This window comes from Pseudomonas soli (genome assembly GCF_900110655.1).
Lineage (GTDB): Bacteria > Pseudomonadota > Gammaproteobacteria > Pseudomonadales > Pseudomonadaceae > Aquipseudomonas > Aquipseudomonas soli.
In genome coordinates this window covers 591,210-702,424 of record NZ_FOEQ01000002.1, presented here as the reverse complement: position 1 = coordinate 702,424, position 111,215 = coordinate 591,210, and the positions used below count along the sequence as shown (strand labels likewise).

The 111,215-nt window shown below is 62.6% G+C and carries 106 protein-coding genes, 2 tRNA genes and 4 pseudogenes (1 of these 112 only partly in view); 71 read left to right on the top strand and 41 right to left on the bottom strand.

The window, feature by feature from the left end; all coding sequences use genetic code 11:
* The 10 genes and pseudogenes from gyrA to BMY03_RS07795 form a co-directional block, all read left to right on the top strand.
* Positions 1-1,073: the final stretch of a DNA gyrase subunit A gene (gyrA, locus tag BMY03_RS07840; protein WP_094010730.1), read on the top strand. The gene continues 1,690 nt to the left of window position 1, outside the view; only the last 1,073 of its 2,763 coding nucleotides appear in the window; the start codon falls outside the window, past its left edge; the stop codon is at positions 1,071-1,073.
* 157 nt (positions 1,074-1,230) lie between these two features.
* Entirely contained in the window at positions 1,231-2,316 is a 1,086-nt protein-coding gene (serC, locus tag BMY03_RS07835; protein ID WP_094010761.1) for a 3-phosphoserine/phosphohydroxythreonine transaminase, read from the top strand.
* The gene (gene pheA, locus BMY03_RS07830; RefSeq protein WP_094010729.1) at positions 2,316-3,410 is read left to right on the top strand and encodes a prephenate dehydratase; all 1,095 of its coding nucleotides are present in this window, start codon (positions 2,316-2,318) and stop codon (positions 3,408-3,410) included. Before serC ends, pheA begins: the two co-directional genes overlap by 1 nt.
* Positions 3,411-3,505: 95 nt before the next feature.
* Entirely contained in the window at positions 3,506-5,746 is a 2,241-nt protein-coding gene (locus tag BMY03_RS07825) for a bifunctional prephenate dehydrogenase/3-phosphoshikimate 1-carboxyvinyltransferase (protein WP_094010728.1), read from the top strand.
* Positions 5,743-6,429, top strand: coding sequence for a (d)CMP kinase (cmk, locus tag BMY03_RS07820; RefSeq protein WP_023630826.1), 687 nt, complete (start codon positions 5,743-5,745; stop codon positions 6,427-6,429). The genes BMY03_RS07825 and cmk overlap by 4 nt, the downstream gene beginning before the upstream one ends.
* A 123-nt stretch (positions 6,430-6,552) precedes the next feature.
* A complete protein-coding gene (gene rpsA, locus BMY03_RS07815; protein WP_023630827.1) occupies positions 6,553-8,229 on the top strand; it encodes a 30S ribosomal protein S1 in 1,677 nt (558 codons plus the stop codon).
* A gap of 110 nt (positions 8,230-8,339) precedes the next feature.
* A pseudogene (locus tag BMY03_RS07810) lies at positions 8,340-9,557 on the top strand (IS3 family transposase).
* Between the two features lie 316 nt (positions 9,558-9,873).
* Positions 9,874-10,152, top strand: a complete 279-nt coding sequence (gene ihfB / locus BMY03_RS07805; RefSeq protein ID WP_094010727.1) for an integration host factor subunit beta — start codon at positions 9,874-9,876, stop codon at positions 10,150-10,152.
* Positions 10,153-10,187: 35 nt separating this feature from the next.
* Positions 10,188-10,430 carry a lipopolysaccharide assembly protein LapA domain-containing protein gene (locus tag BMY03_RS07800; protein WP_094010726.1) on the top strand — a complete coding sequence of 81 codons (243 nt, stop codon included), beginning with the start codon at positions 10,188-10,190 and terminating at the stop codon, positions 10,428-10,430.
* A 526-nt stretch (positions 10,431-10,956) separates the two neighbouring features.
* Positions 10,957-11,934, top strand: coding sequence for a glycosyltransferase family 2 protein (locus BMY03_RS07795; protein WP_201754966.1), 978 nt, complete (start codon positions 10,957-10,959; stop codon positions 11,932-11,934).
* 52 nt (positions 11,935-11,986) lie between these two features.
* Here BMY03_RS07795 and BMY03_RS07790 read toward each other — a convergent pair whose 3' ends face one another.
* The 7 genes from BMY03_RS07790 to BMY03_RS07760 all read right to left on the bottom strand — a co-directional run bounded on the left by BMY03_RS07790 (position 11,987) and on the right by BMY03_RS07760 (position 20,428).
* Complete coding sequence (locus tag BMY03_RS07790) at positions 11,987-13,675, bottom strand: right-handed parallel beta-helix repeat-containing protein (RefSeq protein WP_094010724.1); 1,689 nt, start codon at positions 13,673-13,675, stop codon at positions 11,987-11,989.
* Entirely contained in the window at positions 13,672-14,901 is a 1,230-nt protein-coding gene (locus tag BMY03_RS07785) for a hypothetical protein (RefSeq protein ID WP_143067533.1), read from the bottom strand. The genes BMY03_RS07790 and BMY03_RS07785 overlap by 4 nt, the downstream gene beginning before the upstream one ends.
* Positions 14,856-16,250, bottom strand: coding sequence for an ABC transporter ATP-binding protein (locus BMY03_RS07780; RefSeq protein ID WP_094010722.1), 1,395 nt, complete (start codon positions 16,248-16,250; stop codon positions 14,856-14,858). The genes BMY03_RS07785 and BMY03_RS07780 overlap by 46 nt, the downstream gene beginning before the upstream one ends.
* Complete coding sequence (locus BMY03_RS07775) at positions 16,247-17,098, bottom strand: ABC transporter permease (RefSeq protein ID WP_094010721.1); 852 nt, start codon at positions 17,096-17,098, stop codon at positions 16,247-16,249. The genes BMY03_RS07780 and BMY03_RS07775 overlap by 4 nt, the downstream gene beginning before the upstream one ends.
* Positions 17,095-18,654 carry a glycosyltransferase family protein gene (locus BMY03_RS07770; RefSeq protein WP_094010720.1) on the bottom strand — a complete coding sequence of 520 codons (1,560 nt, stop codon included), beginning with the start codon at positions 18,652-18,654 and terminating at the stop codon, positions 17,095-17,097. The genes BMY03_RS07775 and BMY03_RS07770 overlap by 4 nt, the downstream gene beginning before the upstream one ends.
* A gap of 127 nt (positions 18,655-18,781) precedes the next feature.
* Positions 18,782-19,276, bottom strand: coding sequence for a hypothetical protein (locus tag BMY03_RS07765; RefSeq protein WP_143067532.1), 495 nt, complete (start codon positions 19,274-19,276; stop codon positions 18,782-18,784).
* Between the two features lie 57 nt (positions 19,277-19,333).
* A complete protein-coding gene (locus BMY03_RS07760) occupies positions 19,334-20,428 on the bottom strand; it encodes a nucleotidyltransferase family protein (RefSeq protein ID WP_094010718.1) in 1,095 nt (364 codons plus the stop codon).
* A gap of 737 nt (positions 20,429-21,165) precedes the next feature.
* On the opposite strand from BMY03_RS07760, the gene BMY03_RS07755 reads away from it, so the two are divergent.
* The 21 genes and pseudogenes from BMY03_RS07755 to BMY03_RS07660 all read left to right on the top strand — a co-directional run bounded on the left by BMY03_RS07755 (position 21,166) and on the right by BMY03_RS07660 (position 42,749).
* Positions 21,166-22,146: an NAD-dependent 4,6-dehydratase LegB gene (locus BMY03_RS07755; protein ID WP_094010760.1), complete on the top strand. Its 981-nt coding sequence runs from the start codon at positions 21,166-21,168 to the stop codon at positions 22,144-22,146.
* Between the two features lie 8 nt (positions 22,147-22,154).
* Positions 22,155-23,315: a LegC family aminotransferase gene (locus tag BMY03_RS07750; RefSeq protein WP_094010717.1), complete on the top strand. Its 1,161-nt coding sequence runs from the start codon at positions 22,155-22,157 to the stop codon at positions 23,313-23,315.
* A complete protein-coding gene (neuC, locus tag BMY03_RS07745; RefSeq protein ID WP_094010716.1) occupies positions 23,312-24,466 on the top strand; it encodes a UDP-N-acetylglucosamine 2-epimerase in 1,155 nt (384 codons plus the stop codon). The genes BMY03_RS07750 and neuC overlap by 4 nt, the downstream gene beginning before the upstream one ends.
* A gap of 3 nt (positions 24,467-24,469) precedes the next feature.
* A complete protein-coding gene (gene neuB, locus BMY03_RS07740) occupies positions 24,470-25,555 on the top strand; it encodes an N-acetylneuraminate synthase (protein WP_094010715.1) in 1,086 nt (361 codons plus the stop codon).
* The gene (locus BMY03_RS07735) at positions 25,552-26,229 is read left to right on the top strand and encodes an acetyltransferase (protein WP_232888241.1); all 678 of its coding nucleotides are present in this window, start codon (positions 25,552-25,554) and stop codon (positions 26,227-26,229) included. The genes neuB and BMY03_RS07735 overlap by 4 nt, the downstream gene beginning before the upstream one ends.
* 14 nt (positions 26,230-26,243) lie before the next feature.
* Positions 26,244-27,299, top strand: a complete 1,056-nt coding sequence (locus tag BMY03_RS07730) for a nucleotidyltransferase family protein (RefSeq protein WP_094010713.1) — start codon at positions 26,244-26,246, stop codon at positions 27,297-27,299.
* 26 nt (positions 27,300-27,325) lie between these two features.
* Positions 27,326-28,639, top strand: a complete 1,314-nt coding sequence (locus BMY03_RS07725; protein ID WP_094010712.1) for an N-acetyl sugar amidotransferase — start codon at positions 27,326-27,328, stop codon at positions 28,637-28,639.
* Entirely contained in the window at positions 28,639-29,397 is a 759-nt protein-coding gene (hisF, locus tag BMY03_RS07720) for an imidazole glycerol phosphate synthase subunit HisF (protein WP_094010711.1), read from the top strand. The genes BMY03_RS07725 and hisF overlap by 1 nt, the downstream gene beginning before the upstream one ends.
* A complete protein-coding gene (gene hisH, locus BMY03_RS07715; protein WP_094010710.1) occupies positions 29,390-30,037 on the top strand; it encodes an imidazole glycerol phosphate synthase subunit HisH in 648 nt (215 codons plus the stop codon). Before hisF ends, hisH begins: the two co-directional genes overlap by 8 nt.
* Positions 30,037-30,750 (top strand): acylneuraminate cytidylyltransferase family protein, encoded by a 714-nt coding sequence (locus tag BMY03_RS07710; protein WP_094010709.1) that lies wholly within the window; start codon positions 30,037-30,039, stop codon positions 30,748-30,750. Before hisH ends, BMY03_RS07710 begins: the two co-directional genes overlap by 1 nt.
* A gap of 152 nt (positions 30,751-30,902) precedes the next feature.
* Entirely contained in the window at positions 30,903-32,135 is a 1,233-nt protein-coding gene (locus BMY03_RS07705; protein WP_094010708.1) for a lipopolysaccharide biosynthesis protein, read from the top strand.
* 82 nt (positions 32,136-32,217) lie between these two features.
* Positions 32,218-33,645 carry a hypothetical protein gene (locus BMY03_RS07700; RefSeq protein ID WP_094010707.1) on the top strand — a complete coding sequence of 476 codons (1,428 nt, stop codon included), beginning with the start codon at positions 32,218-32,220 and terminating at the stop codon, positions 33,643-33,645.
* Positions 33,642-33,845, top strand: a pseudogene (locus tag BMY03_RS26945) (acyltransferase); the annotation flags it as partial. The gene BMY03_RS07700 and the pseudogene BMY03_RS26945, both read left to right, overlap by 4 nt.
* Positions 33,846-33,929: 84 nt before the next feature.
* Positions 33,930-34,094, top strand: a pseudogene (locus BMY03_RS26940) (DapH/DapD/GlmU-related protein); the annotation flags it as partial.
* A 52-nt stretch (positions 34,095-34,146) separates the two neighbouring features.
* Positions 34,147-35,181 (top strand): polysaccharide biosynthesis protein, encoded by a 1,035-nt coding sequence (locus tag BMY03_RS07690; protein WP_094010705.1) that lies wholly within the window; start codon positions 34,147-34,149, stop codon positions 35,179-35,181.
* A 4-nt stretch (positions 35,182-35,185) separates the two neighbouring features.
* On the top strand, positions 35,186-36,304 hold the full coding sequence (gene wbjC / locus BMY03_RS07685) for a UDP-2-acetamido-2,6-beta-L-arabino-hexul-4-ose reductase (RefSeq protein ID WP_094010704.1): 1,119 nt from the start codon (positions 35,186-35,188) through the stop codon (positions 36,302-36,304).
* A 19-nt stretch (positions 36,305-36,323) separates the two neighbouring features.
* A complete protein-coding gene (gene wecB / locus BMY03_RS07680; RefSeq protein ID WP_094010703.1) occupies positions 36,324-37,454 on the top strand; it encodes a non-hydrolyzing UDP-N-acetylglucosamine 2-epimerase in 1,131 nt (376 codons plus the stop codon).
* A gap of 8 nt (positions 37,455-37,462) precedes the next feature.
* The gene (locus tag BMY03_RS07675; protein WP_094010702.1) at positions 37,463-38,716 is read left to right on the top strand and encodes a glycosyltransferase family 4 protein; all 1,254 of its coding nucleotides are present in this window, start codon (positions 37,463-37,465) and stop codon (positions 38,714-38,716) included.
* Positions 38,713-39,678, top strand: a complete 966-nt coding sequence (locus BMY03_RS07670) for a UDP-glucose 4-epimerase family protein (RefSeq protein WP_094010701.1) — start codon at positions 38,713-38,715, stop codon at positions 39,676-39,678. The genes BMY03_RS07675 and BMY03_RS07670 overlap by 4 nt, the downstream gene beginning before the upstream one ends.
* The gene (locus BMY03_RS07665) at positions 39,678-40,700 is read left to right on the top strand and encodes an MraY family glycosyltransferase (RefSeq protein ID WP_094010700.1); all 1,023 of its coding nucleotides are present in this window, start codon (positions 39,678-39,680) and stop codon (positions 40,698-40,700) included. Before BMY03_RS07670 ends, BMY03_RS07665 begins: the two co-directional genes overlap by 1 nt.
* Before the next feature lie 54 nt (positions 40,701-40,754).
* Complete coding sequence (locus BMY03_RS07660; RefSeq protein ID WP_094010699.1) at positions 40,755-42,749, top strand: polysaccharide biosynthesis protein; 1,995 nt, start codon at positions 40,755-40,757, stop codon at positions 42,747-42,749.
* 15 nt (positions 42,750-42,764) lie between these two features.
* Here BMY03_RS07660 and BMY03_RS07655 read toward each other — a convergent pair whose 3' ends face one another.
* Positions 42,765-43,532, bottom strand: coding sequence for a metallophosphoesterase (locus BMY03_RS07655; protein WP_094010698.1), 768 nt, complete (start codon positions 43,530-43,532; stop codon positions 42,765-42,767).
* A 279-nt stretch (positions 43,533-43,811) separates the two neighbouring features.
* Here BMY03_RS07655 and BMY03_RS07650 point away from each other — a divergent pair, with 279 nt between their 5' ends.
* Both BMY03_RS07650 and BMY03_RS07645 read left to right on the top strand, forming a co-directional pair.
* Positions 43,812-44,114 (top strand): hypothetical protein, encoded by a 303-nt coding sequence (locus BMY03_RS07650; protein ID WP_143067531.1) that lies wholly within the window; start codon positions 43,812-43,814, stop codon positions 44,112-44,114.
* Positions 44,115-44,333: 219 nt separating this feature from the next.
* Complete coding sequence (locus BMY03_RS07645) at positions 44,334-44,672, top strand: ComEA family DNA-binding protein (RefSeq protein WP_094010696.1); 339 nt, start codon at positions 44,334-44,336, stop codon at positions 44,670-44,672.
* A gap of 50 nt (positions 44,673-44,722) precedes the next feature.
* On the opposite strand, the gene BMY03_RS07640 is transcribed toward BMY03_RS07645, so the two are convergent.
* Positions 44,723-44,890, bottom strand: coding sequence for a DUF2897 family protein (locus BMY03_RS07640; protein ID WP_094010695.1), 168 nt, complete (start codon positions 44,888-44,890; stop codon positions 44,723-44,725).
* 179 nt (positions 44,891-45,069) lie between these two features.
* On the opposite strand from BMY03_RS07640, the gene pyrF reads away from it, so the two are divergent.
* Positions 45,070-45,771 carry an orotidine-5'-phosphate decarboxylase gene (gene pyrF, locus BMY03_RS07635; protein ID WP_094010694.1) on the top strand — a complete coding sequence of 234 codons (702 nt, stop codon included), beginning with the start codon at positions 45,070-45,072 and terminating at the stop codon, positions 45,769-45,771.
* Between the two features lie 48 nt (positions 45,772-45,819).
* Here pyrF and BMY03_RS07630 read toward each other — a convergent pair whose 3' ends face one another.
* Positions 45,820-46,821, bottom strand: a complete 1,002-nt coding sequence (locus tag BMY03_RS07630) for an NADP-dependent oxidoreductase (protein ID WP_094010693.1) — start codon at positions 46,819-46,821, stop codon at positions 45,820-45,822.
* A 175-nt stretch (positions 46,822-46,996) separates the two neighbouring features.
* Here BMY03_RS07630 and BMY03_RS07625 point away from each other — a divergent pair, with 175 nt between their 5' ends.
* On the top strand, positions 46,997-47,758 hold the full coding sequence (locus tag BMY03_RS07625; RefSeq protein ID WP_094010692.1) for an SDR family oxidoreductase: 762 nt from the start codon (positions 46,997-46,999) through the stop codon (positions 47,756-47,758).
* On the opposite strand, the gene BMY03_RS07620 is transcribed toward BMY03_RS07625, so the two are convergent.
* The gene (locus tag BMY03_RS07620) at positions 47,709-48,890 is read right to left on the bottom strand and encodes an MFS transporter (RefSeq protein WP_094010691.1); all 1,182 of its coding nucleotides are present in this window, start codon (positions 48,888-48,890) and stop codon (positions 47,709-47,711) included. The genes BMY03_RS07625 and BMY03_RS07620 overlap by 50 nt on opposite strands.
* Positions 48,891-49,005: 115 nt before the next feature.
* Between BMY03_RS07620 and BMY03_RS07615 the strand changes: the two genes are divergently transcribed.
* From BMY03_RS07615 to BMY03_RS26930, 3 genes and pseudogenes are all read left to right on the top strand, one after another.
* Positions 49,006-50,403 (top strand): aminotransferase-like domain-containing protein, encoded by a 1,398-nt coding sequence (locus tag BMY03_RS07615; protein ID WP_094010690.1) that lies wholly within the window; start codon positions 49,006-49,008, stop codon positions 50,401-50,403.
* Positions 50,404-50,424: 21 nt separating this feature from the next.
* Positions 50,425-51,600: pseudogene (locus tag BMY03_RS26935) on the top strand (HAMP domain-containing protein); the annotation flags it as partial.
* Entirely contained in the window at positions 51,586-52,458 is an 873-nt protein-coding gene (locus BMY03_RS26930) for a methyl-accepting chemotaxis protein (RefSeq protein ID WP_371919249.1), read from the top strand. The pseudogene BMY03_RS26935 and the gene BMY03_RS26930, both read left to right, overlap by 15 nt.
* Positions 52,459-52,473: 15 nt before the next feature.
* On the opposite strand, the gene BMY03_RS07605 is transcribed toward BMY03_RS26930, so the two are convergent.
* Positions 52,474-53,664 carry a benzoate/H(+) symporter BenE family transporter gene (locus tag BMY03_RS07605; RefSeq protein WP_023631543.1) on the bottom strand — a complete coding sequence of 397 codons (1,191 nt, stop codon included), beginning with the start codon at positions 53,662-53,664 and terminating at the stop codon, positions 52,474-52,476.
* A 144-nt stretch (positions 53,665-53,808) separates the two neighbouring features.
* Between BMY03_RS07605 and BMY03_RS07600 the strand changes: the two genes are divergently transcribed.
* Complete coding sequence (locus BMY03_RS07600; RefSeq protein ID WP_094010689.1) at positions 53,809-54,411, top strand: glutathione S-transferase family protein; 603 nt, start codon at positions 53,809-53,811, stop codon at positions 54,409-54,411.
* A gap of 79 nt (positions 54,412-54,490) precedes the next feature.
* On the opposite strand, the gene BMY03_RS07595 is transcribed toward BMY03_RS07600, so the two are convergent.
* The 5 genes from BMY03_RS07595 to BMY03_RS07575 form a co-directional block, all read right to left on the bottom strand.
* A complete protein-coding gene (locus BMY03_RS07595; RefSeq protein ID WP_023631545.1) occupies positions 54,491-54,862 on the bottom strand; it encodes a glutaredoxin family protein in 372 nt (123 codons plus the stop codon).
* Positions 54,863-54,920: 58 nt separating this feature from the next.
* Positions 54,921-55,466: a GTP cyclohydrolase I FolE gene (gene folE, locus BMY03_RS07590; RefSeq protein ID WP_023631546.1), complete on the bottom strand. Its 546-nt coding sequence runs from the start codon at positions 55,464-55,466 to the stop codon at positions 54,921-54,923.
* Between the two features lie 69 nt (positions 55,467-55,535).
* Positions 55,536-56,096, bottom strand: a complete 561-nt coding sequence (locus BMY03_RS07585) for a Smr/MutS family protein (protein ID WP_094010688.1) — start codon at positions 56,094-56,096, stop codon at positions 55,536-55,538.
* A 72-nt stretch (positions 56,097-56,168) separates the two neighbouring features.
* Positions 56,169-56,489, bottom strand: coding sequence for a hypothetical protein (locus tag BMY03_RS07580; protein ID WP_094010687.1), 321 nt, complete (start codon positions 56,487-56,489; stop codon positions 56,169-56,171).
* An 88-nt stretch (positions 56,490-56,577) separates the two neighbouring features.
* The gene (locus tag BMY03_RS07575; RefSeq protein ID WP_031315653.1) at positions 56,578-57,168 is read right to left on the bottom strand and encodes a cysteine hydrolase family protein; all 591 of its coding nucleotides are present in this window, start codon (positions 57,166-57,168) and stop codon (positions 56,578-56,580) included.
* Positions 57,169-57,347: 179 nt separating this feature from the next.
* Between BMY03_RS07575 and prmB the strand changes: the two genes are divergently transcribed.
* Positions 57,348-58,256, top strand: a complete 909-nt coding sequence (prmB, locus tag BMY03_RS07570; protein WP_023631550.1) for a 50S ribosomal protein L3 N(5)-glutamine methyltransferase — start codon at positions 57,348-57,350, stop codon at positions 58,254-58,256.
* A gap of 67 nt (positions 58,257-58,323) precedes the next feature.
* On the opposite strand, the gene BMY03_RS07565 is transcribed toward prmB, so the two are convergent.
* Positions 58,324-59,106, bottom strand: coding sequence for a hypothetical protein (locus BMY03_RS07565; protein ID WP_094010686.1), 783 nt, complete (start codon positions 59,104-59,106; stop codon positions 58,324-58,326).
* 151 nt (positions 59,107-59,257) lie between these two features.
* On the bottom strand, positions 59,258-60,217 hold the full coding sequence (locus BMY03_RS07560) for an alpha/beta hydrolase (RefSeq protein ID WP_094010685.1): 960 nt from the start codon (positions 60,215-60,217) through the stop codon (positions 59,258-59,260).
* 143 nt (positions 60,218-60,360) lie between these two features.
* Here BMY03_RS07560 and aroC point away from each other — a divergent pair, with 143 nt between their 5' ends.
* The 3 genes from aroC (at position 60,361) to BMY03_RS07545 (ending at position 63,276) form a co-directional block, all read left to right on the top strand.
* Positions 60,361-61,452, top strand: coding sequence for a chorismate synthase (gene aroC, locus BMY03_RS07555; protein WP_094010684.1), 1,092 nt, complete (start codon positions 60,361-60,363; stop codon positions 61,450-61,452).
* A 133-nt stretch (positions 61,453-61,585) separates the two neighbouring features.
* Complete coding sequence (locus tag BMY03_RS07550) at positions 61,586-62,740, top strand: MFS transporter (RefSeq protein ID WP_094010683.1); 1,155 nt, start codon at positions 61,586-61,588, stop codon at positions 62,738-62,740.
* Complete coding sequence (locus BMY03_RS07545; protein ID WP_094010682.1) at positions 62,740-63,276, top strand: oxidase; 537 nt, start codon at positions 62,740-62,742, stop codon at positions 63,274-63,276. The genes BMY03_RS07550 and BMY03_RS07545 overlap by 1 nt, the downstream gene beginning before the upstream one ends.
* A 74-nt stretch (positions 63,277-63,350) precedes the next feature.
* On the opposite strand, the gene BMY03_RS07540 is transcribed toward BMY03_RS07545, so the two are convergent.
* Positions 63,351-63,623 carry a DUF3509 domain-containing protein gene (locus BMY03_RS07540; RefSeq protein ID WP_023632146.1) on the bottom strand — a complete coding sequence of 91 codons (273 nt, stop codon included), beginning with the start codon at positions 63,621-63,623 and terminating at the stop codon, positions 63,351-63,353.
* A gap of 269 nt (positions 63,624-63,892) precedes the next feature.
* Between BMY03_RS07540 and BMY03_RS07535 the strand changes: the two genes are divergently transcribed.
* Both BMY03_RS07535 and BMY03_RS07530 read left to right on the top strand, forming a co-directional pair.
* Positions 63,893-64,414 (top strand): ankyrin repeat domain-containing protein, encoded by a 522-nt coding sequence (locus tag BMY03_RS07535; protein ID WP_023632147.1) that lies wholly within the window; start codon positions 63,893-63,895, stop codon positions 64,412-64,414.
* A 59-nt stretch (positions 64,415-64,473) separates the two neighbouring features.
* A complete protein-coding gene (locus tag BMY03_RS07530; protein ID WP_094010681.1) occupies positions 64,474-65,004 on the top strand; it encodes a hypothetical protein in 531 nt (176 codons plus the stop codon).
* Between the two features lie 48 nt (positions 65,005-65,052).
* Here BMY03_RS07530 and BMY03_RS07525 read toward each other — a convergent pair whose 3' ends face one another.
* The gene (locus BMY03_RS07525) at positions 65,053-65,991 is read right to left on the bottom strand and encodes a ZIP family metal transporter (protein WP_094010680.1); all 939 of its coding nucleotides are present in this window, start codon (positions 65,989-65,991) and stop codon (positions 65,053-65,055) included.
* Positions 65,992-66,118: 127 nt separating this feature from the next.
* On the opposite strand from BMY03_RS07525, the gene BMY03_RS07520 reads away from it, so the two are divergent.
* From BMY03_RS07520 to BMY03_RS07505, 4 genes are all read left to right on the top strand, one after another.
* A complete protein-coding gene (locus BMY03_RS07520; RefSeq protein WP_023629733.1) occupies positions 66,119-66,310 on the top strand; it encodes a PLDc N-terminal domain-containing protein in 192 nt (63 codons plus the stop codon).
* A 186-nt stretch (positions 66,311-66,496) separates the two neighbouring features.
* The gene (locus BMY03_RS07515) at positions 66,497-68,572 is read left to right on the top strand and encodes an LTA synthase family protein (protein ID WP_094010679.1); all 2,076 of its coding nucleotides are present in this window, start codon (positions 66,497-66,499) and stop codon (positions 68,570-68,572) included.
* 146 nt (positions 68,573-68,718) lie between these two features.
* Complete coding sequence (locus BMY03_RS07510) at positions 68,719-68,955, top strand: hypothetical protein (protein ID WP_023629732.1); 237 nt, start codon at positions 68,719-68,721, stop codon at positions 68,953-68,955.
* A gap of 185 nt (positions 68,956-69,140) precedes the next feature.
* Positions 69,141-69,473, top strand: a complete 333-nt coding sequence (locus BMY03_RS07505) for a ribonuclease E inhibitor RraB (RefSeq protein WP_038705647.1) — start codon at positions 69,141-69,143, stop codon at positions 69,471-69,473.
* Between the two features lie 20 nt (positions 69,474-69,493).
* Here BMY03_RS07505 and BMY03_RS07500 read toward each other — a convergent pair whose 3' ends face one another.
* Complete coding sequence (locus BMY03_RS07500; protein WP_094010678.1) at positions 69,494-70,297, bottom strand: c-type cytochrome; 804 nt, start codon at positions 70,295-70,297, stop codon at positions 69,494-69,496.
* A gap of 527 nt (positions 70,298-70,824) precedes the next feature.
* On the opposite strand from BMY03_RS07500, the gene BMY03_RS07495 reads away from it, so the two are divergent.
* Positions 70,825-71,550, top strand: a complete 726-nt coding sequence (locus tag BMY03_RS07495; protein ID WP_094010677.1) for an amidotransferase — start codon at positions 70,825-70,827, stop codon at positions 71,548-71,550.
* A 99-nt stretch (positions 71,551-71,649) separates the two neighbouring features.
* Here BMY03_RS07495 and BMY03_RS07490 read toward each other — a convergent pair whose 3' ends face one another.
* The 3 genes from BMY03_RS07490 to BMY03_RS07480 form a co-directional block, all read right to left on the bottom strand.
* Positions 71,650-72,621, bottom strand: a complete 972-nt coding sequence (locus BMY03_RS07490; protein ID WP_023629727.1) for a magnesium and cobalt transport protein CorA — start codon at positions 72,619-72,621, stop codon at positions 71,650-71,652.
* 82 nt (positions 72,622-72,703) lie between these two features.
* Positions 72,704-73,423 carry a lysophospholipid acyltransferase family protein gene (locus BMY03_RS07485; protein WP_038705648.1) on the bottom strand — a complete coding sequence of 240 codons (720 nt, stop codon included), beginning with the start codon at positions 73,421-73,423 and terminating at the stop codon, positions 72,704-72,706.
* A gap of 183 nt (positions 73,424-73,606) precedes the next feature.
* A complete protein-coding gene (locus tag BMY03_RS07480) occupies positions 73,607-74,296 on the bottom strand; it encodes a crotonase/enoyl-CoA hydratase family protein (protein ID WP_038705649.1) in 690 nt (229 codons plus the stop codon).
* Between the two features lie 290 nt (positions 74,297-74,586).
* Here BMY03_RS07480 and BMY03_RS07475 point away from each other — a divergent pair.
* A tRNA-Ser gene (locus BMY03_RS07475) sits at positions 74,587-74,676 on the top strand.
* Between the two features lie 159 nt (positions 74,677-74,835).
* On the opposite strand, the gene BMY03_RS07470 is transcribed toward BMY03_RS07475, so the two are convergent.
* Together BMY03_RS07470 and BMY03_RS07465 are read right to left on the bottom strand one after the other, a co-directional pair.
* Complete coding sequence (locus BMY03_RS07470) at positions 74,836-76,965, bottom strand: TonB-dependent siderophore receptor (RefSeq protein ID WP_094010676.1); 2,130 nt, start codon at positions 76,963-76,965, stop codon at positions 74,836-74,838.
* A gap of 229 nt (positions 76,966-77,194) precedes the next feature.
* Positions 77,195-77,572, bottom strand: a complete 378-nt coding sequence (locus BMY03_RS07465) for a hypothetical protein (protein WP_038705650.1) — start codon at positions 77,570-77,572, stop codon at positions 77,195-77,197.
* 440 nt (positions 77,573-78,012) lie between these two features.
* On the opposite strand from BMY03_RS07465, the gene BMY03_RS07460 reads away from it, so the two are divergent.
* From BMY03_RS07460 to BMY03_RS07440, 5 genes are read left to right on the top strand one after another with little or no spacing between them, the layout of a single operon-like run.
* Positions 78,013-79,470 (top strand): serralysin family metalloprotease, encoded by a 1,458-nt coding sequence (locus BMY03_RS07460; protein WP_023630981.1) that lies wholly within the window; start codon positions 78,013-78,015, stop codon positions 79,468-79,470.
* Between the two features lie 52 nt (positions 79,471-79,522).
* Positions 79,523-79,900 (top strand): AprI/Inh family metalloprotease inhibitor, encoded by a 378-nt coding sequence (locus BMY03_RS07455; protein WP_094010675.1) that lies wholly within the window; start codon positions 79,523-79,525, stop codon positions 79,898-79,900.
* A 43-nt stretch (positions 79,901-79,943) separates the two neighbouring features.
* The gene (locus BMY03_RS07450) at positions 79,944-81,665 is read left to right on the top strand and encodes a type I secretion system permease/ATPase (protein ID WP_038705652.1); all 1,722 of its coding nucleotides are present in this window, start codon (positions 79,944-79,946) and stop codon (positions 81,663-81,665) included.
* Positions 81,662-82,954, top strand: coding sequence for an HlyD family type I secretion periplasmic adaptor subunit (locus BMY03_RS07445; RefSeq protein ID WP_094010674.1), 1,293 nt, complete (start codon positions 81,662-81,664; stop codon positions 82,952-82,954). Before BMY03_RS07450 ends, BMY03_RS07445 begins: the two co-directional genes overlap by 4 nt.
* 9 nt (positions 82,955-82,963) lie before the next feature.
* On the top strand, positions 82,964-84,316 hold the full coding sequence (locus BMY03_RS07440; protein ID WP_038705654.1) for a TolC family outer membrane protein: 1,353 nt from the start codon (positions 82,964-82,966) through the stop codon (positions 84,314-84,316).
* A gap of 74 nt (positions 84,317-84,390) precedes the next feature.
* On the opposite strand, the gene BMY03_RS07435 is transcribed toward BMY03_RS07440, so the two are convergent.
* Positions 84,391-85,578: an MFS transporter gene (locus BMY03_RS07435; RefSeq protein WP_094010673.1), complete on the bottom strand. Its 1,188-nt coding sequence runs from the start codon at positions 85,576-85,578 to the stop codon at positions 84,391-84,393.
* Between the two features lie 108 nt (positions 85,579-85,686).
* On the opposite strand from BMY03_RS07435, the gene BMY03_RS07430 reads away from it, so the two are divergent.
* Positions 85,687-86,571, top strand: coding sequence for a LysR family transcriptional regulator (locus BMY03_RS07430; RefSeq protein ID WP_038705656.1), 885 nt, complete (start codon positions 85,687-85,689; stop codon positions 86,569-86,571).
* Positions 86,572-86,675: 104 nt separating this feature from the next.
* On the opposite strand, the gene BMY03_RS07425 is transcribed toward BMY03_RS07430, so the two are convergent.
* A complete protein-coding gene (locus BMY03_RS07425) occupies positions 86,676-87,425 on the bottom strand; it encodes a 3-oxoacyl-ACP reductase family protein (RefSeq protein ID WP_094010672.1) in 750 nt (249 codons plus the stop codon).
* A gap of 118 nt (positions 87,426-87,543) precedes the next feature.
* Between BMY03_RS07425 and BMY03_RS07420 the strand changes: the two genes are divergently transcribed.
* The gene (locus tag BMY03_RS07420) at positions 87,544-88,479 is read left to right on the top strand and encodes a LysR family transcriptional regulator (RefSeq protein WP_094010671.1); all 936 of its coding nucleotides are present in this window, start codon (positions 87,544-87,546) and stop codon (positions 88,477-88,479) included.
* A gap of 7 nt (positions 88,480-88,486) precedes the next feature.
* Here BMY03_RS07420 and BMY03_RS07415 read toward each other — a convergent pair whose 3' ends face one another.
* Both BMY03_RS07415 and BMY03_RS07410 read right to left on the bottom strand, forming a co-directional pair.
* Entirely contained in the window at positions 88,487-88,969 is a 483-nt protein-coding gene (locus BMY03_RS07415; RefSeq protein WP_094010670.1) for a GreA/GreB family elongation factor, read from the bottom strand.
* A 2-nt stretch (positions 88,970-88,971) separates the two neighbouring features.
* Entirely contained in the window at positions 88,972-89,370 is a 399-nt protein-coding gene (locus BMY03_RS07410; RefSeq protein WP_094010669.1) for a hypothetical protein, read from the bottom strand.
* Positions 89,371-89,505: 135 nt separating this feature from the next.
* Between BMY03_RS07410 and earP the strand changes: the two genes are divergently transcribed.
* Positions 89,506-90,639 (top strand): elongation factor P maturation arginine rhamnosyltransferase EarP, encoded by a 1,134-nt coding sequence (gene earP / locus BMY03_RS07405; RefSeq protein WP_094010668.1) that lies wholly within the window; start codon positions 89,506-89,508, stop codon positions 90,637-90,639.
* A gap of 48 nt (positions 90,640-90,687) precedes the next feature.
* A complete protein-coding gene (gene efp, locus BMY03_RS07400; RefSeq protein ID WP_011532839.1) occupies positions 90,688-91,257 on the top strand; it encodes an elongation factor P in 570 nt (189 codons plus the stop codon).
* A gap of 108 nt (positions 91,258-91,365) precedes the next feature.
* Here efp and BMY03_RS07395 read toward each other — a convergent pair whose 3' ends face one another.
* The 3 genes from BMY03_RS07395 to BMY03_RS07385 all read right to left on the bottom strand — a co-directional run bounded on the left by BMY03_RS07395 (position 91,366) and on the right by BMY03_RS07385 (position 93,392).
* Complete coding sequence (locus BMY03_RS07395; RefSeq protein ID WP_023632623.1) at positions 91,366-91,794, bottom strand: organic hydroperoxide resistance protein; 429 nt, start codon at positions 91,792-91,794, stop codon at positions 91,366-91,368.
* 130 nt (positions 91,795-91,924) lie between these two features.
* A complete protein-coding gene (locus BMY03_RS07390; protein ID WP_023632624.1) occupies positions 91,925-92,380 on the bottom strand; it encodes a MarR family winged helix-turn-helix transcriptional regulator in 456 nt (151 codons plus the stop codon).
* A 55-nt stretch (positions 92,381-92,435) separates the two neighbouring features.
* Positions 92,436-93,392 carry a LysR family transcriptional regulator gene (locus BMY03_RS07385; protein ID WP_094010667.1) on the bottom strand — a complete coding sequence of 319 codons (957 nt, stop codon included), beginning with the start codon at positions 93,390-93,392 and terminating at the stop codon, positions 92,436-92,438.
* A gap of 115 nt (positions 93,393-93,507) precedes the next feature.
* On the opposite strand from BMY03_RS07385, the gene BMY03_RS07380 reads away from it, so the two are divergent.
* Positions 93,508-94,257, top strand: a complete 750-nt coding sequence (locus BMY03_RS07380) for a sulfite exporter TauE/SafE family protein (protein WP_094010666.1) — start codon at positions 93,508-93,510, stop codon at positions 94,255-94,257.
* 76 nt (positions 94,258-94,333) lie between these two features.
* Here BMY03_RS07380 and BMY03_RS07375 read toward each other — a convergent pair whose 3' ends face one another.
* Positions 94,334-95,185, bottom strand: coding sequence for a LysR substrate-binding domain-containing protein (locus BMY03_RS07375; protein ID WP_031316005.1), 852 nt, complete (start codon positions 95,183-95,185; stop codon positions 94,334-94,336).
* Positions 95,186-95,281: 96 nt separating this feature from the next.
* Here BMY03_RS07375 and BMY03_RS07370 point away from each other — a divergent pair, with 96 nt between their 5' ends.
* Positions 95,282-95,500, top strand: coding sequence for a DUF1127 domain-containing protein (locus BMY03_RS07370; RefSeq protein ID WP_031316004.1), 219 nt, complete (start codon positions 95,282-95,284; stop codon positions 95,498-95,500).
* Positions 95,501-95,571: 71 nt separating this feature from the next.
* Positions 95,572-96,792 (top strand): winged helix-turn-helix domain-containing protein, encoded by a 1,221-nt coding sequence (locus BMY03_RS07365; RefSeq protein ID WP_094010665.1) that lies wholly within the window; start codon positions 95,572-95,574, stop codon positions 96,790-96,792.
* Here the strand turns inward: BMY03_RS07365 and BMY03_RS07360 are convergent.
* The gene (locus tag BMY03_RS07360) at positions 96,773-98,119 is read right to left on the bottom strand and encodes a class II 3-deoxy-7-phosphoheptulonate synthase (protein ID WP_038705662.1); all 1,347 of its coding nucleotides are present in this window, start codon (positions 98,117-98,119) and stop codon (positions 96,773-96,775) included. The two genes, BMY03_RS07365 and BMY03_RS07360, sit on opposite strands and share 20 nt — an antisense overlap.
* A 116-nt stretch (positions 98,120-98,235) precedes the next feature.
* On the opposite strand from BMY03_RS07360, the gene BMY03_RS07355 reads away from it, so the two are divergent.
* Together BMY03_RS07355 and BMY03_RS07350 are read left to right on the top strand one after the other, a co-directional pair.
* Complete coding sequence (locus BMY03_RS07355) at positions 98,236-98,991, top strand: spermidine synthase (RefSeq protein ID WP_094010664.1); 756 nt, start codon at positions 98,236-98,238, stop codon at positions 98,989-98,991.
* Positions 98,992-99,316: 325 nt separating this feature from the next.
* The gene (locus BMY03_RS07350; RefSeq protein WP_038705663.1) at positions 99,317-100,999 is read left to right on the top strand and encodes a DEAD/DEAH box helicase; all 1,683 of its coding nucleotides are present in this window, start codon (positions 99,317-99,319) and stop codon (positions 100,997-100,999) included.
* Between the two features lie 86 nt (positions 101,000-101,085).
* Here the strand turns inward: BMY03_RS07350 and BMY03_RS07345 are convergent, their stop codons facing one another.
* Complete coding sequence (locus BMY03_RS07345; RefSeq protein ID WP_094010663.1) at positions 101,086-101,838, bottom strand: DODA-type extradiol aromatic ring-opening family dioxygenase; 753 nt, start codon at positions 101,836-101,838, stop codon at positions 101,086-101,088.
* A gap of 101 nt (positions 101,839-101,939) precedes the next feature.
* Between BMY03_RS07345 and BMY03_RS07340 the strand changes: the two genes are divergently transcribed.
* On the top strand, positions 101,940-102,590 hold the full coding sequence (locus BMY03_RS07340) for a thiopurine S-methyltransferase (RefSeq protein ID WP_038705665.1): 651 nt from the start codon (positions 101,940-101,942) through the stop codon (positions 102,588-102,590).
* Positions 102,591-102,649: 59 nt separating this feature from the next.
* On the opposite strand, the gene htpX is transcribed toward BMY03_RS07340, so the two are convergent.
* Together htpX and BMY03_RS07330 are read right to left on the bottom strand one after the other, a co-directional pair.
* Positions 102,650-103,537: a protease HtpX gene (gene htpX / locus BMY03_RS07335; RefSeq protein ID WP_038705666.1), complete on the bottom strand. Its 888-nt coding sequence runs from the start codon at positions 103,535-103,537 to the stop codon at positions 102,650-102,652.
* 228 nt (positions 103,538-103,765) lie between these two features.
* Positions 103,766-104,977, bottom strand: a complete 1,212-nt coding sequence (locus tag BMY03_RS07330; protein ID WP_038705667.1) for a pyridoxal phosphate-dependent aminotransferase — start codon at positions 104,975-104,977, stop codon at positions 103,766-103,768.
* Positions 104,978-105,144: 167 nt separating this feature from the next.
* Between BMY03_RS07330 and msrB the strand changes: the two genes are divergently transcribed.
* Together msrB and BMY03_RS07320 are read left to right on the top strand one after the other, a co-directional pair.
* Positions 105,145-105,540: a peptide-methionine (R)-S-oxide reductase MsrB gene (msrB, locus tag BMY03_RS07325; protein ID WP_023631702.1), complete on the top strand. Its 396-nt coding sequence runs from the start codon at positions 105,145-105,147 to the stop codon at positions 105,538-105,540.
* A 12-nt stretch (positions 105,541-105,552) separates the two neighbouring features.
* Positions 105,553-106,041: a glutathione peroxidase gene (locus tag BMY03_RS07320; RefSeq protein ID WP_094010662.1), complete on the top strand. Its 489-nt coding sequence runs from the start codon at positions 105,553-105,555 to the stop codon at positions 106,039-106,041.
* Here BMY03_RS07320 and BMY03_RS07315 read toward each other — a convergent pair.
* Positions 106,031-108,385, bottom strand: a complete 2,355-nt coding sequence (locus BMY03_RS07315; RefSeq protein ID WP_038705668.1) for a response regulator — start codon at positions 108,383-108,385, stop codon at positions 106,031-106,033. The two genes, BMY03_RS07320 and BMY03_RS07315, sit on opposite strands and share 11 nt — an antisense overlap.
* Positions 108,386-108,488: 103 nt before the next feature.
* Here BMY03_RS07315 and BMY03_RS07310 point away from each other — a divergent pair, with 103 nt between their 5' ends.
* Entirely contained in the window at positions 108,489-109,376 is an 888-nt protein-coding gene (locus tag BMY03_RS07310; RefSeq protein WP_094010661.1) for an ATP-binding protein, read from the top strand.
* Positions 109,377-109,859 (top strand): GAF domain-containing protein, encoded by a 483-nt coding sequence (locus BMY03_RS07305; RefSeq protein ID WP_023628840.1) that lies wholly within the window; start codon positions 109,377-109,379, stop codon positions 109,857-109,859.
* A gap of 79 nt (positions 109,860-109,938) precedes the next feature.
* Here the strand turns inward: BMY03_RS07305 and BMY03_RS07300 are convergent, their stop codons facing one another.
* A complete protein-coding gene (locus tag BMY03_RS07300) occupies positions 109,939-110,706 on the bottom strand; it encodes a hypothetical protein (RefSeq protein WP_023628839.1) in 768 nt (255 codons plus the stop codon).
* Between the two features lie 433 nt (positions 110,707-111,139).
* Here BMY03_RS07300 and BMY03_RS07295 point away from each other — a divergent pair.
* Positions 111,140-111,215: transfer RNA gene (locus BMY03_RS07295), tRNA-Glu, on the top strand.

Here is a 111,215-nt window from a genome sequence, read left to right as displayed (position 1 = left end):
GTGGCAAGGGCAAGTCGGCCACAGGCGTCAAGGACGAGGACTACATCGAGCACCTGCTGGTCGCCAACAGCCATGCCACCCTGTTGCTGTTCTCCAGCAAGGGCAAGGTGTACTGGAAGAAGACCTACGAGATTCCCGAGGCCTCCCGCGCCGCCCGCGGCCGCCCACTGGTCAACCTGCTGCCGCTGGAGGAGGGTGAGCGCATCACCGCCATGCTGCAGATCGACCTGGAGGCGCTGCAGCAGCACGCAGATCCAGAGGAAGAACTGGAAGACAGCGACGACAGCGTGATCGAAGGCGAGCTGGTGGAGGCCGAGGAGATCGACGAGGAAGACGGCGACACCCCTGAGTGGGTCGCCGAAGCGACCGGCGCCTACATCTTCATGGCCACTGCTGCCGGTACCGTCAAGAAGACTCCGCTGGTGCAGTTCGCCCGTCCGCGTTCCAATGGCCTGATTGCCCTGAAGCTCAAGGAAGGTGACACCCTGATCGCCGCCGCCATTACCGATGGCGCCAAGGAAGTCATGATGTTCTCCGACGCCGGCAAGGTGATCCGCTTCGCCGAGAGCGTGGTGCGCGAGATGGGCCGTACCGCCCGTGGCGTGCGCGGCATGAAGCTGGGCAAGGGGCAGCAGATCATTTCCATGCTGATTCCGGAGTCCGGCGCGCAGATCCTCACCGCTTCCGAGCGTGGTTTTGGCAAGCGCACCCCGCTGTCCAAGTTCCCGCGTCGCGGCCGTGGCGGCCAGGGCGTGATCGCCATGGGCACCAAGGGGCGCAATGGCCTGCTGATCGGCGCTATCCAGGTGCAGGAAGGCGAGGAAATCATGCTGATCTCCGACCAGGGCACGCTGGTGCGTACCCGGGTCGGCGAGGTGTCCAGCCTGGGCCGTAACACCCAGGGTGTCACGCTGATCAAGCTGGCCACCGACGAGACGCTGGTGGGGCTTGAGCGCGTCCAGGAACCCTCCGAGGAAGAGCTCGATGAACTGATCGAGACGGACGAGGAGGGCGCCCCGCTCGATGCGGTGGGCGACGACGATGCCGGCACCGAAGAGGCGCCTCAGGAATAATCGATGCAACAACCCGAGCGGGGCGACCAAGGTCGCCCCGTTTGACTGATGAAGGTGGGGCATTGGCGCTGCAAGGCAGCCCCGGTGCCGGCGACACAGTCTTGACTGGTCGGCAGCGAATTACGATTTTGTTCTATTTGGCAGAGCGAGAGTGGATGTGAGCAAACGAGCCTTTAACTTCTGCGCAGGCCCTGCCGCGCTTCCTGATGCCGTGCTGCAGCGCGCCCAGGCCGAGATGCTGGACTGGCGCGGCAAGGGTCTGTCGGTGATGGAAATGAGCCATCGCAGCGACGACTATGTGGCCATCGCCGAAAAGGCCGAGCAGGACCTGCGCGACCTGCTGTCCGTCCCCTCCAACTACAAGGTGCTGTTCCTGCAGGGCGGCGCCAGCCAGCAGTTCGCCGAGATTCCGCTGAACCTGCTGCCAGAAAACGGCACCGCCGACTACGTCGAGACCGGTATCTGGTCGAAGAAGGCCATCGAGGAAGCGCGCCGCTTCGGCACTGTCAACGTTGCTGCCAGCGCCAAGCCCTACGACTACCTGGCCATCCCGGGCCAGAACGAGTGGCAGTTGACCCGCAACGCCGCGTATGTTCACTATGCGTCCAACGAGACCATTGGTGGCCTGCAGTTCGACTGGGTGCCCGAAACCGGTGACGTCCCGCTGGTGGTCGACATGTCCTCGGACATCCTGTCGCGCCCGATCGACGTGTCGCAGTACGGCCTGATTTATGCCGGCGCGCAGAAGAACATCGGCCCGAGCGGCCTGGTGGTGGTAATCGTGCGCGAAGACCTGCTGGGTCGCGCTCGCAGCAGCTGCCCAACCATGCTCGACTACAAGGTGTCGGCCGACAACGGCTCGATGTACAACACTCCGGCCACCTATTCCTGGTACCTCTCGGGCCTGGTGTTCGAGTGGCTCAAGGAGCAGGGTGGCGTCGAGGCAATGGAGCAGCGCAACCGCGCCAAGAAAGAGCGCCTTTACGGCTTCATCGATGCCAGCGAGTTCTACACCAACCCGATCAGCGTCAACGCCCGCTCGTGGATGAACGTGCCGTTCCGTCTGGCCGACGAACGTCTGGACAAGGCCTTCCTGGCCGGTGCCGATGCCCGTGGCCTGCTCAACCTCAAGGGTCATCGTTCGGTCGGTGGCATGCGTGCCTCGATCTACAACGCCCTGGGCCTGGAGGCTGTCGAGGCGCTGGTGCAGTACATGGGTGAATTCGAGAAGGAGCACGGCTGATGTCCGATCAGGAGCTCAAGGCCCTGCGCGTGCGCATCGACAGCCTCGACGAGAAGATCCTCGAGCTGATCAGCGAACGCGCCCGTTGCGCCCAGGAAGTGGCCAAGGTCAAGACTGCATCGTTGCCGGAAGGCGAGGCACCGGTGTTCTACCGTCCCGAGCGCGAGGCCGCGGTACTCAAGCGCGTCATGCAGCGTAACCAGGGACCGCTGGATAACGAAGAGATGGCGCGGCTGTTCCGCGAGATCATGTCTTCCTGCCTGGCGCTCGAAGAGCCGCTGAAAGTGGCCTACCTCGGTCCTGAGGGGACCTTCACCCAGGCGGCGGCCATGAAGCACTTCGGTCATGCCGTGGTGAGCCGCCCGATGGCGGCCATCGACGAGGTGTTCCGCGAGGTGGCGGCCGGTGCGGTCAATTTTGGCGTGGTGCCGGTGGAGAACTCCACCGAGGGCGCCGTCAGCCACACGCTGGACAGCTTCCTCGAGCATGACATGGTGATCTGCGGCGAGGTCGAGCTGCGTATCCACCATCACCTGCTGGTGGGCGAGAACACCAAGACCGACAGCATCACCCGCATCTACTCCCACGCCCAGTCGCTGGCCCAGTGCCGCAAGTGGCTGGACGCCCACTACCCGAACGTCGAGCGCGTGGCTGTGTCGAGCAACGCCGAGGCGGCCAAGCGGGTCAAGGGCGAGTGGAACTCGGCGGCGATTGCCGGTGACATGGCGGCCAACTTGTATGGTTTGACCCGTCTGGCCGAAAAGATCGAGGACCGCCCGGACAACTCCACGCGTTTCCTCATGATCGGTAACCAGGAAGTGCCGCCGACCGGCGATGACAAGACTTCGATCATCGTCTCCATGAGCAACAAACCGGGTGCTCTGCATGAGCTGCTGGTGCCGTTCCACGAAAACGGCATCGACCTGACGCGCATCGAGACCCGTCCGTCGCGCAGCGGCAAGTGGACCTACGTGTTCTTCATCGACTTTGTCGGCCATCACCGTGATCCGCTGATCAAGGCGGTGCTGGAGCAGATCAGCCAGGAGGCTGTGGCGCTGAAGGTGTTGGGCTCTTATCCGAAAGCGGTGCTCTGACGTATGTTTCAAGGTTCATCGCGGGTCTCGTGGGAGTGGGCTTGTCCCGCGATGGACTTACAGGCTGTCTTGATTTCTGAACAGGGTTTGCACTCGTGGTTGATGCTGTAACAAACAAATCCGCACCGGTTGTCGGTCGCCTGGTCGTGGTCGGCCTCGGTCTGATCGGAGGCTCCTTCGCCAAGGGCCTGCGCGAAAGTGGCCTGTGCCGCGAAGTGGTCGGCGTCGACCTCGACGCCGAGTCGCGCAAACAAGCCGTGGCGCTGGGCGTGGTCGATCGCTGCGAGGCAGACCTTGCGGCCGCTTGTGTTGGCGCCGACGTCATCCAGTTGGCTGTGCCGATCCTGGCGATGGAGAAAGTCCTGGCTCGCCTGGCCCAGCTCGACCTGGGTAATGCGGTGATCACCGACGTGGGCAGTGCCAAGGGCAATGTGGTGCGTGCCGCGCGCGAGGCGTTTGCCGAGCGCCTGCCGCGATTCGTGCCGGGGCACCCGATCGCCGGGTCCGAGCAGAGTGGGGTGGAGGCCTCCAATGCGGCGTTGTTCCGTCGGCACAAGGTGATCCTCACTCCGCTGGCGGAAACCGAGCCGGGCGCGCTCGCCCTGGTTGATCGCCTCTGGCGAGCGCTGGATGCCGATGTCGAGCACATGTCGGTGGAGCGCCATGACGAAGTGCTGGCCGCCACCAGCCACCTGCCGCACCTGCTGGCCTTCGGCCTGGTCGACTCGCTGGCCAAGCGCAATGAAAACCTGGAGATCTTCCGGTACGCTGCGGGAGGCTTCCGCGATTTCACGAGAATCGCCGGCAGCGACCCAATCATGTGGCATGACATCTTCCTCGCCAACCGCGAGGCGGTCCTGCGCACTCTCGATACATTTCGCAGCGACCTCGACGCTCTGCGCGACGCGGTCGATGCTGGGGACGGGCACCAACTGCTGGGCGTGTTCACCCGCGCCCGGGTTGCCCGCGAGCATTTCAGTAAAATCCTTGCCCGTCGGGCCTATGTGGACGCTATGAACGCCAACGATCTGATTTTCCTGGCCCAACCGGGTGGCCGCGTGTCCGGACGGATCCGCGTACCTGGCGACAAATCGATTTCCCACCGCTCGATCATGCTCGGCTCGCTGGCCGAGGGCACGACCGAGGTCGAAGGTTTCCTCGAGGGTGAAGACGCCCTGGCGACCTTGCAGGCCTTCCGCGACATGGGCGTGGTCATCGAAGGGCCGCACCATGGTCGCGTGACCATTCACGGTGTTGGCCTGCATGGCCTGAAGCCGCCGCCCGGCCCGCTGTACGTGGGTAACTCCGGCACCTCGATGCGCCTGCTGTCCGGCCTGCTGGCAGCGCAGTCGTTCGACACCACCATGACCGGCGACGCCTCGCTGTCCAAGCGCCCGATGAATCGCGTGGCCAATCCGCTGCGTGAAATGGGTGCTGTGGTCGAGACCGGCCCTGAAGGTCGTCCGCCGTTGACCATCCGCGGTGGGCACAAGCTCAAGGCGCTGAACTACACGCTGCCGATGGCCAGTGCCCAGGTCAAGTCCTGCCTGCTGCTGGCCGGCCTGTACGCCGAAGGCACCACCACCGTCACCGAGCCTGCGCCTACCCGTGACCACACCGAGCGCATGCTGCGCGGCTTCGGCTACGCGGTCGAGTCGAACGGTCCAGTGGCCTCCCTGCAGTCCGGTGGCAAACTCAAGGCCACCCGCATCGAAGTGCCGGCGGATATTTCCTCCTCGGCGTTCTTTCTGGTGGCGGCGTCCATCGCCGAGGGTTCCGAACTGGTCCTGGAGCACGTTGGCATCAACCCGACCCGCACCGGCGTTATCGACATCCTGCGCCTGATGGGCGGCGACATCACCTTGGAAAACCAGCGTGAAGTCGGCGGCGAGCCGGTGGCCGACCTGCGCGTGCGTGGCGCCAAGCTCAAGGGCATCGACATCCCGCAAGAGCTGGTGCCGCTGGCCATCGACGAGTTCCCGGTGCTGTTTGTCGCTGCCGCCTGCGCCGAAGGGCGTACCGTGCTGCGTGGCGCCGAAGAGCTGCGGGTCAAGGAGTCGGACCGCATCCAGGTGATGGCTGACGGCCTGATCGCCCTGGGCGTGAAGTGTGAGCCGACCCCGGACGGCATCATCATCGATGGCGGCCAGATCGGCGGCGGCGAAGTGCACGGCCACGGCGACCATCGCATCGCCATGGCCTTCAGCATCGCCTCGCTGCGCGCCAGCGCGCCGATCGTGATCCATGACTGCGCCAACGTCGCCACGTCGTTCCCCAACTTCCTGGCGCTGTGCAAGGAAGTCGGCATCCGCGTCGCCGAAGAGGGCAAGTCGTGAATTTGCAAGCACCGGTCATCACCATCGACGGGCCGAGCGGCTCGGGCAAGGGTACCGTGGCGGGCCTGCTGGCCCGCGAGCTGGGCTGGCGCCTGCTCGATTCCGGTGCCCTGTACCGCCTGCTGGCGTTCAACGCCACTAACCATGGCGTCGACCTGACCAACGAAGAGCTGCTCAAGGCGCTGGCCGCGCATCTGGACGTGCAGTTCGTTGCGGCGGAGCCGGGCAAGCTGCAGCAGATCATTCTCGAGGGTGAGGATGTCAGCAATGCCATTCGCACCGAGACAGTCGGTGCCGGGGCCTCGATGGTCGCCTCGCTGCCGGCGGTGCGCGAGGCGCTGCTGCAGCGCCAGCGTGCTTTCCGTGAAGCCCCCGGGCTGATTGCCGACGGTCGCGACATGGGCACTGTGGTATTCCCGGACGCGCCGTTGAAGGTGTTCCTTACCGCCAGTGCCGAGGAGCGTGCCCGTCGCCGTTACCTGCAGTTGAAGGGCAAGGGCGAAGATGTTAGTCTGTCGAGTCTGCTAGATGAGATCCGTGCGCGTGATGAGCGCGACACCCAGCGTGCAGTGGCCCCGCTCAAGCCGGCGGCCGATGCAATCCAGCTGGATTCCACGGAGTTGTCCATCGAGCAGGTGCTGCAACGCATCAGAAGCGAGCTCGCCCTGCGCGACCTGGCCTGATGGAGAGGAGGGCCGGCAGGGGCACCAGTCAACGTCCTGCCAGCGCTCCTTAACTTAACGAAACCCACATTGTCTGGAATGTGGCTATGGGCGTCTTTTTCGCCCGAATCTACAGGAATTAAAATGAGCGAAAGCTTTGCAGAACTCTTTGAAGAAAGCCTGAAAACCCTCAATCTTCAGCCGGGTGCAATCATCACCGGTATCGTTGTCGACATCGACGGCGACTGGGTTACCGTACACGCTGGCCTGAAGTCCGAGGGTGTCATCCCGCTCGAGCAGTTCTACAACGAAACCGGCGAACTGACCATCAAGGTCGGTGACGAAGTTCACGTTGCGCTGGACGCGGTCGAAGACGGCTTCGGCGAAACCAAGCTGTCCCGTGAAAAAGCCAAGCGCGCCGAGTGCTGGATTGTTCTGGAAGCTGCTTTCGCTGCCGAAGAAGTGGTCAAGGGCGTTATCAACGGTAAGGTTAAAGGCGGCTTCACTGTCGACGTTAACGGCATCCGTGCGTTCCTGCCGGGCTCCCTGGTTGATGTCCGCCCAGTGCGCGACACCACCCACCTCGAAGGCAAAGAGCTGGAATTCAAGGTCATCAAGCTGGACCAGAAGCGCAACAACGTTGTCGTTTCCCGTCGCAGCGTCCTGGAGGCCGAAAACAGCGCCGAGCGCGAAGCTCTGCTGGAATCGCTGCAGGAAGGCCAGCAGGTCAAAGGTATCGTCAAGAACCTCACCGACTACGGTGCGTTCGTTGACCTGGGCGGCGTCGATGGTCTGCTGCACATCACCGACATGGCCTGGAAGCGTATCAAGCACCCGTCCGAGATCGTCAACGTTGGTGACGAGATCGACGTCAAGGTCCTGAAGTACGATCGTGAGCGCAACCGCGTTTCGCTGGGCCTGAAGCAACTGGGCGAAGACCCATGGGTTGCTATCAAAGCCCGTTACCCAGAGAGCACCCGCGTGACTGCTCGCGTTACCAACCTGACCGACTACGGCTGCTTCGCTGAGCTGGAAGAAGGCGTTGAAGGTCTGGTACACGTTTCCGAAATGGACTGGACCAACAAGAACATCCACCCGTCGAAAGTCGTTCAGGTTGGCGACGAAGTGGAAGTCATGGTTCTGGACATCGACGAAGAGCGTCGTCGTATCTCCCTGGGCATCAAGCAGTGCAAGTCCAACCCATGGGAAGACTTCTCCGGCCAGTTCAACAAGGGTGACAAGATCACCGGTACCATTAAGTCGATCACCGACTTCGGTATCTTCATCGGCCTGGACGGCGGCATCGACGGTCTGGTTCACCTGTCCGACATCTCCTGGAACGAAGCCGGCGAAGAAGCCGTGCGTCGCTTCAAGAAGGGCGACGAGCTGGAAACCGTCATCCTGTCGGTTGACCCAGAGCGCGAGCGCATCTCCCTGGGCATCAAGCAGCTGGAAGACGATCCGTTCTCCAACTTCGTTTCGATCAACGACAAGGGCGCTATCGTCAAAGGTATCGTCAAGGAAGTTGATGCCAAGGGCGCTATCGTGACCCTGGCCGACGACATCGAAGCTACTCTGAAAGCTTCCGAAATCAGCCGTGACCGCGTTGAAGACGCTCGTAACGTGCTGAAGGAAGGCGAAGAGATCGAAGCCAAGATCATCAGCGTCGACCGCAAGTCCCGCGTCATCAGCCTGTCCATCAAGTCGAAGGACGATGCTGAAGAGCGCGAAGCCATCCAGAGCCTGAAAAACGCTCCGGAAGCGGCTGCCGACACCACCATGGCCGCGCTGCTGCGCGAAGCTATGGCCAAGCAGAACTGAGTTCTGTTTGATCGGTAAAAAGGGCGACCCTCGGGTCGCCCTTTTTTGTGCCTGTGTGTCCCGTCCTGAATAAGGTTTACACCTCCCATCCCGAATTTCCGGAGAGTCAGATGGATCAAGGTGTAAAGCGCACACAGCGTGATTACTCGCTGTCTTCTAAATTGGCAGTAGTCGATCAGATCGAAAAAGGCGAGCTGACCTGCACCCAGGCCCGGGAGCGGTACGGCATCCAAGGAAAATCTACGGTTCTGGTATGGTTGCTTAAGCACGGTCGGCAGGATTGGAGCCAGGGGCCTCGATCCGCGACGAGAGGAGCTGCGCGATGTCTGACCCCAAAACGCTCACTCCAGAGCAGCGAATCAAAGAACTTGAGCAGCAGCTTGAGCTGATGAGCCAGAAGGCTCAGTTCTTTGAGACGGTCGTTGATGTTCTAAAAAATGAATACGGTGTATCGGTCGTAAAGAAGCGATCCGGCAAGTCCTCACGCAAGGTCAAGTTGCAGGACTGAGCATTGCCAGGGCTTGTCAGTTTCTAGGCATCAGTCGACAGGCTTACTACAAGCGCAACCAGGCCGCTGATGACAAAAAGCGCCAGACGGATCGAGTGATTGAGTTCGTACAGCAAATCCGGATGCGTCAGTCTCGTCTGGGGACACGCAGCTGCACTATTTGCTGCATTGCCAACCTGACAGACGAGTCCAGGTGGGCCGAGACAGGCTTTTCCAGGTCTTGGGTGAGCGCCGCTTGCTAGTACTGTCTAAGCGGGCGTATCACAAGACAACACAGAGCTTTCATCGCTTTTACCGTCATCCCAGCTTACTTAAGCCCGGTCCAAGCCAAGTCGTACCGACAAGGCCAGAGCACGTCTGGGTGGCCGACATTACTTATCTGCCCGCACGTAACGGCCCGCTGTATCTGAGCCTGGTAACGGATGCGTACGCTAGGAAAATCGTTGGCCACCACGTCCATGAAAGCCTGCATGCCGAGTCGGTGGCGCAAGCTTTCAAGCAGGCATTACGGAAGCGACGTCATCGCCAGCCATTAGTCCACCATTCGGATCGAGACATCCAATACTGCTCGGCGCTATACCAGTCACTGCATCAACGGCACGGCGTTCAGTGCTCCATGACCGATGGGTATGACTGCTACCAGAACGCGCTGGCCGAGCGAATCAACGGAATCCTCAAGACGGAGCTGCTGTCGAGGAGCCCTGAAGATCGTGAGCAGGCGAGGAAGATGGTTGATGAGGCAGTGCAGATCTACAACACAGAACGGCCCCATATGGCCCTGAAAAACAAAACGCCCGATGCGGTGCATCGGGCGTTTTGAGGCCTGTCGGCCTACCTGAACGGGTGTAAACCTATTTCAGGACTAGACAGTGATTTGCCTGGAGGAGCCAAAATAGCTTGTTCCTACAGGGTTTGTAGATATTTCTGTGCTCGTGGGCGATGTGTGGGCCGTAGGCTTTACCACTCGCCTGTAAAGTTGCGTCGCAGTGCGCTCGCGTTCGTGTGGGGGGATAGCCCGTGCTGCGCCTTATCTTGAATTTTTTTGTTTAGTCAAGAACCACCCTGTTCAAATCCGCCGGAGCGTGCTACAAACTGATTAAGCAATGATCTAGCTGCTTGATAACGAAGGGAAAAATATGACGAAGTCGGAGCTGATCGAACGTATTGTCACCCATCAGGGGCTGCTCTCGTCCAAGGACGTCGAGCTGGCCATCAAGACCATGCTTGAGCAGATGTCGCAGTGCCTGGCGACCGGGGATCGTATCGAGATCCGTGGCTTTGGCAGCTTTTCCCTGCACTATCGCGCGCCCCGTGTAGGCCGCAATCCCAAGACCGGTCAGTCGGTCAGCCTGGACGGCAAGTTCGTTCCTCATTTCAAGCCCGGTAAGGAGTTGCGGGACAGGGTCAACGAATAAGACCATGTCCAGCACTAATCGATAGAGAAAACGCAATGCGAAGTCTACGGCGCGCCTTATTGGCCTTCTTCATCCTAGCCCTCATAGTGCTGGTATTGTTCTTCTTCCTGGAGAACCAGCAAGCGGTATCCTTGATTCTGTTCGGTTGGACCTCGCCCTCGGTTCCCGTTGCTCTGCTGATTTTAATAGCGTTGTTCGTGGGTCTGCTGGTTGGGCCGGTGTTGAGCGCAATCGTCAGGCTGCGCAATAGGGCACCCGGTCGAGACTCTCTCCGCTGAGCGACTTGCTGGCCCCATCGACTGCCCTTGCCGAACCCGGTTGATCGAAGCTCCCTGCACCGGGTGGTTGATCTCCTTACCGTCGTCACGATCATTTTTGGTGCATCATCTTAGTTCGAATCCCGGCAGGACTGTGAAGGCATCATTGAGGCACGTAGGCGGCCCTCGTTGCCGTATCCCGTGCCCTTCCATCCTGCTAAAGGTGCATCGTCTCGCCGACGCAGGCACTTATTGAGTGTGCTAGGGTCAGAAGTTAGTAGGCGGGTGCGTCCACCCGATGATCCGGTAGATGAGGCGCGCTCTCTAATGGCGAAAAGGATTTATGGGATTATTTTCGAATACAGTTGAATAAGAGGCTTTCTCAAATTCGACATGGATAAGTGCCACTATATTGCCTTGATTTTAATTGCCATTGAGTCTCTGCGAAATTTAAAAGAAATGCTAAAATGGAATTTTAGTATATACAATAGCTGGTTTGTCTCGCATTTTTGACGTGTGAGGTGGCGAATGAGGAGGACAACCTATCTTGAACAGCTATTCGAAAATTACAACCGTGAAATTTGTTAATAGCAATCAGCAGCAAGCAGGTAGCGTTGCAGTGCTTTTATGCAGTTATAACGGTGAACGCTACCTGAAGGAGCAGCTGGACTCAATTTTCTCGCAGAGTCATGGAAATTTCCGAGTATATGTTTCCGATGACGGTTCTAAAGATTCTACGCAAGAGTTGCTCGATAAATATGGCGACGAATTTCGCTCCCGCCGCGTTGATCGCTTCGCTGGTCCGGGCCAAGGCTTTGCACAGAATTTTCTGTCGATTAGTTGTCGAGATGATATAAAGGCTGACTACTATGCCTGGTGCGATCAGGATGATATCTGGCACCCGGAGAAGCTCGCCCGGGCCGTTACCAGGTTGTCTTCAGTCCCAGAAGGTGTGCCCGCACTGTACTGTGCAAGGACCGAGTTGGTGGACCAGGATGGAAAACATCTAGGCTTCTCTCCCGTTTACTCACGGTCTGCCTGCTTCAGAAATGCACTCGTTCAAAATATTGCCGGTGGAAATACCATGGTGTTTAACGACGCATTGATGAAGTTGCTGCGCGAAGCTGGTAATAACGCAACGATCGTTTCCCATGACTGGTGGGCCTATATGATAGTTACCGGCTGCGGTGGCGTGGTATTATATGATTCAGAACCTTCTGTGCTGTATCGGCAGCATGGGCAGAATTGTGTTGGTTCCAATTCAGGGGTTTTACCCAACCTGAAACGGGTACGACAGTTGCTGAAGGGACGCTTTAAGTCCTGGATGGATTTGAATATCGAAGCTATGAAACTTGTCAGTCACAACTTTACTCCAGAAAATCAGAGTATTCTTAGGCAATTTGCCGAGGCGCGACGTGCTTCGGTTTTTTTTCGTTTATTGAAACTCAAGCAGTCGGGTGTCTACAGGCAGACTTTCATTGGTAATGCCGGTTTGTTCTTGGCAGCTCTGTTGGGGCGGGTCTGAATGACGGCGGGAACGAAGGGGTAAGGCATCCTGCCTAATCCCTCTCGTATTGTCAGAACATGAAGTCTTCGGTCGCGAGGTCCTTCATCTTGTAGTTCTTCAAGGTGATGGACTCATTGTCATTCAGCTGAATGACGGTATCCCTACCTGCTTGCCGGGTTACGCTCATCACTTCTTCGAAGTTGAAGAAGCGTCCGGCAATATCGAGCTTGTCCTTGTCGCTATTGATGCCCGCGAAGTCGTGAATCGTGTCATTTCCGACCTCGGTTTGCGCCCAGAATACGAATATATCGCTGCCAGGGCCGCCCCAGAGATCATCATCACCTGCTCCTCCATCCAACACATCATTGCCTGCATCACCAAATAGCTGGTCGTTGCCGGCGTCGCCGAACAGATAGTCATTGCCGTCTTTTCCTTTCAGGACGTCATTTCCTTCCCCGCCCGCGAGCAAGTTGTCCTGGTCATTGCCGATCAGAATGTCATCGTAGGGAGTTCCTTGTGCCCCTTGAATCCCGATCAGCTCATCGTTACCGCAGCAGCCGCTGGCTTTCCCTTGGGAAAGGTCCACCCGGACGCCTTCAGCTGTGCCGGTCTCGAAGTCTGGATGCCAGTAGTCGACCATGTTGGCCAGACCCCTGGCTTCGATTCGATCATCATTTTTGCTGGGGTTGGCCACAGCGAGGAAGTACGGTTTCGACAAGCGATGCAGAGGTGCCAGGTAGGTAGATTTCGGTGGCTCGACTAATTCGATCTGGCCCGGGGTGGCACGACCGAAGAGCAAGGTACTGCGCGATTGGTCGGATGTGTTTCCCCCAAGGTCCTGGACGCGCTCGAATTTTTCGTTGGCAGGGAGGTAGTACGGGATGAACGCATGAGTCACGTGATTATTGGCGAAAGCACCTGCTTCACTGCGCTTGAAGGTGATGCCGATCCTGTAGTTCATCACGAAATTGTTTTTTACAACGATTCCGTCCACCCCGTCTCCGCCAACCCAGATTCCGTAGGTTGAGCGTGAGCGCGTCTCCCAGGCCTGGAGGCCGGGCTCCAGTTCCGCTTCACGATTGTAGATGGCATTGCCTTCGATAATGCTGTCCTCGTTGAAGTGGGTGAGGGAGATGCCGACCCCTTCGCCAATATCCCTGGTACCGCTGCCCCTGACTTCCTCGACTATGTTATTCCGGATCTTTATATTCGGTCCGTAGGCTTCGATACCGATGCTGTAGGCATTGGGGATGAGCGTGGTGCCGCCAATGTCGGCAACCTGGTTGTCTGCAACAACCGAGTTGTTCCCTTCTACGCGAATGCCTCTGAAGGTGCTTCCGCGGACCCTCATCTGTTCGATTCGGTGTCTGCCACTGTTCAGATCGCCCGACGACTGCAGGCTGTCGACCAGAGCGGAAACATAGATACCGTAAGTGAAGCCGTTGATCGAGCCATTTCTGACGGTGATGTGGTTATTTCCAAACGAGTAGATGCCCAGTGTCTCCACTTTGTCATCGGCCGGGCCAGTGATGCTGTATCCCGCGAGATCGATCTCGACGTCGTCACTCAGGATTTGAATCGCATTCCCAGTTGCGCTGAGGGATTTGCTGAGTTTGTAAGTGCCTGGTTTGGTGATATCGATCGGAAGGGTGTCGATCTGATAAGCCGGCGCCGCTTGCGTAGCGGTCGACAACAAGGCTGTCAGGGTCGTGGCAAAAAAAGCAACGAGCGGATATCTGGTTCGGTCTTTAGTGATCATGTACTTAAGGTTTGAGGACGGACAGTTTTGGCATGGATCAGGATTTTATTGTTGGCTGCGAGCATATAGTTCTGTTGTGTTGGGTAAAACAGCTTACAGATATGTTTCTGTTTCAAAGCATGGATTACCTTGCTTTCCGGCATCAGACTGAACAGCGCCGATGCCGAAGATACAGACAGAACCAGCGTGTGCGTGCTGATTTCCGTGAATAACTCGATGGGAAGGTCTTCTAGGTGTTGGGGAAATACCTCGACTTGGAAGTTATCTAGGCTGCGGAGAAGGCTCGTCATGAAACACTGGGTGGTCCCGGGGTGTTTCTTTATGAGTATGCGCGCTCCGGGTGTGATGTTTTCATTGCAGATTCGCTGATAGAGCAAGACTTCGTTGCGCTGGCTCATAAGGCGGCTTTTGGAAAAGTTGCTCAATAACAGCACCGTGGAGGGCCTGCGCTGTTTTGCCAGCACGACGTGTTCGAAGTCGGCTATCGCTGGAAGGACCTCTCTCAGCTGGGTAATGTGCTGTATGAGGAGATCAGGGGGAATCGGTGTCAGCTCTGGTAACGCTTGATCTTTCTCGCGCTCGTTGAAATCAACGGCTGCATAGGCGTGAGTCGCACTGTACCAATCATGAACCTGGCTCATGCGGCTCTGCCACAACATGTTTTTCAGGCTGGACAGGCTGAGCGTCAAGGATTGTCGGGGCGGGCGCAGGCCTGGATAAAGGAATCCGGGCGCATCGCCGTAGCAGATGTTCCGTGTCTCTTGCAGCGCCTGCATGAATGCCTGCGCGGTATGGTCCGCGCTGGCATCGTGTGCATAGAAAAAGTCTGGATGGGCAATCCTGATCGAGCCAAGCCGCTGCCTGAGCCACAGGCTGCGCTGCATGATCCTGCGGTAGGGAGACAGCGGCCCCTTGCGCTCTTTCAGCGAGAAGAACAACAGTTCGGCGAATGGGTACGCGCGAATGATTGATTCGAACAGTGCCCGGGTCGTAGAGTTCTGCTGGTGGTGGGCCGTCTGGTAGGACCAGACGGCCACTATTACACGGCCGGTCGTGGAAAAACCGTTTAGCTTTCGGTCAAGTTCCACTGCACACATAGCATGCACGAGCTGGTGCGCGAATGATACAAGGACCAGGGCTTCCTGGTCCGTCACGATCGCTGGAGATGCCCCGTCGGGATTCATGGCAGAGACGAGCGCTGCGGCGCTGGCGTTTGAACGTCCCATTGCAGTTCGGGGCGCAGCAGGCAGCCAGGCCAGGCGTTTGGCCAGTTGCCTCGAACGCCAGAAGGGTGGCTATCGTCGGAGACTGTGAAGCTCAAAATGGAAGGCTGCAGTATCCGATGATCGACTTCTGCACCCGGCCACAGTTCGACGTCGATCTTGAAGTCTCCCGCGTTCAACAAGGGAGCGGCGATCCGGCAACGTTCGACATATCGACCTGGCCGGCGCTTGCCACAGTCGATCCTGGAATTGTCCATCGACACTAGCAGGTAGTGTCCTGCCAGGTCCTTGAGATGGATATGAACATTGATCGGCCATTTCTCTTCTTTGACCGAGAATACCACTTCGACAATGATGTCTTCCTTGACGTCGAACTCATTGCGGACTGTTCCCTGTTCATCGACTAGACGCACGGCATTCAATGTCACGCAATCGTCGAATACAGGTGCATCGTTGGCAGGCCATACGATCTCTTGCTGCAGGCGGATGCCGGAGCGAATGTAGGAGCGTGTGATGTCAGATACGCTTGCGGAGTGCACTGCGGTTTGCTGTGGCTGGGTGATCCGGCTGTCTTCGATAATCCTGCCGTGCGACATGTGCACTGCGCGGTTGCAGATGCGGTTCACGGCGTCCATGTCATGACTGACGAACAGCAGCGTTCGCCCCTCGTCGGCCACCTGCAGCATCTTGTCGGCGCAACGTCGTTGAAAGGCGGCATCCCCTACTGCCAGGACTTCGTCAACGATCAGGATTTCGGACTCGAGATGCGCTGCCACAGAAAACGCCAGACGCACGTACATGCCTGATGAATAGCGTTTAACCGGGGTGTCGATCAGTTCGCCCAGCTCTGAGAACTCGATGATTTCTTCGAGGCGACGGCTGATTTCCTTGGGCTTCATGCCCATGATCGAGCCATTCAGGAAAATGTTCTCCCGCCCGGAAAGGTCCCCGTGGAAGCCCGTGCCAATCTCGAGAAGGCTGACTAGCCGACCCTTGAATCGGAACAGTCCCGACGAGGGGGAGGTAATCCGTGAAAGGATTTTCAGAAGCGTGCTCTTGCCGCAACCGTTCGGGCCTATGATTCCAACGCGGTCACCTTGTTCGACCTCGAGGTTGATATCCCTCAAGGACCAGAAATGGTTGTCCGGCGCATCCTGTGTCTGCAGTTCGTCGAGAATCGTGTGGTGGTTGGTCGTCGGTGTCGGCAGTGCTGACTGAGTCTTGCGCAGGGGGCGCGCCAGCCGGCCGAGCATCCAGCGGATTTGCTCATTGACCATTTCAGCGGCGGTGACATTGGATTTTCCAATCTTGTAGAGCTTGGAAAGTTCTTCGCAACGAATCGCCCAGCTCATAGGGTGTCCACCACGTTCTTGTCAAAATGCTGGAAAATCAGGACGCCGGCGGTGAAGCACACCACGGCAATGGTGATCAGCGTGAAGAGGGTGCTGCTCGACGGCCAGTGTCCGTGCATGGCGTCTCGATAGCTGGAAATGACCAGCGACAGGGGATTGACGGAGTACCACGGCTTGGCCCACGGCGGGACTGCCGAAACTGGGTAGATGGCTGGCGTCGAGTAATAGAACAATTGCAAGGCCAGGGGTACCAGATGCTTGACGTCACGGTACTTCGCGTTAAGGGGGGCTAGAATCAAGCCTACCCCCAAGCCTGTCATCAGTGTGCAGAGCAACAGCAATGGCATGATCAACAGCAGCTGTGGCGTCCAGACATTGTAGGCGATGGCGAACGGGGTGATGAGCAGGGTATAGGCGATCAGGAAGTCCACCGCCGCGCCGACAGCGTAGGAGCCACCGATCAGCAGCCGCGGGAAGTAAACCTTGCTGATCAGGCCTGCGTTGCCTTCGATCATCTGGACCGAGGGGTTCAGCACGTTCATGAAGGCGTACCAGGGGATCACCGCCACCAGGTAGAACATGATGGTGGGCAAGCCATCGGTGGGGACCTTCACCATGACACCGAAGACGATGACGAATACGCCTACGGTGATCAGCGGTGTCAGTATGACCCAGCCCAGGCCGAAGATTGTCTGAGTGTAGCGTCCCTTGAGATCGCGCTTGCAGAACACCCAGAGCAGTAGGCGAAATTCCCAGAGATTCTTGAGCAGGCCGAGCAGATTGAACTGGCTGTTATTACTGACCACCGTCTCCTTGAGCGGGATCCGGTTTTTTCCTGATTTACTCATGGGCGGTTGTCTTGGGTCGATGGGGTGAGGGGCGTGGAGGAGGGGGCCAGTTCGCCGATCAGGGTAATGATACGCTTCATCGAGTCACCATCCTGAAGTCCCCATTCCTTGGCGCAAGCCTGCTGCTGGGCGCGGGCAGCCTGGTAGGCTTCCTTGTTGTCTGTCATGGACTCGATCGCCTGCACGAACGCGCTGTAGCGGTTGGTCGTGATCAGGCCGCCAGCGCTGTCGAAGTCGGTGTAACCGTAATCGTAACAGTCGTAGTTGATGGCCGGGATGCCGCAGGCGGTGGCCCACCTCAGTGTCGAGGACACGCAGGCGACGAAGAGGTCGCAGGCCGGGACAAGTTCTAGGGTGTCGATATCGGTCACGCGATGATGGAGGCGGTGAGGACGCAGAACTTCCATCAGTAGCTCCGGGTCGGTGACCGGGTGAGGGCGAATGATGACGTTGAAGTCCGTGAAGCGGTGCACGACGGCAAGTGCCTTGGCCCAAGCGTTGCAAAGTGCCTTGTAGTTGGGGAACTCCATGGGCAGATTGCGCGAACCGTACTGGTCCGTCGGCCAAGCGCACACCAGCAAGGGCTTGTTGTTGTCCAGGCGCAGTCGACGGAGCACTTTGTCGCGAGCTGTTTCGGAGTGGCGTGCATTGTAGAGAATGTCGTCGTACGCGGCGCCGGTCAGGCTAAGTTGCGATGCGGGGAACTGCATGCGTTGGTAGTAGCGCAGCATTTCCGGGCTTTCAACCGCGATTCGGGTGACCTTGCTGTTGTTCGGGATCCACGGGTGTTCCGGGGCCAGGCCGCATGCCTCGAGCAAAATGATCTTGTCGCCAGGGAGGCGCAGCAGCTTCTTGTCGGCGTAGTAGTTCACCCAGTGCGGGAACAGCTTTGCCGCCGTTCGGTTGAGTAGGTTCTGGTCGCTGTCGTAGGCCGGCTTGTCGGAGAGGCTTTCGACCATTTCCTTGGTGGTGCCGACGGCAAAGGGGATGATCAATGTCGGTACTTTGTCGTTGTTGCACATGCGAGTGAGCAACGAATTGATCGATCCGGGGAATTCCTGGCCGAACACGACCAGCGAGGGGCGGATCTTGTTGTAGACATTGCGCGCGTAGTTGAACGGCTGAAACAGATTGGAGCGGCGCTCCTTGCGAGCATTCGCTGCCGCATTGAGCTTGGAGCTCAGTCTGATGATCGGGCTGCTGATTGAAGACAGGATGAGTGCGCTCCACATCGCCAGCTTGCTGATGCGTGGTCGTGTGGCATTTTTCAGTGAGTGAGGCGCGTAACCGTTGTCGAGGTCCTGGGAGATGCTGGCGTATTGCCTGGAGAGGTGCGAGCGGCGCAGCGAGCGTCCAGGGAAAAAATCATTGAAGCCGTTGAGGCGACAGAAGGCGCGATCCTGTCTGAGGTTCACATAGGATGCGCTGGCAAACAGAAAGTTGATCGAATATCCCGCCTGTTTTGCTGCGAGTGCGACACGGCGGAGCTCAACGAACTCACCTGCTTCGTTTATAACGAAGAGAATGCTTTTGCCCGACGGGCTGCCAGCTGTCATGCCTGACCTCTATATTGCATATTCATTGCTCCATCGAGAGTTTGCGGGTCGCCAACCCGATTGCGCCGGCGCTGAAGACATCGAGCGATGAGGTCAGCGCTGGCGTCCGGCTATCACGGGCGTGGCGTTACATGCGCTCGGCTTTGTCCTTGAATTCCCGGGTCTTGCTTGCGGCGTCTTGCACCGTCTTCGAATCAGGGGCTGCGCTGGCTGCAGCGGTAGCCAGTTGCGCATAAGCCGCCAGATTCACCTTGGCGGACTCGGGGGAGGCCTTGAAGTCAGCCAGTGCCTGTTCGGAAGCCCTGAGGGTCGCCTGGGCGACGGCCTCAGGATACTTGGCGGCAATCTGGGCGGCAGCTTCTGGCGACGACAGGGCCAGGCCGAGAGCTTCCTGGGACTTGACTTCAGCGGTGGTGTTCTGCGTGGCCGCAGGGCGGCCTATCGCGTTGTTCTGTGCTGGTGGTGCGGACTGGTCACAGCCGCTGAGCAGCGCGCAGGTGAGGGTGGAGACTGCAGCTATACGAAGAATGTTTACCATCGGATTGCTTCCTTCTATCTCGATTTGCTTGGTGTCAAAGTACTGTTGACCGACGAGGTTGAAGCGTTTCCAGCGAAAGTGCATGTGTGAGGCGTGCTGGCTTTGCCTCGCTCGGACCACGTGGTTGTCTGCAGAACTGCCTCAGATCGACTCCAGGGCGCCGGCGGGAGTGAAGTGCGGCTTGTTGAGATGCCCCTGGGAAGGCCACTCATGCTGTGCACGTTCGAACTCTTCCAGTCGTCCTATATCGAGCCAGTATTCACGCAGCGGGAACGCTGCGGTGGAATGCTCTTTCTCGATCAGGTGTTCGAAAAGGCTGGGCATGTCGTAATAGGTGTCGCTTGGAATCTGTTCCACCGCGCCTGGCGCGATGACGTAAATACCCGCGTTCACATAGAAACTGTGCACCGGCTTCTCATCCAGTGCGGCGATGCTCGAGCCGTTCATCTTCACCACGCCGTAGGGTACCTGGAAGTCATACTCACGAACGGTCATAGTTGCTTGCGCATCATGTTCGATGTGGTATTCGAGGAGCGAGTCGAATCGTGCGCGGGTCAGCAGGTCGCCGTTCATCACCAGCACTGGATCCACGGGCTTTTCCGGGAGCAGGGACAGGGCTCCGGCAGTGCCCAGGCGCTTGGTTTCGGCAAGATAACGAATTTGTACACCCCATTTGCTGCCATCGCCGAAATGATCGCGGACCATGTCGGCCAAATAATTGACCGAAATATAAAACCGTCTAAATCCTTGTTCTATGAAATTTTCAAGAATGCATTCGAGAATCGGTTTTCCGGCGATGGTCAACATCGGCTTCGGGCAGTTTTCCGTCAATGGTCGCAGGCGTTGACCCAGCCCTCCTGCCATGAGTACGACCCAGTTGGGGCGCTCGGTGATGCCGGCCAGGTCATTGAGAGTGGACATCCCCACCACGCGCTTTTCGTCATCCAGTAGCGGCAGATGGTTCAATGTCTTGCGTCGCATCAGGCCGAGTTGCTCGGCGCGTGAGGCGGAGACGTGTGCGGTGACAGGGGACTGGTTGACCACGTTGCGCACAGGCGTATCCAGATCGACATTCTGCAAGATGGCCCGACGCACATCACCATCGCTCAGGGTGCCGAGCAGCCGCCGCTCCTCATCGAGCACTAGCGCCATCTGCAACCCGCCCGCGTCGATCCGGCTAATTGCATCGCGAAGGGAATGGTTGGAGGCAACAATGGTATTGGTCCACTTTGTCATTAAGTGATTTCCTATCTGAGCGGAGCCTGGGCGTTATTCTGTCCGTTGCTGGGTAACGGCCGAAAAAAGTACTTGCCGGCGGGTGTCGGGTTGAAGCGCCTGAAAGCGGTCGGCGATTGTCCATCATTTTCTCGGGAGGATCTATACCCAAGGCGTCCGCCAGAGGTCCGGGGTCGGTCGTTTGCCGTGACTGATGATGACTAATTGCCATCTTGTCGATGTTGCGCTGATCGGGTGATCTTGATTGTCCTGCGTGTGCAATGTGTTTTGCGTCATCGTCCCTGCAGGGGTGAGCATTATCGTTTCTAGTCGAGAATTTCTGTAGGCTTTGTGCTTTAGGGGTGTAGGAAATATCCTTTGCCTTTGGTCGGAAAGGAATGCTGCATTGAATTGTCGGCTACCCGTGCGCTACCTACTTCGTGACAAGGTTGCCGATTATGGGGGCGAGGAAATGTGTAGTCTCATTCGCGCACGAGGCATGCTATGATCCGTCGGCGATTGCTGCCTGCCCATATGCCGGCGCTGTAGCAGGAGTGGATTCGGCGAAGGCCGACAACCATGGAGCACCGTACCGTCCGGAGACGAGGCGGCTAGCGGCTCGCTAGCGCCTTGCAGTCGCGATTCTGTGAGCTCGCCGAGTATTGTGGCAATGGTGGGGCATGGCATCGTGGCTTCCCAACGCAAAGGTCTGTGGCCCGTGTCTCGGGTCCCGTTGGCAACGAATTAAAGGGTTGAAGATGAATACGGTTTTGGTGACAGGAGCCGATGGCTTCATTGGTTCTCATCTGACGGAGTTGCTGGTACGTCAAGGTTATAAGGTCAAGGCGCTTTCCCAATATAACTCGTTCAACTATTGGGGTTGGCTGGAGGATGTGGACTGCCTCAGCGATATCGAGGTGCTTAACGGAGATGTGCGCGATCCGCATTACTGCAAGCACATTACCAAGGGCGTTGATACGGTCTTCCACCTTGCTGCGCTGATTGCCATTCCCTATTCCTACGTTGCTCCTGATAGCTATGTGGATACCAATGTAAAAGGTACCCTGAATATCTGTCAGGCAGCCTTGGATAATAACGTCCAGCGTGTCATTCATACTTCCACTAGCGAAGTCTATGGCACCGCGCAATATGTTCCGATCGACGAAAAGCACCCGTTGCAGCCTCAGTCTCCGTACAGCGCCTCGAAGATCGGTGCCGATGCGATGGCAATGAGCTTCTTCAATGCCTTCGACCTCCCGCTGACCACTGCCCGTCCGTTCAACACCTACGGGCCACGCCAGTCTGCGCGCGCGGTAATCCCGACCATTATCAGTCAGATCGCCTCCGGTCAGCGCCAGATCAAACTGGGCGATGTCTCGCCGACCCGTGACTTCAATTATGTGGCGGATACCTGTCGCGGCTTCCTCGAACTGGCAGGTTGCGACAAGGCGGTTGGCGAAGTGGTGAATATCGGTTCCAACTTCGAGATCTCGGTTGGCGACACCTTGAAGATGATCCGCGAACTCATGAACAGCGATGTCGAGTTCCTCTTCGATGAGCAGCGCGTGCGTCCGGAAAAATCCGAAGTATTCCGCCTGTGGTGCGACAACAGCAAGATTAACTCGCTGACCGGCTTCAAGCCGGAGTATTCCATTCGCGACGGTCTGCAAAAGACCATCGAATGGTTCACTCAGCCGCAAAACCTGGCCAAGTACAAAGCTGCTATCTACAACGTTTGAGGTCGCGAATGATCGACTCACTTGTAAAATTCATTCGCGCGCAATACCGCACGGACGAATTCATTCCTCTGCATGCGCCGCTGTTCACGGGCAATGAGCGTCAGTATGTGGTCGACACCATCGAGTCGACGTTCGTGTCCAGTGTCGGCGCCTTCGTCGATCGCTTTGAGCGTGACATGCAGGCCTATACCGGGTGTTCCCGTGCGGTCGCCACAGTGAACGGCACTGCGGCGCTGCACGTTGCGCTACTGCTGGCGGGTGTGAAGCCAGGCGAGTTGGTCGTGACTCAGTCGTTGACCTTCGTCGCCACCTGCAACGCCATCGCCTACTGTGGTGCCACACCGGCGTTCGTCGACGTTGATCGTGAGACCCTGGGCCTGTCCCCCCGTGCGCTCGATGCATGGCTGGAGCAGGTGGCGGAGCGCGGTGACGACGGTCTGTGCCGCCTGCGCGAGGACGGTCGCATCATCCGGGCTTGTCTGCCGATGCATACCTTTGGTCACCCGGTAGCGCTGGTTGACCTTGTTCGAGTGTGCGAGAGGTGGGGGCTGGTGCTGGTCGAGGATGCCGCGGAATCGCTGGGCAGCTACTACCGGGGTCAGCATACCGGCACCTTCGGCGAGCTGGGTACCTTGAGCTTCAACGGCAACAAGGTCATCACCACGGGCGGCGGCGGAATGATCCTCGCCCGCGACGAGACGATGGGGAGTCGGGCCAAGCACCTGACCACCACGGCCAAGCGTGCGCATCCTTATGAGTACGTGCATGACGAGGTTGGCTACAACTATCGCTTGCCCAACATCAATGCGGCCCTGGGGTGTGCCCAGCTCGAGCAGTTGGATGGTTTCCTCGCCGCCAAGCGGGTTCTGGCGGAGGCTTACCGTGCCGAGCTGGAGGGCAACGAGGCCGGTCTGCAGTTCGTCGTGGAGCCTGAGGGTTGCCGTTCCAACTACTGGCTGAATGCCGTGGTCTGCCAAGATCTCGCACAGCGTGATGCGCTGTTGAAGGGGACCAATGAGGCGGGTGTCATGACCCGGCCGATCTGGGCTCTGATGAATCGCCTGCCAGCCTATACCGGGTGCCCGCGAGGCGACCTGGCAAACGCCGAGTGGCTCGAGGCGCGTGTCGTCAATCTGCCCAGCAGCGTACCCGTCCAGGAGACGGCATGAAGCGTCGGGTCGCGATATTTACCGGTACTCGCGCCGAGTACGGATTGCTTTACTGGCTGATTCGGGAGATCCAGGCCAGCGATGATCTGGAGCTCCAGCTCATTGCGGGTTGCATGCATTTTTCTCCTGAGTTCGGTGAAACATGGCGACAGATCGAAGCCGATGGTATCTCTATCGATGCCAAGGTGGAGATGCTGTTATCCTCCAACACCGATGTAGGTACGGCGAAATCCATGGGGCTTGGCACCCTGGGTTTCGCCGATGCACTGGATCGCCTGCGCCCGGACCTGCTGGTGGTGCTGGGCGACCGCTTCGAAGCCTTGAGCATCGCACAGGTGGCGTTGGTCATGCGCATTCCCCTGGTTCACCTGCATGGCGGGGAGCTGAGCGAAGGTGCCTACGACGATGCCATCCGCCATGCGATCAGCAAGATGGCCTACCTGCACTTCGTGGCGGCCGAGCCGTATCGCCGACGGGTCATCCAGATGGGCGAGCACCCATCCCGCGTGTTCAACGTGGGGGCGGTCGGCCTCGATCATCTCAAGCGAACCGAGCGGATGAGCCTGGTAGAGTTGCAGCAAAGCCTTTCGTTCGATCTGTCCAGGCCCTTCTTCATGGTTACCTATCACCCGGTGACTCTGTTGGAGGAAGATCCCGAAGCGAGCTTCGAGGCCTTGCTGCAGGCGCTCGATGCGTTTCCCGAGCATGCCGTGGTCATCACCTACCCGAATGCCGACAACGGCGGTAGGGCGATTATCCCCCGGCTGGAGGCTTATGCCGCGGCGCACCCGCAGCGGGTGCTGGCCATTCCGTCGCTGGGCTTTCGACGCTACCTGAGCGTGGTGCCCCGGGCGGCAGCGGTGATCGGCAACTCCTCAAGTGGCATCATCGAGGTGCCTGCATTCGGTGTGCCGACAGTCAACATCGGTGCTCGCCAGGCGGGGCGGCTGAGTGCGGAGTCGGTGCTCGATTGCGAGCCGACCAGGCAGGGCATCACCCAGGCAATCGAGAAGGTCTTGAGTCCGGCGTTCGCCGACGTTTGTCGGGATGTCGTGAACCCCTACGGACAGGGCGATGCTGCTGCATCGATTGCTCGTGTCCTCGAGACCTGCGACCTGTCCGGGCACAAATCATTTTACGATCTGGACTGATACATGAATCGAGAACATCAGGATTCGGTTTTCATCATTGCGGAAGCGGGCGTCAACCATAACGGTGAGCGCGAGCTGGCCTTCGAGCTGGTAGACAAGGCCGCCCAGGCCGGCGCCGACGCCGTCAAGTTTCAGACTTTCGATGCGCGCAAGCTGGCTTCGGCGACAGCGCCGAAGGCGGGCTACCAGAAAAATACCACCGATGCGTCCGAGAGCCAGCTGGCGATGCTGCAGAAGCTCGAGCTTCCACGTGCCTGGCACAAGGACTTGCAGGACCACGCCAAGGCGCGCGGCATCCAGTTCATCAGCACCGCGTTCGATGTCGATAGCCTCGATTTCCTTTGCGACCTTGGCATGCCCTTTTTCAAGGTGCCGTCAGGTGAGTTGACCAATGGCCCGCTGCTCTGGCGTTTCGCCAGGACCGGCAAGCCACTGGTGCTGTCGACTGGCATGGCAACGCTCAGCGAAGTTGAGCAGGGCCTGGCGATCGTCGCGCATGCGCTCGCCGACGTGCAGGAGCCGGCCAGCATGGCCGAGGTCTGGCGTTGCTGGGGCGATGCTGCTGCAAGGGCGCGGTTGCAGGGGCATGTCACCCTGCTGCATTGCACCTCGCAATATCCGACGCCCATGGAGGAGGTCAACCTTCGGGCAATGGATACCCTGCGCAATGCCTTTGGTCTCGAGGTGGGTTATTCGGACCATACCGAAGGCCTGCTGATTCCGCTGGCAGCAGTGGCTCGCGGGGCCCGGGTCATCGAGAAGCACTTCACCCTGGACCGTAATATGCCGGGGCCGGACCACAAGGCTTCGCTGGAGCCGGACGAATTGCGCCAGATGGTCGAGCAGATCCGTGCCCTGCAACAGGCGCTCGGGCTGGCTGCCAAGGCGCCGCAGCTCAGTGAGTGGGATACCCGTACCGCGGCACGCCAGCAAGTCATCGTGCTGCGTGATGTCGCCGCTGGCGAACGCCTCGAAAGGCAGGACCTCGGGACCGCCCGGACCGGTCGTGGCCTGGCTGCGACAACGCTCTGGGAGCGGGTCGGCACCTGTGCGAACCGTGCCTATCAGGCAGGTGAAGTCCTGGAATGAGTGACCAGCCAATGACGTCAGTGAGCCAGCCGCTGCCTATTGTCCTCCTGGGCGCGGGCGGTCATGGCAAGGTGCTGCTGGCGCTACTTCGCTCGCTGGGTCTCGAGGTCCTCGGCGTGTCCGACCCGCAGTTGGCGGGCAAGGTCGCGGACTGGCAGGGCATCCCGGTATTGGGTGGAGACGAAGCGCTCGATCACCTGGATCCCGCGACGGTCGGTCTGGTCAATGGCGTGGGCCAGGTGGTAGGTTCGTCGCGTCGTGCCGATATCTTCCATGCGTTGAGGGCGCGAGGTTTTCGTTTTCCCGCGCTTGTCCATCCGTCTGCATGGGTGGCGCCCGACGTGAAACTGGATGAAGGTGTCCAGATAATGGCCGGTGCGGTTGTGCAGCCTGGTGTCGAGATTGGTGCCAATTCGGTGATCAACAGCCGAGCCAGTGTCGATCATGACTGCATTATCGGCATGTGTGTACATGTGGCTCCGGGGGCCGTGCTATGTGGGGGGGTCAACGTGGCTTCCGGCGCATTCGTCGGTGCCGGTGCAACGGTTGTGCAGGGCCTGATGCTTGGTGAAAAGGCGGTGGTCGGAGCGGGTGCGACCGTCGTCAGGGACTTGCCTGGCGGGCATCTGATCATCGGCTCGCCAGCACGAATTCAGCCATCCCGATTCCTTTGATGGACGAGCGAACTATGAAACCACTGGATCAGAAAGTTTGGCGCAAGGCACTGCTCCCGCTGGGTGCAACCCTCCAGCAAGTCATTGGAAACCTGGATGCACTGGGTTTGCAGATCGTCATGGTAGTTGGGCCGGATGGTTCGTTGCAGGGTAGTGTCACTGATGGCGACGTTCGTCGAGGCTTGTTGCGCGGGCTCGACATGAACAGTCCGGTGGAGCAGGTGATGTCCCTGAATCCGTTGGTCGTGCCACCGGAAATGTCCCGTGAGGTGGTGCTCCATTTGATGCGGGCCAACAAGATTCACCAGTTACCGGTCGTGGATACCGAGCGCAAGGTGATCGGCCTGCACCTATGGGACGAAATCCTGGCGCCCAGCGAACGCCCCAATGCCATGGTGGTCATGGCCGGGGGCCTGGGCAAGCGCTTGCGTCCCTACACCGAGGAGTGTCCCAAGCCGCTGTTGCCGGTAGGGGGCAAACCCATCCTGGAGTTGATCATCGAGCGGGCGAAGCTGGATGGCTTTTCCAAATTCATCTTGTCAATCCACTACCTCGGTCACATGATCGAAGAGTATTTCGGTGATGGCAGCAAGCTGGGCGTCAATATCACCTACCTGCGCGAGGACTCCCCGCTTGGCACCGCAGGTGCCATCAGCCTGATCGATCCTCGGCCGGATGTTCCCTTCGTCGTCACCAATGGCGATGTGCTCAGCGACATCCGATATGGCGAATTGCTTGATTTCCACTTGCGACATGAGGCCATGGCGACTATGGCTGTGCGCCTGTACGAGTGGCAGAATCCGTTTGGCGTCATTCGTACGGATGGCATCAATATCGTGGGCTTCGAAGAGAAGCCCGTTCACAAGACCCACGTAAACGCCGGCATCTATGTACTCGATCCTCGATCGCTGGATGTGTTCGAGGTGGGGGGGCAGTGCGACATGCCGACACTGTTCGAGCGTTTGCAACAAAGGGGTGAAAGCACAATCGCTTTTCCTATGCATGAGCCCTGGCTGGATGTCGGTCGCCCCGACGACCTGCACCTGGCCCGTAGTAAGTATCTTGTTTGACTTCGAACTCTGGATGGAGACTTGTTTTGAAAATTACCCCTAGCGCATCGGTAGATCTGTCGAGATTCGCCAAGCCCACAGAAGAACTGGAAGTCTTCTACGGCCTGCCACGTGACGTAAAATTCTGCGTCAAGTGCAACATGTCGAATCAGCAGCCCATGTCGAGCAACGAGTATGCGCATGGCAAGGATTCGAAGAAGACCACGATGAGCTTCGACGAGCATGGTGTTTGTCACGCATGTAATTTTAACGAACTCAAGCGCAACGAAGCCGAGATCGACTGGGACGAGCGGGAGCGCGAACTGGTCGAGCTGTGCAACCGTTATCGCAAGAACGATGGCACCTATGACTGCATCGTCGGTGGCAGTGGTGGCAAGGACAGCGCCATGCAGTCACACTTGCTCAAGTACAAGTACGGCATGAACCCGCTGACCGTAACCTGGTCGCCGCACCTGTATACCGACATCGGCTGGAAGAACTTCCAGAATTGGTTGCACGTCGGTGGTTTCGACAACTTCCTGTATACCCCGAACGGCAAGATCCACCGCCTGCTCACCCGCAACGCGACGATCAACCTGCTCCACCCATTCCAGCCGTTCATCCTTGGTCAGAAAACCTTCGTCGCGAAGATGGCCGCGCAATTCAACATCCCGCTGATCTTCTACGGGGAAATGCCGGGCGAGTATGGCGAGAAGATCTCCCACAAGACTTCCAGCTATGCATCTGCCAGTCAGGCTGCCGAGAGCGAAGGTTTCACCCTCGACTACCTGGGCGGTCGCGACGTTCGCGACGTGCTGCTGGGGGGCAAGGAAATCGGCGCTTACATGGATGAAGGCGTGCCGCTGGTCGACCTGGCTGGCTACCTTCCGATGCCGCCTGATGTTCTCGAGCGCAAGGGCATCGACTTCAAGTACCTCGGTTACTACAAGAAGTGGGTTCCGCAGGAGGCTTACTACTACGCGGTGGAAAACACCGGTTTCGAGGCCAACCCGGTACGTACCGAAGGTACCTATTCCAAATACAACAGCCTTGATGACAAGGTCGACGGGTTCTTCTACTTCACTCGCTGGATCAAGTTCGGCGTCGGCCGCACAATGATGGATTCGGCTCAGGAAATCCGTAACCACCATATCGACAAGGAAGAAGCCGTCGCGCTGATGCAGCGTTACGAGGGCGAGTATCCGTCGCGTTATGAGAAAGAGTTCCTGGACTACATCAGCATGACTCGCGAAGAGTTCCTGGAAACCTGCGACCGCTTCCGTTCGCCGCACCTGTGGCACGTCGTCGATGGTGAGTGGAAGCTGCGCTACACCCCTTGGAACCCACAGGGAACCCGTTGATGAGCAACGTTCGACTCATTGCCCGCCTGGATGTCAAGGGCAAAAACCTGATCAAGGGCATTCACCTGGAGGGCCTGCGTATCATCGGCTCTCCTGGCGAGCACGCCCAGCGTTACTACGAGCAGGGTATCGACGAGCTGATCTACATGGATTGTGTTGCGAGCCTGTATGGTCGCAACAGCCTGGGCGACTTAGTCGAGCAGACCGCCCGCAACGTCTTTGTGCCGATGACAGTCGGGGGTGGCGTGCGTTCCGTGGATGACGTGCGCGAACTGCTGCGCCGTGGCGCCGACAAGGTGGCGGTCAATACCGCTGCCGCGCGCCGTCCGGAACTGATCAGTGAAATCGCCAACGCCTTTGGCAGCCAGTGCATGGTTCTTTCCATCGAAGCCAAGCGCAAGCCTGGCGGATGGGAAGTCTTCACCGATAACGGCCGGGAGTTCACCGGGCGCGATGTGATCGAATGGGCTCAGGAAGCCGCTTCGTTGGGGGCTGGCGAGATTCTGCTGACCTCGGTCGACCAGGAAGGCACCCGCAAGGGCTATGACCTCGACCTGGTAAAGGCGGTGAGCGCGTCGGTCGGTATCCCGGTCATCGCTAGCGGTGGCATGGGCAGTTCCCAGCACGCGGTCGATGCGATTCACAGCGGCGCGGATGCCATCGCCATGGCTGACTTGCTGCACTACAAACGGTCTAGCATCGCGCAGGTGCGCGAGGACGTTTCGGCGGCGGGAATTCGGGTGCGAGTCTATGAGTGAAGTGGTAACGGTAGTTGATTACGGCAGGGGTAATCTGTTCAGCGTGCAGCGCGCGCTGGAGCACTGTGGCGCAGAAGTCAGGCTGGTCTCGGACCCTGAAGAACTGAGCGGCGTCGACAAGTTACTGCTTCCGGGCGTTGGTGCCTTCCGTGACGCCATGCAGGCGCTGGCCGCGCGGGGCATGGATTGTGCGATCAGGGACTACGCCGCCAGTGGCAAGCCGCTGTTCGGCATCTGTCTGGGCATGCAGTTGCTGCTTGACAGCAGCGACGAGTTTGGCCAAAGCAAGGGGCTTGGGTTGATTCCGGGGCGGGTGCAGGCCATTCCAAATCAGGATGGCACGGGTGCAAGCCTCAAGGTGCCGCACATCGGTTGGTCTGAACTGTGCCTTGGCGCCGAGCGCGAGTCGTGGGCCGGTAGCTTGCTCGAAGGCCTCGTGCCCGGACGCAGTGCCATGTACTTCGTGCACTCTTACATGGTGGTGCCGGACGCGGCCCAGCACCGTGTTGCCGATTGCCGCTACGGCGATATCGCCATTTCCGCCGTCATCCAGCGGGACAATATCTGGGGGGCGCAATTCCACCCAGAGAAAAGTGGCGAGGCCGGCCTGTCGATCCTGCGTAGGTTCGTTGCATTGTGATGAAGATTCTTGCTGTGGTTCCGGCCAGGGGGGGATCCAAGCGCCTGCCGGGCAAGAACATCAAGGTGCTGGGCGGCAGGCCGCTGATTGCCTGGACGATCGAGGAGGCGCGTGCCAGCGATGTCTTGCTGGATATCGTGGTCTCGACCGACGATGAGGCGATCGCCGAGGTCGCTCGCATCCATGGTGCCAGCGTTCCGGGCTTGCGCCCCGAGCAACTGGCCACCGACACGGCCAGCAGTGTGGACGTGGTATTGCATGCCTTGGACAGCTACGAGACGGTGCATGGTGAAGTGGATGGTGTGATGCTGTTACAGCCAACATCGCCGTTTCGCACACGACAGTCGATCCGCAAGGCGCTGGAACTGTTCCAGGCCCAGCCCTCGCGGCCGGTGGTCAGTGTATGCGCCGCCGCCGCCCATCCTGCATGGTGTTTCCGCCTGAGCGGCGACTCGCTGGAGCCGTTCCTAGGTTGGGATTTCCTCACTCGGCGTTCGCAGGATCTGCCGCCGGCCTACACGCTGGATGGTTCGATCTACCTGATCTCGCCGGCGCTACTGCGTGAGACCAGGCGTTTCGTGATGCCCGGAGTCGTGCCAATGGTGATCACGGATGCGTTCGAATCCCTGGATATCGATACGCCCGACGACTGGGACATGGCGCTCAATGCGCTGGAGCGGCGGTCCCTACCTGAAGGCGGTGAAATTGACTGAGTGATCTGATTTGCGATGACAGCAAGCCAGTGGGCTGCCTCTAGCGTTGTGAGAGGTGGCCGCTGGCATTTTTATGCGGAAAAAAGGCGCTCAGGAGTGACGGGGCATGCCTACATCCAGCAGTTGGGCGATATGCCAGGTGAGCACGATATATGAGTTTGAGAGGGGTAGGGGGCAAGGCGATCATCTATGCGGCGGCCAATGGCGTGGGCTCGGGAGCGCAGTTGCTTCTGGTGTTGTATTGCGCCTACATCCTCGCCGGTGAGTCACTTGGTGTTCTGACGCTCTTCATCGCGATGGTCGCCCTCGCCACTCAGGTGCTCGGGCTTGGGCTCACTGCATCTTTCCAGCGAGACTTCTTCACCGCACCGTCGCATTTGCGTCCCGTATTCCTGTCGACGATCGTCTGGGTGGTGGTGCTCGTCGGTTGTGCGCTGATTCTGTTGGCCGCCGGTGCGGGGCTGGCGCTTTACGCCTGGCTGGAGTCACCCGGGTTGCTGGTGGTTGCTTTGCTGGGGGCGCTCGGCCAGGCACTGCAGCAGTTTCTCCTGATCACCTGGCAGTCGGAGGATGCCGCGCTCGACTATGCCAGGTTCTTCCTAGTGTTCTGCGTGGCGCAACTAGGGGTACCGATAGGTCTGATCCATTGGGTTGACATGGGCTGGCAGAGCGCCGTGACCGGCCAGGCGCTGGTGTTCTGCGGCAGCGGCTTGCTGTCGTTGTTGATTCTGCGTCGCAAGGGGTACCTGACCTGCCGCATCGACAAGGATTATCTGCGTCGTTCGCTTGCCTACGGCTTGCCGTTGGTCCCGTACCAGTTGGCCGGCTGGGGCATGGCAATGCTGGATCGGTTCCTTATCACCGCGTTCAGTGGCGTTGCCGTCGCAGGCTACTACGCCCTGGCATTCCAGGTGGCCCAGGTGATCAACATTGCATCCAGTGGTTTCGTCCAGGCCTTCACGCCTTGGCTGTATGCCGCGCTGGGGCGTCAAGATGACCGGCTAAGGCCGCAGATCGGCCGGTTGGTGGCGCTCTACGCCATGGGATTGGCAGTGCTTTGCGGGGTGGGTTATTTGTCATTCAGGGTCTTTGCCGATATCATCGCCCGTCATTCATACCAGCAGGCCATCCTGTATGCGCCCTGGCTGTTCCTGGCCATGTTTTTCAATGGCATGTATCGCATCGTGAGTTGTTTCACGTTGTTCCATGGCAGCACCGGTCGACTGGCGCTGATTACGCTGGGAGTGGCGGTTACCAGCGTGCTCCTGAACGTCACGCTGCTTCCGGTCCATGGTGCGATCGCTTCGGCCTGGATCGTTTCCCTGTCCTTTGGCCTGTTGTTCGGATTGACGCTCCTGACCGAAATGGCAAGGACACGAGTCTGACAAGGGGCGCTTCCATTCATTCCCGGGATTGCCACCTGCCATGAGCCCGGGCAGCAGCGTAGGGCAGTCGAGAGGTAAAACCATGAGCATGGAGTACGTCCTCCTAAAGGACGGCCGGCGCTTTTCGCTTGATGAGCTGCGCTCACGTTATTCGCTGAGTATCTTCCAGGTCGAGCATTTCTACGCCGTTTGCGAATTCATGGCGGCGCGCGAAGCGCTGTCGCCGATCGAGCACAAGGCGCTGGTCAACCTTTACGCATTGAAGTCCTCGCGCGTCAGGAACCTCGCGGCGCTCGCGTACTTCCTGCAGACGGAAGCGGACACTTGCAAGCGTGTTGCCGTCCATGAGGATGGCATCGAAGTATTGCAGGCTTTCGTTCCCCAGCAGTCTCAAGAGCGTGTGTCCCAGGGGCCTTGGCGAGCGAGCTACATCACTCGTGCAACTGTGCTGTTCATCGTGTTCAAGGCTGTCCTGCACAGACTGTTCCGGCTCTTCGACAGGGCTTCCGGCGTCTCGGCGTCGATGGTTCGCGGCTGGGTCGACGTTACCGCGTCGATGTACGGGCAGGAGATGACCGACTCCCGGGTGCGACTCTACCCGTTCCCTTATGGCGTCCTGCGTCAGTGGCGTTTCTTGCGCGACTGTCGGCGACGGGGGCTGGATGTAACCTTGTCCGGGTTGCCCTATGGCGCGCCGAAGGTGCTGCGCATGCTGCTTTCGCGGCAGCCCTCGGCGCGCCTGGTGGTCGCCGCCGAGGTTCAAGCCTACCAGCGATATGCCAACGAGTTGCTGGCCCAGGGCGTCGAACGGGTATATACCAGCGACGAGTTCGAGATCGCCGCTGTGGCGCTGTACGAGACACTGCTCGCCCAAGGCGTGAGCGTGGTCAATACTGCCCATGGCGTCGGGTTGTATGCTCCTTATGTTGCCTACAGCGAGTTTCGCGGTGTGAACTTTGCCCAGGCGGACTTCTATCGCCTGCGCTACCCCTCGCTGCATCCTCAGGTCCGTGCGGGCAAGAACACACGGCTGGGCCTGGGAACTGTTGATGAAGTGCGTGAGCTTCCCCCCTCCATCGTCCTGATCGACCAGAACTTCGCCGATTTTCATTGCCTGGCCGAAGCGCAGGCGCTGAACAGCATCCGCGAAAGCCTGGAACGACTGAGCGTGGATTGTGCGGTGCCGTTGTTCGTCAAGGTGCACCCCAACAGCAAGGACGAGCAGGTCGAGCGTCCGGGGCGGGCGACACTGGCCAGGACCTGGGAGATGCTCGCGGGATATCGGCCGATTTTCGTCACGGTCAATTCGACGGCCTGGTATGACGTCCAGGGCTACGGCCCGGTACTGGTCTGCGATGAGCGGTCTTTCTTCCCGGAAATCTACTTTGGTAGTGATCTGGAGCGTTTCAGGCTCGAAGACCTCGAATCCCGAGTCCAGCCCTTGTTCGACCCTGCCAGGTGGTATGACGCCGCAAAATGCCATGAGCGAAGAGGGGTGTCGCAATCATGAGACGACTTCTGGTGCGCCTGCTGACCTGCTTCCAGTTAGCGCTGTTTTATCGATTCAGACGTGTGGGCAAGCATGTACGCCTGGGGCGGGGACTTTTTGTCCTCCCTCGGCGGGTGAGTATTGGCGACTGGTGTTATATCGGCGCCCGCAGTTATCTCGATGGCGATATCGTGATCGGCAGTTTCACCATGCTGGCCAATAATGTCGCCATCGTCGGTGGCGACCACGCCTACGCCACCCCCGGCGTGACAATGCGTGATGGCGGTCGCGAAGCCTGGAAGCAAACGGTGATCGGGCGCGACGTGTGGATCGGGCATGGGGCGATCATTCTCAATGGTGTGACGATCGGCGATGGCGCGATCGTTGCGGCCGGATCGGTGGTCACTCGTGATGTAGAAAATTTTTCCGTTGTTGCTGGCAACCCTGCTCGGCACATAAAATGGCGTTTTGACCAAGCTGGGCAAACCCTGCATTCAGCGATGTTGGTGAGGAAGACTCAAGGTGTTTAAGTCGAAGAAACTTCTGATTACGGGAGGAACCGGCTCGTTTGGCAATGCCGTTCTCAAGCGTTTCTTGCATACCGATATTGCGGAAATCCGTATTTTCAGCCGTGATGAAAAAAAACAGGATGATTTGCGCAAGCGTTATTCCAGCAGCAAGTTAAAGTTTTATATCGGTGATGTTCGCGACTACCAGAGTGTTCTTGGCGCGACCCGTGGAGTTGACTACATCTTTCACGCGGCGGCGTTGAAACAGGTCCCCTCCTGCGAGTTCCATCCCATGGAGGCGGTCAAGACCAACATCATCGGTACCGAGAACGTGCTCGAGGCCGCGATCCAGAACGGTGTTCGTCGCGTGGTCTGCCTGAGTACCGACAAGGCGGTCTATCCGATCAATGCCATGGGTATCTCCAAGGCCATGATGGAAAAGGTCATGGTTGCCAAGTCCCGTGGCCTCGAAGAAGCGGGCACGGTCATTTGCGGAACCCGCTATGGCAACGTCATGGCGTCCCGTGGCTCGGTCATCCCATTGTTCGTCGAACAACTTCGCCAGGGCCTGCCGCTTTCCATTACCGATCCGGGCATGACCCGTTTCATGATGACCTTGTCCGACGCCGTCGACCTGGTGCTCTATGCGTTCGAGCACGGCAGCAATGGCGACCTGTTCGTGCAGAAGGCGCCTGCGGCGACGGTCCATACCCTGGCCAAGGCCCTGACCGGACTACTCGGCAAACCCGACCACCCGATCAATGTCATCGGTACCCGCCACGGCGAGAAGCTGTTCGAGGCATTGCTCAGTCGCGAGGAGATGGCGTGTGCCGAGGACCGTGGCGGTTATTACCGTATTCCTCCGGACCTGCGCGACCTGAACTACAGCAAGTTCGTCGAACATGGCGAGGAGCGTATCAGCCAGGCGGAAGATTACAACTCACACAATACCCAGCGCCTCGACGTCGCCGGCATGGAGGCGCTGTTGATGAAACTGGAGTTCATTCGTGCGATCCAGCGTGGTGAACACGCTTCGCCCGAGGAGTGATCGCTTGAACGTGTTGATCACCGGCGGCAATGGGTTCATCGGCCGCAACCTACAAAGCCACCTGCACGCACGCAACGACGTCCATATGATCTGTCACGACCGGTGCGTGCCGCAGGCGTTGTTGGCCCAGGTTGCAGCGGCTGACTTCATTTTCCATCTGGCCGGCGTCAACCGGCCGGACGACACCGCCGAGTTCGCCACGGGCAATGCCGACTTCACCTCGCGACTGTGTGACGCGATCCTGGCCTCGGGCAGGCGTATTCCGGTTGTCTACAGCTCGTCGATCCAGGCGCTTGCCGACAATCCCTATGGCCGCAGCAAGCGTTCGGCCGAGCAGGCCCTCGCCGACCTGGCAGCCCGTCAGGGCGGGGCAGTACATGTATTCCGTCTGCCCAACGTCTTCGGCAAGTGGGCGCGCCCGAACTACAACTCGATGGTCGCCACTTTTTGCCACAACATTGCCAATGGCCTGCCCATTCAGATCCATGATGTGAACGCCGTGGTGAACCTGGTCTACATCGACGATGTGGTCAGGCACTTCATCGGCCTGATGGATGGCGTGTTGCCTGACGACCTGGCAGATGAGGTCAAGCCTGTGTACTCCACCACCGTAGGTCAGGTGGCGGAACTGCTGGAGGCCTTCCGCGACAGCCGCTCGACCCTAACCACGGAGGCGGTGGGCACGGGCCTGGCGCGCGCGCTTCACTCCACTTATCTCAGCTACTTGCCCGCGCAAGCCTTCAGCTACGAGCTGCCAGGTTATTCCGACCCGCGTGGAACCTTCGTGGAGATGCTCAAAACCCGGGACTCAGGCCAGTTCGCCTATTTCACCGCGAAGCCCGGGGTCACCCGGGGCGGGCACTACCATCACACCAAGACCGAAAAGTTCCTGGTGATCCGCGGCAGCGCCCGCTTCGGCTTCCGCCACATACAGAGTGGCGAAACCTATGAATTACATACCGATGGGGAAAAGCCCGTGATCGTCGAGACGGTTCCCGGCTGGACCCATGATGTGACCAACATCGGTGACGACGAATTGATCGTGATGCTGTGGGCCAACGAAGTGTTCGACCGCCAGAATCCCGATACCTACGCCATGCCCGTACGCTCCTCCGGCGAATGAGAGGGGCTAAGAGATAGTCATGAAAAAGTTGAAAGTGGTTACGGTCGTCGGCACTCGCCCGGAGATCATCCGCCTGTCGCGCGTCATCCACGCCCTGGACCGTCACTGCGACCATGTCCTGGTGCATACTGGGCAGAACTACGATTACGAGCTGAATGAAATCTTCTTTCAGGACCTGGGCATCCGCAAGCCGGACCACTTCCTGAATGCAGCCGGCAGCAATGGCGTCGAAACCATCGGCAACGTGATCATCGCCGTGGACAAGGTCCTCGAGGTCGTGCGTCCGGAAGCCTTGCTGATCCTCGGTGACACCAACAGTTGCATGGCCGTCATCCCGGCCAAGCGCCGCAAGATCCCGAGTTTCCACATGGAGGCGGGGAATCGTTGCTTCGACATGCGTGTTCCCGAGGAAATCAACCGGCGCATTGTCGACCACACCGCAGACATCAACCTCACTTACAGCGCCATCGCCAGGGATTACCTGCTGGCCGAGGGGCTGCCTGCGGACCGTATAATCAAGACCGGCAGTCCGATGTTCGAGGTGCTCGGGCACTATCGCGAAGGCATCGCCGCCTCGGACGTTCTCGAGCGCCTGGGCTTGAGCGCTGGCGGTTTCATGGTGGTCAGCGTCCATCGCGAAGAGAACATCGACTCCGAGCAGAACTTCCTCAAGCTGGTCGCCATGCTCAATGGCGTCGCCGAGCGCTATGCCATGCCGATCGTGGTGTCCACTCACCCGCGCACACAGAAACGCATCGATGCCCTGGCGGTCGAGTTCCATCCCAATGTGAGGCTGCTCAAGCCGCTGGGCTTCAAGGACTACAACAAGCTGCAACTCGAGGCTTACGCGGTTTTGTCCGACAGTGGCACCATCAGCGAGGAAGCCTCCATCCTGAACTTCCCCGCACTGAACCTTCGCGAGGCGCACGAGCGTCCGGAGGGCATGGAGGAAGCGGTGGTCATGATGGTGGGCGTCGAGCTGGAGCGGGTGCTCCAGGGGCTGGAGATCCTAGCTGGCCAGGCCCGCGGCGAGCAACGTGACCTACGTCTGGTCGCGGATTACAGCATGCCGAATGTTTCCGAAAAAGTAGTCCGGATCCTACATAGCTATACCGACTATGTGAACCGGGTCGTATGGAAGCGGTATTGAGTCGCGCCATGGATGACAACAAGTTGCGTATTCTGGTGGTAACCCAGTACTTCTGGCCCGAAAACATGCGGATCAATGATCTGGTCAGCGATTTTTCCGCGAAGGGGCACGACGTCACCGTTCTCACCGGCCTGCCGAACTACCCGGAAGGTAAGGTCTTCGGAGCTTACGCCCGGGAGCCAGAAAAATTCCGGCGCTATGCCGGCGCGAAAATCATTCGCGTGCCAATGATTTCCCGTGGCAAGCGGGGTTTCCGCCTATTCCTGAATTACCTGTCGTTCTTTACCAGCGCCTCCGTCATCGGTTCCTGGAAGGTGCGCGGGCGTGAGTTCGATGCGATCTTCGTCTTCGCGGTTTCCCCGATCATGGCCGCGATACCGGCCATCGTCATCGGCCGCTTGAAGAAGACGCCGGTGTTCATCTGGATCCTGGACCTGTGGCCGGAAACCCTGCGTGCCGTGAATGTGGTGCGCAACCCGAAGGTGCTGGGTGTCGTGGGCAAGTTGGTGTCCTGGATCTACAACCGAGCCGACTACCTGCTGCTGCAGTCCCACGGCTTTTTCGAAAGTGTCAGGGAGAATTGCACCCGCAGCATCGCCAGCGAGCGCCTGGTGTATTTCCCCAGTTGGGCGGAAGACGAGTTTTCCAACGCGCTGCCTGACACCAAGGCACTGATCGACAGCGATCCTTCCACCTTCACCGTGGTGTTCGCCGGCAATCTGGGCGAAGCGCAAGATTTTCCGGCGATCCTCGATGCCGTGGAGATGCTCCGTGGACAGGTTTCCGTGCGCTGGGTGATCGTGGGTGACGGTAGGGTCAGTGGCTGGCTCGCCGAACAGGTGAAACTGCGTTCGTTGAATAACGTCCATCTGCTTGGCCGTCACCCGCTGGAAGCCATGCCCGGGCTGTTCGCGCGTGCTGATGCACTACTGGTTTCGCTGAAGACTAACAGCGTTTTCGAAAAGACCATTCCAGGCAAGGTCCAGGCCTATCTCGCATCCGGGCGACCGGTGCTGGCAATGATCAATGGCGAAGCGGCTCGAGTGATCAACGAGTCCGGCGCGGGCCTGGCCTGTGCGTCCGGCGACTGGCGGGGACTGGCCGAGATCACCCGGACCCTGGCGCAAAGCTCGACTGAGCAACGGCAAGCGATGGGCATGGCAGGTAAGGACTACTACCAGGCCAATTACTCCAAGCCGGCGCTGCTTTCCCGTCTGGAGGAGTTGTTCCGGGTTGCCACGCTGCGCAGGCGCACGCAATGACGGCCGGAACGGTTTTTTTGACCGGAGCCAGCGGCTTCGTCGGCCAGGCATTGCTGCGCCGCCTGCTTGATGATGGCGTTGCGGTGACGGCTGCCGTGCGCGACGGGGGCACCGTAACGGACCCGCGGGCTGACCGCTTCGTCTTCGCCAGCCTGACGGACGACAGTGACTGGCAGGCCGGGCTCGCCGGGCGTGAGGTGCTTATACATGCCGCGGCCCGGGTGCACGTGATGAATGATCGCGAGGCGGATCCGCTGGCCGCGTTCCGCCGTGTCAACGTCGACGGCACGCTGGCGCTGGCGCATGCAGCCGTCGCGGCGGGGGTCAAGCGCTTCATTTTCATCAGTTCGATCAAGGTCAATGGCGAAAGTACCAGCAACCGCGGGCCCTATTGTGCGGATGATGTGCCGGCCCCCCGGGATCCCTATGGCATCTCCAAGCTGGAGGCAGAGCAGGCCCTGCTTGCATTGGGGCGCGAGAGTGGTCTAGAGATCGTGATCATCCGGCCGGTGCTGGTCTATGGCCCGGGGGTCAAGGCCAACTTCCGTGCCATGATGCGCTGGGTGAATAGAGGGCTGCCCCTGCCCCTGGGCCTGATCGACAACCGTCGCAGTCTGGTGGCGCTGGACAACTTGGTCGATCTCATCGCCACCTGCCGGTTGCACCCTGCTGCTGCTGGCGAGGTATTCCTGGTGAGCGATGGAGAGGATCTTTCCACTTCTGCGCTGTTGCGGCGCATGGCTGCTGCCTTGGGCAAGCCCTCGCGGTTATTGCCGGTCCCCGTCGCGTGCCTGCGCCTGGGTGCTTCACTGCTGGGTAAGCGCGGCGTGGCCGAGCGCCTGTGTGGTTCGTTGCAGGTCGATATCGACAAGACCCTCGATCTGCTCGACTGGACGCCCCCTCTTGCGGTCGATGAGGCATTAAAGGTCACCGCGCGACAGCTTCAGGATGGTTCTCGTTGATGAGCGTTTTCTGGTTTGGTCCTATTGTATTGATTCTCTCCTTTGGCATGACCGGCGTATTGCGTCGCTATGCCCTGGAAAAGAGCATCATGGATATTCCCAATGCGCGAAGTTCGCATTCGGTCCCCACGCCTAGAGGCGGTGGCGTAGCCATCGTGCTGGCCTTCCTGGTGTCCTTGCTCTCGCTGGCGATCGCTGGTTTCGCCGATACCGCGACCCTGCTTGCCTGTGCGGGGGCAGGCGGGCTGATCGCCATCGTCGGCTTCATGGACGATCATGGGCACATCGCTGCCCGCTGGCGCCTGCTGTCCCATTTTGCCGCCGCCGCATGGTCCCTGATCTGCCTGGGGGGCATGGCACCGCTGCAGTTCTGGGGCATGCAGGTCGATCTTGGCTGGTTGGGAGCGCTACTGGCCGCAGTCTATCTGGTATGGCTTCTCAATCTGTACAACTTCATGGATGGCATCGACGGCATCGCCAGCGTCGAGGCGATCACGGCCTGCCTTGGTGCCAGCCTGCTATATGCGGTGGCGGGCCACGCCGGGCTGATGGTGCTGCCGTTGATGCTGGCTGCAGCCACCGCCGGGTTCCTTGTGTGGAATTTCCCGCCGGCACGGATCTTCATGGGAGATGCCGGGAGTGGCTTCCTTGGCATCATCCTCGGTATCTTCTCGATCCAGGCGGCCTGGGCGTCGCCCGTACTGTTCTGGGGCTGGCTGATCCTGCTGGGGACATTCATCGTCGACGCCACCTTCACTCTCCTGCGTCGGCTGGCGCGGGGGGACAAGGTCTACGAGGCTCATCGCAGTCATGCCTATCAGTTCGCTTCGCGACGGAATGGCCGGCATCTGCCCGTGACCCTGGCGGTGGCGGCGTTGAACGTGTTCTGGCTGCTGCCCGTGGCCTTGAGCGTGGTGGCCGGGCTCGTGGATGGCGTTGTCGGCTTGTTGATAGGGTATGCGCCCCTGCTGGTGCTGGCGGTGCGTTACCGCGCAGGAGCCTTGGAGCGCAACGGAGCATAGCCGGTGATCGAGGCAATGCCTCTGTCAGGTAACTATCTGCTGTATAGGAAAATCATGGATAACTTCAGGTCATGGCTGTTGAGCCTGTCCCATAGGCAGAAGCGCGGTTTGCAGGTCTTCGCCGATTTGATCCTGGTCTGGTTCGCGCTATTGATGGCGTTCGTGGTCCGCTTGGGAATCGAAGTGGGCGTGAGCCCGGTATTCGATCACGCCTGGCTTTTCGTCTGCGCTCCCGCGCTGGCACTGCCGATCTTTGCCTGGTTCGGCATGTACCGCGCCGTGACGCGTTTCCTCGGAAACGATGCGCTGGTTTCGATCTTCAAGGCGGTCAGCCTGGCATCCTTGATGCTTGGCGTCGTGATCTACTGGTATAGCAATCATCAAACACTGGTGCCCCGTTCCATTATCTTCAATTACTGGTGGTTGATGCTGGTCATGGTTGGTGGGTTGCGGCTCGCGGTGCGCCAGTACTTCCTCGGCGACTGGGCGGGTGCGGGTTTGTCCATGCCATTCGTGACCCGCACCAGTGACCTGCCCAAGGTTGCCATCTACGGCGCTGGCGCAGCGGGCAACCAGCTGGTCGCCGCCTTGCGAATGAGTCGGGTGATGGTACCCGTGGCGTTCATCGACGATGACCCGGGTATCGCCAATCGGGTGATCTCTGGCCTGCCAGTGTACAAGCCAAGCCATATTCGCCGGATGATCGGCCTCACGGGTGCTGAGGAAGTACTCTTGGCCATTCCTTCCGCCAGCCGCTCAAGGCGCCGGGAAATCCTCGGCTACCTCGAGAGCCTGGCGGTGCATGTGCGCAGTATTCCGGGGTTCATGGACTTGGCCAGTGGTCGGGTCAAAGTGGACGACCTGCAGGAAGTGGATATCGCCGACCTGCTCGGACGTGACTCGGTACCGGCCCAGAGTGAGCTGCTCGAGCGCTGCGTGACCGGGCAGCGGGTCATGATCACCGGTGCGGGTGGCTCCATCGGATCGGAACTGTCCCGCCAGATTCTCGCGCTCAAGCCGGAGCTGCTGCTGCTGTTCGAACACAGCGAGTTCAATCTCTACAGCATCCTGTCGGAGCTGGAGCGGCAACTGCCATTGAGCTCCCCGCGTACGCAGCTTCTGCCTGTTCTCGGCTCGGTACGCAACCAGGCACAGATGCATCACCTGATGAGCCGCTGGAAGATCGACACCGTCTACCATGCCGCCGCGTACAAGCACGTACCCATGGTCGAGCACAACATTGCCGAAGGTCTCTACAACAACGTGATCGGTACGCTGGCCACCGCCCAGGCGGCGTTGAGCGCACAGGTTGCGAATTTCGTGCTGGTATCGACGGACAAGGCGGTCCGACCGACCAATGTCATGGGTAGCAGCAAGCGCCTGGCGGAAATGATCCTGCAAGCCTTGAGCAAGGAGATTGCTCCGGTCCTCTTCGACGATCCGGACAACGTCGCGAGGGTCAACAAGACCCGTTTCACGATGGTGCGCTTCGGTAACGTGCTGGGGTCCTCGGGCTCGGTGATCCCCTTGTTCCACAAGCAGATCAAGGCTGGCGGGCCGCTCACCGTTACCCACCCCAATATCACCCGCTACTTCATGACTATCCCCGAGGCTGCCCAGTTGGTGATTCAGGCGGGATCGATGGGGCAGGGCGGCGATGTATTCGTGCTGGATATGGGGGAGCCGGTCAAGATTGCCGAACTGGCGGAAAAGATGATCCACCTGTCCGGGCTAAGCGTGCGCTCGGCCGATAATCCCGGCGGTGACATCGCCATTGAATTCACCGGATTGCGCCACGGCGAGAAATTGTACGAAGAACTGCTGATCGGCGACAACGTGGCAGACACCCTGCATCCGATGATCCTGGCGGCCAATGAGGACCACTTGGCCTGGGACTCGCTCAAGACTTTCCTGGCGAGCTTGCTGCGAGCCCTGGGTGAAGATGATTACGATCAGGTACGGGACATGCTGCGAGGTTCTGTCAGCGGGTACATGCCGGAAGGCGGAATCGTCGACTGGATCTATCTACATCATCATTCCGAGTCGTGACAGCGCGTCGCCAGCTCATGACCGGGTATCGTGGATGGTCTGACCTGGCAGTTCCACTGCAGTGAGGTGCCCGTCTGCGAACGAGCAGCCCGTATCGACATAGACGACATTCCCCAGGCGAGACACCGCGGCTACGGTAGAGTGGCCAACGTACAGCGTTTTAACACCAGCAACGGGCTTATCCTGCATGCCATTTATGCGACCCCTGGCGTAGACGGCCTGTTTAAGCGCATGGTCATGGCCTTGTTGCTGGGGGGTTTCCAATAGCGCCATGGCGTCGTCCCAGCTCATGTTCTCTTCCCAGTACGGTGATTCGGCGTGGATCACGCCGATACGCTGCCCGCCCGGCAGGGCGATTTCCAGGGCAACCGGCATGCGCTGGATGGCTTGATGAATCAGGCGTTGTCGAGCGTCCGGCAGCCGATAGAACCAGTCGCCACCGTTGCGGCTATGACGTGGCGCATCCCCGGTGCCGGCAAAGTGATCCAGCACCATCTGCTCATGGTTACCGCGCACTGAAAATAACCAGCTCTGTGCCAGCCAATCGATCACGGCATCGGAGTAGGGACCGCGATCCACCAAGTCGCCGGTACACAGCACTCGGTCCACTTCCGGATTGAATCCGACCTTTTCAAGCAAGGCCCCAAGTATCTCGAAATGCCCGTGCACGTCGCCCACGACAAAGTCCCTGCCGTTCAGGTTGGCAGGCAGGCGCAGCACTGTTGGAGCGGGAACGGGCTGTTCAGGGGCGGGCGTGAAGGCCGTGGAAGGGGTATTGGACATGGATGCGGCGCAGGGAGCGTCAGAGGGATAAAGATTTAGCTTTTAACACAAATCATGGGTACATCGCACCTGCCACATGATGGTAGACACGTCTTGTGTAGCGTGATGGCTATTTGTAAGCTTTTTCATGCCACTGTTATGGCTATCTGCTAGTCTCCGTGCCATCATGCTGTGCTTCAAGTACTTGCCTGCCGGGGTCGGCCACTCGGTCGGGTAACTTCATGCGCACATTTTGTGCATCTGGGGATGGGGGCAGTTGTTTTGAACGGTTTCGAATTCATGAGCAAGGTGAGATTCGCTCGTCTCCCTGTGCTCGCTACATTGGTGCTGACCCAATTCTTCTGCATCGTTGGTGGTGCTGCCAGTTACTGGGACGTTTCCTGGTTGTTGGCGGTTCCGGTGGGAGCCCTGTATTTCTTCATCGTGCGCAAGCACATTTTCAACTGCTTCGTCGCCGTTGCTGGCGCCTATTTCGGCCTCGGCATGGAATGGCCCATGGCTGTCGCGGCGTTGTTCGGCCTCTACGCACTGCTGCATATCATTAGTGCGGTAGCCAGTTCGATGCAGGAATTCGCGATCTAGCGCCTGATTCCACACTTGCTGTAACATCATGAAGCCCGGCGAAAGTCGGGTTTTTTGTTGGTGTTCTCCCCGGATCCTTGGCCTTGCATGGATCCGGTCAAATCTGGAAATGCTTGAAGGGCACGCCTGCACTTTCGCCAGGCTCGGCAATTGGCTAGCTTTATTCCCGCAACGAGGGAAACGTTGCTTGCCGAGTCTGAAACTAAAGGAGTGTCCCTGATGAGAAAAAAACTGCTGTCCTGTCTGCTGCTGCCGATTTTCGCCTCGCTGTCCCTGTCTCTCCACGCCGCACCGGCCACGCCGTCTGCAGCCAGCACCCCGACGCCACTGGTCGTCGCGAATCAGGTTACTGGCGATTCCGCCAAGGTGGACATCAACACGGCCAGTGCGAGCCTGTTGCATCAAGCCTTGCAGGGCATCGGCAAGACCAAGGCCGAAGCTATCGTGGCCTACCGGGAAGAGCATGGTAACTTCGCATCCGTTGACGAACTGCTGGAAGTGAAGGGTATCGGCTCTCTCCTTCTGGAGCGCAATCGCGACAAGCTGACAGTGAACTGACAGCACAAGTACAAGGCCGGTTCCACTGACCGGCCTTTTTCTGTCCATCTTCAGCGGTCTTGCGCTTCCTTGGCATCCATCTCTGCATTGCGTTCGTGAACCCTTCTCAACTGTTCTTCCGTCAGTGGCAATTTCTTCGCGGTATCCCGCAGCAGCATCAGTCCTCCAACGATGGAGCCAATCGCTACCAACAGAATCAACCAGGCATACCAGGGCATGGCGCTCTCCTTCATACGGCGTGTAGGCCGTACCTGTATTATCGAGTAAAACTTGGCGACTTTGGTTCAATTATAGGGCTGTAATGATCGCCGGTTAATTCGCGATCACACCTTCCCCCGCTGCGCTCCCGCATCGTTTACAATGCGCGCCGTTTACGACTTGCCAAGAGACCCTGCCCATGTCCGCCTGCCAGACGCCCCTGATCGTCGCCCTGGATTTCCCCACCCGTGACGCCGCCCTGAAGCTGGCCGACCAGCTCGACCCCGCCCTGTGCCGGGTCAAGGTGGGCAAGGAACTGTTCACCAGCAGCGCCGCGGGCATCGTCGAAACCCTGTGCAGCAAGGGCTTCGAAGTGTTCCTCGACCTCAAGTTCCACGATATCCCCAACACCACCGCCATGGCGGTCAAGGCCGCGGCCGAGATGGGCGTGTGGATGGTCAATGTGCACTGCTCCGGTGGCCTGCGCATGATGTCGGCCTGCCGCGAAGAGCTAGCCAAGCGCAGCGGTCCACAGCCGCTGCTGATCGGCGTGACCGTGCTGACCAGCATGGAGCGTGAGGATCTGGCCGGTATCGGCCTGGATGTCGACCCGCAGGAGCAGGTGCTGCGCCTGGCGGCGCTGGCGCAGAAGGCCGGCATGGACGGCCTGGTGTGCTCGGCGCTGGAGGCTCCGGCACTGAAGGCGGCGCATCCGTCGCTGCAACTGGTGACCCCGGGTATCCGCCCGGCAGGCAGTGCCCAGGACGACCAGCGCCGGATCCTGACCCCCCGCCAGGCACTGGACGCCGGTTCCGACTACCTGGTGATCGGGCGTCCGATCAGCCAGGCGGCGGACCCAGCCCAGGCGTTGGCTGCTGTGGTGGCTGAGATTCGCGGTTGATTCGAGAGGCCGCGAGTGTGGGCTGCGCGTGAGCGCAGCCCGCAATGATCAGACTTTCAGCACCAGCTTGCCGAAGTTCTCCCCGCTGAACAGCTTGAGCAGCGTCTCGGGGAAGGTTTCCAGCCCTTCCACCACATCTTCCTTGCTCTTCACCTTGCCACTGGCCAACCAGCCGGCCATTTCCTGCGCGGCCTTGCCGTACTCCTTGACGTAGTCCATCACCACGAAGCCTTCCATGCGCGCGCGGTTGACCAGCAGCGCCAGGTAGTTGGCCGGGCCCTTGACCGCTTCCTTGTTGTTGTATTGGCTGATGGCGCCGCAGATCACCACCCGGGCCTTGAAGTTCAGGCGCGACAGCACCGCGTCGAGGATGTCGCCGCCGACGTTGTCGAAGTACACATCCACGCCCTTGGGACATTCGCGCTTGAGCCCGGCGAGCACGTCTTCGGCCTTGTAGTCGATGACCCCGTCGAAGCCCAGTTCATCCAGCAGGTACTGACACTTCTGCGCGCCACCGGCAATGCCGACCACGCGGCAACCCTTGAGCTTGGCGATCTGCCCGGCAATGCTGCCGACCGCGCCGGCGGCGCCGGAGATCACCACGGTTTCGCCGGCTTTGGGCTGGCCGACATCGAGCAGGGCGAAGTAGGCGGTCATGCCGGTCATGCCCAGTGCCGACAGGTAGCGCGGCAAGGGGGCCAGGCGCGGGTCGATCTTGTGCAGGCCCTGGGGTTCTCCGGTGAAGTAGTCCTGCACGCCGAGGGCGCCGCTGACATGGTCGCCGGGCTTGTAGTCCGGGTGCTTGGAGCTGACCACTTCGCCCACGCCGAGTGCGCGCATCACATGGCCCAGGCCCACCGGGGGGATATACGACTTGCCTTCGTTCATCCAGCCGCGCATGGCGGGGTCCAGGGACAGGTAGAGGTTTTTCACCAGCACCTGGCCTTCGCCTGGCTCGTTGGCAGGGGCCTGCTCATAGGTGAAGTCGTCACGGCGCACGGCGCCGACCGGGCGCTTGGTCAGCAGGAAACGGCGGTTGGTGTGGGGCATGGCGAGTTCTCCTGAACGAGTGTGAGGGGGGATGATCGGCGGGTTGAATGGGCCGCGTCACGCAAGATCACCGCGAACGATAGTAGTCCAACCGTGCCCTTGATGATGCTGCCCAGCCCTGCATTGCCGTGACTAGACTCGGCCACGACTTCCCATCCTTTTGCAGGAGCCAGTGATGAGCATGACTTTCTCCGGCCAGGTTGCCCTGGTCACCGGTGGCGCAGCGGGTATCGGCCGGGCGACGGCCCAGGCGTTTGCCGCCGAGGGGCTCAAGGTGGTGGTGGCCGACCTTGATGCGAATGGTGGCGAAGCCACCGTTGCGCTGATCCGCCAGAGTGGTGGTGAAGCGTTGTTCATCGCCTGCGACGTTACCCGTGATAAAGATGTGCGGCAATTGCACGAGCAGGTCATCAAGGCCTATGGCCGGCTCGACTACGCCTTCAACAATGCCGGCATCGAAATCGAGAAGGGGCGGTTGGCGGAGGGCAGCGAGGCGGAGTTCGACGCGATCATGGGCGTCAACGTCAAGGGCGTCTGGCTGTGCATGAAGTATCAACTGCCCCTGCTGCTGGCCCAAGGCGGTGGCGCTATCGTCAACACGGCCTCGGTGGCCGGCCTGTCGGCGGCGCCAAAGATGAGCATCTATGCGGCGTCCAAGCATGCGGTGATTGGCCTGACCAAGTCGGCGGCCATCGAGTACGCGAAGAAGGGCGTCCGGGTTAACGCGGTGTGCCCGGCGGTGATCGATACCGACATGTTTCGCCGCGCCTACGAGGCCGACCCGCGCAAGGCCGAGTTCGCTGCGGCGATGCACCCGGTCGGGCGCATCGGCAAGGTCGAGGAGATCGCCAGCGCGGTGCTGTACCTGTGCAGCGATGGCGCGGCCTTCACGACGGGGCACAGCCTGACGGTCGACGGGGGCGCGCTGGCGATCTGACCGAGGCCAGCCACAGGGCCAGCGCCACCGCCGCGCAGCCCAGCAGCAACACACCACCAAATACGATCAAGGCCAGCCGCGGCCCCAGCCGATCACTGAGCAGCCCGGTAAAGATCACCGGCAGGCTGAACCCCAGGTAGGCCAGCAGGAAGAACCCGGCACTGGCCCGGGTTTTTTCTTGGCCGGCCAACTTGTTCACCGCCGCCAGCCCGCCCAGGTAGATAAAGCCATAACAGGCGCTGCTGGCGGCCACGGCGCCCAGCAAAACGCCCGCCAGGTTGCCGCTGTCGGCGCCCCAGGCCAGCAGCGCGTAGCTGCACGGCAGGATCAGCAGCCCGAGCAAGGTCGCCCGGGCACTGGCCATGCGCCGGGCCAGCGGCTGGAACAGCAAGCCGCAGCTGATCACGCAGAAGATCGAGAACCCCGACCAGGCGCTCAGACCGTGCTGGCGCAGGATTCCCGGCAGCAAGGCGATGACCAGCCCGACACAGGCCCAGGCCAGCAGGATCGCCAGGCCATAGGCCAGGCTGCCGCTGGGATAGTAGGGCAGGCGCAGCATGGCGCTGCTTTGCGTCGGGTGTGGGTCTGGCAAGCGCCAGACCAGCACCAGGGCCGCGGCGGCCAGTATCAGCTGCAAATGGAAACTGCCCGGAGTGAGTGTCGGCCCGCGCAGCAGGCACAGGCTGGTCAGCGCCGCGCCCAGGCCAAAACCCAGGGAGGTGCTGGCGGTGACCCAGGTCGCGGCGCGGTCACTTTCACCGGGTGCCATCAGCTCGCTCATGTAGGCGGTGGCCGTGGCCGAGGCCAGGCCGGTGCCCAGGCCCAGGAACAAGCGCGCCACGCCCAGGGAGGCCAGGCTGGGGGACAGCAGCATGATCAAGGTGGCGATCATCGACAGGGCGAGTGCGACCAGGATCAACGGGCGTCGCCCGACCCGGTCGGCCAGGGCGCCGAGGGCCAGCAGCACTGGCAATACACCGAGCACGTAGCCGGAGAAAGCCACGGCGGTCGCCGCGGCGCCTTGCCCGGAGAGGTCGGCGTAGGTGATGTACAGCGGGGCCTGGAGATTGACGGCGAGGGTGATCAGGCACAGGGCGAAGGCCAGCAGGGCCGGGGCGTGGCGAGTGGGCATGGATGGTTTCCGCAGGATCGATTGCGTCAGCATCGGCCCTGGGTGGCTGTTCGCCAAGGTACACCCAGGACGGATTTGTGTTTAACTGTTTGCCTGAAATAAGCGAACACTTGCCATGCACTTCAATCTTGATCGCGCTCTCCCCACGCCCTTGGTCCAGCAGCTGACCGAGCAGTTGCAGGCCTGGATCACTCGGCAGCGCTTGCGCCCGGGTGCACGCCTGCCATCGATCCGCACATTGGCCAAGGCCCAGGCGGTCAGTGCTTCGTGCGTGATCGAAGCCTACGACCGGCTGGTGGCCAGCGGCTGGCTGGAGGCACGGCACGGTGCCGGGTTCTTCGTCGCCGAGCGCAAGCCGGGCCTGCGACCCGATCCCGGCGAGCCGTGGGGCGAGGCGATCGACGGCAGCTGGCGGCAGTTTCGCGAAGGGCACGAGCAACTGCTCAAGCTCGGCTGCGGCTGGCTGCCCGTGGCCTGGCGAGCCGAGGCTGAACTGGCCCAGGCCATCCGCCAGGTCAGCCGTGGCGCGCCCGAAGCACTGTTCGACTACTGCCCGCCCCAAGGCCTGGCGAGCCTGCGCCTGCAACTGCACAAAGGGCTGGCGCGGCTGGATATCGTCGCGGAACCTGAGCGTATCGTCACCACCCAGGGGGCCAGCCATGCCCTCGACCTGCTGGTGCGGACCTTGCTGGCGCCGGGCGACACGGTGTTGGTGGAACGGCCCGGTTACTACAACCTTTACAACCTGCTGCGCCTGCACGGCGTGCGCATGCTCGAGGTACCGCGCACTGCCAGTGGCCCAGATTTGGAAGTACTCGAGCAGTTGCTCGCCGAACACCGGCCGCGCTGCCTGTTCATCAACAGCCTGTACCAGAACCCGACCGGCACCAGCCTGACGCCCAAGGTCGCCTATCGCCTGCTGGAGCTGGCCCGCGGGCATGACCTGCGGATTGTCGAGGATGACCTCTATGCCGACTTCCAGGACGGGCCGGCGGCACGGCTGGCTACCCTCGACAGCGAGCAACGGGTGATCTACCTGGGCAGCTTCTCGAAGACCCTCAGCAGTTCGCTGCGGGTCGGCTATGTGGTGGCCGATCCGCCCCTGGTGGCGCGTCTGGCCGAATTGAAGATGGTCGCGGGCATTGGCACCTCGCGCTTTGCCGAGCAGGTAGTCGGGCAGATGCTCGCCAACGGTAGTTACCGCAAGAGCGTGCAGCGCCTGCGGCTGCGCCTGGGCCAGCACCGGGCGAGGACGCTGGGGCTACTGGAGGCCTGCGGCTGGGAGGTATTTTGCGAACCCGTCGGCGGCATGTTCGTCTGGGGCCGGGTGCCGGGGCGCGACTTCGCCGAACTGGAGCGGCTGGCGCTGGAGCACGCGGTGCTGCTTACCCCGGGCAGTGCCTTCGATCCGCAGGGGCGGGCCAGTGAATGGCTGCGCATCAATGTCGCCTATGGGCAGGATTCGCGGGCCGAGGCGTTCTTCCGGCATGCGGGGCGACCTCTGGCAGTCTGAAAGCGACACGCTCATAGCTAAATGACACCATTGGTGCGTCTGGCTCTTGTGACGGGGTCGGCGCCATTGTCACTCTTGCTGTCGGTAAAGTCCGACAAGGCGAGGGGAATGGTGATGGCGGCGACCAAGCACGGTGTACTGGCCAACCTGGGCATGGCGCGCAAGCTCGGCCTGGGCTTCGCCCTGGTGTTGCTGCTCACCCTGGTGGTGGCCGCCATCGGCGTGTACGCCCTGGCCAATGTCGGCCAGCGCTTCGATGGGCTGCGGCAGATGGCTCAGTTCAATACCGACCTGTTGAAGCTGCGCCAGCACGAACAGGCCTTCGCCCTGCGCTCGGACATCAAGGAGGCCGAGGCCCTGCGCACGGGGCTGCTGGGGCTTGTGGAGCGGGCCCGGGCCGTGCCAGCACTGGCCTCGACCGAGGCCGATCTCAATGCCTATGGGCAAGCTTTCGACCAATTCGTCCAGGCGGTGCAGGCCAAGGAGCTGGCGCTGGACATGGCCAGCTGGTCGGTGTCGAGCGTGGCCAACAACCTCGATGTGCTGCAGGCCGGCCTGGCCGACGATGGCACCTATACCCTCAAGCAGTCCCAGGGTCAGCAGGGCGGTGGGTTCCTGGAACAGGCCGGGCAGGTGGCGCAGGTGTCGCGGCTGATGCTACAGGCCATGGACGAGGCCCGGGTGCGCCTGGAGCAGAGCCGCAAGGGTGGCGAAGCTAGCACCGGGGGGCGCATCGCCCAGACCGTCGAAGCGGCGACCCTGGTGGACCAGCTCAAGGCTTCGGTCGCCGATGCCGGCTACCAGAGCGTGCTGGGCGAAGTGGCCGGGCACATCGGCAGTTTCTCCGAAAAGCTCAATGAGTACACCGACCTGCTGGGCCAGGAGCGGGGCATCAAGGACCAGTTGCAGGCGCGTGCCGAGCAGGTTACCGCGCGTGTCGACCAGGTGTATGCCGATCAGGAGCAGGCCATGCAGGCCGAACTGGCACGCAACGCCGTCGCCATTGTTGCGGCCACGGCGCTGGCGCTGCTGGTAGGCGTGCTGGCGGCCTGGCTGATCACCCGCGCCGTGGTCGCGCCGCTCAAGCGGGTGATCAGCCGGGCCCGGCGCATTGCCGCAGGCGAGCTGGGTATCGAGGCCGAGCCGCCGCGCGCCGACGAGGTCGGCCAGCTGTTGCAGGCCATGCAGCAGATGGCCGAGGGCTTGTCCGGTATCGTCAGTGGCTTGCAGCAAGGTATCGACCAGTTGGCCGGCAGTGCCCAGGCCTTGTCGGCGGTCACCGAGCAGACCAACCGCGAAGTCGGTAGCCAGAAGGACGAGACCGAGCAGGTGGCCACCGCCATGCAGCAGATGACCGCGACCGTGCACGATGTGGCGCGCAACGCCGAGCAGGCAGCCCAGGCGGCCCAGGCAGCCGACGACAAGGTCGGCTCGGGGCAGCAGGTGGTGCGTCAAAGCATGCAGCGCATCGAGCAACTGGCGCAGGCCGCCGAAACCGCCAGCAGCGGCATCGACAGCCTCAGTGCCGAGATCCATACGATCGGTGACGTGCTCGAGGTGATCAAGAGCGTGGCCGAGCAGACCAACCTGCTGGCGCTCAATGCCGCGATCGAGGCGGCGCGGGCCGGGGAGCAGGGGCGCGGATTCGCGGTGGTGGCCGACGAAGTGCGCGCCTTGGCGCGGCGCACCCGGCAGTCCACCGAGGAGATCGAGCGCCTGGTCGCCAGCCTGCGCGGCAATGCCCAGCAGTCGGTGATGCAGATCCGCGGCAGTACCGAACTGGTGCGCCTGGCGGTGGCCGACACGCTGCAGACCGAGAGCGCCCTGGGCAGCATTGCGGCGGCGGTGTCGTTGATCCAGCAGATGAACCAGCAGATCGCCGCGGCGGCCGAGCAGCAGAGCTCGGTGGCCGAGGAGATCAGCCGCAGCGTTACGCAGATTCGCGGTAGTGCCGACCAAGCGGCACTGGCGATGGAGGACAATGCCCGTTCAAGCGTCGAGCTGGCGCAGTTGGGCAATGACTTGAAGGGGATGGTGGGGCATTTCCGCTTGTGATTGCCTGTGCCTGTCTCAGCTCTTGCGCGGGCTGAGTATGAGCAAGGTCAGCACCCCCGCCACGATCCCCCAGAACGCCGAGCCGATCGAGAACAGGGTGAAGCCCGACGCTGTGACCATGAAGGTGATCAGGGCCGCCTCGCGCTCGCGCACCTCGCCCATGGCCACGCTCAAGCCGTTCATGATCGAACCGAACAGCGCCAGCGCCGCGATCGACAGCACCAGCTCCTTGGGCAGGGCACCGAACAGCGCCGCCAGGGTGGCGCCAAAGATGCCGGCGATGCCGTAGAAAATCCCGCACCAGACCGCCGCCGTGTAGCGCTTGGCCGGGTCTTCATGGGCATGCGGCCCAGTGCAGATCGCCGCGCTGATCGCCGCCAGGTTGACCCCGTGGGAGCCAAACGGCGCCAGCAGCAGCGAGGCGAAGCCGGTGGCCGAGATCAGCGGCGAAGCCGGCACCTGGTAGCCGTCAGCGCGTAGCACGGCGACGCCGGGCATGTTCTGCGAGGTCATGGCCACCACGAACAGCGGGATGCCGATGCTGATGGTCGCCGCCAGCGAGAAGCTCGGCGTGGTCCACACCGGGGTTGCGACTTCCAGCTGGAAGCCGCTGAAGTCCAGCAGACCCAGGGCGCCGGACAGCGCGGTGCCAACCAGCAGCGCGGCCAGCACGCAGTAACGCGGCGACAGGCGCTTGACCAGCAGGTAGCTGAAGAACATGCCCAGCACCAGCAGCGTGCGATGTTGAGCGGCAACGAAGATCTCGCTGCCGATCTTGAACAGGATGCCGGCCAGCAGGGCCGAGGCCAGGGAGGCGGGAATGCGCCGCACCAGGCGCTCGAAACTGCCGGTCAGGCCGCAGATCAATACCAGCACGGCGCAGGTGATGTAGGCGCCGATCGCTTCGCCGTAGCTCACCCCGCCAAGGCTGGTGATCAGTAGTGCCGCGCCGGGTGTCGACCAGGCCACGGTGATCGGCGTGCGGTAGCGCAGCGACAGGCCGATGCTGCACACTGCCATGCCGATCGACAGGGCCCAGATCCATGAGGAAATCTGCGCGCTGGTAAGACCGGCCGCCTGGCCAGCCTGGAACATCAGCACCAGCGAACTGGTGTAGCCGGTGAGCATGGCGATGAAGCCGGCGACGATCGCCGACGGCGAGCTGTCCGCCAGCGGCCGCAGGCGCGCTGAGGTGGCATCGGTCATAGGGCATTCCTTGTGCAGGTGTAAGCAGTTTTTTCAGGCTACCGTGCCATGGCGTGATCCTTGCCATACAGCAGGCATTGCATTTAGCCGTACAGTCGCCAACTATGGGCCATTACTACGCAACTGCGTGAGAGGGGAGGGGCGATGTACAAGGTGTATGGGGATTACCAGTCGGGCAACTGCTACAAGGTCAAGCTGATGCTCAGCCTGCTCGACCGCCCGTATGAGTGGCACCCGGTGGATATTCTCAAGGGTGAGACGGAAACGCCCGAGTTCCTGGCCATGAACCCCAACGGCAAGGTGCCGGTGCTCAAGCTCGAGGACGGCACCTGCCTGTGGGAGTCCAACGCGATTCTCAACTACCTGGCCGATGGCAGCGAGTTCCTGCCCAGCGCGCCGCGGCTGCGCACCCAGGTGCTGCAATGGCAGTTCTTCGAACAGTACAGCCATGAGCCCTACATCGCCGTGGCGCGGTTCATCCAGTTCTACCTGGGGCTGCCGCAAGAGCGACTGGAGGAGTACAGGGGGCTGCACAAGGGCGGCTACAAGGCGCTCAAGGTAATGAACAGGCAGCTGGAAATGACGCCTTACCTTGTCGGCGAGCAGTACTCGATCGCCGACGTGGCGTTGTACGCCTATACCCATGTGGCGCATCAGGGCGGTTTCGACCTGGCGCCTTACCCGGCGGTGCAGGCCTGGTTGGCGCGGGTGGCCAGTCATCCTCGGCATGTGCCGATGGTGGATTGACCGGCGTCATCGCGGGGCAAGCCCGCTCCCACGCCAGCCAGCACCCCTGGGAGCAGGCTGGCCCCGCGATGGTGATTTGTCAGACCGCGGCGAAACGCTTGTCCAGGTAAGCAATGATGTCCTTGGACTCGTACATCCAGGTCACCTCGCCTTGTTCCTCGATCCGCAGGCACGGCACTTTCACCCGGCCACCGCCTTCCAGCAGCGCCTGACGATGCTGCGCGTCGTTCTTCGCATCGCGCAGTGCCACCGGGACATTGAGGCGGTGCAGGGTGCGACGAGTCTTCACGCAGAAGGGGCAGGCGTGGAACTGGTACAGCACCAGGCCCTTGGCCTGCTGTTCGACCTGGGCCTGGGCCGCGGCATCGCGCTTCTTTTTTGCCGGGCGGCTGATCCAGTCGCCGAACACGATAAGCTGGCCGAGGCCGACCCGCAGGGCTTTGACGATCATGGGCAACTCCTGAAATGAAAAAGCCGACCCCAGGGGGTCGGCTCGGAACACAGGCCGATCACTTGATCAGGCTGAGGAACTCGCTGCGGGTGGCGGCGTTCTCGCGGAACTCGCCGAGCATCACCGAGGTGAGCATGGTCGAGTTCTGCTTTTCGACACCGCGCATCATCATGCACATGTGCTTGGCCTCGATCACCACCGCCACGCCTGCGGCGCCGGTCACCTGCTGCACGGCCTCGGCGATCTGGCGGCTAAGGTTTTCCTGGATCTGCAGGCGGCGGGCGTACATGTCGACGATCCGCGCCACCTTCGAAAGGCCCAGCACCTTGCCCTTGGGCAGGTAGGCCACATGGGCCTTGCCGATGAACGGCAGCATGTGGTGTTCGCACATCGAATACAGCTCGATATCCCGGACCAGCACCATTTCGCTGTTGTCGGAGGTGAACAACGCGCCGTTGGTCACTTCTTCCAGGGTTTGCTCATAACCGCGGCAAAGGTATTTCATGGCCTTCGCAGCCCGCTTGGGCGTGTCGAGCAGGCCTTCGCGGGAGACATCCTCGCCGATCTGGCTGAGGATCGCGGTGTAGTTCTGTTCCAGGGACATGGATCTACCTGTGGAAAATTTCGCAAAGGCGAAGGGTACGGCGGCGACGGCGGCGCTGCAAGCGCGATGTCACTCGTCGCGCCCTTCGAGCATGGTTCGCTTGAGCATCACGTAGACCGCGCCGGTGCCGCCGTGGCGAGCCTGACAAGAGGTGAAACCGAGCACCTGCGGGTGCTGGCGCAGCCAGGTGTTGACGTGGCTCTTGATCATCGGACGCTTGCCGTCCAGGCGCGCGGCCTTGCCGTGGGTGACCCGCACGCAGCGCACTTCCAGCTTGGTCGCTTCGGCGATGAAGGCCCACAGCGTCTCGCGGGCCTTCTCGACGCTCATGCCGTGCAGGTCGAGGCTGCCCTCGAAGGCGATCTGGCCGAGCTTGAGCTTGCGTAGCTGGCTTTCCTGCACGCCGTCACGCCGCCACATCAGCTCATCCTCGGCGCCGACGTCGATGACGAACTGGTCGGAGAGGCCGTCGATCACCAGCGTCTGGTCGCTGCGGATGGTCGCCGCCTGGCGCAGGCCTGCCAGTTGCTTGCGGTCGGCCTTGGGTTTGCCGACTTCGGCGCGATCGTGCTTGATCGGCTTGACGCCCTGCACTTGGCTGCGGAAGAGGGAAAAGTCGTCGTCTTGCATGGTGCCTCCACGTGGGCGGCGTAGTTTACGCGACTGTCATCGCGGGGCAAGCCTGGCCCCGCTCTCGGCGCGTCAGTCGTGTTTCTTCATCAGGTGCGGCGACAGGTTCAGCTCGCGCCCGCGGCGCAGGCGGATACGGCTGCGCCGCCACAGGCGCACGCCGAAGTACAGCAGCGCCAGCCCGACGACGGTCAGTGTTGCCGACAATGGACGGTTGGCATTGATTTCGGCCAGGGCGGCGTAGTTGCCCAGCAAACCGGCGAAGCCGGCCATGGCCAGCAGGATGCCCAAGGTGGCCAGCAGTACCGAGAGTGCTGCGGCGATGCGCGCGCCCCAGTTGCTCGGCTCACGCTGGCGCAGGCGCTTGGCATCGAAACTGCCTTTGAGCTTCATTCGAATTCCTCAGGATCGGGTGGTGCTGATCCGGATTTCGACCTGCGGGTCATCTTGAGGTTCCGCCCGTCCGCCGGGCGGTCGTGGTTCAGACCAGGCTGGTAGTGGGCGCGACGCAGGCGAAATTGTCGGCCATCACGGCCATCTCGCACTGGTGGATCTGCGCGGCGGGGATCACGGTGTCCTTCAGGGCCAGGTCACGGGTCGCAGAGGCATCTTCGACCAGGGTGCAGCGATAACCATAGTCCTTGGCGCGACGCACCGTGGTGCTGACGCTGGAGTGGCTCATGAAACCGCAGACGATCAGGTCCAGCGGGCCGAAGGCCTGCAGGGTCTCGTGCAGCTTGGTGTTCTTGAAGGCGTTGGGCATGCGTTTCTCGATCACCACCTCACCTTCGCGCGGCTCCAGCCCGGGAATGAACTCGCCCGCCGGGCCCTGCGGATCGAAACGGCCGCCAACGGTACCGAGGTGGCGGACATGGATGATCGGGCGACCGGCCTTGCGGGCGGCGTCGAGCAACCTGGCAATGTTCGCCACGGCCTCGTCCATGCCCGACAGCGCCAGCGGACCGCTCAGGTACTCCTTCTGCGCATCGATGACGATCAGGCTGGCTTGGCTCAGCTTGGCCGGCGGGTAGTCGCGGCCAGTGAGGCGGAACATCGTGGTTGGAACGGACATCAAGGGCTCCTTGGGTAGGGCTTTTGTGTACCTATTCTCCCTTGCCTTGGCGCCAATGTGAATGGTTGACAGCGCAGGCGGCGTGGTTACTGGCTTGTGGCTATCCATTCGGCCATAGGAGCGAACATTTGTGTGGTGTGGGCTGTTAGACTTTCGTCCTGTCAGAAAAGGAGTACCCCGTGATCACATCCCGCCTGCGCACCCTGCGCGACCACATCCGCTGGGCGGTCAGCCGCTTCCATGAGCATGACCTGTTCTTCGGCCATGGCGCCGACAATGCCTGGGACGAAGCCCGCCTGCTGGTGCTCGGTGCGGTGCACCTGCCCTGGGAGGTGGCCGACAGCTATCTGGACTGCGCACTCGAGGATGACGAGCGGGTACGTCTACAGCACTTGCTCAAACGCCGTATCGACGAGCGGGTACCGACCGCCTACCTGCTGGGCGAGGCCTGGTTCTGCGGCATGTCGTTCATTGTCGACGAGCGCGTGCTGGTGCCGCGCTCGCCCATCGGCGAGTTGATCGAAAAGCGCTTCGAGCCCTGGCTGGCCGCCGAGCCTGCGCGCATTCTCGACCTGTGCACCGGTTCCGGCTGCATCGGCATCGTTGCCGCCGATGTGTTCCAGGACGCCGAAGTGGTGCTGGCCGACCTGTCCTTCGACGCATTGGCGGTGGCTAACCAGAACATTGAGCGCCATGGCCTTGAGGAGCGTGTGTACACCGTGCAGGGCGATGGCTTCGCCGGGCTGCCGGGGCAGCGCTTCGACCTGATCCTGTCCAACCCACCGTACGTTGATGCCGAAGACTTCGGCGACATGCCGGCCGAATACCACCATGAGCCCGAATTGGGCCTGGCCTGTGGCAACGATGGCCTGGACCTGGTGCGGCGCATGCTGGCCGAGGCGGCCGACCATCTGACCGACAAAGGCCTGATGATCGTGGAAGTGGGCAACAGCCAGGTGCACGTCGAGTCGCTCTACCCCGAGGTGGACTTCGTCTGGCTGGAGTTCGAGCGCGGTGGGCACGGCGTGTTCATGCTGACGGCCGAACAGTGCCGGCAGCATCAGGAGTTGTTCAAGGCGCGGGTCTGACTGCGCGCCCGTTCCCACAGGATGAATGCAATCTCCGTGGGAGCGGGCTTGCCCCGCGATGGCGATATCAGCGGGTGGCGATCCAGATCAGCAACCCGGCCTGGAACACCGCGAAGGCCACCAGGCAGGTGATGGTAAAGCGCAGGCCGCTGTCTTCGCGGCGGTACTTGGCCACCCGTTCGTCACGCTCGCGCAGCTGCGCTTCCTTCTCCATCAGGTTCTGCTCGGCCTGCTGCAACATCCCGGCGGCCTCGAGGTTGTCCACGCGCTGCACCTTCTCGGTGTTCCAGCCACCCTTGAGCTGGCCCACCGGCGTTTCCACCAGGCGCCCCTTGAGCAGTTGTCCGTCGGTGTATTCCACCTCCAGGCCGACGCCGCGCAGCACGTGGTCGCGGCGCAGGCGAGTGTCTTCGTTCAGCGCGTCCTTGTTGGGCAAGCTCATGCCCTCGACCCGATAGTGCGAGCAGCGCTGCTGCAGCCATTGCACCGCCTGCGCCAGCAAGTAGCGGCCCAGGCCGCGGTTGAGCGGTTCGAGCTGCAGGCCGGCCGGGTCGCCGATGCGCACCGTGCGCGTTTCGTGGTCGACGCGGATGTCCAGATGGTTCTGTTCCTTGCGCACCTTCTGCCCAGGCAGGCGGATTTCCATGCGCAACAGGCTATGGGCCTTGTCGTGGCGCTCCGCGTAGCCGAACTGGACGAAGCGCAGCGGACGCGCGCCGATGTTGCGGTCAGTTGGCAGCGGGGCCAGGCGTAGCAGTTGGAAGTGCTCGGCAGCAAGGTCCGCCCAGGGCAGCGGGGCGCTTTCCGGCGCTTGTTCTTCGGTCGCCTCGGCGGCGGGGGCATCGGTCATCAGGGATTCCTCAGGTGCACGGCGGCCGGGTGCCGGTACCTACAAGGCCCTTGTAGGTATGGGCTTGCCCGCGATCAGGGCGCGTGGGCCCCGAATCACTGCCTTCTCAGCCGCGTTATCGGCAGGCCTGGTCAATACCTGAGGACAGGTATCAGGCCTGTGGCAACCCACGGATGAACAGAACGATGCGCTCCCCCAGCTCACGCGCCAGCGGCAGCTCGGGGTTGCGGTAGCTGTCACGCTGCTGGCTCATGCCCCGGGGGCTGATGCGCAGCACATGGTTCATGCCGTCGATCAGCGCCAGTTGCGCGTCGGGTTTGGCTGCCTTGAGGCGCTCGGCATCGGCTACCTCTACCTGGATGTCGTTACGCCCCTGGACGATCAGCGCGGGCACCTTGAGGCGGGCGAAGGCCGCCGCCGGGTCCTGATGCAGCAAGGTGATCAAGTACGGCTGCACGCTGGGGCGGAACACCTGGCGCAGCGGCGCGGGCACGTCGAGGCTGGTCTGCCCGGCCTGCAAGCGGTCGATCAGCGCCACGCCAGCGGGCAATTGCGCCGGCGGCAGGCGCTGGGCCAGCTGCTCGCGCAGCACGTCTGCCACCGGCCGACCGCTGCCGGCCAGGGTGATCACCGCGCTGGCGCCGGCCTGTTCCGCGGCGAGGCTGGCGATCAGTGCGCCTTCACTGTGGCCGACCAGGATCAGCGGGCCGAAGCGTGGATCCTGCCTGAGTGCGCGGCCCCACGCGACCACGTCGGCGACATAGCGCTCGACGCTGAGGTGACGTTCGTCGGGGGTGGCCGGCTGGCTGGCGGCCACGCCGCGCTTGTCGAAGCGCACGCTGGCAATGTGTTCGCTGGCCAGCAGCAGGGCCAGGCGCTTGAGGTTGTCGATGCGCCCGGCGGCAGGGTTGTTGCCATCGCGGTCGGTAGGGCCGGAGCCGGCGATGATCAGCACCACCGGGGGCGGCGTGGCCTGCTGCGGCAACAGCAGGCTGCCATGCAGCACGCCCTGGCCGGTGTCCAGATCGATGGGGCGTTGCAGCACGGTGGGGGCGGCCTGGGCGAGGCAGGTGCAGAACAGCAGGAGCAGGGCGGCGAGGCGCGACTTCATGGGCGGGGTACTACGTGGGACGTTGCTGATTCGACCTTGGGTCATCGTGAAGGTTCGCGGGCCCCATCGCTGGGCAACCACAGCCACGCGGTTTTCCGTATACTGCCGCTTTCGTTCACTTCAGGCTGATTCGCGGAGCGTCCATGTCCGGCAATACCTACGGCAAGCTGTTCACTGTCACCACCGCTGGCGAAAGCCATGGCCCGGCGTTGGTCGCCATTGTCGACGGCTGCCCGCCTGGCCTGGAAATCTCCCTTGCCGACCTGCAGCACGACCTCGACCGGCGCAAGCCCGGCACCAGCCGGCACACCACCCAGCGCCAGGAGCCGGACGAAGTGGAGATCCTCTCCGGCGTGTTCGAAGGCCGTACCACCGGCTGCTCGATCGGCCTGCTGATTCGCAACACCGACCAGAAGTCCAAGGACTATTCGGCGATCAAGAACCTGTTCCGCCCGGCCCACGCCGATTACACCTACCACCACAAGTACGGCACCCGCGACTACCGTGGCGGTGGCCGCAGCTCGGCGCGCGAAACCGCCATGCGCGTGGCGGCCGGCGCCATTGCCAAGAAGTACCTGGCCACCCAGGGCATCCGCGTGCGCGGCTACATGAGCCAGCTCGGGCCGATCGAGATCCCGTTCAAGACCTGGGAGTCGGTGGAGCAAAACGCCTTCTTCAGCCCCGACCCGGACAAGGTGCCGGAGCTCGAGGCCTACATGGACCAGCTGCGCCGCGACCAGGATTCGGTGGGGGCGAAGATCACCGTGGTCGCCGAAGGCGTGATGCCGGGCCTGGGCGAGCCGATCTTCGACCGCCTCGACGCCGAGTTGGCCCATGCCTTGATGAGCATCAACGCGGTCAAGGGCGTGGAGATCGGCGCCGGTTTCGCCAGTGTCGCCCAGCGCGGCACCGAACACCGTGACGAGATGACGCCCGAGGGCTTCCTCAGCAACAACGCCGGCGGCATCCTCGGCGGCATTTCCTCGGGCCAGCCGATCGTCGCCCACCTGGCGCTCAAGCCGACCTCGAGCATCACCACCCCGGGCCGTTCCATCGACGTCGATGGCAACCCGGTGGAGGTGATCACCAAAGGCCGCCACGACCCTTGCGTCGGCATCCGCGCCACGCCGATCGCCGAGGCGATGATGGCCATCGCCTTGATGGATCACCTGCTGCGCCACCGGGCGCAGAATGCCGAAGTGAGGGTGGGCACCCCGGTACTGGGCCAGCTCTGATCCGCCTGCGCTGGCCCTATCGCCGGCAAGCCGGCTCCCACATGAATACCGCAGGCTTGAGTCCTGCAGCGGACCTGTGGGAGCCGGCTTGCCGGCGATAGGGCAGGAACAGGTCATCACCAAGGGCCGAACGATGTCCTCCATCCCCTACTGGCGTCTCTCCAGCTTCTACCTCTTCTACTTCGCCCTGCTCGGCTCCACCGCGCCGTTCCTGGCCCTGTACTTCGACCACCTGGGCTTCTCCCCGGCGCGCATCGGCGAACTGGTGGCCATCCCCATGCTCATGCGCTGCGTTGCTCCCAACCTGTGGGGCTGGCTCGGTGACCGCAGCGGCCAACGCCTGTTGATCGTGCGCCTGGGCGCGCTGTCGACCCTGGCGACCTTCTCGCTGATCTTCTTCGGCAAGAGCTACGCCTGGCTGGCGCTGGTCATGGCGTTGCACGCCTTCTTCTGGCACGCGGTGCTGCCGCAGTTCGAAGTGATCACCCTGGCCCACCTGCATGGCCAGACCTCGCGTTACAGCCAGGTACGGCTATGGGGCTCGATCGGCTTCATCCTCGCCGTTGTGGGCCTCGGGCGCCTGTTTGAATGGCTGAGCCTGGACATCTACCCGCTGGCGCTGGTGGCGATCATGGCCGGTATCGTCGTCGCCAGCCTCTGGGTGCCCAATGCGCAACCCGTCGAGCAGGCCGAGCAGCGCGGGGCAGGGGGCTTTCTCAGGCAGGTGCGGGCGCCTGGGGTACTGGCCTTCTATGTGTGCGTGGCCCTCATGCAGCTCAGCCATGGGCCGTACTACACCTTCCTTACCCTGCACCTGGAGCACCTGGGCTACAGCCGCGGTGCCATCGGCTTGCTGTGGGCGCTTGGCGTGGTGGCCGAAGTGTTGGTGTTCATGGTCATGAGCCGGATCTTCGCCCGCTGCTCGGTGCGCAAGGTGCTGTTGGCCAGCTTCCTGCTGGCGGCGCTGCGCTGGTTGTTGCTTGGCAACCTGGCGGATATCCCGGCGGTGCTGGTGTTCGCCCAGGTACTGCACGCGGCCACGTTCGGTTGTTTCCATGCCGCGGCCATCGCCTTTGTCCAGGCCAGCTTCGGCGCTCGCCAACAGGGCCAGGGCCAGGCGCTGTATGCGGCGCTGTCAGGCACCGGCGGTGCCCTGGGCGCACTGTACTCGGGCTACAGCTGGAAACTGCTGGGCCCACACTTCACCTTTGGTATGGCTAGCGTCGCGGCGCTCGCGGCAGCCGTTATCATTGCCTTCCGACTCAAAGAAAGCAGGAACCACCCCTGATGAGCATCCTCAGCGTATTCGACCTGTCCAGTCCGGACCTGCCGCACAAGGTGCTGACCCACCACGACGACATCGCCGCGACCCTGGCCGAGCAGGGCGTGCGCTTCGGCCGCTGGCAGTCCGGCGCGCGCCTGCGCCCGGGCAGCAGCCAGGATGAAGTGGTCGCGGCGTGCCGTGGGCCGCTCGACCAACTGATGACCGAGCACGGCAGCGTGGTAGTTGGCGTGGTCAGCCGCGATGGCGCCGACCTGAGCCAGGCCGACCTGCGTGATGAACATGTGCATGACAGCGATGAAGTGTTCGCGATGATCAGCGGGCGTGCACAGGTCAGCCTGCGCCTGGGCGGCGCGGTGTATGCCGTGCTGTGCGAGAAAGATGACGTGCTGCTGGTGCCGGCCGGCACGCATCGCTGGCTGGACCTGGGGGCCAGCCCATTCTGCCTGGCGCTGCGCCTGTTCGGCAGCGAGCAGGGTGTGCAGCCACGCTTCACCGGGGATGCACTGGCGCTGCAATTTGTAGGTTTCGACGAACTCTGAATGAACTCGCGGGGCAGCTTCTGCTCACACCCTCCAAGGGTGAGCAGAAGCTGCCCCGCGAACGGGTTGCGCGCTTAGCGGTAGGTGGGCAGGGCGAAGCGTTGCTGGCTCTGCAGCATGGAAATCACCGGCAGCTCGCTCGCTTGTTCGGCAAGGTCGCGGCGGATGGCGCTGATCGCCCACGACAGTTGCTCGGCGCTGTGCAGTTGCGCATAGGACAGCACCCGGCGAGTCACCACGCCGTCGCTGGCGCGCAGGGTCAGCAACACGCCGCCGTCGGGTCGCGGCTGAGTAGCAACCTGATAGGCGGTGAAGAGCGAGGCGAATTTTTGCTGGATGAGGTCCATATCAACTCCTGACTGTTGTACTGGCAGACTTGAGTTGATGATTGCAGTGACCGTGCCAGCCTTTTGTTAAAATAAAGTCTTTTAAAATCAATATGTTATGTTTGATTTTGCAGATGCCTGCATTGCATTCTGCACGCCCGTGCATTTTGCACAGTGCATTTTGCACGGTCATAGCCTGGCTCTCTGTCGCCGATAGAATCTGAACCTTGGACCTGTCGTTGCTGCCTGATGGACACTTGGGCCCATTGCCAGATGCCAGGAGGTTCTCGATGTTCGATCACCAGCCCGCCACCATGACCACAGAAGAAGCCGCAGCCTTCGCCGAGGAGGTTTTCGAGCGCGCCCGCCGCGGCGACGCGACAATGCTCGGCCGCCTGCTCGATAACGGCCTGCCCGCCAACCTGCGCAACCACAAGGGCGACACCTTGCTGATGCTGGCCAGCTACCACGGTCACCATGACGCCGTGCAGGTGCTGCTGGCCCATGGTGCCGACCCGCTGATCGCCAATGACAACGGCCAGTTGCCCATAGCCGGCGCCGCCTTCAAGGGTGATCTCGCGATGATCCGCCTGCTGCTGGAACACGGCGTGCCGGTGGATGCCGCCGCCGCTGACGGTCGTAGCGCATTGATGCTGGCGGCAATGTTCAACCGCCTGGAGATCATCGACTATCTGTTGGCCCAGGGTGCCGACCCCGCGCACCGCGATGCCGCCGGCGCCACTGCGCTGATGGCGGCCCGCACCATGGGGGCGATGGATAGCGCGGCACGTCTCGAAGCATTGGCCGGCTAACTCCCTGGGGGCTTTTGCGGCTATCCTTGGCGCCTTTCACGCCAACCCGCAGGCCCCCCATGAAAGACCAGTTGCTCGAATTCATCAGTCTCATCGGCGCCGGCTGCATGCGCGATGAAGATATCGAGCGCATCGCCGCCGAGGCCGCCGAGGCCTACGCCGACCCCGCCGCCTTCCTCGCCGCCAATCCGGACATCAACTACGACGACACCTTTCCCTTCCCGCTGGGTGAATGGGTGGTGGTCGGCAGCCTGCCCGATACCGTGCTGTTCCAGGCCGACAACTACCAGGACCTGTTCCAGCAGATCAGCGACTCGTTCGACAAGAGCGTGCCCTTCACCCTCAAGCCCAAGCAGCTGGCGCGCACCGAGGCGCTCACCGCGCTCAACCGCATCCAGGTGCAGATGGGTGCGCTGAACAAGGAAGCCGGTGGCTACGTGCTGCTGAACTTCAGCCAATTACTCGACGATGAGCTGCAGATGATCATGGTCGGGCAGCACGACCTGGCCCGTGTGCTGGAGCTGGGCGAGGCCGTTGGTATCAAGGTGGAGCCGGCGCTGGAAGCGCTGAAGGTGGCAGTGCATATCTGAGCCGTAGCCGCCGCGCAGCCCCTGGGAGCGGGCTCCGCGACCGGCCTGTCAACCCAGCGCGGTATCGAGGAACATCATCACCGCGAAACCGCCCATCAACCCCAGTGTTGCCGCGGTCTGGTGCCCATTGCGGTGGGTTTCCGGGATCACCTCGTGGGACACCACGAAGATCATTGCCCCGGCTGCCAGGCCCATGCTGATCGGGTAGGCCAGGGCGAAGCCGGTGGAGATGCCCAGGCCGATCACCGCGCCCAGCGGTTCCATCAGCCCGGAGCCAATCGCCACCAGCGCAGCCTTGAAGTTCGACAGCCCCGTGGCGCGCAGTGCCAGGGCCACGGCCAGGCCTTCGGGGATGTCCTGGATGGCGATGGCGCTGGTCAGCGGCAGGCCGATGGCCATGTCGCCGTTGGCGAAACTCACACCGATGGCCATGCCCTCGGGCAGGTTGTGCAGGGTGATTGCCAACACGAACAGCCAAACCCGGCTCACCCGCTCGGCCTGCGGGCCGCAGGGGCCGGTGCTTTCATGCTCATGTGGGGTGAAGCGGTCCAGGCCCAGCATCAGCAGCACCCCAAGGCCCATGCCCAGCACCACGGTGAAGGCCGCCGCCGGGCCGTTGCCGGTGATCTCGCGGGCAGCATCCAGCCCCGGCAGGATCAGCGAGAACGAACTGGCGGCGAGCATCATGCCAGCGGCAAAACCGAGCATGACGTCCTGCGTGCGCGCGCTGACGTCGCGCAGGATCACCGCCAGCACCGCGCCCAGGGCGGTGGCGCCGAAGCCGGACAGGCCGCCGAGCAGTGCCAGGTGCAGGTGGTCGGCATGATCGCCGTTGACCGCGTTCCAGATGCTCGCCAGCAGCAATGCGCCGATGGCCAGCAGGCTCAGCACCAGGCCGGCGCTGAGCCAGGGAGCCTGCACGGCCTGGTGCCGCCAGGCGCTGAGGATGGAGTCAGAGCTGGCGCTTTGAGTGTGGGCAGGGGGCATGCGAACCTCGAGAGCAGTGGATATCAGCAGTCTATCCACTGACCGGCATTCCCGACCAAGGATTCCCTTCTATCGGGGCCATAGCCAGCTATGCTCTGCAGCACACACACCGTGCGGGAGCAGCATCATGGGTTCCACCTTCAACAGCCTGGTTGGCTTGATCATCCTGGCCCTGGACATCTGGGCCATTCTCAATGTGCTCAAGAGCGGCGCCGAGGTGGGGATCAAGGTGCTCTGGATCCTGCTGATCCTGCTGCTGCCGGTGCTGGGGCTGATCATCTGGGCGATCGCCGGGCCACGGGGCAATGTGCGGATCTGAGGCCTCACCTCGCAACTGTGTAACTTTGTAAGGACAGGCTGCTCTCGACAAAATTTTCACACTCGATTTTTGAAAATCCGCGCCGCACAATGCGGCCTTGGTCTCACCTTGCCCACAAGGGCCAGACCACCAGGCTATTGGCGCTTTCGCCTTCCCGCAAACCGCAATCCTAGGACCTCTCCATTCATGGCTAACACGGACGCCTTGAAGCAACAGGGTGTGCGAGGCTCGTTCTCGCCGACCCTGAAATCCCACCTGGCCTACACGTTGCTCAGTGGCCTGGTGATCATGCTGATGCTCAGCCTGGTGCGCCTGGCGCTGCTGGTCTACAACAGCGACATGATCGGCGACACGCCATACTCGACCGTTGCCGAGGGCTTCTTCAACGGCCTGCGCTTCGACCTGCGCGTGGTGGTGTACATCAGCATCCCGTTGCTGCTGGCGCTGCTCAGCCCCTGGCTGATGGCCCGCCGTGGCCTGTTCCGCTTCTGGCTGACCATTGCATCTAGCGTGGTGATGTTCCTCGGCCTGATGGAGATGGACTTCTACCGCGAGTTCCACCAGCGCCTGAACGGCCTGGTGTTCCAGTACATCAAGGAAGACCCCAAGACCGTCATGAGCATGCTCTGGTACGGCTTCCCGGTGGTCCGCTACCTGTTGGCCTGGCTGGTCGGCACCTGGCTGCTGAGCCTGCTGTTCAAGGGCATCGATCGCTTGACCCGCCGCAACGGCAGTGCCCAGGCTTTGGGCAGCGCCAAGCTGGCGCCCTGGTACGGGCGCCTGGCGGTGTTCATGGTGGTCCTGCTGGTGGCCGTGGTCGCCGCCCGTGGCACCCTGCGCCAGGGACCGCCGATGCGCTGGGGTGATGCCTTCACCACCGACTCCAACTTCGTCAACCAGTTGGGCCTGAACGGCACCCTGACCCTGATCGATGCCGCAAAGAGCCGCTTTGGCGAAGACCGCGGCAATATCTGGAAGCCCGTGCTGGACCAGCCGCTGGCCACACAGACCGTGCGCGAGCAGCTGCTGACCGCCAACGACACCCTGGTCGATGCCGACGAGGCCGCGATCCGCCGTGACTTCGTGCCGCCTGCGGCGAACACGCTGGGGGTCAAGAACGTCGTGGTGATCCTCATGGAAAGCTTCGCCGGTCACTCGGTCGGCGCGCTGGGCAGCCCGAACAACATCACCCCGTACTTCGACAAGCTGGCCAAGGAGGGTTTGCTGTTCGACCGCTTCTTCTCCAACGGCACCCATACCCACCAGGGCATGTTCGCCACCATGGCCTGCTTCCCCAACCTGCCGGGCTTCGAATACCTGATGCAGACCCCGGAAGGCGGCCACAAGCTGTCCGGCCTGCCAGCGCTGCTCAGCGCCCGCGACTATGACGACGTCTACGTCTACAACGGTGACTTCGCCTGGGACAACCAGTCCGGTTTCTTCGGCAACCAGGGCATGACCACCTTCATTGGCCGCAACGACTTCGTCAATCCGGTGTTCTCCGACCCGACCTGGGGCGTGTCCGACCAGGACATGTTCGACCGTGGCAACGAAGAGCTGGCCAAGCATGACGGCAAGAAGCCGATCTACGCGCTGCTGCAGACCCTCTCCAACCACACCCCGTATGCCTTGCCCAAGGACCTGCCGGTGGAGAAGGTCACCGGGCAGGGCCGCCTGGACGAGCACCTGACCGCCATGCGCTACTCCGACTGGGCGCTGGGCCAGTTCTTCGAGAAGGCACGCAAGGAGCCGTATTTCAAGGACACGCTGTTCGTCATCGTCGGCGACCACGGCTTTGGCAACCACCAGCAGGTCACCGAGTTGGACCTTGGCCGCTTCAACGTGCCGCTGCTGCTGATCGCCCCAGGTATCCAGGAGAAGTTTGGCGCTGTCAACCATACCGTGGGTACCCAGGTCGACATCGTGCCGACCATCATGGGCCGTCTCGGTGGCCAGGCCCGCCACCAGTGCTGGGGCCGCGATCTGCTCAACCTGCCTGAGGGCGACCAGGGCGTGGGCATGATCAAGCCGTCTGGCAGCGAGCAGATCGTTGGCCTGGTGCAGGGCGACCGCATCCTCATCGAGTCCAAGGACATGACCCCGCGGATGTATCGCTACCAGTTGGGCCGGGAGTTCAAGGCCGAGCTGATCGAAAGCCCCGACCAGCCGGAGATGCTCCAGAAGCTCGAGGCCTACATCCAGACGGCTACCAAGAGCCTGCTGGACAACACCGCCGGCGTCGTCCACGGCACGCCGAAGTAGTAGCGCCTAGTGGCCTCAGGAAGCCCGCCGTTGACCGGCGGGCTTTTTTCATGTGGTTGTCATGCACGCGGCTGAACATTTGCCGCTGTGTCATGGTCAAGCTAGTACGCAGTTCCATTCACTGTTGTGCCAGCGAGGGCTGATCGATGAAAGCATGGGAAGTCAGCTTTGCCGACCAGAAGGGCGAGCCGCAGACACTGCTGCTCAATGCCGAGCAATGCCCCAGCGAGGAGGACGCCGCACGCGCCATCCGTTCGCGTTTGTTCCCGCTAATGGATGAACTTGACCTCAATGACTTCCAGGATCGCAGCTTTTCCCCGACGGCACGCTGGCTCAAGGAGCAGAGCGGCGTGACCATCACCACCATTCGCCAGCTACCCTGAGCCGCTATGCTCTGGCGCAGTGCCTGCACAGGCACTACGCTGGAGACAGGCGCCGGCCAAATCTGCGGGTCCGCGTCGATTCCACTCGCGTCTTGCATCAGCTCGAATTGCCAGGCATGGCACGCTTGCCAGGCAGGTGCTTTGTGCACTGAAAGTCTATCCATTGCTTTGCAGGAGGACGTTTCATGAGCAGCCAATACGACGACATCAGCAGCAGTGTCCTGCGCCAGATGAAAGCTGGCGGTTTCGATTTCACCCGTATTCATCCCATCGAGTTTTATGCCGTGTTTCCCGACGAGGCCGCCGCACGCCGGGCGGCCGTGCAGTTCCGTGGCGAGTCGCTCAGCGCCCAGGTGAGCGAGCGCGACGACGGTGCCTGGCATCTGGAACTGAGCAAGGTGATGTACGCCACCCATGGCGGCATCGGCGCTTTCGAGCAGGCCTTCGAACGGCTCGTGTCGCCCCATGGCGGCGAGGTCGAGGGTTGGGGCGTCAAGCAGGAACGGCCGATTGCCTAGGTAACGCGGCCCCGTGCGTTCTACCGTGGTTTGCGCCCGGCCATATGCTTCAGGTATGCCAGCAATGCATCGAGTTCCTGGTCGCTCAGCACCTGGGTGGAGAACCCAGGCATCTTGGCCTGCGGCCAGTGCCTCAGGCTCTGCGGATCGCGAATGTATTGGCGCAGGAATGCCGGCTGAAAGTATTCGGTAGGGTTGTGCGGCAGGTTCAGGTCAGGGCCCAGGTGCGCATCGCCAGCGCCATTGAGGCGGTGGCAGGCCAGGCAATTCTGCTGGAACAGGACAAAGCCCTGGCGCACTGGATCCGCGTCAGGCAGCGCTGGGTCTGGCAACAGGGCGGGGAAGCGCACCTCGACCGCTGCCAGGCTGCGAATGCTGGCGATCTGGAACGGCCATTGTTCCGGGCGGATGCCGCTCGCCTGGGGCTGGGTCCATACCAGATAGAACGGCCCGGCTCCCGCCTTGCCCTGGCCGAGTGGCGGCCAAGGCCGGGCGTTGTCCTCGATGGCCAGCCAGGCTTGTGCCGGGCCTGGCTGCAACAGCGGGCCGGCGGGCATTTCTGCAGCGAAACCGTCGAGGGCCACCGCCTGCAGGTGGTCGCTCGGTTTCACACCCTCGAGCAGTGCTGCCAGCGGTACGGCGCGGTAATGCATGGTGCGCTTGTAGGCAACGTCCTGTTCAATAGTGACGTCCCGCGCCAGGGGATGGGTGAGCAGTTGCTCGCTCTGCCAGTGCCGGCTGCCGTCACCCAGATCGAGGGTCAGTTGCGCGGCCAGCGCTGGCAGGGGAATCAGCAAGCAGAGCAGGGTAAGGCACAGGCGCATGGGCAATCTCCAACCTTCAAGGTCGGCAGGTTACCCACGCACGCTTGGAAAAGGCCAGTGCTGGGTCAACCGAACAACCGGGTAAGGTTGGGCAGGATCAGCAGCAGGGTCGTGGCGAAGAGTATGAGCCCGGCTTGGCGTACTTTGGATTGTCTGAACATGGCGGACCGCCTTCTTGTTGTTATTCCTGAATAACCCTTGGCTTCCTTGTCTGGCTTCGGGTCGATCGCAGTGGCGTGATCGAACGTCTTCACTGCTTGCCGCGTGTTTCTGGATATACAACCAACACTAGGGCCCGCGTCATCCCTGTTTCAGAACCCTTTGCTCTAAAAAAAATCATTTCGCTTCCTCATGGCTTTAAGGCCACTGGCCACCCCGCTGGCACGCTGACGCTAGACGAGTGCGCGGCAAGGGTTACCAAGGGTTACAGGGCCTACCGTTCGTCTGGACATCCTACTTGCTTGTACGCCCCTTTCGCGTCAGTCTTTACAGCAAATCCCACCCACATGTCGTTCAGGACTACCGCTATGTCGTTACGCATCTGCATCCTTGAAACCGATGTCCTGCGGCCGGAGTTGATCGCGCAGTACCAGGGCTACGGAAGGATGTTCGAGCAGCTGTTTTCACGCCAGCCGATCGCCGCCGAGTTTGATGTGTACAACGTGATGAATGGCGATTATCCGCCGGCCGAGCGAACCTTCGATGCCTACCTGGTGACCGGCAGCAAGGCCGACTCGTTCGGCGACGATCCGTGGATCCAGACGCTCAAGGCCTACCTGCTCAAGTTGTATGAGCGGGGCGAGAAGCTGCTGGGGGTGTGTTTCGGTCACCAATTGTTGGCGTTGACTCTCGGCGGCAAGGCCGAGCGCGCCGACAAGGGCTGGGGCGTGGGCATCCACCGCTACAGCTTGGCGGCCCATGCGCCGTGGATGGACCCGCAGGTATCCGAGCTGACCTTGCTGATCAGTCACCAGGACCAGGTCACCAAGCTGCCCGAAGGGGCCACGGTGATCGCCTCGAGCGATTTCTGCCCCAACGCCGCCTACCATATCCGTGACCAGGTGCTGTGCTTCCAGGGTCACCCGGAGTTCGTCCACGACTATTCCCGGGCGCTGCTCGACGCGCGCCAGGCCTCGTTGGGCGACGAAGTCTATGCCAAGGCGGTGGCCAGCCTTGCCACCGAGCACCAGGGGGATCTGGTGGGCGAGTGGATGCTGCGCTTCGTCCAGCAGCCCGGTAGTCGCGTGATCTGAGATCCATGTTGACTGGGGTCGCGTGGGAGATGGCACCGGCTTCGCCGGTAATCGCGGGCCAAGTCGCAGCGGCGAACCGCCGCTCCCACGCTCTTGGCGTTACAACCAGCCCGACCGCTTGAAACTGAAGTACAGCCCCGAACACCCAAGGCCGATCACCCCCAGCACGGTAAAGTAGCCGTAGTGCCAGCCCAGCTCAGGCATGTTCTGGAAATTCATCCCGTAGATCCCGGCAATTGCCGTGGGAAACGCCAGGATCGCCGCCCAGGCCGCGAACTTGCGCTGGGTGATGCTTTGCCGTGATGACTCCAGCAGCATGCCGATCTCGATGGTCTGGCTGGCGATGTCGCGGATGCCGGCCAAATCTTCCATCTGCCGAGTCACGTGGATCTGCACGTCGCGAAAATACGGGCGCATGTTCTTGTCGATGAACGGGAAGCTCAAGCGCTGCAGCTCTTCGCTGACTTCCACCATCGGAGCCACGTAGCGGCGCAGGCGCAGGATGTCGCGGCGCAGGCTGTGCAGGCGCTGAATGTCTTCTTCCTTGAGTGAATTGCTGAGCACGCTGTGCTCCAGCTCTTCGATTTCACCGTGAATGGCCTCGCTGACCGGCTGGTAGTTCTCGGTGACGAAGTCCAGCAGAGCGTAGAGCACGAAGTCTTCGCCGTGCTCGAGCAGCAACGGCCGCGCCTCGCAGCGTTGGCGCACCAGGGCGTAGGACTTCGAGTGGCCGTTGCGGCAGGTGATGATGTAGCCATTGCCGGCGAAAATGTGGGTCTCGATGAACTCAAGCTTCCCTTCGTGGCGCACTGGGGAGTAAGTGACGATGAACAGCGCGTCGCCGAAGGTTTCCAGCTTTGGCCGGCTGTGTTTCTCCAGGGCATCCTCAATGGCCAGTTCGTGCAGGCCAAACTGGCGCTGCAGGTTGGCCAATTCCTCGGCATTGGGCTCTTCCAGGCCTATCCACACGAAGTGTCCTGGCTTGCTGGCCCATACGGCGCCTTCGTCGAGGCTGATATTGGTGACCTTCCTGCCGGCGCTGTACACCGCTGCCGCGACGACTCGACCCATGGTTGTCCGCTTATTCGATTGAACACGCGATACAGCTTGGGCCGTGTCGCGGCACGGAGCAAGTCCGGCGAGAGGTGGCGGGTCAGGGCGCGATAAGCTCGCTTTCCATATGGTCGATGCAATGCTGCATCTGGATTCGGCATTGCTCGATCAGCGTTGGCAGGTCCTGTTGGGTCAGGCCAGCAGTGGCGATCGGGGCCAGCGAGCGAATTATCACCGTGCGCTGGCGCCAGCTGTTCAGGCTCAGGCGCCTGGTGTAGCGGCTGACGCATACCGGCACGATCGGCACGCCGGCCTCGATCGCCATGTGGAAAGCGCCTTTCTTGAACGCTAGCAACTGTTCGCCGGGGTTGCGCGTGCCCTCGGGGAAGATCCAGATCGAAGTATCGTCGCGCAGGGTTCGGGTGGTGGTCTGCATGGCCTTGCGTGCCTGATAGGCGTTCTTGCGGTCGATCAGCACATTGCCGCCCAGCCAGAACAACTGCCCGAACAGCGGGATCCAGCCCAGGCTCTTCTTGCCGATGGCCACGGTACGCCGGGGCACCACCTGGCCGAGGATGAACAGGTCATAGTTGGACTGGTGGTTGGCGATGATCACGCAACCGGGGGGCTGGTCCCACAGCGGGCCGACCTCGGCCTTGACCTTGATCCGCAGCAACCAGGCGGCCGGCACGCTGTACAGGCGGGCGAACAGGCGGCTGTTGTCGGGGTTGAACGGGCGCAGCAGGCCAATCACCAGGCCGACGACACCCACGAGCAGAAAGTGCAGCGCCAACAGGAGCATGCGGAGCATATAAAGCATGGTACGACTCACACCGGACAGTCGCGGCGCAGTGTACGGGTGTGCACTGGTGGGGGCAAACGTTGCTGAGCGCTGGAGATCATGCGGGAGCGGGCTTTCCCGGCGATGGCCTCACCCTGGGTGATCGCATCGCCGGGCAATCCCGCTCCCACGAAGTCCTGTGAGGAAAATCCCTGGACGGACTCAGCCCAGGTGGTTCTGGTCCGCCAGGATCGCCTCGTCCAGCGCCTCCAGCAGGGCCTTGCGCACCTTCAGCTTGGTGTTCTTGTGCGCCAGCATGTTCAGCTTCTTCATTTCGCGCGCGGCGGCCAGGGCGGTCTCGTGCAGCTGCTCGGCGGGCACCACCTTGTCGAGGAAGCCGGCTTCCCGGGCACCCTGCGGGTCGAACACCTCGGCATTGTTCACCGAGCGCTGGAATGCCGCACGGCCCAGGCGATCACGGGCCAGCTCGATACCGGCGTGGTGCATGGTCATGCCGATCTGCACTTCGTTCAGGCAGATCTTGTAAGGGCCTTCGACACCGATGCGGTAGTCGCCCGACAGCAGCAGGAAGGCGCCCTTGGCCACGGCATTGCCGGGGCAGGCGACGATCACCGGGAAGGGGTGCGACAGCAGGCGCCGGGCCAGGGTGGAGCCGGCGGTTACCAGGCCAACGGCCTCCTTGGGGCCGGCGGTCATCACTTTGAGGTCGTAGCCGCCGGAGAGGATGCCCGGCTGGCCGGTGATGATCACCACCGCGCGTTCCTCGACGGCGCGATCGAGCGCGGCGTTGAAGGCCTTGATGACATCCGGGGAGATGGCGTTAACCTTACCGTTGTTCAGGGTCAGGGTGGCGATGCCGTCTTCGGCGTGGTAGGTAATCAGCTCGCTCATGGCAGAGTCCTTTGGATGGCGTGGCGACGACGTTACCCAGCGGCGCCGGCCAGGTAAAGTGCCAAGACTGACTGATCAGTCAGTGTCGCGCCGCTGTGCCTTGCGCCCTCTGGGCAGCGCTTGGCGGGCAGGAAAAAGCGCTGGGCACATTGGCAGCATTGCCCTGATCGGCCGGAGTTTTCGGCCAATTGCCTTAAGCACATGAAAATTCTGAAAAAAATGCTTGCCAAGTAAAAGCTCTTCTACTAAATTAGCGCGCCTCGACAGGCTGAATAGCTTGAAGAGAAAACGGTGAAGTGTCCGAGTGGTCGAAGGAGCACGCCTGGAAAGTGTGTATACGAGAAATCGTATCAAGGGTTCAAATCCCTTCTTCACCGCCACATTCTACGAGAAGCCCCCGAATCGAAAGGTTCGGGGGCTTTTTGTTTGTCGGTTTGTTTTTACCTGTGCGATCGCATCGCCGGCAAGCCGGCTCCCACAAGGTAATGCGATCTCCTGTGGGAGCCGGCTTGCCGGCGATGGGCTGCGAAGCAGCCCCTTTAGAAACTTACTGAGGCCGACAGTCGTGCCGTGCGCGGCGCGCCCTGGAACAGGTAGTTGTCGCCCAGGTAGTCGCCCACGTCGCGCCAGTAGCGCTTGTCCAAGACGTTGTCCACGGTCAGGCGCAGCACGGTGTCGTAGCCGCCGATGTTCGTGCGATAGCGGCTGCCGATGTCGAATACGGTGTAGCCGCCGACTTCGACATTGCCTGCTGAGCTTGCGTACTTGCTGGCGCTGTAGCGTGCACCGCCGAGCAGGGCCAGGCCGGGGACGGGCAGGGCGTAGTCGGCCTGCAGCGCGGCGCGCAGGCGCGGCACGTTGATTGCCTGGTGGCCTTCGTAGGCGGCGGTGTCGCTGTTTTGCACCCGGGCGCGGATCACTGCGGCGCTGGCCTGGATCTGCAGGTTGGAGGTTGCCCAGCCGCTGGCGCCGAGTTCCAGGCCGGTGTTTTTCTGCTGGCCCGACTGCACGTAGGTCGGCGCCGGAGTTCCGTCGGGGCGGGCATACTGGTACGCCTGGCGGATCTGGAACAGGGCCGCGCTGAAACTCATGCCCTGCCAGTCACGCTTGATGCCGACTTCGAGCTGGCGCGACAGGGTCGGGGCGAGGATTTCGAACGCGTTGCTGGCATACCAGGGGGCGGTGCCACCCGAGGACAAGCCTTTCGCATAGCTGGCGTACAAGGTGGTGTCCGGCTGCGGCTTGTAGATCAAAGCTGCGTTGGGCAGCAGTTGGTACTGTCGGGTGTGGCGCCCGGCGACGCCATTCTGGTCCCAGGTCTTTTCATCCAGGCGCACTTCCCGGGCACCGATCACGGTCTGCCAATTGTCGTTGAAGGTGATGCGGTCGCTGAAGAACAGGCCGTACTGGCGGCTGTCCAGGCGGCGTTCACTACTGCCAATGGGCTTGTCCGACGGCTCCACCGCTGGCGCACCGGTATGGATGTTGCCCGTGCCTCGCCACTCGTTGTAGCCCGGTCGCTGGTCGAGCGTGCGGCGTTGCGCACTGGTGCCGACGGTCAGCTCATGGCTCACGCCCAAGGCATCGAAGCGCCCGTCGAGCATGGCCTGGGCTTCGTCGATGCGGCGGGTATCGTCAGGGCTGCGGAAATCGTAGATGTCGTAGTCGCCATTGCTGCCGAAGTAGGACCCTTCGCTCGAACCCCAGGCGAATGCGCTGTAGTCATCAATTACTACCTTGCTGCGCGAGGCGCTGAGGGTACCGTTCCAGTTGTCGTTGAACTGGTATTTGAAGCGCCCGCCCAGGTTCAGCGAGTCGTTCTGCACGGGCTTGGCCCAGGACTGCCAGGCCAGGTGATCCTTGGGGTCGACGCCATGGGGCAGCTGGTTGCCGCCAAGCAGTTGATAGCCGGGTACCGAATACTGCTCGCGGTGCTGGTACTCGGCATCCAGCTCCAGGACGGCATTCGGGTTGATCTGCCAGTCAAGCGCCACGGAGGCGAAGTCGCGCTTGCCGTCGGCATGATCGACATAGGAGCGAATGTCCTCGTGGGCGAGGTTGGCCCGCAGGCCCAGCTGGCGCTCGGCGCCGAACCAGCCGCCCAGGTCGGTGGCCAGGTAGCGCTCGCCCTGTTCGTTGCTCGACACGCTCATGCTGCGCACATCCTCCGGGCGCTTGGTCACGTAGTTGACCAGCCCGCCGGGCTCTGACACGCCGCTCTGCAACCCGGACAGTCCCTTGAGCAGCTCCACCTGCTGCTTGTTCTCCAGCGCCACGTTCTGCTCGCCGGCGATGGTCTGGCCGTTGACCCGGTAGCTGCTGGCGGCGTTGAGCTCGAAGCCGCGCACGTTGAAGTTCTCGTAATAGCCGATCGGCGCATAGCTTTCGCCCACCGAGGCATCGCTCTGCAGCACCTCGCTTAGCTTGCGCACCTGGCGGTCGTCCAGCAGCTGGCGGCTGAACACGCTGACCGCTGCCGGGGTGTCGAGCAGCGACGCGCTGTGCAGGCCGCCGACCTGGGCTTCGCGTGCCTGGTAGCCGCTGTCCTGAACATCCGAAATGCGCACGGGGGCCAGGGCCACACTGTCGTCGGCAAGGCCATGGCCACTGTGCAGGGCAAGGCCCAGGCCGAGCAGGCCCAAGGGCAGGCGGGGGCGAAGCGGGGTCATGCAAGGCTCCTTGAAAAGCAGACGCGCCGTTATCGCTCGGCAGCTGTCGGGCAGGCAAAAGGGCGCCATGGTAGCAGGCTGCCGAGGCTTTCAGGGATGCAGACGTGGGATCCGGCGCGCCTGTGCTCCCACCGATACCGCACAAGGCTTAGGCATGCGCGTTTCCTGCGGGAGCCGGCTTGCCGGCGATGACGCCAGTACAGTCAATACGAACGAAGCGGGGCGCGATTCAGGCCGCCGCCGGGCGCTGGTAACGGCGCCAGTTGTCGTCGATCTTCGACCAGGTCTTGCCGTCGGTGATGGCCAGCAGCTTGCGGCCATCCTTGAAGGTGGCAAGGAAGGTGACTTCCTCTTCCTTGCCGCCCAGCAGCAGGCCGGCGAGCAGGCCGACCGGGCCGGCCACCAGGGCGCCGGCCACTCCCCAGCCCAGGGCGGTGCCCAAGCTGCGGGTCGATTCGAGGTTGGCCAGTTTCAGATCCGTAATCCGCGCCAGCGAAATGCGCTCGCCGGGCGAAGGGCTGCGCGGGGTCTTGAGTGTGAGCGCTCCATTGCGATACTCGCCTTCACCTTGCAAGAAATCGCCGGATTGCACCGTGAGCCTTGTCATTGTGTCGTCCTGTCAGGAAGGGGTCTTCGACCAACGCCTACTGAGCGCTCCACACGCTGGCAAGTCAACGCCGAGGCGACGGAGGGTCGTGCGGCAGGTTGTCGCGTAGTAAAGCGCCTAAACGAAGCGTTGAGGGCAAACAACAGGCACTCGTCGCATTTTCGAAAGTAAACTTCGAATCGTTGTCTATAAAGTCCTGGAGACATGATTGGAACTAATGCTTGTCGCTGCCGACATTGATCCATCGCAGTTTGCGCAAATTAGGACGACACAGTTGAGTTTTCGAAAACGAAAAAATGGCGTCAAAAAACGCTGGACATCAAGTTTCATTGTGTGTCAGTTTTTTTGCGCCTCATAAAGGCGAGTGACAGGAAGTTCTCGCCAGGTGGGAAATCCTGTCTGACATCAACTGCTTTTTTGTAAACAAGGAAGTAACCTGCATGTCGAAAGTCAAAGAAAACGCTATTGTTTCGGCCGTTTCCGCACTGCAGCCGAAGGGACCTAGTTCGTCCTTTGGCCTGATCGATAGCTTTGCCCACCAGTACGATCGCGGCGGCGCGAACATCAATGGCAAAAAGTCCTTCACGGTCGACCAGGCCGCCGACCACCTCCTGCGTGATGGCGCAGCCTGGAAGGACCTGAACAAGGACGGCACGATCAGCCTTACTTATACCTTCCTGACCAAGGCACCGTCTGACTTCTACAGCCGCGGACTGGGCTCGTTCAGCCAGTTCAGCGACCTGCAGAAACAACAGGCCAAGCTCTCCATGCAGTCCTGGGCGGACGTGGCCAAGGTCACCTTCACCGAGGCAGGCTCGGGCGGTGACGGCCACATGACCTTCGGCAACTTCAGCGCCAGCAACGGCGGCGCGGCGTTCGCCTACCTGCCGTTCGACGGCCCGGGTTCGCACAAGGGCGAGTCCTGGTACCTGATCAACAGCGGCTATCAGGTCAACATCACCCCGGGCACCGGCAACTATGGTCGCCAGACCCTGACCCACGAGATCGGCCACGTGCTCGGCCTGTCCCACCCCGGCGACTACAACGCCGGCGAAGGCAACCCGACCTACCGTGACGCCGACTACGCCCAGGACACTCGTGGCTACAGCGTCATGAGCTACTGGAGCGAAAGCAACAACGGGCAGAACTTCATCAAGGGCGGCGGGCAGTACTACGCCTCGGCCCCGCTGATGGACGACATCCTGGCGATCCAGAAGCTCTACGGCGCCAACTACGCCACCCGTGCCGGCGACACCACCTACGGCTTCAACTCCACCGCTGATCGCGACTTCTACTCGGCCACCTCGGCCTCGTCGAAACTGGTGTTCTCGGTGTGGGACGGTGGCGGCAACGACACCTTCGACTTCTCGGGCTTCACCCAGAACCAGAAGATCAACCTCAACGAAGCGTCGTTCTCCGATGTCGGCGGCATGGTTGGCAACGTGTCCATCGCCAAGGGCGTGACCATCGAGAACGCCATCGGCGGCTCGGGCAACGACCTGCTGATCGGCAATGCGCTGGCCAACGTGCTCAAGGGTGGTGCCGGCAACGACATCATCTACGGCGGCGGCGGCGCCGACCAGCTGTGGGGCGGCAGCGGCTCGGACACCTTCGTGTTCGCGGCTGTCAGCGACTCCACCAAGGCGGCGCCGGACCGCATCATGGACTTCACCTCGGGCGTGGACAAGATCGACCTGTCGGCCATCTCCGCGTTCGCCGTGAACAAGCTGCCGCTGCAGTTCGTCAATGCCTTCACCGGCCATGCCGGCGAGGCGCTGCTGACCTACGACCAGGCCACCAACCTGGGCAGCCTGTCCATCGACTTCACCGGAAACGCGTCGGCTGATTTCCTGGTGACCACCGTTGGCCAGGCCGCTGTCACCGACATCGTGGTCTGATGTAACAGGGGGCGGCGCTCGCGCGTCGCCCTTTTGTCGGCGAGGCAGACGAATGAAAGCAAGCTTGCGAACGATCGCGCTGGCCGCGATTACCCTGATGTCGATGACCGAGGTAGGTATGGCGAGCAGCCTGTTACTCCCCAACGCCGCGCAAATGGCCGGTGATTGGACGCTTTACCCCGAACAGCAGCAGGTGCAAGCCTGCAACCTGCACCTGGGCGCCAACGAAGGCGAAATCGAAGGCGACCTGGATTGCGCCAGGGACCTGCTGGGCCTGCGCCCCGGCAGCTGGCTGGTGACTCCTGACACCTTGGCCCTGGTGGGCGGCGACGGCAGCAGCGTGGTGCACTTCAGCCGCGAGGGGGCCAAGCGTTACGCCTGGACCCGGCCGGACGGTACCCAACTGGTGCTCCAGCACCTGGACAAATAACCCGGCCTGAAACTTAAAAGTTTCAGGCAAGCAAGGGCGAAACATGAAACTACCGAGCAAAAAGCCCGGGGCGCCTTTGTGGGCGGCACTCGGCGAACATAAGTCGACGTTGATCAGCGTTGGCTGTTTCACGGCATTGATCAACTTGCTCATGCTGGTGCCGTCGATATATATGCTTCAAGTGTACGACCGTGTACTGAGTTCACAGAGCACGACAACTTTGTGGGTGCTGACATTGATGGTTGTCGGCTTCTTCGTTTATATCGGCGGGCTCGAGGCCGTACGCAGTTTCATTGTCATTCGGGTCGGCAACCAGTTGGAAAAGACGTTCAACCTGAAGGTCTATCGCGCCGCCTTCGAACGCAATCTGCGCCAGCGCGACGGCGCCGCCGGCCAGGCCCTGGGCGACCTGACCCAGCTGCGCCAGTTCATCACTGGCCCCGCGCTGTTCGCCTTCTTCGATGCCCCCTGGTTCCCCATCTACCTGGCGGTGATCTTCGCCTTCAACGTCTGGCTGGGCGTCATGGCCACGGTCGGCGCGCTGCTGCTGATCGCCCTGGCGATCCTCAACGAGCGCCTTACCCATGCCACCCTGGCCGAGGCCAGTGGCTTCCAGCAGCAGTCGACGCAACTGGCCGGCAGCCAGTTGCAGAGCGCCGAGAGCATCCAGGCCATGGGTATGCTTGGCGCGCTGCGCCAGCGCTGGTTCAGCCTGCATGGACGTTTCCTCGACCTGCAGAACAAGGCCAGCGACACCTCGGCGGTGATCACCGCCACCAGCAAGGGCCTGCGCCTGTGCCTGCAATCGCTGGTGCTGGGGTTGGGCGCGCTGCTGGTGATCGAAGGGCAGATGACCCCGGGCATGATGATCGCCGGCTCCATCCTCATGGGCCGGGTGCTGGCGCCGATCGACCAGTTGATTGCGGTGTGGAAACAGTGGAGCGGCGCGCAGCTGGCCTACCAGCGCCTGGACGGGCTGCTGCGCGAACACCCCGAGACGCCGACGCCGATGCCCCTGCCGGTGCCTACCGGGCAACTGGCGGTGGAGCAGGTCAGCGCTGGCCCGCCCGGGCGCAACCTGGCCACCCTGCAGCAGGTGCACTTCGCCCTGGCGCCGGGTGAACTGCTCGGCGTGCTGGGGGCTTCGGGTTCGGGCAAGTCGACCCTGGCCAAGGTGCTGGTCGGCGTCTGGCCGACCCTCGGCGGCCATGTGCGCCTTGATGGCGCCGAGCTCAGCCAATGGGACCGCGACGCGTTGGGCCCGCACATTGGCTATCTGCCGCAGAACATCGAATTGCTGCGCGGCAGCATCGCCGAGAACATCGCCCGCTTTGGCGAACTGGACGGCATCAAGGTGGTCGAGGCGGCGCGCCTGGCGGGCGTGCATGACCTGATCCTGCGCCTGCCCCAGGGCTATGACACGCGCCTGGGCGAGGAGGGGGTGGATCTCTCCGGCGGTCAGAAGCAGCGCATCGCCCTGGCCCGCGCCCTGTACGGCGATGCCCGGCTGATCGTGCTCGACGAACCCAACTCCAACCTCGACAGCCACGGCGAAGCCGCCCTGGCCAACGCCATCGTCCAGCTCAAGGCTCAGGGTCGCACCGTGGTGCTGGTGACCCACCGCAGCGCGGCGCTGGCCCAGGCCGACAAGCTGCTGGTGATGAACGAAGGGCGCATGCAGGGCTTCGGCCCGGCCCGCGACATCCTCCACGCCATGGGCCAGGCCCCGGCGCAACGACCCCTGCAAGCCGGAGGTGGCGCATGAGCCAGCAAACCCGTGATGCACGTTTCCATGTTCGTCTGGGGTGGTGGCTGACCCTGGTCGGTTTCGGCGGCTTCATGGCCTGGGCCAGCTTCGCCCCGCTCGACCAGGGCGTGCCGGTGCAAGGTACCGTGGTGGTGTCGGGCAAGCGCAAGGCGGTGCAGTCCATGGGCGCGGGCGTGGTCAGCCGCATCCTGGTCAGCGAAGGCCAGCTGGTGCGCCAGGGCGAGCCGCTGTTCCGCCTCGACCGCACCCAGGTGCAGGCCGACGTCGATGCGCTGCAGGCCCAGTACCGCATGACCCGCGCCGCCCTGGCACGCTGGCAGAGCGAGCGTGACAACCTAGGCCAGGTGCAGTTTCCCGCGGAGCTGCTCGAAGACGCCGACGCCCGCCTGGCGCTGATCCTCGAAGGCCAGCGCCAGCTGTTCGACAGCCGCCGCCAGGCCCAGGCCCGCGAGCAGGGCGCCCTGGCCGCCAGCATCGACGGCTCCCAGGCCCAGCTGACCGGCATGCGCCGGGCGCGCGGCGACCTGCAGGCCCAGGCCGACTCGTTGCGCGAGCAGCTCGACAGCCTGCGCCCGCTGGCCGGCGAGGGCTATATCCCGCGTAACCGCGTGCTGGAATACCAGCGCCAACTGTCGCAGGTGCAGCGCGACCTGGCGCAGAACGCCGGCGAAAGCGCGCGCCTGGAGCAGGTGATCGTCGAAGCCCGGCTCAACTTGCAGCAGCGCCGCGAGGAATATCAGAAAGAGGTGCGCAGCCAGCTGGCCGAAGCCCAGGTCAAGGCCGCGACTCTGGAGCAGCAGCTCAACTCCGCGCACTTCGAGCTACAGCACAGCGAGATCATCGCACCGGCCGACGGCATCGCGGTGAACCTTGGCGTGCACACCGAAGGCGCCGTGGTGCGGGCCGGCGATACCCTGCTGGAGATCGTGCCCCAGGGCACCGCGCTGGAAGTGGAAGGGCGCCTGCCGGTGAACCTGGTGGACAAGGTGGCACCGCAGTTGCCGGTGGACATCCTGTTTACCGCCTTCAACCAGAACCGCACGCCACGGGTTACCGGGGAAGTGGCGCTGGTGTCGGCCGACCAACTGATCGACGAGCGCAGCGGCCAGCCGTACTACGTGCTGCGCAGCACGGTCAGCGAAGAAGCGCTGGCGCGTCTGCAGGGGCTGGCCATACGCCCGGGCATGCCCGCCGAGCTGTTCGTGCGCACCGGCGAGCGCTCGCTGCTCAACTACCTGTTCAAACCCCTGCTCGACCGTGCAGGCACCGCCTTGACCGAACAATAAGGACTGCCAGTGAAGAAGTTCCCACTGATCGGGCTGCTGCTGGCCTGCGCCTGGCTGCCGACCGCCGCCCAGGCCGCCATGGGGCCGTTCCAGGTATACGAGCAGGCCCTGCGCCGCGACCCGACCTACCTCGCGGCATTCAAGGCCCGCGAAGCCGGCCAGGAATACCGCGCCATCGGCCGCGCCGGCCTGCTGCCCAGCCTGTCGTACAGCTACAACAAGGGCCGCAACGATTCCGAGGTGCGCTACCTCGGCGATTCGCGCCGGCAAAAGGAGGACCGCACCTACAACAGCATGGGCTCGACCTTCATCCTCCAGCAGCCGCTGTTCGACTATGAAGCCTATTCGAGCTATCGCAAGGGCGTGGCCCAGGCGCTGTTCGCCGATGAGAGCTTCCGTGACCAGAGCCAGCAACTGCTGGTGCGGGTGATGACCAGCTACACCCAGGCGCTGTTCGCCCAGGACCAGATCGCCATCAGCGTCGCCAGCAAGCAGGCCTACCGCCAGCAGTTCCAGCAGAACCAGCGTCTGTTCGACGCCGGCGAGGGCACGCGCACCGATATTCTCGAGGCTCAGGCCCGCTACGAGCTGGCCGATGCCGAGGAGATCAAGGCGCGCAACGAACAGGATGCCGCGCTGCGCGAACTGGGCGCGCTGATCGGCGAGCCGGCGGTGCGGGTCGAGGACCTGGCGCCGCTGCGCCTGGGCTTCGCCCTGCCGGTGGTCGACCCCAGCGGCTACGAGGCCTGGCAGGAGCGGGCCCTGGCCAACAACCCGCAACTGGCTTCATCGCGCCAGGCCCTGGAAGTGGCGCGCTACGAGGTCGAGCGCAATCGTGCCGGGCACCTGCCCAAGGTCACCGCGTTCGCTACTTCGCGGCGCCAGGAGTCGGACAGCGGCAACACCTACAACCAGCGCTACGACACCAATACCGTGGGCATCGAAGTCAGCGTGCCGATCTTCGCCGGGGGCGGGGTGCTGGCTTCGACCCGCCAGGCCAGCCGGCACCTGGAGCAGGCCGAGTATGAGCTCGACGGCAACACGCGCAGCGCCTTGATCGAACTGCGCAAGCAGTACAACGCCTGCCAGTCCGGCGCCAGCCAGCTGCGTGCCTACCAGCGGGCGCTGGTGGCGGCCGAGGCGCTGGTGGTGTCCACGCGCAAGAGCGTGCAAGGCGGCGAGCGGGTCAACCTGGACGTGCTCAACGCCGAACAGCAGTTGGCCACCACCCGCCGCGACCTGGCCCAGGCGCGCTACGACTACCTGCTGGCGTGGATCAAGTTGCATTACCAGGCCGGGGTGTTGAGCGAGACCCAGCTGGCGCGGGTGGACGAAGCGTTCATTGAGGGCAAATCCGGTTGATGCTCTGATCGCCTACCAGCGTGGGAGAGGCGGTTCGCCGCTCCCACGCTGGTAGGCGAGTGACTGAAAAGCATTCAGGCTGACACCGCTGCCTTTCTCCGCTTGCCCTCAGCCAGCCCCCACACCAGCAGCGCCAGGGCACCGATCACCAGCCCGGCCACCACGATCCCATCCCAGCCATGCACCTCGAACAGTTGCGTGCCCAGCAGCGACCCCAGCGCTCCGCCGATGAAGTAGCAGGTGATATACCCGGCATTGAGCCGCGTACGCGCCTCGGGGCGCAGCACGATCACCGCGTTCTGGTTGCTCACGTGGACCAGTTGCACCGCCAGGTCGAGCAACAGCACGCCCACCAGCAACGCCACCAGCGAGCTCTGCGCGAACCCCAGCGGCACCCACGACAACAATAGCGCCACCAGCCCCACGGTGGTGCCCAGCGAGCCTTTGCCGCGGTCGGCCAAGCGCCCGGCCCAGTTCGCCGCCAGTGCGCCAACCGCTCCGGCCATGCCGAACAGGCCGATCACCGCGTCTGAGTAATGGTAGGGCGCCTCGCTCAACAGGAACGCCAGCGGAGTCCAGAACAGCGCGAACAGGCTGAACGCCAGCAAACCCAGCAGCGAGCGCAGGCGCAGCACCGGTTCCTCGACGAACAGGCGGAATACCGAGCCGATCAGCGCCGGGTATTTCAAGCCGGCGTGGCTGTGGTGTTGCGGCAGGCTGCGGTACAGGGCGAGGGCACTGACGGCCATCAGCACCGCGGCCAGCACGTAGATGCTGCGCCAGCCGCCCAGCTCGGCCATGAAGCCTGCGGCGGTGCGCGCCAGCAGGATGCCCAGCAACAGGCCGCTCATCAGCGTGCCCACGGCGCGGCCGCGTTGATCCGGAGCACTGAGCGCGGCGGCCATGGGTACCAGCACCTGGGCCACCACCGAGAACAGTCCGGTCAGCGCCGTGCCGAACAACAGCCACGGCAGGCTTGGCGCGCAGGCGCTGATCACCAGCCCGGCGGTGGCGATCAGCACCATGGTGACGATCAGCCGCCGCTGCTCGAACAGATCGCCCAGTGGCGCGAGCAACAGCAGCCCGGCGCCGTAGCTGAGCTGGGCGGCGATGACGATGGTGCCGGCGCTGGCGGTGCTCAGGCCGAACTGCTCGGCGATGCTGTGCAGCAGGGGCTGGGCGTAGTAGTTGCTGGCCACGGCCAGGCCGGTGGCGGTGGCCATCAGCAGGATCAGGGCGCGACTCAGGGTCGGGGAATTCATGGGCAGTCTCGTTGCAGGCAAGGTTGTGTGGCGACAAGTATCAGGAAGTGTCCTTCATGACGCTAATGTATAGTTATCAACTTATCCATCTCTAAAACAGATAGATCCATGAACCTGAAGCAGCTCGAATACGCCTTGGCCGTGGCTGACACCGGCAGTTTCACCCGCGCCGCCGAACGCTGCCACGTGGTGCAATCGGCCCTCAGCCATCAGGTGGCACGGCTGGAGGCACAGTTGGGGGTAAGCCTGTTCGAGCGCAGTTCGCGGCGGGTGCGCCTGACCCCGGCCGGCGAGGCCTTCGTGCTCAGTGCCCGGCCGGCAGTGGCGGCGGCGCGGCGGGTGGCCGAGGATGTTGCCGCCGCCTGCGGGCAGGTGCGTGGACGTTTGTCGATCGGCGAGATCAGCTCGCTCACCGCGCTGGACCTGGTCGATCTGCTGGCAGTGTTTCATGAGCGCTACCCTGATGTGGACGTGCGCTGGTTGACCGCCAAGAGCGAGTTGCTGGTGACGGACGTCTGCGAGCGGCGTCTTGACGTGGGCTTCATCGGCCTGTGGCAGGGCGAGGCGCTGCACGGCGTGCAGCATCGCCTGCTGGCGCGGGAGGAACTGGTGGCGGTACTGCCGCCTGGCCATCGGTTGGCGGGAAGGGTTCAGCTGGCCCTGGCCGAGCTGGCCGACGAGGTGCTGGTGGACTTTCCCGAGGGCACCGGGGCGCGTCGACAGACCGACGAGGCGTTCCAGGCGGCAGGGTTGCGGCATCGGGTGCAGTTCGAGATCGGTCATATCCGCCTGGTGGAAAAGTTCGTGCAGCGGAGCATGGCCGTGGGCCTGGTCCCCGAGCGGATCGCTCGGGGTTTCACGCAGGTCGCGATGGTGCCCCTGGTAGATGCGCCGGTGCGGCATCTGTACGCGGTGTGGTCGCCCAGCCCCACGCCGGCGGCGCGGGCGTTTCTGGACGTACTTGAAGAAAAACTGCTGGCGGCCGATGGATAACCCTTGACCGCCGACTCCTACAGGTGCGGCGCGGATCTTGAACGCGGCGCTGTACCTGTGGGAGCCGGCTTGCCGGCGATGAGGCCCGCGCAGGCAATTACAAATCAGGCCGCGAAACCACCATCGGCCAGCAGGCTCGCGCCGGTGATGTAGCCGGCCTCAGGCCCCGCCAGGTAGGCGACGAAGCTGGCGATCTCGTCTGCCTGGCCATAGCGCCCGATGGCCATCAGCGGGATCAGGCTCTCGGCGAACTCGCCACTGGCCGGATTCATGTCGGTGTCCACCGGCCCTGGCTGCACATTGTTGATGGTGATCCCCTGCGGCCCGAGGTCACGGGCCAGGCCCTTGGTCAGGCCGACCAGCGCCGACTTGCTCATGGCATAGGGCGCGCCGCCGGCGAACGGCATGCGCTCGGCGTTGGTGCTGCCGATGTTGATGACCCGTCCGCCCTGGCCCATGTACTTCACTGCCGCCTGGGTGGCCACGAACACGCTGCGCACATTGACCGCCAGCAGTCGGTCGAAGTCGGCCAGGTCGAACTCGGCGACCGGCGCCACCGCCAGCACACCGGCGTTGTTGACCAGGATGTCCAGGCCGCCGAAGGCCTTCGCGGTATCGGCCACGGCTTGCTGCACGGCCTGGGTGTCGGCGCTGTCGGCACGCAGGGCCAGGGCCTGGCCGCCGCCGCTGTTGATCTCGCCTGCCAGGGCCTCGGCGCTGGCGCTCGAGCTGACATAGGTGAAGGCGACCTTGGCGCCTTCGCGGGCCAGGCGGCGGACGATGGCCGCGCCGATACCACGGGAACCGCCCTGGACCAGGGCCACCTTGCCGGTGAGAGGAAGTGCTTGGGACATGCTGATCTCCTGCGTTCAAGCAAGGCCGGATGCCTTGGATAGACACAGTATCGAACGTGGATTGCATGCTGATAAGATGGTAATCGCGATATACAGAGTAAACCTTTGGTTGTTAATCATGAGTATGGAATCGTTCAGTAGCCTGGAATGCTTCGTGCGCAGTGCCGAGGTCGGCAGTTTCGCCGAGGCGGCCCGGCGTTTGTCATTGACCCCGGCGGCGGTGGGCAAGAACGTCGCCCAACTGGAGGCGCGCCTGGGGGTGCGGTTGTTCCAGCGCAGCACGCGCAAGCTCACATTGACCGAGGCCGGGCAGCGCTTCCTGGGCGAGGTCGGCGACAGCCTGCGTACCATCCAATATGCCATGGCCAACCTGGCCAGCGCCGAGGGGCAACCGGCGGGGCTGCTGCGGGTGAGCATGGGCACGGTGTTCGGGCGCTTGTACGTTGTGCCGCTGTTGGGCGAGTTCCTGCGCCGTTACCCGGCGATCTCGCCGGACTGGCATTTCGACAACCGCCAGGTCGACCTGATCGGCCAGGGTTTCGATGCTGCTCTCGGCGGTGGGTTCGACCTTCCGCCCGGGGTGGTGGCACGCAAGCTGACGCCCGCGCATCGAGTGCTGGTGGCCTCGCCGGGCTATGTGCGGCAGCACGGGCCGATCGATCGGCCGGAACAGTTACAGGCTTGCACCGGCATCCTCATCCGCTCGCCGCAGACCGGCAGGGTGCGCAGCTGGCCGCTGACCAGCCGCTGGCAGGAGCAACAACCCTTGCGGCTGCCGCAACACATGACCATGAGCGATTCGGATGCTGCCTGCGCGGTGGCCGAGCAGGGCCTGGGCATCGCCCTGGTCAGCCTGCCGTTCGCCTTGCCTTACCTGACCTCAGGCCGCCTGTGCAGGGTGTTGCCGGATTGGTACGTCGACGATGGGCATATCAGCCTGTACTACGCCGAGCGCAAGCTGTTGCCGGGCAAGACCCGCGCCTTCATTGATTTCGTGGTGCAGGAGTTTGCCGAGCAGGGGCTGGCACAGCGTTTCGACGCCTTGCAGCGATAACGCCCGATCAGACAATATCGATGATGAACTGCACCTGCACCACCCCTGCCAGCACCAGGCGTACTTCGTCATCCACGCGCTTGCCAAGCAGTTGCTGGCCTAGCGGTGCGCGAGGTGTGATTACCGTCACCAGCGCCTCTCCCTCGCCAATCTTCAAGCCGGCGCCCTCGGGGCCGAGGAACAGCCTGCGGCGTAGGCCCTGTTCATCCTCCAGGGTCACCAGGCAGCCGACCTGGATCCCCCGCGCCGGGTCATAGTCGCGCGGTACCAGTTGCTGGTAGGTCTGCAGCGCCTGGCGGATCTCAGCGGTGCGCCGAGCCTGTCCGGTGGCCAGGTACGAAGCCTCGAGCCCCAAGGTGTCGTACTTGTTCTCGGCGATATTCTCTTCGGCGGTGGCGGCCTCGTAGGCGGTCTGGGCGGCGCGGCGCAGCACCTCCATGTCGTGCTCGAGGGTGGTGACGATGCGCTGCAGCAGGGTGGCCTTGTCCATGGTCAGTAGCAGAACTCCAATACGTTGGCCTGGCTCTTGTCGGTCGGCGCGGTACGGTTCTGCTGCAGCCAGAACTGGCACTTGGGGCTGTTGAGGTTGCGCGGGTTGCCCTGGGCGGCCTCGGCGGCATGCTGCAATTCCTGCTTGTGCAGGATGTCCTTGTAATGTTCGAACATCTGCGCCTGGGCATCGGCCGGTGGCGCTGGAGGAGCGGTTGGCGCAGGCAGGACCTGCGCGGGGGCGGTGGCCTCGACCAGCGGTTGCACCTGCTGTGGCCACAAGTGCAGGGCCAGCCACAGGCTCACGGCGATCGCCAATGCGCCGAGCCACAGGCCGAGGGCGACGCACAGCACCAGTTGCACCGGTTTCAGGGTGATCTTCAATTCGCGGGGGCGGGGCATGGTGGCCTCCTGGCAGGCGGGGCGAGGGCGCCATTCTCGCATGCCGCGGCAGGTATTTTCAGCGCCGCGCTTTTGTTGGCCGGCATTTTTCAGCAAAATCCGCGGTCTTTTTTCCGCAGGTAACGGAACGTGGCGATGAAAATCACCTGGGACATCTTCTGCACGGTCGTCGACAACTATGGCGACATCGGCGTCACCTGGCGCCTGGCGCGCCAGCTGGCGAGCGAGCATGACCTGGCCGTGCGCCTGTGGGTGGATGACCTGCAAGCCTTCGTGCCCCTGTGCCCAGAGGCCGACAGCCAAGCCGAGCAGCAGTGGCGGCAGGGGGTCGAGGTACGCCACTGGCCGGCCACGTGGCAAGGCGCGGAGCCGGCGCAGGTGGTGGTGGGCGCCTTCGCCTGCCAGCTGCCGCAGGCCTATGTCGAGGCCATGGGCGAGCAGGCCAAGCCGCCCTTGTGGCTGAACTTGGACTACCTCAGTGCCGAAGACTGGGTGGATGGCTGCCATGGCTTGCCGTCGCCCCAGGCCAATGGGTTGCGCAAGTTCTTTTTCTTCCCGGGTTTCACCGAGAAGACCGGTGGCCTGTTGCGCGAAGCTGCCTTGCTGCCCCGTTGCCAGGCGTTCCGCCAGGCGCCGAATGAGCGGGCGAGGTTCCTGGCAGGGCTGGGCGTCCACCCCGAGGCCGGGGCGCGGCTGATCTCGCTGTTCGCCTACGAGAATCCACAGTTGGGCAACTGGCTCGACTTACTGGCCGAAGGCGCGCACCCCAGCCACCTGCTGGTACCGCAAGGGCGCATCCTGGGCGACCTCGGCCACTGGCTGGGCGAGGCGGACCTGGCCGTGGGGGCGCTGCATCGGCGCGGCGCCTTGACGGTCCAGGTGCTGCCTTTCGTCAGCCAGGACGACTACGACCGGTTGCTGTGGAGCTGCGATTTCAACGCCGTGCGCGGCGAGGATTCGTTCGTGCGGGCGCAATGGGCCGGCGTGCCGATGCTGTGGCACATCTACATCCAGGAAGAGAACGCCCACTGGGAAAAGCTCGAAGCATTCCTAGCCCTTTATTGCCATGGGCTGTCGGCCGCCGCCGGGCAGGCGTTGGGCGAATTGTGGCGGGCCTGGAACATGGACCGCCCGATGGGGCAGGCCTGGCAGGCGCTGCAGCCGCACTGGCAGGAAGTGCGCGAACATGCCCGCCAGTGGCAGGCCACGCAGGCCGCTCGGCCGGACCTTGCCACGAGGCTGGTACAGTTTTACCGAAATTCGCTATGATACGCGGCCTCGATTTTTATAAATCCATCCAGATTCGGATACTTCGTAATGAAAACTGGTAAAGAACTGAAACCCGGTACCGTACTGCGGATCGACAACGACCCGTGGCTGGTTCAGAAAGCTGAGTTCACCAAGTCGGGCCGTAACAGCGCGATCATGAAGACCAAGCTGAAGAACCTGCTGACCGGCTACAAGACCGAAACCGTATACGGTGCGGACGACAAGCTGGACGACGTGATCCTGGATCGCAAAGAAGCGACCCTGTCGTTCATCAGCGGTGACTCGTACACCTTCATGGACACCACCGACTACACCATGTACGAGCTGAACGCCGAAGACATCGACGCCGTTCTGCCGTACATCGAAGAAGGCATGGAAGACATCTGCGAAGCCGTCTTCTTCGAAGGCCGCCTGGTATCGGTAGAACTGCCGACCACCATCAGCCGCCAGGTTACCTACACCGAGAACGCCGCACGTGGCGACACCTCGGGCAAGGTCATGAAGCCTGCCAAGCTGAAGAACGGTACCGAGATCCAGGTTGCCGACTTCATCCAGATCGACGAGTGGATCGACATCGACACTCGCGACAACAGCTTCAAGGGCCGTTCCAAGAAGTAATCCTTCTTGCGATGAGCACGAAAAACCCGGCCTTGGCCGGGTTTTTTTGTGCTCGTGAAACCGTGTCGCCTTTATCGCGGGGCAAGTCGGGTCGCCCCGCGAAGGCATTCACACCGTCACATGCAGGCGCACATCCACATTGCCGCGGGTGGCGTTGGAGTACGGGCAGACCTTGTGCGCCTTCTCCACCAGCCCTTCTGCGTCGGCCTGGGCCAGGCCAGGCAGGTTGATGTGCAGGTCGATGTCCAGGCCGAAACCACCGGGGATCTGGCCGATGCCGACCTTGGCGGTGATCGAGGCGTCAGCTGGCAGGGCTTTTTTCTCCTGGCCGGCGACGAACTTCAGCGCGCCGATGAAACAGGCCGAGTAACCTGCGGCGAACATCTGCTCGGGGTTGGTGCCATCACCCCCGGCACCGCCCAGCTCTTTCGGGGTGCTCAGCTTGACTTCCAGCTTGCCGTCGCTGGAGCGGGATTTGCCATCACGACCACCGGTGGAAGTGGCTTCTGCGATGTACAGCGGAGTGACCTTTTGCATCTTGAGCCTCGCTTGGGTGCTGTGCGCCGTCGGCGCTGAGTGGGTATGGGATTAACTTAGCGCGCAATTATTTAGTGCGCAAGTTAAATATTCGACCATTCATCCGAACAGCCATCTCACAGCTTAGACGTCAGAGGTTTTCTTGCAGCTGCGCGCGCAGGACGAGCAGGTCGGCCTGCAGTTTGCGCAGCTGCTCGGCGCTGTGGCCGCTGGCCTGCAGGATGCATTGCGGCACGCGCTGGGCTTCGGCCTGCAGGGCGCGGCCCTTGTCGGTCAGCTGCACCAGTACCACCCGTTCGTCCTCACGGCTGCGGCTGCGCTTGAGCAGGCCTTCGCTTTCCAGGCGCTTGAGCAGCGGGGTCAGGGAGCCGGGGTCGGTGAGCAGGCGCTGGCTGATCTCGCCCACGGTCAGGCCGTCCTGCTCCCACAGCACGAGCATGGCCAGGTACTGCGGGTAGGTCAGGCCCAGGGCCTGCAGCAGGGGCTTGTAGACCTTGGTCATCAACAACGAGGTCGAGTGCAGGGCGAAGCAGACCTGGTTGTCCAGCAGCAGCGCGTCGCAGGGGGCTTGGGTGTCGGCGTTCATGCAGGTCCTTGGAATCGGTGAGTAATAAAATCTAGCACGCCAAAGCTTGGTGCGCTCATTGCCAGCGCAGCTCGCTTCTCAGCGCCAGGTCCCAGGGCGGCACCGGGCTGAAACGGCTCTTGAGGAATTCGAGCAGCAAGCGGCTGCGAGAGTTCGTTTCATGTTCAAGGCGCAGTGCATAAATTCCGCTGGTTTCGGGGGGCGGCAGGCCGTTGTCGCAGAACAGGGGGAGCAGTTCGCCGCGCAGCAGGTAGTCGCTGACCAGCCAGGTCGGCAGGTGGGCGATGCCCAGCCCGGCCAAGGCACCGAACAGCAGCGTCTCGGCATTGTTGGCGGCCATGCGCATGCGCGTCGGGCGGTACAGGCGGGTCTGGCCACCGACCTCGAAGCGCCAGGCGAACGGTGGTGCCAGGCCGTCCCAGTCGAGGCCGTCATGCCCAGGCAACTCGCTCGGGCAGGCTGGTACGCCGCGATTGGCCAGGTACGCCGGGCTGGCGCAGGCGATCCGCACCATGTACGCCAGTGGCGTGGCCACCAGGCGGGTGTCGGCCAGGGGGCCTGCGCGCAGCACCAGGTCGACTTCGCCCAGGTGGCTGCCGTGCAGGTCGACGAAACTGTCGATCAGGCGCAGCTGCACGTCGAGCCCGGGGTAGGCCACCAGGAAGTCGGCGATGGCCGGAGCAAGGTGGCGACGGCCGAACGCGGCCGGGGCGTCGATGCGGATCAGCCCATCGGGGGCGTTGCTCAGGGATACCGCCTCGGCCCGGGCCAGGCGCAGTTCCTCGATGATGCGCCGGGCCCGTTCGGCAAACGCATTGCCAGCGGGTGTGGCGCGCACCGCGTGGGTGCTGCGCGAGAACAGGCGGCTGCCTACCGCGTTTTCCAGGCTGTCGATGCGCCTGGCCACCGCCGAAGGCGTAAGCGGATGGCGACGGGCGGCGGCGGAAAAACTGCCGGTCTCCAGCACATCGAGAAAAAGACTCAGTTGTTCGGTGAGGATATCGGGGCTCATGACGGCTCTGCTTGTGCGGATTGCGCAAAGCCATTGTGCGTTGCTGTGCGTTTCCCCGCCAGCCGGGACTGGGTAGCATGCCGGCATTCTCTGAGAGCAGGCGGATGAGGCGCGAATGATCGAGTGGTTGATGTACATCGTTTTGGGCGCAGCCCTGGGCACCTTGGGTGGCTTGTTCGGGATTGGTGGCGGGCTGATCGCGATCCCGGCGCTGGGGGTGCTGTTCGGCCTTGACCAGCAACTGGCCCAGGGCACCGCCCTGGTGATGGTGGTGCCCAACGTGCTGCTTGCGCTGTGGCGCTATCACCAGCGCAACCGCATCGAGTTACGCCATGCCGTGCCGCTGTCGTTGTGCAGCTTGTTGTTCGCCTGGCTGGGGTCGATCTGGGCAGTGGGCATCGATGCCCAGTCGATGCGCCTGTATTTCGTTGGTTTTCTGGTGGCCCTGGCGTTGTGGAACGTGGCGCGCATGTTCCTGCCGGTGAAGCCGCCGAGCAACCAGCTGCGCTTTCCCTGGCCATGGCTGGGCGTGCTGGGCAGCTTTGCCGGGACCATGGGCGGGCTGTTCGGCGTGGGCGGCGCGGTGGTGGCCACGCCGATATTGACTTCTGTGTTCGGCACCACCCAGGTGGTGGCCCAGGGGTTGTCGCTGGCATTGGCGGCGCCGAGCACTGCGGTGACCCTGCTGACCTATGGTCTGCACCAGAGCGTGGACTGGAGCATCGGGGTGCCGTTGGCGGTGGGCGGGTTGCTGAGCATCAGCTGGGGGGTGAAGCTGGCCCACGCGTTGCCGGAAAAGGTCCTGCGCTCGATGTTCTGTGTGTTTCTGGTGGTGTGCGCGGTGATGCTCGGGCTCGAGCTCTGAGCGCAAGGGGCTGCAGAGCCCATCGCCCTCTGTAGGAGCCGGCTTGCCGGCGAAAAGGGCGCGAAGCGTCCTCGGCTTACTTGAACCCTTCGACGATGTACTCGGCCATGCAGTCGGTAATTGGCGAATGCTGCTGGTCATTGCGCAGCAGCATCACATTGGCCATGTGCAACTGCGGCAGGCCATCGTCCTCGCCGAGGATGCGCAGTTCGCCGCCAACCAGGCTGTGCAACTGCGCGGTCACCGCCAGCCCCGCCTGCACGATGGCGAAGATCGCCGCCAGGCTCGGGCTGGTGTAGGCAATACGGTACTCGATGCCGTGGCGCTCCAGGGCATTGCAGGTCCAGGCGCGGCAAAAGCAGTCGGTGTTGAACAACGCCAGTGGCATGGGCCGCTGCTCCTGCGGGCAGAAGCCCTTGGCCGCGGCCCACACCAGGCGCTCCTGGCGCAGCAACTGGCCGACTTCGTTGCCGGGCTCGCGGGTGACGATGGTCAGGTCCAGGTCCTGGCGCAGCATCAGCTGCTTTGACGAATCGCAATGCACCTCGACATGGATCAGCGGGTAGGCCTGGGCGAAGCGGGTGAGGATGCCCGGCAGGTAGCGCATGGCGTAGTCGTCCGGGGTGCCGATGCGCACCACCCCGACCATGTGCGGCATGCGCAGCGTGTTGAATACCTCGCCATGCAGCTTGAGGATGCGTCGGGCATAGCCCAGCAGCACCTGGCCCTCGGCGGTCAGGCGCACCTGGCGGCCATCGCGCTCGAACAGCTGGCGCTGCAGGATGTCTTCTTCCAGGCGCTTCATCTGCATGCTCACCGCCGACTGGGTGCGGTTGACCACTTCGCCGGCGCGGGTGAAGCCGCCTTGCTCGGCAATGGCGACGAAGGTGCGCAGCACCTCGGCGTCGAGACTCTGATACTGGGACATGGCATCAATCTCCGAGATGCATGGCATCAGAAACATTCGTTGGATTGATCTTAGGCCTGGGACGAGACTGGAGCCATCCACAAGGAGGGCGTCATGATGAAAGGTCATTTCAACGTAGCTCACCAACCGGCCGCATCCCTGGGCCATCTGTGGCACGACGCCAGCGGGCTGGTGCTGCGCTGGTTCGAACTGCACCGCCAGCGTGACGAGCTGGCGCGTCTGAGCGATGCCACGCTGCACGACCTGGGGTTGTCGCGGGCGGATATCCAGCAGGAGGCCGACCGGCATTTCTGGGAGGACCCGTTGCGTAAATGAAGGTGGTTACAATCGCGGGGCTTGCCCCGCGATTGCGTCTTTACTGTCTGGACACCAGACGGAGCCACCTCATGTCCTTTAGCCTGTCCCTCGCCCAGGCCCGCCGCCTGGCCTTGTCCGCCCAGGGCTTTGGCAAGTCGCCCGCGCAGCCGCCGACCCTCGCCAATCTCAAACGCATGCTCCAGCGCCTGGGCGTGGTGCAGATCGACTCGGTCAACGCGCTGGTGCGCTCCCATTACCTGCCGTTGTTCTCGCGCCTTGGCGACTATCCAGCCGACCAGCTGGACCAGCTCGCCTGGGGCAAGCGCCGCCAGCGGCGGCTATTCGAATATTGGGGGCATGAGGCCTCGCTGCTGCCGTTGGAGCTCTACCCGCTGATGCGCTGGCGCATGGCCCACGCCGCCGACGGCAAGGGCATCTACCGACAACTGGCGACCTTTGGCCGTGAGCGGCGCGAGGTCATCGAGCGGGTACTGGCTGCCGTGCGCGAGCGCGGCGCGTTGGGTGCAGGCAGCCTGTCGACCCGCGAGGAGCGCGCCGGCCCTTGGTGGGACTGGAGCGAAGAAAAGCACGCGCTGGAATGGCTGTTCGCCGCTGGCGAGGTCACCGTGGCCGGGCGTCGCGGTTTCGAGCGCCTGTACGACCTGCCCGAGCGGGTGCTACCAGTGGAAATCCTCGATCAGGCCCAGCCCAGCGAGGCTGAAGCGCACCAGGGCTTGCTGCTGCACGCGGCCGGCGCCCTGGGCGTGGCCACCGAACAGGACCTGCGTGATTACTTTCGCCTCTCGCCGCAACAGAGCAAGGCCGCCCTGGCTGTGCTGGTCGAGGACGGGCGCCTGCAGGCCTGCGCCGTGCAGGGCTGGAAACAGCCGGCGTATGTCGCGGGCGTGCCACGGATTCCCCGACGCATCGAAGCCAGCGCCTTGTTGTCGCCGTTCGATTCATTGGTCTGGGCGCGGGATCGCACCGAGCGCCTGTTCGATTTCCGCTATCGCCTGGAGATCTACACCCCCGCGCACAAGCGGGTGTACGGCTACTACGTGCTGCCGTTCCTGCACGACGGGCGCATCGCCGCGCGCCTGGACCTGCGTGCCGAACGCGCCCACGGACGCCTGGCGGTGCATGCGGTGCACGAAGAGGCGATGGGGCTGGACGAGGCGGGCTACCAGGCGTTGGCGCTCAGCCTGCAGAAGCTGGCCAACTGGCTGGGCCTGGCGCAGGTGCAGCTCAACTGCCCCCGCGCCGAGGGCAGCCGGCTGCGTCAGGCATTGCTCAGCGGCGTACCTGCTTGAGGGTTTCGGCGATCAGGAAGGCCAGTTCCAGCGACTGGTCGGCGTTCATGCGCGGGTCGCAGTGGGTGTGGTAGCGGTCGGAGAGCGCGTCCTCGGTGATCGGCCGGGCGCCGCCGATGCACTCGGTGACGTTCTGCCCGGTCATCTCGATATGGATGCCACCGGCGTGGCTGCCCTCGGCCTGGTGCACCTGGAAGAACTGCTTGACCTCATCGAGGATCTGCGCGAAGTCGCGGGTCTTGTAGCCGCTGCTGGCCTTGATGGTATTGCCATGCATCGGGTCCGAGCTCCACAGCACCTGGCGGCCCTCGCGCTGCACGGTGCGGATCAGCCCCGGCAGGTGGTCGCCGACCTTGCCGGCGCCCATGCGCACGATCAGGTTCAGGCGGCCCGGGTCGTTGTCCGGGTTGAGCACGTCGATCAGGCGGATCAGCTCCTCGGGGTTCATGCTCGGGCCGACCTTGACCCCGATCGGGTTGTGCACGCCGCGCAGGAACTCGACGTGGGCGCCGTCGAGCTGGCGGGTGCGGTCGCCGATCCACAGCATGTGCGCCGAGCAGTCGTAGTAGTCGCCGGTCAGGCTGTCGCTGCGCACGAAGGCTTCTTCATAGTTGAGCAGCAGCGCTTCGTGGGCGGTGAAGAAGCTGGTTTCGCGCAGTTGCGGCGCCGTGTCCAGGCCGCAGGCGCGCATGAAGGCCAGGGTTTCGTCGATGCGGTTGGCCAACTGGTGATACTTGTCGGCCAGCGCCGAGTTGGCGATGAAATCGAGGTTCCACTTGTGCACCTGGTGCAGGTCGGCAAAGCCACCCTGGGCGAAGGCGCGCAGCAGGTTGAGGCTGGCGGTGGCCTGATGGTAGGCCTGTAACAGGCGCTCGGGGTCGGGAATGCGGCTTTTCGCGTCGAAGCCGATGCCGTTTACGATGTCGCCACGGTAGGCGGGCAGGGTGACGTCGCCGATGGTTTCGTCGTTGGCCGAGCGTGGCTTGGCGAACTGCCCGGCCATGCGCCCGACCTTGACCACCGGGCAGCCGGCGGCGAAGGTCATGACAATGGCCATCTGCAGCAGCACCTTGAAGGTGTCGCGGATCTTCGCCGCGGAGAACTCGGCGAAGCTCTCGGCGCAGTCGCCACCCTGCAGCAGGAACGCCCGGCCCTGGGTCACCTCGGCGAACTGCCGGCGCAGCTCGCGGGCTTCGCCGGCAAACACCAGCGGCGGGTAGCTGGCCAGGGTCTGCTCGACCTTCAGCAGGTGCGCGGCGTCGGGGTAGATCGGTTGCTGCTGGATCGGCAGTGTGCGCCAGCTGTCAGGGGTCCATTGTCGGGTCATTGCAAGCTCTATCCATAAGTGTCGTTAAGGCCTGCCAGCCATGGTACGCCCGCGCGTGCTTGTTGCACCACCGGCATTGGCGGACAATGGCGGTTTTGCGCGGGCAGGTGGTAGGGATGGCGACGGAGCGGGAAGAGCGGCTGCTGGCACGGGTCGAGGATGCCTTTGGCGTCATCAGCGTGTACGAGGTGGATGACTATCGCTTCCTCGAGTTCGGCGACGCCATCGAGCAGAGCTGCACCTTCACCGCCGACCCCTGCTGGCTGGAGTACGACTACACCCGCGCCATGCTGGTTGGCGCGCTGTGCCACGAACAGCCGGAAAGCGCGTTGTTCCTCGGCCTTGGCGCCGGCACCCTGACCCAGGCGTGCCTGAAGTTCCTGCCGCTGGAGGACGTCGAGGCCATCGAACTGCGCCCGGACGTGCCGCGCCTGGCCATGGAATTCATGGGCCTGGACGACGATCCGCGGCTGTACGTGCGGGTAGGCGACGCCCTCGAGCTGCTGCCCAGCGCCGAAAAGGCCGACCTGCTGTTCGTCGACCTGTATACCGACTATGGTCCCGGCGTCGGGCATCTGGCCTGGGGGTTCCTGGAAAACTGCCAGAAGCAGCTCAACCCAGGGGGGTGGCTGGTGATCAACCAGTGGGCCGGGGACGATGGCAAGCCACTGGGCGCGGCCTTGTTGCGTGGGCTGTACCATCGCCATTACTGGGAACTGCCGGTGAAGGAGGGTAACGTGATCCTGCTGGTGCCGGAGGACCTGGAGCAGACGCTGGATATCGATGCCGTGCGGGCGCGGGCCGCAGCGCTGGCGCCGCAACTGGGGTATTCGCTGGAATATTTGATCAAGGCCATCCGTCCGGCGACCTGAATGGATGAGGGCAGCGCCGAGGCTGCGGGGAAACGATTCAGCCTGGATCCAATCCTGGCCTTGATCCTAGAAATATTTCTCACAGTTCATGGCGGATTCGGGTATAGTACGCGCCGGTCTTTTAGCGGACCTCGAATCAGGTGGTGCAAATCCTCCGAACCCAGCTTCGGCTGCGCGTCCGCTAGTCGGACCTTCCCAAGATGTTCCTTTTTCAATCGTTTTCGCAAATCCCCGCCGCCAAAACTGCCTGGGTGACCGCTTGGTCTTTCAAGGCATGTGCAGTTTTGGAGCATGGGTCTTTGCGGATGCACCTAGAGGCAGACCCATGACCCAGGAAACCGGCGGATTCGCCGCTCTCGATCTCAATCCGAATATCGTTGCTGCTGTTCTGGCCACCGGCTACGAAGAGCCTTCGGCTATTCAGCATCAGTCGATCCCGATCATCCTCGCCGGTCACGACATGATCGGCCAGGCGCAGACTGGCACCGGCAAGACCGCTGCCTTCGCCCTGCCGATCCTCAACAAGATCGACGTGAGCAAGCGCGAACCGCAAGCCCTGATCCTGGCGCCAACCCGTGAGTTGGCGCTGCAAGTAGCCACCGCTTTCGAAACCTACGCCAAGCAGATGCCGGGCGTTAACGTGGTGGCTGTTTACGGTGGTGCCCCGATGGGCCCACAACTGCGTGCCATTCGTAACGGCGCGCAAATCGTCGTGGCCACCCCTGGCCGCCTGTGCGACCACCTGCGCCGCGACGAGAAAGTCCTGTCCACCGTTCAGTACCTGGTACTCGACGAAGCCGACGAAATGCTCAAGCTGGGCTTCATGGACGACCTCGAAGTGATCTTCGACGCCATCCCTGCAACCCGCCAGACCGTACTGTTCTCCGCCACCCTGCCGGCCTCGATCCGTGCCATCGCCGAGCGCCACCTGCGCGAGCCGAAGCACGTCAAGATCCAGAGCAAGACCCAGACCGTGACCGCGATCGAGCAGGCCCACCTGATGGTCCACGCCGACCAGAAGATCCCGGCCGTGCTGCGCCTGCTGGAAGTGGAAGAGTTCGACGCGCTGATCGCCTTCGTGCGTACCAAGCAAGCCACCCTGGACCTGGCTGCCGCCCTGGAAGCCAAAGGCTACAAGGCTGCCGCGCTGAACGGCGACATCGCCCAGAACCAGCGTGAGCGCGTGATCGACTCGCTCAAGGATGGCCGCCTGGACATCGTCGTCGCCACCGACGTCGCTGCCCGTGGTCTGGACGTGCCGCGCATCACCCACGTGTTCAACGTCGACATGCCGTACGACCCGGAGTCCTACGTGCACCGTATCGGCCGTACTGGCCGTGCCGGTCGCGATGGCCGTGCGCTGCTGCTGGTCACCCCGCGTGAGCGCCGCATGCTGCAGGTGATCGAGCGTGTCACCGGGCAGAAGGTTGCCGAAGCCCGCCTGCCTAACCCGCAGGCCGTGCTGGACGCACGCATCAAGAAGCTGACCAAGAGCCTGGCGCCACTGGTGGCCGAGTCCGAGGCCAGCCATGGCGAGCTGTTCGACCGCCTGACCGCCGACCTGGGTTGCAGTGCCCGTGCCCTGGCTTCGGCCCTGCTGCGCAAGGCCACCAATGGCCAGGCGCTGGACCTGGCTTCGGTCGAGCGCGAGCAGCCGTTGGTGCCGACCCACACTCCGCGTGAGCGCAGCACTGGCGAGCGTACCGAGCGTGGTGAGCGCAGCGACCGTGGTGACCGCGAGCGTCGCGCGCCGATGCCGCTGGCTGAAGGCCGCGTGCGTTGCCGTACCGCCCTGGGTGCCCGTGACGGCATCGCCGCCAAGAACCTGCTGGGCGCTATCCTCAACGAGGGTGGCCTGGCGCGTGATGCCATCGGTCGTATCCAGGTGCGTGACAGCTTCAGCCTGATCGAGCTGCCGGAAGACGGCCTCGAGCGCCTGCTGACCAAGCTCAAGGACACCCGCGTAGCCGGCAAGCAGCTGAAGCTGCGTCGCTACCGCGAGGACTGATCCTGGCGCTGCAATAAAAAATCCCCGGCCTAGGTCGGGGATTTTTTTGCCTGTGTCCAGCACATGTAACCATGTGCATGGGAGCGTCAGTCGAACCGATAGATATCCATCCCCAGCGCCCCCAGCGTGAATCCCTGGTGAACGATGCCAAACCGCTCGCCAGCGCCCATGGCGAAGAACAGCGGCAGCAGGTGCTCGTCACTGGGATGATTGCGCACTGCAAACGGTGCCTGGCGCCGATAGTCCATAAGCGCCGCCTCGTCTCCCGCCTTCAGCTGCTCCACCACCCAATCACGAAACGCCAGCGCCCAGGGCTCGACCGCATCCGGCCCGGCATGCCAGTCCAGCTCACCCAGGTTATGGGTGATGCTGCCCGAGCCGATCAGCAGGATGCCTTCCTCACCCAGCTGCGCCAGCGCCTGCCCGACCTTCAGTTGCAGGGCGGGGCCGGCCTGGCTGGGCAGCGACACCTGGACTACCGGAATCTCCGCCTGCGGATACATCAGCGCCAGTGGCACCCAGGCACCATGGTCGAAAGGCCGCTGCTCATCCAGGCGGGCGCCGAGCAACCCGGCCAGCCGCTGCGCCAGTGCCGGTTCGCCGGGAGCCGGGTAGTGCACCGCGTACAGGGCCGGCGGAAAACCATGGAAGTCATGCCAGGTCTGCGGGTGTGGGTTGCTCATCACCAGCAGTTCGCGGCTCTCCCAGTGCGCCGACACCACCACGATCGCCTTCGGGCGGGGCAGGGCGCGGGCCAGCGCGGCCAGGGCCGGGCCGCTGGCGCCGGGTTGCAGGGCGAGCATGGGTGAGCCATGGGAAATGAACAGGCTGGGCAGCATGACGGGGTCCTGGCAGGTAAGATGCTGCCATCTTCGATCAGCCTTCGATCGAGATCCAATATAAGTTTTCACAGGCTTTTATCGAAAAACCGGGAGGGATCATGGAGCCAGCGTTCTGGCACAAGCGGTGGGCGGACAACCAGATCGGCTTTCACCAGGCTCAGGTGAACCCGTACCTGCAGGCGCACTGGCCGGCGTTGGGGCTGGCCCCGGGCGCACGGGTTCTGGTGCCGCTGTGTGGCAAGAGCCTGGACATGCTCTGGCTGGCCGCGCAAGGGTATCGGGTGCTGGGTGTGGAACTGTCGCGACGGGCGGTGGAGGATTTCTTCGCCGAGCACGGGCTGTTGGCGCAGGTGACGCGGCACGGGGGCTTCGAAGTGTGGCGCAGCGACGAGGTGGAGCTGTGGTGCGGCGATGTGTTCGCCCTGCGTGCCGAGGATCTGGCTGATTGCGCGGGGGTGTACGACCGGGCGGCGTTGATCGCCTTGCCTGAGCCGATGCGCGAGCGCTACATGGCATTGTTGGGCGAGCAGTTGCCAGCGGCCTGCCGCGGCCTGCTGGTGACCCTCGACTACGACCAGGCCGTGATCGACGGGCCGCCGTTCTCGGTGCCGGACGCCGAGGTGCGGGCGGGGTTTGCCGGGTGGCGGGTCGATGAGGTCGAGGCGGGGGAGATTCTCGACGAGAGTCCGAAGTTTCTCAAAGCTGGTGTCGAAAGTTTGGTTGAGCGAGTCTACAGCGTTCGGCGTTGAAGCTATCGCGGGGCAATGAAAAGGGCGACCGAAGTCGCCCTTTCTTGTTGCTGTCTGGATCAGCCGCGACGGCGCAGGGCGTCGATGCGGTCTTCCAGCGGCGGGTGGCTCATCAGCAGGCCGGCCAGGCCATGCTTGAGACCGCCGTTGATGCCGAAGGCCTTCATCGTGTCGGGCATGTGCACCGGCAGGCCCTGCTCGGAGCGCAGGCGCTGCAGCGCGCCGATCATCGCGCCGGTGCCGGCCAGGTGGGCGCCGGCCTCGTCGGCGCGGAACTCGCGGCGGCGCGAGTACCACATGACGATGATGCTGGCGAGGATGCCCAGCACCAGCTCGGCGACGATGGTCGCGATGAAGTAGGCGATACCGTGGCCTTCTTCGTTCTTGAAGATCACCCGGTCGACGAAGTTGCCGATGATGCGGGCGAAGAACATCACGAAGGTGTTCACCACACCCTGCACCAGCGCCATGGTGACCATGTCGCCGTTGGCCACGTGACCGATCTCGTGGGCCAGCACCGCGCGCACTTCATCGGGCGAGAAGCGCTCCAGCAGGCCCTGGGACACCGCCACCAGCGCGTCGTTGCGGTTCCAGCCGGTGGCGAAGGCGTTGGCCTCGTAGGCCGGGAAGATGCCTACCTCGGGCATCTTGATGCCGGCCTCGCGGGACAGCTCCTCGACGGTCTGCAACAGCCACTGCTCGTGACGGGTGCGGGGCTGGGTGATGATCTGGGTGCCGGTGGTCATCTTCGCCATCCACTTGGAGATGAACAGCGAGACGAGCGAGCCAGCAAAACCGAACACGGCGCAGAAGACCAGCAGCTGGCCGAGGTTGAGGTCAACCCCGTTGGCGGCCATGAACCCGTTGAAGCCGAACAGGCTCAGGGTAATGCTTGCAACCAGCACCACCGCGAGGTTGGTGGCTACAAACAACAGAATGCGCATCATGGTTGTTACGTTCTCCTGACGGATGAGTTTGTTGCGTACTGCGGGGTATATAAGGGGGAGGGCGCTGCTATTCAACCGGGCGACTATTTCAAACTGTGTACGCGAGGAGTATGGCAGAGGATGGCGTGAGGGCTGTGGGGTAGAGCGTTGCAGGATGTAAGGCAAAAGCATCGCGAGGCAAGTCGCATCGGCGTACCGATGCGACTTGCCTCGCGATGGCGATATGGCTTACTGCGAATAGGTACGTAGGAAGTTGCCGATACGCCCGATCGCCTGTTCCAGGTCGTCCACCCGCGGCAAGGTCACCACGCGGAAGTGGTCCGGCCACGGCCAGTTGAACGCCGTGCCCTGGACGATCAGCAGCTTCTCCGACAGCAGCAGGTCGAGGGCGAATTTCTCGTCGTTGAGGATCGGGCAGACCTTCGGATCGATGCGTGGGAAGGCGTACAGCGCGCCCATCGGCTTGACGCAACTGACCCCGGGGATGTCGTTGAGCAGCTCGTAGGTGCGGTTGCGCTGCTCCAGCAGGCGGCCCGGTGGCAGCACCAGGTCGTTGATGCTCTGGTAGCCGCCCAGGGCGGTCTGGATGGCGTGCTGGGCCGGCACGTTGGCGCACAGGCGCATGTTGGCCAGCATGTCGATGCCTTCGATGTAGCTCGTGGCGTGATGCTTGGGCCCGGAGATGATCAGCCAGCCGGAGCGGAAGCCCGCCACCCGGTACGACTTGGACAGGCCGTTGAAGGTCAGGCACAGCAGGTCCGGGGCCAGCGACGCGGTGCTGATGTGCACGGCCTCGTCGTAGAGGATCTTGTCGTAGATCTCGTCGGAGAACACCACCAGGTTGTGCTGGCGCGCCAGCTCCAGCATGCCCAGCAGCAGCTCCTTGGAGTACACCGCGCCGGTCGGGTTGTTCGGGTTGATGATCACCAATGCCTTGGTGTTCGGGGTGATCTTGGCCTTGATGTCGTCAAGGTCCGGGAACCAGTCGGCCTGCTCGTCGCACAGGTAGTGCACCGGCTTGCCGCCGGCCAGGCTCACCGCGGCGGTCCACAGCGGGTAGTCGGGCGCCGGGATCAGCACTTCGTCGCCGTTGTTGAGCAGCGCCTGCATGGACATGACGATCAGCTCGGACACGCCGTTGCCGAGGTAGATGTCCTCGATGGTGACGCCTTCGATTTCCTTTTGCTGGCAGTACTGCATCACCGCCTTGCGCGCGCTGAACAGGCCCTTGGAGTCGCTGTAGCCCTGGGCGGTGGGCAGGTTGCGGATGACGTCCTGGAGGATCTCGTCCGGCGCCTCGAAACCAAACGGCGCCGGGTTGCCGATGTTCAGCTTGAGGATGCGATGGCCTTCCTCTTCCAGGCGTTTGGCGTGCTTGAGCACTGGGCCGCGAATGTCGTAGCAGACATTGGCGAGCTTGTTCGATTTGCTGAACTGCATGATGAGATCCCGAGTGAGAATACGCGCCGCCTGCTTTCGAAAGGTTTGAAAGGGCGGGAACCGGGTGCCAGACTGACTGCCTTGCACACGAAGCCAACTAATATACGTGCCACCCGCGCCAGGGAAAAGCCGGTGCGAGGTGAAATTCAGCCTGCCGAGGTCCCACCATGCAAAAGATCGACAAAACCCTGGACGAATGGCGCGCCATGCTCGATCCGGCCCAGTACCAGGTGTGCCGCCTGAAAGGCACCGAGCGGCCGTTCAGCGGCAAGTACAACAGCGAGCGCCGCGACGGCGTCTACCACTGCATCTGCTGTGACCTGCCGCTGTTCGACGCCAAGACCAAGTTCGATTCCGGCTGCGGCTGGCCGAGCTTCTACGCGCCGATCGAGGAGGCCGCGATGATCGAGATCCGCGACACCTCCCACGGCATGATCCGCACCGAAGTCACCTGCGCCCAGTGCGACGCCCACCTGGGCCATGTATTTCCCGACGGCCCGCCGCCGACCGGGCTACGCTACTGCATCAACTCGGTGTGCCTGGACCTCAAGCCACGCGATTGACGGAGAGCGAACATGGCCGATGCGCTGCTGGACATCCCCTGCGTCACCCTCGGTGGCGAACAGAAAGTGCTGGGCGACTTCGCCGGCAAGGCGCTGCTGGTGGTCAACACCGCCAGCCAGTGCGGTTTCACCCCGCAGTACAAGGGCCTTGAGCGCCTGTGGCAGGACTACCGCGACCAGGGCCTGGTGGTGCTGGGCTTCCCCTGCAACCAGTTCGGCAAGCAAGAGCCGGGCGACGCCCGGGAGATCGCGCAGTTCTGCGAGCTCAACTTCGGCGTGAGCTTCCCGCTGTTTCGCAAGATCGAAGTCAACGGCCCCGGCGCCCACCCGCTGTTCGCCGAGCTCAAGCGCCGCGCCCCGGGCCTGCTGGGCTCGCAGAAGATCAAGTGGAACTTCACCAAGTTCCTGGTCGACCCGCGCAGCGGCAAGGTCACCCGCTTTGCCCCGACCACCAAGCCCGAGGCGCTGAAAACGGCGATAGAGCCGCTGCTCAACCGCTGACCGGCACCCAGTGCTCGATAAGCGCCAGCAGTTCCTCGCGCCGGAACGGCTTGGCCAGGTAGTCGTTCATGCCCGCGGCGCGGCAGCGTTCGCGCTCCTCGGGCATGGCGTTGGCGGTCAGTGCGACGATTGGCAGCTCTGGCCAGCGGCTGCTCTGGCGGATGCGTCGGCTGGCCTCGTAGCCGTCCATCACCGGCATGTTGCAGTCCATCAGCACCAGGTCGAAGGTATCTCGTTCAAGGCAGTCCAGAGCCTCCTGACCATGGGCAGCCACCTGCACCTGGCAGCCGAGTTTACCCAGCATGCCCTTGGCGACCAGCTGGTTCACTGGGTTGTCCTCCACCAGCAGGATGCGTGCCCTGAGCTCCCGCATTGCCGGCACTTCGTGGGGCAGCGGCGCGTTGGGTTCCCCATGCAGGGTGCGGCGCAGCGTCTGGTACAGGGCATTGCGCGCCAGGGGCCGGGCCAGCTGCTGCAAGGGTTGCAGTTGCTCGGCCTGTTCGGCAGGCAGGAAGTTGCCGTAGGCGGTCACCAGCAGGATCGGCGCCGCGATGGCCGGGCGCAGGTCGAGCACGTGTTCCAGGTCGTCGGTGATCAGCAGGTCGACCGGCAGGCCAGCCAGTGCGCTGGCGTCTTCATGGCGCGTGTAATCCAGCCCCCAACGCGGCAGCAGCCCTTGCAGCAGCTCGGCCAGGCCGCTGCCGGGGTTGCCCAGGGCCACCACGCGTCCGCTTATTGCCGCTGGCGGGATAGCCTCGGTGTGCGCCGGTAGTGGCAGGTCGGCGCTGAAACGGCTGCCGAAACCGGTCTCGGAATGAATATGCAGATGTCCCTGCATGGCCTTGCACAGGTTGCGGGTCAGGGCCAGGCCCAGCCCGGTGCCGCCGTATTGGCGGGTGATACCCGCGCCGGCCTGGGTAAACGGCTGGAAGATCCGTGCCTGGGCCTCCTCGGGGATGCCGATGCCGGTGTCGCTGACTTCCAGGCGCACGCCGCCGACGATGCTGCTCAGGCGCACATCGACACGCCCGAAGCGGGTGAACTTGAGCGCGTTGGACAACAGGTTGCTGACGATTTGCCGTACTCGCGTCGGGTCGCCCAGCACCGTGCTGGGAAAATCCGGAGCGATCAGGCAGGTAAGTTCGACACTGGGCGCGGCATTCTGCGACAGCAGGTTGGCGGTGTCCTCGACCATCGCACCGAGGTCGAACGGGATGCGCTCGAGCTCCAGCTGGCCGGCGTCGAACTTCGACAGGTCGAGGATATCGTTGAGCAGCTCCACCAGCACCTTGCCTGAGTCGTGGGCAATCGACAGTTGCTGGCGCTGCTCGGCGGCCAGGCCGCTGTCCAGCGCCAGCGCGATCATGCCCAGCATGCCGTTGAGCGGCGTGCGGATCTCGTGGCTCATGTTGGCCAGGAAGGCGGCGCGGGCCTGGGCCATGTCCAGGGCGCGCTGGCGCGCTTCGTCCAGCTCCTGGTTGGACAGGCTCAGGCGGCTGTTGCTGGCCTTGAGCTCGTTGGTACGGGCCGAGACGATATCTTCCAGCTCGTTGAGGTACTGGGTCAGGCGGTTCTCGGCGGTGCGCCGCTGCTGGATCTCGGTGGCCATGCTGACGAACTGCTGGTTGGCGACCCGTACCAGCACGCCGATCTCGTCGTTCTCGTGGCCCTTGGGGCAGTCCACGCGGTTCTGCCTGGGCGTGCGCGCATCGTTGCCGCTGAGCGCGCCGATTACCGTCACCAGCGGTTTGGTCAGCATCAGGTAGAACAGCGCCAGGAGAATACCGGTGAGCACCAGGCTGCGGGCGAAGCCGTTGACCAAGGTGACCCCGGCGCGGTCGAGGAAGCGCCCGCCGAAGGCGTAGGTGTCGACGTCCAGATACAGGGTGCCGAGGTATTCCTCGGGCATATGGGCGAGGAACAGCCGGTCCTGAAACACCCGCTGCTCGCCGAACAGGAAGTCCGACAACGGCCGGTAGCGGCTTTCCATGCGCGGCCGCCGCACGTCGGCCAGCACCGTGTCGTTGTTGTCGATCAACCGCGCACGGATCAGCGCCGGGGATTTCAACAGCCCGCCGGTCAGCTCCTGGGCAAGCTCGGTGTCGATGTTGTAAGCGATGCGCGAGGCCGTGTCGTGGCTGATCTTCAGCAGCGCCTGAATTTCACGGTTGATGGACGCGTCTTCGCTGGCATAATCGATGCCGATCTGGATGAGACTGAGCAATGTTCCCAGGATGAAGCCGACCAGGACTGTCAACCGGGCTTGCTTGTATGACAGGCGATTGGTGAACTTGATATCCATGGGTCCCAAGCCGGTTACTTGCTCCGTGCGCTGCGCAAGCATAGCCGATCAGCCCTGGCTGCTGGCGGGTCTGTCTGTTCATTTCAGTTGAGCGTCGATTAAGGGCCGCTGCGCGCCCCAAAAACTGAAATCAATAGGAGTCGCCATGGACGCCCGCCTTACCGCTTTTCTCGACCGCGCCGAATTAGTCCTCGCCCGCCTCGAACCCCTGCTGCCGGCCCCGCGCCCGGACATCGACTGGACCCGCACCCTCGCCGCCCGCTGGCAGCGCGATGGCCGCAGCGGCTACCTGATGCCGCTGGAGGTCAGCCTCGATATCCGCCTGTCCGACCTGATTGGCGTCGACCAGCAGCGCGAGCAGTTGGGCCGCAACACCCACCAGTTCATCAACGGCCTGCCGGCCAACCACGCCCTGCTGTGGGGCTCGCGCGGCACTGGCAAGTCGTCGCTGGTGCGCGCGCTGTTGGCCGAGCACGCAGGCCAGGGCCTGCGCCTGATTGAGATCGAGCGCGACCACCTGGCCGACCTGCCGCGGGTGGTCGAGCAACTGCACAAGCTCAAGCAGCGCTTCATCCTGTTCTGCGACGACCTCTCGTTCGAGGCCGGAGAGGGCGACTACCGGGTACTCAAGAGCGTGCTCGACGGCTCGCTGGAGCAGGCCCCGGACAACGTGCTGCTGTACGCCACCTCCAACCGCCGCCACCTGGTGCCGGAGAAGCAGAGCGACAACGAAAACTGGAAGATGGTCGACGGCGAGCTGCACCCCAACGAAGCGGTGGAGGACAAGATCGCCCTGTCCGACCGCTTCGGCCTGTGGCTGTCGTTCTACCCGTTCAGCCAGGAGCATTTCCTCAACGTGGTCGAGCACTGGATCGGCCAGCTGGCGCGCCCGGCCGGGCTGCAGTGGCAGCGCAGCGAAGCGCTCGACATCCTCGCCGTGCGCTGGGCCACCGGCCGCGGCAACCGTAATGGCCGTTGTGCCTATCAGTTCGCCCGCTACTGGGTCGGGCTGCAATTGCTGGAGCAGAAATAAATGATCGACCTCAACGCCAGTGGCCAAGGCCTCGACGGCTACGACCTGCTGGCCGCGCAAGTGCAGGCGCTGTTCGCCGACGAGCGCGACTTCATCGCCAACGCCGCGCAGTTCTCGGCCTTTTTGTACAACCAGATGGACGACCTGAATTGGGCGGGCTTCTATATCAACCGCAACGAAGAGCTGGTGCTCGGCCCGTTCCAGGGCCAGGTAGCCTGCGTGCGCATTCCGTTCAGCCGGGGTGTATGCGGCGCCGCCGCTGCCACCCGCAGCACCCAGCGAGTGGAGGACGTGCATGCCTTCCCCGGGCATATCGCCTGCGACAGTGCCTCGAACAGCGAGCTGGTGATTCCGCTGGTCAAGGCGGGCAGGCTGATCGGCGTGCTCGACCTGGACAGCCCGAAGCTGGCGCGCTTCAGCGCGGCTGACCAGGCGGGGCTGGAGCGCCTGGTCGAGGTGTTCCTCGAGTTGACCGACTGCTGAAATGAACAAGGGGCCTGCGAAGGCCCCTTGTTCTTGTTACGGCGTGGAAACGGGCTTGCCCGCGACAGGGCCGGTACTGTCAGTCGTAGATCACCTTCTTCTTCCAGGTCTCGTCCTCATCGGTTTTGAGCCCCTGGGTCAGCGCGTTCTGGTCGTTCTCTGCCGGCTCCATCTGGTCCAGCACCTGGGCGTTGGCCCGGTTCAGCAATTTCTCCATGTAGGTCAGCTGCTCTTCATACTGCTTGGGCTCCGGCTGCTTGCGCAGGTACTGCACGCCGCGCTCGAAGGCCAGGCGCGCCTGGCCCGGCTGGTTCTGCTGCAGGGCCTGCTGGCCGAGGTTGTTGAAGAACTCGATATGCAGCAGCACCAGGATATGGCGGATCTCCTTGACCCAATACTTGCCTTCGTTGGTCGCCAGGAAGCCTTCCTGAGTGGCACGCACGATCTGGTTGTGCAGCAGTTCCAGCAAAAAGCGCACGTCCTTGGCCTTTACCTCGGTCTGGATGGGCGAGGGCGGGTTACTGACCGGTATCCTCTCGCCTTGGGCGATCAGCCCTTCCAGCTCGGCGATGCGCGCCTTGAGGTCGCCACTGTGCTTGTCCAGGGCCAGCTGGCGCTGGTTGAGGTTCAGTTCGAGGCGGGTCAGCAGCAGTTTGAGCGCGGGCGTCATGAATTGCCCGGGGAAGGTCTCGGTGATCTCGCCGCAACGGCGCAGGCGGTCGGCCAGCTCGACCTTGAGCCGTGCACGCTCGAGCTTGCCGTTCTCGACCACATTGTTCAGGTAGCCGATCACGATCAGCAGCGCGATACCTGCAACGATAAGCAGGGTGATCAGAAGTGGTGTCACCGTTAACGCCTCATGAAGAAGTTTTGCATCTATCGAGAGTGTAGTGAGTCCGCCCGAAAGCGAACAGTGCAGCCCGGCGGAACAGCCTGCGCTCCATTGAATCTGTGGCGGATTCATGGGAGCCGGCTTGCCCCGCGATCAGGCCCTCAAGCCTTGCCTATATGTATCGGCCCGTAATCCAAAACCTACAGATGCTGGCACATCGCTACGAGCTTGCCGAGCCGGCGTCAGAAAAGCAACGCCAATCCCCGGACACATCCTGCATCACTGCCCATGACGACGGGAAGTCATTGATTTAAATAAATTTCTACAAAGGGGTTGACGACCCTGCGAGGCATCCATAGAATGCGCGCCACTTGCAGCGTAAAGCACACAGCGAAACGCGGCAGGGAGTGAAAGCAAGCAGTACTTTAATAGGTAATGCGAGCAGCGTGTCCCCTTCGTCTAGTGGCCTAGGACACCGCCCTTTCACGGCGGTAACAGGGGTTCGAGTCCCCTAGGGGACGCCA

Excerpts from the sequence above, each read along its gene's own strand:
- hisF (WP_094010711.1), top strand. The coding sequence starts at position 28,639 with ATGAGCAACGTTCGACTCATTGCCCGCCTGGATGTCAAGGGCAAAAAC.
- BMY03_RS07380 (WP_094010666.1), top strand. The coding sequence starts at position 93,508 with ATGATCGAGTGGTTGATGTACATCGTTTTGGGCGCAGCCCTGGGCACC.
- BMY03_RS07730 (WP_094010713.1), top strand. The coding sequence starts at position 26,244 with ATGAAACCACTGGATCAGAAAGTTTGGCGCAAGGCACTGCTCCCGCTG.
- BMY03_RS07580 (WP_094010687.1), bottom strand. The coding sequence starts at position 56,489 with ATGAAGCTCAAAGGCAGTTTCGATGCCAAGCGCCTGCGCCAGCGTGAG.
- BMY03_RS07595 (WP_023631545.1), bottom strand. The coding sequence starts at position 54,862 with ATGATCGTCAAAGCCCTGCGGGTCGGCCTCGGCCAGCTTATCGTGTTC.
- BMY03_RS07485 (WP_038705648.1), bottom strand. The coding sequence starts at position 73,423 with ATGCTTTATATGCTCCGCATGCTCCTGTTGGCGCTGCACTTTCTGCTC.
- pyrF (WP_094010694.1), top strand. The coding sequence starts at position 45,070 with ATGTCCGCCTGCCAGACGCCCCTGATCGTCGCCCTGGATTTCCCCACC.
- BMY03_RS07460 (WP_023630981.1), top strand. The coding sequence starts at position 78,013 with ATGTCGAAAGTCAAAGAAAACGCTATTGTTTCGGCCGTTTCCGCACTG.
- BMY03_RS07615 (WP_094010690.1), top strand. The coding sequence starts at position 49,006 with ATGCACTTCAATCTTGATCGCGCTCTCCCCACGCCCTTGGTCCAGCAG.
- efp (WP_011532839.1), top strand. The coding sequence starts at position 90,688 with ATGAAAACTGGTAAAGAACTGAAACCCGGTACCGTACTGCGGATCGAC.
- BMY03_RS07780 (WP_094010722.1), bottom strand. The coding sequence starts at position 16,250 with ATGAGCTGGGCGATTCGTTGCGAAGAACTTTCCAAGCTCTACAAGATT.
- BMY03_RS07750 (WP_094010717.1), top strand. The coding sequence starts at position 22,155 with ATGATCGACTCACTTGTAAAATTCATTCGCGCGCAATACCGCACGGAC.
- htpX (WP_038705666.1), bottom strand. The coding sequence starts at position 103,537 with ATGATGCGCATTCTGTTGTTTGTAGCCACCAACCTCGCGGTGGTGCTG.
- BMY03_RS07560 (WP_094010685.1), bottom strand. The coding sequence starts at position 60,217 with ATGAAGTCGCGCCTCGCCGCCCTGCTCCTGCTGTTCTGCACCTGCCTC.
- BMY03_RS07665 (WP_094010700.1), top strand. The coding sequence starts at position 39,678 with ATGAGCGTTTTCTGGTTTGGTCCTATTGTATTGATTCTCTCCTTTGGC.
- BMY03_RS07670 (WP_094010701.1), top strand. The coding sequence starts at position 38,713 with ATGACGGCCGGAACGGTTTTTTTGACCGGAGCCAGCGGCTTCGTCGGC.
- neuB (WP_094010715.1), top strand. The coding sequence starts at position 24,470 with ATGAATCGAGAACATCAGGATTCGGTTTTCATCATTGCGGAAGCGGGC.
- BMY03_RS07655 (WP_094010698.1), bottom strand. The coding sequence starts at position 43,532 with ATGTCCAATACCCCTTCCACGGCCTTCACGCCCGCCCCTGAACAGCCC.
- BMY03_RS07760 (WP_094010718.1), bottom strand. The coding sequence starts at position 20,428 with ATGACAAAGTGGACCAATACCATTGTTGCCTCCAACCATTCCCTTCGC.
- BMY03_RS07365 (WP_094010665.1), top strand. The coding sequence starts at position 95,572 with ATGTCCTTTAGCCTGTCCCTCGCCCAGGCCCGCCGCCTGGCCTTGTCC.
- folE (WP_023631546.1), bottom strand. The coding sequence starts at position 55,466 with ATGTCCCTGGAACAGAACTACACCGCGATCCTCAGCCAGATCGGCGAG.
- BMY03_RS07410 (WP_094010669.1), bottom strand. The coding sequence starts at position 89,370 with ATGCCCCGCCCCCGCGAATTGAAGATCACCCTGAAACCGGTGCAACTG.
- BMY03_RS07675 (WP_094010702.1), top strand. The coding sequence starts at position 37,463 with ATGGATGACAACAAGTTGCGTATTCTGGTGGTAACCCAGTACTTCTGG.
- BMY03_RS07575 (WP_031315653.1), bottom strand. The coding sequence starts at position 57,168 with ATGTCCGTTCCAACCACGATGTTCCGCCTCACTGGCCGCGACTACCCG.
- BMY03_RS07480 (WP_038705649.1), bottom strand. The coding sequence starts at position 74,296 with ATGAGCGAGCTGATTACCTACCACGCCGAAGACGGCATCGCCACCCTG.
- BMY03_RS07600 (WP_094010689.1), top strand. The coding sequence starts at position 53,809 with ATGTACAAGGTGTATGGGGATTACCAGTCGGGCAACTGCTACAAGGTC.
- BMY03_RS07505 (WP_038705647.1), top strand. The coding sequence starts at position 69,141 with ATGAGCAGCCAATACGACGACATCAGCAGCAGTGTCCTGCGCCAGATG.
- BMY03_RS07620 (WP_094010691.1), bottom strand. The coding sequence starts at position 48,890 with ATGCCCACTCGCCACGCCCCGGCCCTGCTGGCCTTCGCCCTGTGCCTG.
- BMY03_RS07535 (WP_023632147.1), top strand. The coding sequence starts at position 63,893 with ATGTTCGATCACCAGCCCGCCACCATGACCACAGAAGAAGCCGCAGCC.
- BMY03_RS07450 (WP_038705652.1), top strand. The coding sequence starts at position 79,944 with ATGAAACTACCGAGCAAAAAGCCCGGGGCGCCTTTGTGGGCGGCACTC.
- BMY03_RS26930 (WP_371919249.1), top strand. The coding sequence starts at position 51,586 with ATGCAGCAGATGGCCGAGGGCTTGTCCGGTATCGTCAGTGGCTTGCAG.
- BMY03_RS07650 (WP_143067531.1), top strand. The coding sequence starts at position 43,812 with ATGAGCAAGGTGAGATTCGCTCGTCTCCCTGTGCTCGCTACATTGGTG.
- neuC (WP_094010716.1), top strand. The coding sequence starts at position 23,312 with ATGAAGCGTCGGGTCGCGATATTTACCGGTACTCGCGCCGAGTACGGA.
- BMY03_RS07315 (WP_038705668.1), bottom strand. The coding sequence starts at position 108,385 with ATGCTTGCGCAGCGCACGGAGCAAGTAACCGGCTTGGGACCCATGGAT.
- BMY03_RS07525 (WP_094010680.1), bottom strand. The coding sequence starts at position 65,991 with ATGCCCCCTGCCCACACTCAAAGCGCCAGCTCTGACTCCATCCTCAGC.
- BMY03_RS07775 (WP_094010721.1), bottom strand. The coding sequence starts at position 17,098 with ATGAGTAAATCAGGAAAAAACCGGATCCCGCTCAAGGAGACGGTGGTC.
- BMY03_RS07565 (WP_094010686.1), bottom strand. The coding sequence starts at position 59,106 with ATGACCGATGCCCCCGCCGCCGAGGCGACCGAAGAACAAGCGCCGGAA.
- BMY03_RS07330 (WP_038705667.1), bottom strand. The coding sequence starts at position 104,977 with ATGCAGTTCAGCAAATCGAACAAGCTCGCCAATGTCTGCTACGACATT.
- BMY03_RS07395 (WP_023632623.1), bottom strand. The coding sequence starts at position 91,794 with ATGCAAAAGGTCACTCCGCTGTACATCGCAGAAGCCACTTCCACCGGT.
- BMY03_RS07430 (WP_038705656.1), top strand. The coding sequence starts at position 85,687 with ATGAACCTGAAGCAGCTCGAATACGCCTTGGCCGTGGCTGACACCGGC.
- BMY03_RS07500 (WP_094010678.1), bottom strand. The coding sequence starts at position 70,297 with ATGCGCCTGTGCCTTACCCTGCTCTGCTTGCTGATTCCCCTGCCAGCG.
- BMY03_RS07625 (WP_094010692.1), top strand. The coding sequence starts at position 46,997 with ATGAGCATGACTTTCTCCGGCCAGGTTGCCCTGGTCACCGGTGGCGCA.
- BMY03_RS07310 (WP_094010661.1), top strand. The coding sequence starts at position 108,489 with ATGGACGCCCGCCTTACCGCTTTTCTCGACCGCGCCGAATTAGTCCTC.
- BMY03_RS07320 (WP_094010662.1), top strand. The coding sequence starts at position 105,553 with ATGGCCGATGCGCTGCTGGACATCCCCTGCGTCACCCTCGGTGGCGAA.
- BMY03_RS07415 (WP_094010670.1), bottom strand. The coding sequence starts at position 88,969 with ATGGACAAGGCCACCCTGCTGCAGCGCATCGTCACCACCCTCGAGCAC.
- BMY03_RS07370 (WP_031316004.1), top strand. The coding sequence starts at position 95,282 with ATGAAAGGTCATTTCAACGTAGCTCACCAACCGGCCGCATCCCTGGGC.
- BMY03_RS07790 (WP_094010724.1), bottom strand. The coding sequence starts at position 13,675 with ATGATCACTAAAGACCGAACCAGATATCCGCTCGTTGCTTTTTTTGCC.
- BMY03_RS07585 (WP_094010688.1), bottom strand. The coding sequence starts at position 56,096 with ATGCAAGACGACGACTTTTCCCTCTTCCGCAGCCAAGTGCAGGGCGTC.
- earP (WP_094010668.1), top strand. The coding sequence starts at position 89,506 with ATGAAAATCACCTGGGACATCTTCTGCACGGTCGTCGACAACTATGGC.
- BMY03_RS07455 (WP_094010675.1), top strand. The coding sequence starts at position 79,523 with ATGAAAGCAAGCTTGCGAACGATCGCGCTGGCCGCGATTACCCTGATG.
- BMY03_RS07785 (WP_143067533.1), bottom strand. The coding sequence starts at position 14,901 with ATGGGACGTTCAAACGCCAGCGCCGCAGCGCTCGTCTCTGCCATGAAT.
- BMY03_RS07510 (WP_023629732.1), top strand. The coding sequence starts at position 68,719 with ATGAAAGCATGGGAAGTCAGCTTTGCCGACCAGAAGGGCGAGCCGCAG.
- BMY03_RS07530 (WP_094010681.1), top strand. The coding sequence starts at position 64,474 with ATGAAAGACCAGTTGCTCGAATTCATCAGTCTCATCGGCGCCGGCTGC.
- wecB (WP_094010703.1), top strand. The coding sequence starts at position 36,324 with ATGAAAAAGTTGAAAGTGGTTACGGTCGTCGGCACTCGCCCGGAGATC.
- BMY03_RS07520 (WP_023629733.1), top strand. The coding sequence starts at position 66,119 with ATGGGTTCCACCTTCAACAGCCTGGTTGGCTTGATCATCCTGGCCCTG.
- ihfB (WP_094010727.1), top strand. The coding sequence starts at position 9,874 with ATGACGAAGTCGGAGCTGATCGAACGTATTGTCACCCATCAGGGGCTG.
- BMY03_RS07360 (WP_038705662.1), bottom strand. The coding sequence starts at position 98,119 with ATGACCCGACAATGGACCCCTGACAGCTGGCGCACACTGCCGATCCAG.
- BMY03_RS07390 (WP_023632624.1), bottom strand. The coding sequence starts at position 92,380 with ATGAACGCCGACACCCAAGCCCCCTGCGACGCGCTGCTGCTGGACAAC.
- BMY03_RS07470 (WP_094010676.1), bottom strand. The coding sequence starts at position 76,965 with ATGACCCCGCTTCGCCCCCGCCTGCCCTTGGGCCTGCTCGGCCTGGGC.
- BMY03_RS07375 (WP_031316005.1), bottom strand. The coding sequence starts at position 95,185 with ATGTCCCAGTATCAGAGTCTCGACGCCGAGGTGCTGCGCACCTTCGTC.
- BMY03_RS07345 (WP_094010663.1), bottom strand. The coding sequence starts at position 101,838 with ATGCTGCCCAGCCTGTTCATTTCCCATGGCTCACCCATGCTCGCCCTG.
- BMY03_RS07495 (WP_094010677.1), top strand. The coding sequence starts at position 70,825 with ATGTCGTTACGCATCTGCATCCTTGAAACCGATGTCCTGCGGCCGGAG.
- BMY03_RS07340 (WP_038705665.1), top strand. The coding sequence starts at position 101,940 with ATGGAGCCAGCGTTCTGGCACAAGCGGTGGGCGGACAACCAGATCGGC.
- BMY03_RS07630 (WP_094010693.1), bottom strand. The coding sequence starts at position 46,821 with ATGCCCCACACCAACCGCCGTTTCCTGCTGACCAAGCGCCCGGTCGGC.
- BMY03_RS07550 (WP_094010683.1), top strand. The coding sequence starts at position 61,586 with ATGTCCTCCATCCCCTACTGGCGTCTCTCCAGCTTCTACCTCTTCTAC.
- BMY03_RS07770 (WP_094010720.1), bottom strand. The coding sequence starts at position 18,654 with ATGACAGCTGGCAGCCCGTCGGGCAAAAGCATTCTCTTCGTTATAAAC.
- BMY03_RS07710 (WP_094010709.1), top strand. The coding sequence starts at position 30,037 with ATGAAGATTCTTGCTGTGGTTCCGGCCAGGGGGGGATCCAAGCGCCTG.
- BMY03_RS07755 (WP_094010760.1), top strand. The coding sequence starts at position 21,166 with ATGAATACGGTTTTGGTGACAGGAGCCGATGGCTTCATTGGTTCTCAT.
- BMY03_RS07545 (WP_094010682.1), top strand. The coding sequence starts at position 62,740 with ATGAGCATCCTCAGCGTATTCGACCTGTCCAGTCCGGACCTGCCGCAC.
- BMY03_RS07515 (WP_094010679.1), top strand. The coding sequence starts at position 66,497 with ATGGCTAACACGGACGCCTTGAAGCAACAGGGTGTGCGAGGCTCGTTC.
- BMY03_RS07355 (WP_094010664.1), top strand. The coding sequence starts at position 98,236 with ATGGCGACGGAGCGGGAAGAGCGGCTGCTGGCACGGGTCGAGGATGCC.
- BMY03_RS07645 (WP_094010696.1), top strand. The coding sequence starts at position 44,334 with ATGAGAAAAAAACTGCTGTCCTGTCTGCTGCTGCCGATTTTCGCCTCG.
- BMY03_RS07490 (WP_023629727.1), bottom strand. The coding sequence starts at position 72,621 with ATGGGTCGAGTCGTCGCGGCAGCGGTGTACAGCGCCGGCAGGAAGGTC.
- BMY03_RS07465 (WP_038705650.1), bottom strand. The coding sequence starts at position 77,572 with ATGACAAGGCTCACGGTGCAATCCGGCGATTTCTTGCAAGGTGAAGGC.
- BMY03_RS07445 (WP_094010674.1), top strand. The coding sequence starts at position 81,662 with ATGAGCCAGCAAACCCGTGATGCACGTTTCCATGTTCGTCTGGGGTGG.
- BMY03_RS07420 (WP_094010671.1), top strand. The coding sequence starts at position 87,544 with ATGAGTATGGAATCGTTCAGTAGCCTGGAATGCTTCGTGCGCAGTGCC.
- BMY03_RS07435 (WP_094010673.1), bottom strand. The coding sequence starts at position 85,578 with ATGAATTCCCCGACCCTGAGTCGCGCCCTGATCCTGCTGATGGCCACC.
- hisH (WP_094010710.1), top strand. The coding sequence starts at position 29,390 with ATGAGTGAAGTGGTAACGGTAGTTGATTACGGCAGGGGTAATCTGTTC.
- BMY03_RS07700 (WP_094010707.1), top strand. The coding sequence starts at position 32,218 with ATGAGCATGGAGTACGTCCTCCTAAAGGACGGCCGGCGCTTTTCGCTT.
- BMY03_RS07660 (WP_094010699.1), top strand. The coding sequence starts at position 40,755 with ATGGATAACTTCAGGTCATGGCTGTTGAGCCTGTCCCATAGGCAGAAG.
- BMY03_RS07640 (WP_094010695.1), bottom strand. The coding sequence starts at position 44,890 with ATGCCCTGGTATGCCTGGTTGATTCTGTTGGTAGCGATTGGCTCCATC.
- BMY03_RS07800 (WP_094010726.1), top strand. The coding sequence starts at position 10,188 with ATGCGAAGTCTACGGCGCGCCTTATTGGCCTTCTTCATCCTAGCCCTC.
- BMY03_RS07305 (WP_023628840.1), top strand. The coding sequence starts at position 109,377 with ATGATCGACCTCAACGCCAGTGGCCAAGGCCTCGACGGCTACGACCTG.
- BMY03_RS07385 (WP_094010667.1), bottom strand. The coding sequence starts at position 93,392 with ATGAGCCCCGATATCCTCACCGAACAACTGAGTCTTTTTCTCGATGTG.
- BMY03_RS07705 (WP_094010708.1), top strand. The coding sequence starts at position 30,903 with ATGAGTTTGAGAGGGGTAGGGGGCAAGGCGATCATCTATGCGGCGGCC.
- BMY03_RS07540 (WP_023632146.1), bottom strand. The coding sequence starts at position 63,623 with ATGGACCTCATCCAGCAAAAATTCGCCTCGCTCTTCACCGCCTATCAG.
- msrB (WP_023631702.1), top strand. The coding sequence starts at position 105,145 with ATGCAAAAGATCGACAAAACCCTGGACGAATGGCGCGCCATGCTCGAT.
- BMY03_RS07735 (WP_232888241.1), top strand. The coding sequence starts at position 25,552 with ATGAGTGACCAGCCAATGACGTCAGTGAGCCAGCCGCTGCCTATTGTC.
- BMY03_RS07425 (WP_094010672.1), bottom strand. The coding sequence starts at position 87,425 with ATGTCCCAAGCACTTCCTCTCACCGGCAAGGTGGCCCTGGTCCAGGGC.
- pheA (WP_094010729.1), top strand. The coding sequence starts at position 2,316 with ATGTCCGATCAGGAGCTCAAGGCCCTGCGCGTGCGCATCGACAGCCTC.
- rpsA (WP_023630827.1), top strand. The coding sequence starts at position 6,553 with ATGAGCGAAAGCTTTGCAGAACTCTTTGAAGAAAGCCTGAAAACCCTC.
- aroC (WP_094010684.1), top strand. The coding sequence starts at position 60,361 with ATGTCCGGCAATACCTACGGCAAGCTGTTCACTGTCACCACCGCTGGC.
- BMY03_RS07765 (WP_143067532.1), bottom strand. The coding sequence starts at position 19,276 with ATGCACTTTCGCTGGAAACGCTTCAACCTCGTCGGTCAACAGTACTTT.
- BMY03_RS07605 (WP_023631543.1), bottom strand. The coding sequence starts at position 53,664 with ATGACCGATGCCACCTCAGCGCGCCTGCGGCCGCTGGCGGACAGCTCG.
- BMY03_RS07350 (WP_038705663.1), top strand. The coding sequence starts at position 99,317 with ATGACCCAGGAAACCGGCGGATTCGCCGCTCTCGATCTCAATCCGAAT.